The 115,343-nt window shown below is 30.8% G+C and carries 112 protein-coding genes and 7 tRNA genes (2 of these 119 cut by a window edge); 61 read left to right on the top strand and 58 right to left on the bottom strand.

Features of this window, described 5'->3' with window-relative positions:
• Positions 1–887 carry the 5' portion of a quinone-dependent dihydroorotate dehydrogenase gene (locus ACFQ1O_RS08000; RefSeq protein ID WP_377715161.1) on the bottom strand. The gene continues 148 nt to the left of window position 1, outside the view, so the window shows 887 of its 1,035 coding nt (coding positions 1–887); the start codon lies at positions 885–887; the stop codon falls past the left edge of the window.
• A 107-nt stretch (positions 888–994) separates the two neighbouring features.
• On the bottom strand, positions 995–1,861 hold the full coding sequence (locus ACFQ1O_RS07995; RefSeq protein ID WP_377715159.1) for an acyl-CoA thioesterase: 867 nt from the start codon (positions 1,859–1,861) through the stop codon (positions 995–997).
• 123 nt (positions 1,862–1,984) lie between these two features.
• Between ACFQ1O_RS07995 and pepT the strand changes: the two genes are divergently transcribed.
• A complete protein-coding gene (pepT, locus tag ACFQ1O_RS07990) occupies positions 1,985–3,226 on the top strand; it encodes a peptidase T (RefSeq protein ID WP_377715157.1) in 1,242 nt (413 codons plus the stop codon).
• A gap of 84 nt (positions 3,227–3,310) precedes the next feature.
• Here pepT and ACFQ1O_RS07985 read toward each other — a convergent pair whose 3' ends face one another.
• Entirely contained in the window at positions 3,311–4,162 is an 852-nt protein-coding gene (locus ACFQ1O_RS07985) for a formylglycine-generating enzyme family protein (RefSeq protein WP_377715155.1), read from the bottom strand.
• 147 nt (positions 4,163–4,309) lie between these two features.
• Here ACFQ1O_RS07985 and ACFQ1O_RS07980 point away from each other — a divergent pair, with 147 nt between their 5' ends.
• From ACFQ1O_RS07980 to ACFQ1O_RS07970, 3 genes are read left to right on the top strand one after another with little or no spacing between them, the layout of a single operon-like run.
• The gene (locus ACFQ1O_RS07980; RefSeq protein WP_377715153.1) at positions 4,310–5,344 is read left to right on the top strand and encodes a DHH family phosphoesterase; all 1,035 of its coding nucleotides are present in this window, start codon (positions 4,310–4,312) and stop codon (positions 5,342–5,344) included.
• A complete protein-coding gene (gene gldI / locus ACFQ1O_RS07975) occupies positions 5,344–5,895 on the top strand; it encodes a gliding motility-associated peptidyl-prolyl isomerase GldI (RefSeq protein ID WP_377715151.1) in 552 nt (183 codons plus the stop codon). Before ACFQ1O_RS07980 ends, gldI begins: the two co-directional genes overlap by 1 nt.
• Positions 5,896–5,907: 12 nt before the next feature.
• Positions 5,908–7,002: a peptidylprolyl isomerase gene (locus tag ACFQ1O_RS07970; protein ID WP_377715149.1), complete on the top strand. Its 1,095-nt coding sequence runs from the start codon at positions 5,908–5,910 to the stop codon at positions 7,000–7,002.
• Between the two features lie 72 nt (positions 7,003–7,074).
• Here ACFQ1O_RS07970 and ACFQ1O_RS07965 read toward each other — a convergent pair whose 3' ends face one another.
• Positions 7,075–8,535, bottom strand: a complete 1,461-nt coding sequence (locus ACFQ1O_RS07965) for an aminoacyl-histidine dipeptidase (protein ID WP_377715147.1) — start codon at positions 8,533–8,535, stop codon at positions 7,075–7,077.
• Positions 8,536–8,629: 94 nt separating this feature from the next.
• Between ACFQ1O_RS07965 and ACFQ1O_RS07960 the strand changes: the two genes are divergently transcribed.
• Positions 8,630–9,700, top strand: coding sequence for a DUF3810 domain-containing protein (locus ACFQ1O_RS07960; protein WP_377715145.1), 1,071 nt, complete (start codon positions 8,630–8,632; stop codon positions 9,698–9,700).
• A 2-nt stretch (positions 9,701–9,702) separates the two neighbouring features.
• Here ACFQ1O_RS07960 and ACFQ1O_RS07955 read toward each other — a convergent pair whose 3' ends face one another.
• From ACFQ1O_RS07955 to ACFQ1O_RS07935, 5 genes are all read right to left on the bottom strand, one after another.
• Positions 9,703–10,218, bottom strand: coding sequence for a hypothetical protein (locus tag ACFQ1O_RS07955; RefSeq protein WP_377715143.1), 516 nt, complete (start codon positions 10,216–10,218; stop codon positions 9,703–9,705).
• A gap of 66 nt (positions 10,219–10,284) precedes the next feature.
• Positions 10,285–10,368: transfer RNA gene (locus ACFQ1O_RS07950), tRNA-Leu, on the bottom strand.
• A 56-nt stretch (positions 10,369–10,424) separates the two neighbouring features.
• Positions 10,425–10,508: transfer RNA gene (locus ACFQ1O_RS07945), tRNA-Leu, on the bottom strand.
• 16 nt (positions 10,509–10,524) lie between these two features.
• A tRNA-Gly gene (locus tag ACFQ1O_RS07940) sits at positions 10,525–10,597 on the bottom strand.
• 187 nt (positions 10,598–10,784) lie between these two features.
• Entirely contained in the window at positions 10,785–11,717 is a 933-nt protein-coding gene (locus ACFQ1O_RS07935; protein ID WP_377715142.1) for a peptidylprolyl isomerase, read from the bottom strand.
• Between the two features lie 124 nt (positions 11,718–11,841).
• Between ACFQ1O_RS07935 and ACFQ1O_RS07930 the strand changes: the two genes are divergently transcribed.
• Complete coding sequence (locus tag ACFQ1O_RS07930) at positions 11,842–12,978, top strand: heparan-alpha-glucosaminide N-acetyltransferase domain-containing protein (protein ID WP_377715747.1); 1,137 nt, start codon at positions 11,842–11,844, stop codon at positions 12,976–12,978.
• A gap of 84 nt (positions 12,979–13,062) precedes the next feature.
• Positions 13,063–15,279 (top strand): transglycosylase domain-containing protein, encoded by a 2,217-nt coding sequence (locus ACFQ1O_RS07925; RefSeq protein WP_377715140.1) that lies wholly within the window; start codon positions 13,063–13,065, stop codon positions 15,277–15,279.
• Between the two features lie 19 nt (positions 15,280–15,298).
• Here the strand turns inward: ACFQ1O_RS07925 and ACFQ1O_RS07920 are convergent, their stop codons facing one another.
• The 8 genes from ACFQ1O_RS07920 to ACFQ1O_RS07885 form a co-directional block, all read right to left on the bottom strand.
• Entirely contained in the window at positions 15,299–15,682 is a 384-nt protein-coding gene (locus ACFQ1O_RS07920) for a pyrophosphohydrolase domain-containing protein (RefSeq protein ID WP_377715138.1), read from the bottom strand.
• A gap of 323 nt (positions 15,683–16,005) precedes the next feature.
• On the bottom strand, positions 16,006–17,697 hold the full coding sequence (ettA, locus tag ACFQ1O_RS07915) for an energy-dependent translational throttle protein EttA (protein ID WP_377715136.1): 1,692 nt from the start codon (positions 17,695–17,697) through the stop codon (positions 16,006–16,008).
• A 252-nt stretch (positions 17,698–17,949) separates the two neighbouring features.
• The gene (locus ACFQ1O_RS07910; protein ID WP_377715134.1) at positions 17,950–18,822 is read right to left on the bottom strand and encodes a pirin family protein; all 873 of its coding nucleotides are present in this window, start codon (positions 18,820–18,822) and stop codon (positions 17,950–17,952) included.
• A 61-nt stretch (positions 18,823–18,883) separates the two neighbouring features.
• Positions 18,884–19,321, bottom strand: coding sequence for a MarR family winged helix-turn-helix transcriptional regulator (locus tag ACFQ1O_RS07905; protein ID WP_377715132.1), 438 nt, complete (start codon positions 19,319–19,321; stop codon positions 18,884–18,886).
• 4 nt (positions 19,322–19,325) lie between these two features.
• A complete protein-coding gene (locus ACFQ1O_RS07900; protein WP_377715130.1) occupies positions 19,326–19,760 on the bottom strand; it encodes a (4Fe-4S)-binding protein in 435 nt (144 codons plus the stop codon).
• A gap of 11 nt (positions 19,761–19,771) precedes the next feature.
• Positions 19,772–20,305, bottom strand: coding sequence for an NADPH-dependent FMN reductase (locus ACFQ1O_RS07895; protein WP_377715128.1), 534 nt, complete (start codon positions 20,303–20,305; stop codon positions 19,772–19,774).
• Between the two features lie 18 nt (positions 20,306–20,323).
• Positions 20,324–20,686 carry a DoxX family protein gene (locus tag ACFQ1O_RS07890; RefSeq protein WP_377715126.1) on the bottom strand — a complete coding sequence of 121 codons (363 nt, stop codon included), beginning with the start codon at positions 20,684–20,686 and terminating at the stop codon, positions 20,324–20,326.
• 1 nt (position 20,687) lies between these two features.
• A complete protein-coding gene (locus ACFQ1O_RS07885; protein ID WP_377715124.1) occupies positions 20,688–21,086 on the bottom strand; it encodes an OsmC family protein in 399 nt (132 codons plus the stop codon).
• A gap of 134 nt (positions 21,087–21,220) precedes the next feature.
• Between ACFQ1O_RS07885 and ACFQ1O_RS07880 the strand changes: the two genes are divergently transcribed.
• From ACFQ1O_RS07880 to ACFQ1O_RS07870, 3 genes are all read left to right on the top strand, one after another.
• Positions 21,221–22,864, top strand: a complete 1,644-nt coding sequence (locus ACFQ1O_RS07880) for an acyl-CoA carboxylase subunit beta (protein WP_377715122.1) — start codon at positions 21,221–21,223, stop codon at positions 22,862–22,864.
• A 102-nt stretch (positions 22,865–22,966) separates the two neighbouring features.
• On the top strand, positions 22,967–23,572 hold the full coding sequence (locus ACFQ1O_RS07875) for a hypothetical protein (RefSeq protein WP_377715120.1): 606 nt from the start codon (positions 22,967–22,969) through the stop codon (positions 23,570–23,572).
• A 107-nt stretch (positions 23,573–23,679) separates the two neighbouring features.
• Positions 23,680–24,102 (top strand): DoxX family protein, encoded by a 423-nt coding sequence (locus ACFQ1O_RS07870; RefSeq protein ID WP_377715118.1) that lies wholly within the window; start codon positions 23,680–23,682, stop codon positions 24,100–24,102.
• Positions 24,103–24,233: 131 nt separating this feature from the next.
• On the opposite strand, the gene ACFQ1O_RS07865 is transcribed toward ACFQ1O_RS07870, so the two are convergent.
• Positions 24,234–25,505, bottom strand: coding sequence for an FKBP-type peptidyl-prolyl cis-trans isomerase (locus ACFQ1O_RS07865; RefSeq protein WP_377715116.1), 1,272 nt, complete (start codon positions 25,503–25,505; stop codon positions 24,234–24,236).
• A 74-nt stretch (positions 25,506–25,579) separates the two neighbouring features.
• Between ACFQ1O_RS07865 and ACFQ1O_RS07860 the strand changes: the two genes are divergently transcribed.
• Both ACFQ1O_RS07860 and ACFQ1O_RS07855 read left to right on the top strand, forming a co-directional pair.
• Positions 25,580–25,948, top strand: coding sequence for an RNA-binding S4 domain-containing protein (locus ACFQ1O_RS07860; protein WP_377715114.1), 369 nt, complete (start codon positions 25,580–25,582; stop codon positions 25,946–25,948).
• A 65-nt stretch (positions 25,949–26,013) separates the two neighbouring features.
• Positions 26,014–26,517, top strand: a complete 504-nt coding sequence (locus ACFQ1O_RS07855; RefSeq protein WP_377715112.1) for a phosphoribosyltransferase family protein — start codon at positions 26,014–26,016, stop codon at positions 26,515–26,517.
• Here ACFQ1O_RS07855 and ACFQ1O_RS07850 read toward each other — a convergent pair.
• Positions 26,509–27,027: a shikimate kinase gene (locus ACFQ1O_RS07850; protein WP_377715110.1), complete on the bottom strand. Its 519-nt coding sequence runs from the start codon at positions 27,025–27,027 to the stop codon at positions 26,509–26,511. The genes ACFQ1O_RS07855 and ACFQ1O_RS07850 overlap by 9 nt on opposite strands.
• Before the next feature lie 134 nt (positions 27,028–27,161).
• Here ACFQ1O_RS07850 and ACFQ1O_RS07845 point away from each other — a divergent pair.
• The 3 genes from ACFQ1O_RS07845 to ACFQ1O_RS07835 all read left to right on the top strand — a co-directional run bounded on the left by ACFQ1O_RS07845 (position 27,162) and on the right by ACFQ1O_RS07835 (position 27,480).
• Positions 27,162–27,234: transfer RNA gene (locus ACFQ1O_RS07845), tRNA-Lys, on the top strand.
• Positions 27,235–27,267: 33 nt separating this feature from the next.
• Positions 27,268–27,340: transfer RNA gene (locus ACFQ1O_RS07840), tRNA-Lys, on the top strand.
• Positions 27,341–27,392: 52 nt separating this feature from the next.
• A tRNA-Leu gene (locus ACFQ1O_RS07835) sits at positions 27,393–27,480 on the top strand.
• A 62-nt stretch (positions 27,481–27,542) separates the two neighbouring features.
• On the opposite strand, the gene ACFQ1O_RS07830 is transcribed toward ACFQ1O_RS07835, so the two are convergent.
• Complete coding sequence (locus ACFQ1O_RS07830; RefSeq protein ID WP_377715108.1) at positions 27,543–29,159, bottom strand: ABC-F family ATP-binding cassette domain-containing protein; 1,617 nt, start codon at positions 29,157–29,159, stop codon at positions 27,543–27,545.
• 152 nt (positions 29,160–29,311) lie between these two features.
• Here ACFQ1O_RS07830 and ACFQ1O_RS07825 point away from each other — a divergent pair, with 152 nt between their 5' ends.
• From ACFQ1O_RS07825 to ACFQ1O_RS07810, 4 genes are all read left to right on the top strand, one after another.
• On the top strand, positions 29,312–30,718 hold the full coding sequence (locus ACFQ1O_RS07825) for a TlpA family protein disulfide reductase (protein WP_377715105.1): 1,407 nt from the start codon (positions 29,312–29,314) through the stop codon (positions 30,716–30,718).
• Between the two features lie 87 nt (positions 30,719–30,805).
• Positions 30,806–32,041, top strand: coding sequence for an imidazolonepropionase (gene hutI / locus ACFQ1O_RS07820; RefSeq protein ID WP_377715102.1), 1,236 nt, complete (start codon positions 30,806–30,808; stop codon positions 32,039–32,041).
• Positions 32,042–32,495: 454 nt separating this feature from the next.
• Entirely contained in the window at positions 32,496–35,459 is a 2,964-nt protein-coding gene (locus ACFQ1O_RS07815) for an amidohydrolase family protein (protein WP_377715100.1), read from the top strand.
• Positions 35,460–35,480: 21 nt separating this feature from the next.
• A complete protein-coding gene (locus tag ACFQ1O_RS07810; protein WP_377715098.1) occupies positions 35,481–36,752 on the top strand; it encodes an amidohydrolase in 1,272 nt (423 codons plus the stop codon).
• A 39-nt stretch (positions 36,753–36,791) separates the two neighbouring features.
• Here the strand turns inward: ACFQ1O_RS07810 and ACFQ1O_RS07805 are convergent, their stop codons facing one another.
• On the bottom strand, positions 36,792–37,592 hold the full coding sequence (locus tag ACFQ1O_RS07805) for a hypothetical protein (RefSeq protein ID WP_377715095.1): 801 nt from the start codon (positions 37,590–37,592) through the stop codon (positions 36,792–36,794).
• A gap of 72 nt (positions 37,593–37,664) precedes the next feature.
• Between ACFQ1O_RS07805 and ACFQ1O_RS07800 the strand changes: the two genes are divergently transcribed.
• The 5 genes from ACFQ1O_RS07800 (at position 37,665) to ACFQ1O_RS07780 (ending at position 42,130) form a co-directional block, all read left to right on the top strand.
• Positions 37,665–38,459 carry a TrmH family RNA methyltransferase gene (locus tag ACFQ1O_RS07800; RefSeq protein WP_377715093.1) on the top strand — a complete coding sequence of 265 codons (795 nt, stop codon included), beginning with the start codon at positions 37,665–37,667 and terminating at the stop codon, positions 38,457–38,459.
• A gap of 71 nt (positions 38,460–38,530) precedes the next feature.
• Positions 38,531–39,040, top strand: a complete 510-nt coding sequence (locus tag ACFQ1O_RS07795; RefSeq protein WP_377715091.1) for an IS1096 element passenger TnpR family protein — start codon at positions 38,531–38,533, stop codon at positions 39,038–39,040.
• A gap of 6 nt (positions 39,041–39,046) precedes the next feature.
• Positions 39,047–40,105 carry a nucleoid-associated protein gene (locus ACFQ1O_RS07790; RefSeq protein WP_377715089.1) on the top strand — a complete coding sequence of 353 codons (1,059 nt, stop codon included), beginning with the start codon at positions 39,047–39,049 and terminating at the stop codon, positions 40,103–40,105.
• A gap of 282 nt (positions 40,106–40,387) precedes the next feature.
• A complete protein-coding gene (locus ACFQ1O_RS07785) occupies positions 40,388–41,290 on the top strand; it encodes an ABC transporter ATP-binding protein (protein ID WP_377715087.1) in 903 nt (300 codons plus the stop codon).
• Between the two features lie 3 nt (positions 41,291–41,293).
• Positions 41,294–42,130, top strand: coding sequence for an ABC transporter permease (locus ACFQ1O_RS07780; protein ID WP_377715085.1), 837 nt, complete (start codon positions 41,294–41,296; stop codon positions 42,128–42,130).
• Positions 42,131–42,183: 53 nt separating this feature from the next.
• On the opposite strand, the gene bcp is transcribed toward ACFQ1O_RS07780, so the two are convergent.
• A complete protein-coding gene (gene bcp, locus ACFQ1O_RS07775; protein WP_377715083.1) occupies positions 42,184–42,639 on the bottom strand; it encodes a thioredoxin-dependent thiol peroxidase in 456 nt (151 codons plus the stop codon).
• Between the two features lie 116 nt (positions 42,640–42,755).
• Between bcp and ACFQ1O_RS07770 the strand changes: the two genes are divergently transcribed.
• Together ACFQ1O_RS07770 and ACFQ1O_RS07765 are read left to right on the top strand one after the other, a co-directional pair.
• Complete coding sequence (locus ACFQ1O_RS07770; protein WP_377715081.1) at positions 42,756–43,310, top strand: hypothetical protein; 555 nt, start codon at positions 42,756–42,758, stop codon at positions 43,308–43,310.
• 26 nt (positions 43,311–43,336) lie between these two features.
• Entirely contained in the window at positions 43,337–43,993 is a 657-nt protein-coding gene (locus ACFQ1O_RS07765) for an endonuclease III domain-containing protein (protein WP_377715079.1), read from the top strand.
• A gap of 54 nt (positions 43,994–44,047) precedes the next feature.
• Here the strand turns inward: ACFQ1O_RS07765 and ACFQ1O_RS07760 are convergent, their stop codons facing one another.
• Complete coding sequence (locus tag ACFQ1O_RS07760; RefSeq protein ID WP_377715077.1) at positions 44,048–44,191, bottom strand: hypothetical protein; 144 nt, start codon at positions 44,189–44,191, stop codon at positions 44,048–44,050.
• A gap of 58 nt (positions 44,192–44,249) precedes the next feature.
• A complete protein-coding gene (locus ACFQ1O_RS07755; RefSeq protein WP_377715075.1) occupies positions 44,250–44,834 on the bottom strand; it encodes a sigma-70 family RNA polymerase sigma factor in 585 nt (194 codons plus the stop codon).
• A 324-nt stretch (positions 44,835–45,158) separates the two neighbouring features.
• Here ACFQ1O_RS07755 and uvrA point away from each other — a divergent pair, with 324 nt between their 5' ends.
• From uvrA to ACFQ1O_RS07740, 3 genes are all read left to right on the top strand, one after another.
• A complete protein-coding gene (gene uvrA, locus ACFQ1O_RS07750; RefSeq protein ID WP_377715073.1) occupies positions 45,159–47,951 on the top strand; it encodes an excinuclease ABC subunit UvrA in 2,793 nt (930 codons plus the stop codon).
• Entirely contained in the window at positions 47,944–48,129 is a 186-nt protein-coding gene (locus tag ACFQ1O_RS07745) for a hypothetical protein (protein ID WP_377715071.1), read from the top strand. The genes uvrA and ACFQ1O_RS07745 overlap by 8 nt, the downstream gene beginning before the upstream one ends.
• Before the next feature lie 567 nt (positions 48,130–48,696).
• Positions 48,697–49,347: a hypothetical protein gene (locus tag ACFQ1O_RS07740; protein WP_377715069.1), complete on the top strand. Its 651-nt coding sequence runs from the start codon at positions 48,697–48,699 to the stop codon at positions 49,345–49,347.
• 56 nt (positions 49,348–49,403) lie between these two features.
• Here ACFQ1O_RS07740 and ACFQ1O_RS07735 read toward each other — a convergent pair whose 3' ends face one another.
• The 4 genes from ACFQ1O_RS07735 to ACFQ1O_RS07720 are packed head-to-tail and all read right to left on the bottom strand — an operon-like array spanning position 49,404 to position 54,434.
• Positions 49,404–50,420, bottom strand: coding sequence for a hypothetical protein (locus ACFQ1O_RS07735; protein WP_377715067.1), 1,017 nt, complete (start codon positions 50,418–50,420; stop codon positions 49,404–49,406).
• A gap of 54 nt (positions 50,421–50,474) precedes the next feature.
• A complete protein-coding gene (locus tag ACFQ1O_RS07730) occupies positions 50,475–51,758 on the bottom strand; it encodes a glycosyltransferase (RefSeq protein WP_377715065.1) in 1,284 nt (427 codons plus the stop codon).
• Positions 51,759–51,764: 6 nt separating this feature from the next.
• A complete protein-coding gene (locus ACFQ1O_RS07725; protein ID WP_377715063.1) occupies positions 51,765–54,173 on the bottom strand; it encodes a YfhO family protein in 2,409 nt (802 codons plus the stop codon).
• A 9-nt stretch (positions 54,174–54,182) separates the two neighbouring features.
• Positions 54,183–54,434 (bottom strand): DUF4834 domain-containing protein, encoded by a 252-nt coding sequence (locus ACFQ1O_RS07720; RefSeq protein WP_377715061.1) that lies wholly within the window; start codon positions 54,432–54,434, stop codon positions 54,183–54,185.
• A gap of 186 nt (positions 54,435–54,620) precedes the next feature.
• Here ACFQ1O_RS07720 and ACFQ1O_RS07715 point away from each other — a divergent pair, with 186 nt between their 5' ends.
• Positions 54,621–55,649 carry a transporter gene (locus ACFQ1O_RS07715; RefSeq protein WP_377715059.1) on the top strand — a complete coding sequence of 343 codons (1,029 nt, stop codon included), beginning with the start codon at positions 54,621–54,623 and terminating at the stop codon, positions 55,647–55,649.
• 162 nt (positions 55,650–55,811) lie between these two features.
• Complete coding sequence (locus tag ACFQ1O_RS07710) at positions 55,812–56,345, top strand: hypothetical protein (RefSeq protein WP_377715057.1); 534 nt, start codon at positions 55,812–55,814, stop codon at positions 56,343–56,345.
• A gap of 71 nt (positions 56,346–56,416) precedes the next feature.
• On the opposite strand, the gene ACFQ1O_RS07705 is transcribed toward ACFQ1O_RS07710, so the two are convergent.
• From ACFQ1O_RS07705 to ACFQ1O_RS07695, 3 genes are all read right to left on the bottom strand, one after another.
• On the bottom strand, positions 56,417–57,676 hold the full coding sequence (locus ACFQ1O_RS07705) for an aminotransferase class I/II-fold pyridoxal phosphate-dependent enzyme (protein ID WP_377715055.1): 1,260 nt from the start codon (positions 57,674–57,676) through the stop codon (positions 56,417–56,419).
• 123 nt (positions 57,677–57,799) lie between these two features.
• On the bottom strand, positions 57,800–58,840 hold the full coding sequence (locus ACFQ1O_RS07700) for a PLP-dependent cysteine synthase family protein (RefSeq protein WP_377715053.1): 1,041 nt from the start codon (positions 58,838–58,840) through the stop codon (positions 57,800–57,802).
• An 81-nt stretch (positions 58,841–58,921) separates the two neighbouring features.
• The gene (locus tag ACFQ1O_RS07695; RefSeq protein WP_377715051.1) at positions 58,922–61,057 is read right to left on the bottom strand and encodes a S9 family peptidase; all 2,136 of its coding nucleotides are present in this window, start codon (positions 61,055–61,057) and stop codon (positions 58,922–58,924) included.
• Between the two features lie 67 nt (positions 61,058–61,124).
• Between ACFQ1O_RS07695 and ACFQ1O_RS07690 the strand changes: the two genes are divergently transcribed.
• Positions 61,125–61,448, top strand: coding sequence for a YbaB/EbfC family nucleoid-associated protein (locus ACFQ1O_RS07690; protein ID WP_377715049.1), 324 nt, complete (start codon positions 61,125–61,127; stop codon positions 61,446–61,448).
• 1 nt (position 61,449) lies between these two features.
• Here the strand turns inward: ACFQ1O_RS07690 and ACFQ1O_RS07685 are convergent, their stop codons facing one another.
• From ACFQ1O_RS07685 to ACFQ1O_RS07675, 3 genes are read right to left on the bottom strand one after another with little or no spacing between them, the layout of a single operon-like run.
• Entirely contained in the window at positions 61,450–62,355 is a 906-nt protein-coding gene (locus ACFQ1O_RS07685; protein WP_377715048.1) for a TIGR01777 family oxidoreductase, read from the bottom strand.
• A 29-nt stretch (positions 62,356–62,384) separates the two neighbouring features.
• The gene (gene mnmD / locus ACFQ1O_RS07680; protein WP_377715046.1) at positions 62,385–63,050 is read right to left on the bottom strand and encodes a tRNA (5-methylaminomethyl-2-thiouridine)(34)-methyltransferase MnmD; all 666 of its coding nucleotides are present in this window, start codon (positions 63,048–63,050) and stop codon (positions 62,385–62,387) included.
• Positions 63,051–63,566: a DUF4920 domain-containing protein gene (locus ACFQ1O_RS07675; protein ID WP_377715044.1), complete on the bottom strand. Its 516-nt coding sequence runs from the start codon at positions 63,564–63,566 to the stop codon at positions 63,051–63,053.
• A 109-nt stretch (positions 63,567–63,675) separates the two neighbouring features.
• On the opposite strand from ACFQ1O_RS07675, the gene ACFQ1O_RS07670 reads away from it, so the two are divergent.
• The gene (locus ACFQ1O_RS07670; protein WP_377715042.1) at positions 63,676–64,734 is read left to right on the top strand and encodes a branched-chain amino acid aminotransferase; all 1,059 of its coding nucleotides are present in this window, start codon (positions 63,676–63,678) and stop codon (positions 64,732–64,734) included.
• A 59-nt stretch (positions 64,735–64,793) separates the two neighbouring features.
• On the opposite strand, the gene lpdA is transcribed toward ACFQ1O_RS07670, so the two are convergent.
• Together lpdA and ACFQ1O_RS07660 are read right to left on the bottom strand one after the other, a co-directional pair.
• Positions 64,794–66,194: a dihydrolipoyl dehydrogenase gene (gene lpdA / locus ACFQ1O_RS07665; protein ID WP_377715040.1), complete on the bottom strand. Its 1,401-nt coding sequence runs from the start codon at positions 66,192–66,194 to the stop codon at positions 64,794–64,796.
• A gap of 159 nt (positions 66,195–66,353) precedes the next feature.
• Positions 66,354–66,812 (bottom strand): Lrp/AsnC family transcriptional regulator, encoded by a 459-nt coding sequence (locus ACFQ1O_RS07660; RefSeq protein WP_377715038.1) that lies wholly within the window; start codon positions 66,810–66,812, stop codon positions 66,354–66,356.
• Positions 66,813–66,966: 154 nt separating this feature from the next.
• On the opposite strand from ACFQ1O_RS07660, the gene ACFQ1O_RS07655 reads away from it, so the two are divergent.
• The 6 genes from ACFQ1O_RS07655 to tpx all read left to right on the top strand — a co-directional run bounded on the left by ACFQ1O_RS07655 (position 66,967) and on the right by tpx (position 72,817).
• On the top strand, positions 66,967–68,028 hold the full coding sequence (locus tag ACFQ1O_RS07655) for a flavin-containing monooxygenase (protein ID WP_377715036.1): 1,062 nt from the start codon (positions 66,967–66,969) through the stop codon (positions 68,026–68,028).
• A 14-nt stretch (positions 68,029–68,042) separates the two neighbouring features.
• Positions 68,043–69,359 (top strand): trans-sulfuration enzyme family protein, encoded by a 1,317-nt coding sequence (locus ACFQ1O_RS07650; protein WP_377715034.1) that lies wholly within the window; start codon positions 68,043–68,045, stop codon positions 69,357–69,359.
• On the top strand, positions 69,349–69,885 hold the full coding sequence (locus tag ACFQ1O_RS07645) for an OsmC family protein (protein ID WP_377715032.1): 537 nt from the start codon (positions 69,349–69,351) through the stop codon (positions 69,883–69,885). The genes ACFQ1O_RS07650 and ACFQ1O_RS07645 overlap by 11 nt, the downstream gene beginning before the upstream one ends.
• A 109-nt stretch (positions 69,886–69,994) precedes the next feature.
• Complete coding sequence (nhaC, locus tag ACFQ1O_RS07640; protein WP_377715030.1) at positions 69,995–71,467, top strand: Na+/H+ antiporter NhaC; 1,473 nt, start codon at positions 69,995–69,997, stop codon at positions 71,465–71,467.
• 104 nt (positions 71,468–71,571) lie between these two features.
• Entirely contained in the window at positions 71,572–72,204 is a 633-nt protein-coding gene (locus ACFQ1O_RS07635) for a peroxiredoxin (protein ID WP_377715028.1), read from the top strand.
• 115 nt (positions 72,205–72,319) lie between these two features.
• Entirely contained in the window at positions 72,320–72,817 is a 498-nt protein-coding gene (gene tpx / locus ACFQ1O_RS07630; RefSeq protein ID WP_377715026.1) for a thiol peroxidase, read from the top strand.
• Positions 72,818–72,848: 31 nt separating this feature from the next.
• Here tpx and ACFQ1O_RS07625 read toward each other — a convergent pair whose 3' ends face one another.
• Together ACFQ1O_RS07625 and ACFQ1O_RS07620 are read right to left on the bottom strand one after the other, a co-directional pair.
• Entirely contained in the window at positions 72,849–73,424 is a 576-nt protein-coding gene (locus tag ACFQ1O_RS07625) for a dual specificity protein phosphatase family protein (RefSeq protein WP_377715024.1), read from the bottom strand.
• Between the two features lie 5 nt (positions 73,425–73,429).
• The gene (locus ACFQ1O_RS07620; RefSeq protein ID WP_377715022.1) at positions 73,430–75,361 is read right to left on the bottom strand and encodes an LTA synthase family protein; all 1,932 of its coding nucleotides are present in this window, start codon (positions 75,359–75,361) and stop codon (positions 73,430–73,432) included.
• Positions 75,362–75,431: 70 nt separating this feature from the next.
• Here ACFQ1O_RS07620 and ACFQ1O_RS07615 point away from each other — a divergent pair, with 70 nt between their 5' ends.
• From ACFQ1O_RS07615 to ribB, 5 genes are read left to right on the top strand one after another with little or no spacing between them, the layout of a single operon-like run.
• Positions 75,432–75,803 carry a diacylglycerol kinase gene (locus ACFQ1O_RS07615; RefSeq protein WP_377715020.1) on the top strand — a complete coding sequence of 124 codons (372 nt, stop codon included), beginning with the start codon at positions 75,432–75,434 and terminating at the stop codon, positions 75,801–75,803.
• Between the two features lie 27 nt (positions 75,804–75,830).
• Positions 75,831–78,239, top strand: coding sequence for an FtsK/SpoIIIE family DNA translocase (locus tag ACFQ1O_RS07610; protein ID WP_377715018.1), 2,409 nt, complete (start codon positions 75,831–75,833; stop codon positions 78,237–78,239).
• A 4-nt stretch (positions 78,240–78,243) separates the two neighbouring features.
• Positions 78,244–78,885 carry a LolA family protein gene (locus ACFQ1O_RS07605; protein ID WP_377715016.1) on the top strand — a complete coding sequence of 214 codons (642 nt, stop codon included), beginning with the start codon at positions 78,244–78,246 and terminating at the stop codon, positions 78,883–78,885.
• 6 nt (positions 78,886–78,891) lie between these two features.
• A complete protein-coding gene (locus ACFQ1O_RS07600) occupies positions 78,892–80,967 on the top strand; it encodes an LptF/LptG family permease (protein ID WP_377715014.1) in 2,076 nt (691 codons plus the stop codon).
• A 4-nt stretch (positions 80,968–80,971) separates the two neighbouring features.
• A complete protein-coding gene (gene ribB, locus ACFQ1O_RS07595) occupies positions 80,972–82,108 on the top strand; it encodes a 3,4-dihydroxy-2-butanone-4-phosphate synthase (RefSeq protein WP_377715012.1) in 1,137 nt (378 codons plus the stop codon).
• A gap of 53 nt (positions 82,109–82,161) precedes the next feature.
• Here ribB and ACFQ1O_RS07590 read toward each other — a convergent pair whose 3' ends face one another.
• Positions 82,162–82,626 (bottom strand): thioredoxin family protein, encoded by a 465-nt coding sequence (locus tag ACFQ1O_RS07590; RefSeq protein ID WP_377715010.1) that lies wholly within the window; start codon positions 82,624–82,626, stop codon positions 82,162–82,164.
• A gap of 48 nt (positions 82,627–82,674) precedes the next feature.
• Positions 82,675–83,304, bottom strand: coding sequence for an NAD(P)H-dependent oxidoreductase (locus ACFQ1O_RS07585; RefSeq protein WP_377715008.1), 630 nt, complete (start codon positions 83,302–83,304; stop codon positions 82,675–82,677).
• Positions 83,305–83,400: 96 nt separating this feature from the next.
• Between ACFQ1O_RS07585 and ACFQ1O_RS07580 the strand changes: the two genes are divergently transcribed.
• Entirely contained in the window at positions 83,401–83,784 is a 384-nt protein-coding gene (locus tag ACFQ1O_RS07580; RefSeq protein ID WP_377715006.1) for an acyl-CoA thioesterase, read from the top strand.
• Entirely contained in the window at positions 83,784–84,059 is a 276-nt protein-coding gene (locus ACFQ1O_RS07575) for an acylphosphatase (RefSeq protein ID WP_377715005.1), read from the top strand. The genes ACFQ1O_RS07580 and ACFQ1O_RS07575 overlap by 1 nt, the downstream gene beginning before the upstream one ends.
• On the opposite strand, the gene ACFQ1O_RS07570 is transcribed toward ACFQ1O_RS07575, so the two are convergent.
• Complete coding sequence (locus ACFQ1O_RS07570; protein ID WP_377715003.1) at positions 84,049–84,801, bottom strand: sulfite exporter TauE/SafE family protein; 753 nt, start codon at positions 84,799–84,801, stop codon at positions 84,049–84,051. The genes ACFQ1O_RS07575 and ACFQ1O_RS07570 overlap by 11 nt on opposite strands.
• Positions 84,802–84,928: 127 nt before the next feature.
• On the opposite strand from ACFQ1O_RS07570, the gene ACFQ1O_RS07565 reads away from it, so the two are divergent.
• The 7 genes from ACFQ1O_RS07565 (at position 84,929) to ACFQ1O_RS07535 (ending at position 91,408) form a co-directional block, all read left to right on the top strand.
• Positions 84,929–85,013: transfer RNA gene (locus ACFQ1O_RS07565), tRNA-Ser, on the top strand.
• 200 nt (positions 85,014–85,213) lie between these two features.
• Positions 85,214–85,618 carry a prepilin-type N-terminal cleavage/methylation domain-containing protein gene (locus ACFQ1O_RS07560; protein WP_377715001.1) on the top strand — a complete coding sequence of 135 codons (405 nt, stop codon included), beginning with the start codon at positions 85,214–85,216 and terminating at the stop codon, positions 85,616–85,618.
• Positions 85,619–85,848: 230 nt separating this feature from the next.
• Positions 85,849–86,103 carry a hypothetical protein gene (locus ACFQ1O_RS07555; RefSeq protein ID WP_377714999.1) on the top strand — a complete coding sequence of 85 codons (255 nt, stop codon included), beginning with the start codon at positions 85,849–85,851 and terminating at the stop codon, positions 86,101–86,103.
• Between the two features lie 4 nt (positions 86,104–86,107).
• Positions 86,108–87,508: a GspE/PulE family protein gene (locus ACFQ1O_RS07550; RefSeq protein WP_377714997.1), complete on the top strand. Its 1,401-nt coding sequence runs from the start codon at positions 86,108–86,110 to the stop codon at positions 87,506–87,508.
• A 15-nt stretch (positions 87,509–87,523) separates the two neighbouring features.
• On the top strand, positions 87,524–89,689 hold the full coding sequence (locus ACFQ1O_RS07545) for a type II secretion system protein GspD (protein ID WP_377714995.1): 2,166 nt from the start codon (positions 87,524–87,526) through the stop codon (positions 89,687–89,689).
• The gene (locus tag ACFQ1O_RS07540; protein WP_377714993.1) at positions 89,689–90,906 is read left to right on the top strand and encodes a hypothetical protein; all 1,218 of its coding nucleotides are present in this window, start codon (positions 89,689–89,691) and stop codon (positions 90,904–90,906) included. The genes ACFQ1O_RS07545 and ACFQ1O_RS07540 overlap by 1 nt, the downstream gene beginning before the upstream one ends.
• Positions 90,896–91,408 carry a hypothetical protein gene (locus ACFQ1O_RS07535; protein WP_377714991.1) on the top strand — a complete coding sequence of 171 codons (513 nt, stop codon included), beginning with the start codon at positions 90,896–90,898 and terminating at the stop codon, positions 91,406–91,408. The genes ACFQ1O_RS07540 and ACFQ1O_RS07535 overlap by 11 nt, the downstream gene beginning before the upstream one ends.
• Here ACFQ1O_RS07535 and ACFQ1O_RS07530 read toward each other — a convergent pair.
• From ACFQ1O_RS07530 to ACFQ1O_RS07500, 7 genes are read right to left on the bottom strand one after another with little or no spacing between them, the layout of a single operon-like run.
• Positions 91,405–92,541 (bottom strand): type II secretion system F family protein, encoded by a 1,137-nt coding sequence (locus tag ACFQ1O_RS07530; RefSeq protein ID WP_377714989.1) that lies wholly within the window; start codon positions 92,539–92,541, stop codon positions 91,405–91,407. The genes ACFQ1O_RS07535 and ACFQ1O_RS07530 overlap by 4 nt on opposite strands.
• Positions 92,541–92,999 (bottom strand): prepilin-type N-terminal cleavage/methylation domain-containing protein, encoded by a 459-nt coding sequence (locus tag ACFQ1O_RS07525; RefSeq protein ID WP_377714987.1) that lies wholly within the window; start codon positions 92,997–92,999, stop codon positions 92,541–92,543. The genes ACFQ1O_RS07530 and ACFQ1O_RS07525 overlap by 1 nt, the downstream gene beginning before the upstream one ends.
• Positions 92,992–93,321 carry a hypothetical protein gene (locus tag ACFQ1O_RS07520; protein WP_377714985.1) on the bottom strand — a complete coding sequence of 110 codons (330 nt, stop codon included), beginning with the start codon at positions 93,319–93,321 and terminating at the stop codon, positions 92,992–92,994. Before ACFQ1O_RS07520 ends, ACFQ1O_RS07525 begins: the two co-directional genes overlap by 8 nt.
• Entirely contained in the window at positions 93,309–94,547 is a 1,239-nt protein-coding gene (locus ACFQ1O_RS07515; RefSeq protein ID WP_377714983.1) for a hypothetical protein, read from the bottom strand. The genes ACFQ1O_RS07520 and ACFQ1O_RS07515 overlap by 13 nt, the downstream gene beginning before the upstream one ends.
• 5 nt (positions 94,548–94,552) lie before the next feature.
• Entirely contained in the window at positions 94,553–95,023 is a 471-nt protein-coding gene (locus tag ACFQ1O_RS07510) for a hypothetical protein (RefSeq protein ID WP_377714981.1), read from the bottom strand.
• Between the two features lie 7 nt (positions 95,024–95,030).
• Positions 95,031–95,387: a hypothetical protein gene (locus ACFQ1O_RS07505; protein ID WP_377714978.1), complete on the bottom strand. Its 357-nt coding sequence runs from the start codon at positions 95,385–95,387 to the stop codon at positions 95,031–95,033.
• 2 nt (positions 95,388–95,389) lie between these two features.
• Positions 95,390–96,121 carry a hypothetical protein gene (locus ACFQ1O_RS07500; protein WP_377714976.1) on the bottom strand — a complete coding sequence of 244 codons (732 nt, stop codon included), beginning with the start codon at positions 96,119–96,121 and terminating at the stop codon, positions 95,390–95,392.
• Between the two features lie 145 nt (positions 96,122–96,266).
• On the opposite strand from ACFQ1O_RS07500, the gene ACFQ1O_RS07495 reads away from it, so the two are divergent.
• Positions 96,267–96,935, top strand: coding sequence for an IS6 family transposase (locus ACFQ1O_RS07495; RefSeq protein ID WP_377714974.1), 669 nt, complete (start codon positions 96,267–96,269; stop codon positions 96,933–96,935).
• A gap of 36 nt (positions 96,936–96,971) precedes the next feature.
• Here the strand turns inward: ACFQ1O_RS07495 and ACFQ1O_RS07490 are convergent, their stop codons facing one another.
• A complete protein-coding gene (locus tag ACFQ1O_RS07490; RefSeq protein WP_377714971.1) occupies positions 96,972–97,316 on the bottom strand; it encodes a hypothetical protein in 345 nt (114 codons plus the stop codon).
• A gap of 86 nt (positions 97,317–97,402) precedes the next feature.
• Between ACFQ1O_RS07490 and ACFQ1O_RS07485 the strand changes: the two genes are divergently transcribed.
• Together ACFQ1O_RS07485 and ACFQ1O_RS07480 are read left to right on the top strand one after the other, a co-directional pair.
• Entirely contained in the window at positions 97,403–97,726 is a 324-nt protein-coding gene (locus ACFQ1O_RS07485; protein WP_377714968.1) for a helix-turn-helix domain-containing protein, read from the top strand.
• Between the two features lie 128 nt (positions 97,727–97,854).
• Positions 97,855–98,442, top strand: a complete 588-nt coding sequence (locus ACFQ1O_RS07480) for a recombinase family protein (protein WP_377714966.1) — start codon at positions 97,855–97,857, stop codon at positions 98,440–98,442.
• Between the two features lie 151 nt (positions 98,443–98,593).
• Here ACFQ1O_RS07480 and ACFQ1O_RS07475 read toward each other — a convergent pair whose 3' ends face one another.
• From ACFQ1O_RS07475 to ACFQ1O_RS07465, 3 genes are all read right to left on the bottom strand, one after another.
• A complete protein-coding gene (locus ACFQ1O_RS07475) occupies positions 98,594–99,826 on the bottom strand; it encodes a hypothetical protein (protein ID WP_377714964.1) in 1,233 nt (410 codons plus the stop codon).
• 207 nt (positions 99,827–100,033) lie between these two features.
• Positions 100,034–100,942, bottom strand: a complete 909-nt coding sequence (locus ACFQ1O_RS07470; protein ID WP_377714962.1) for a hypothetical protein — start codon at positions 100,940–100,942, stop codon at positions 100,034–100,036.
• Positions 100,943–101,284: 342 nt separating this feature from the next.
• Positions 101,285–101,509 carry a helix-turn-helix domain-containing protein gene (locus ACFQ1O_RS07465; protein ID WP_377714960.1) on the bottom strand — a complete coding sequence of 75 codons (225 nt, stop codon included), beginning with the start codon at positions 101,507–101,509 and terminating at the stop codon, positions 101,285–101,287.
• 90 nt (positions 101,510–101,599) lie between these two features.
• On the opposite strand from ACFQ1O_RS07465, the gene ACFQ1O_RS07460 reads away from it, so the two are divergent.
• The 5 genes from ACFQ1O_RS07460 to ACFQ1O_RS07440 all read left to right on the top strand — a co-directional run bounded on the left by ACFQ1O_RS07460 (position 101,600) and on the right by ACFQ1O_RS07440 (position 103,567).
• The gene (locus ACFQ1O_RS07460; protein WP_377714958.1) at positions 101,600–101,974 is read left to right on the top strand and encodes a hypothetical protein; all 375 of its coding nucleotides are present in this window, start codon (positions 101,600–101,602) and stop codon (positions 101,972–101,974) included.
• A gap of 10 nt (positions 101,975–101,984) precedes the next feature.
• Positions 101,985–102,302, top strand: a complete 318-nt coding sequence (locus ACFQ1O_RS07455) for a hypothetical protein (RefSeq protein WP_377714956.1) — start codon at positions 101,985–101,987, stop codon at positions 102,300–102,302.
• A 3-nt stretch (positions 102,303–102,305) separates the two neighbouring features.
• Positions 102,306–102,737, top strand: coding sequence for a hypothetical protein (locus ACFQ1O_RS07450; protein WP_377714954.1), 432 nt, complete (start codon positions 102,306–102,308; stop codon positions 102,735–102,737).
• 75 nt (positions 102,738–102,812) lie between these two features.
• Entirely contained in the window at positions 102,813–102,968 is a 156-nt protein-coding gene (locus ACFQ1O_RS07445) for a hypothetical protein (protein ID WP_377714952.1), read from the top strand.
• Between the two features lie 101 nt (positions 102,969–103,069).
• Positions 103,070–103,567 carry a hypothetical protein gene (locus ACFQ1O_RS07440; RefSeq protein WP_377714950.1) on the top strand — a complete coding sequence of 166 codons (498 nt, stop codon included), beginning with the start codon at positions 103,070–103,072 and terminating at the stop codon, positions 103,565–103,567.
• Positions 103,568–104,168: 601 nt separating this feature from the next.
• On the opposite strand, the gene ACFQ1O_RS07435 is transcribed toward ACFQ1O_RS07440, so the two are convergent.
• The 6 genes from ACFQ1O_RS07435 to ACFQ1O_RS07410 all read right to left on the bottom strand — a co-directional run.
• Positions 104,169–109,685 carry a DUF6443 domain-containing protein gene (locus ACFQ1O_RS07435; protein WP_377714948.1) on the bottom strand — a complete coding sequence of 1,839 codons (5,517 nt, stop codon included), beginning with the start codon at positions 109,683–109,685 and terminating at the stop codon, positions 104,169–104,171.
• A gap of 8 nt (positions 109,686–109,693) precedes the next feature.
• Positions 109,694–113,056, bottom strand: coding sequence for a hypothetical protein (locus ACFQ1O_RS07430; protein WP_377714946.1), 3,363 nt, complete (start codon positions 113,054–113,056; stop codon positions 109,694–109,696).
• A gap of 151 nt (positions 113,057–113,207) precedes the next feature.
• Entirely contained in the window at positions 113,208–113,705 is a 498-nt protein-coding gene (locus ACFQ1O_RS07425) for a hypothetical protein (RefSeq protein WP_377714944.1), read from the bottom strand.
• A gap of 70 nt (positions 113,706–113,775) precedes the next feature.
• Entirely contained in the window at positions 113,776–114,228 is a 453-nt protein-coding gene (locus tag ACFQ1O_RS07420; RefSeq protein WP_377714942.1) for a hypothetical protein, read from the bottom strand.
• 42 nt (positions 114,229–114,270) lie between these two features.
• Entirely contained in the window at positions 114,271–114,546 is a 276-nt protein-coding gene (locus ACFQ1O_RS07415; protein ID WP_377714940.1) for a helix-turn-helix domain-containing protein, read from the bottom strand.
• An 81-nt stretch (positions 114,547–114,627) separates the two neighbouring features.
• Positions 114,628–115,343, bottom strand: the 3' portion of a protein-coding gene (locus tag ACFQ1O_RS07410; RefSeq protein ID WP_377714938.1) for a hypothetical protein. 328 nt of this gene lie beyond the right edge of the window; only the last 716 of its 1,044 coding nucleotides appear in the window; its start codon lies beyond the right edge, outside the window; the stop codon is at positions 114,628–114,630.

Raw genomic sequence — 115,343 nt, 5'->3', positions numbered from 1 at the left:
ATAGGAAAACTTCTGTTAGACTTATCTGCTAAATATTTAATTACCCTGGTACTTCTTTCTGTAATTGGCTTACCACTTAAACCACCATTCCCAATTGCTTCTAATTGCTCTTTTGTGGCTTTTAAACCTTCTCTATTTACTGAAGTATTAGAAGCTATAACACCATCTATATTGGTTTCTTCTACTACCTCTACAATTTCGTCTAATTGCTGATTATTTAAATCTGGTGCAATTTTTAATACAATAGGTTTCTGAATCGTTTCTTTATTATTCAACTCTTTTAAACCACCTAACAATTCTAACAAATACCCTTTATCTTGCAATTTAGCATGACTCCCCACGTTAGGACAACTTACATTTACAACAAAATAATCTACATAAGGATGCAGTGCTTTAAAGCACGCTTCATAATCTGCTGTATAATCTTCTGGTTTTGTAAGAGTATTTTTTCCTATATTTCCACCAATAATTAAATCTGTGTTTCTCTTCTTTAAATTCTCTATAGCCGACTCCAACCCTTTATTATTAAACCCCATTCGGTTAATAATTCCTTGATCTTCTTTTAACCTAAATAATCGCTTCTTAGGATTACCTATTTGTCCTTTAGGTGTAATAGTACCTATTTCTATAAACCCAAAACCAAAGTTACCTAACTCGTTGTATAACTTTGCTTCTTTATCAAAACCAGCAGCTAAACCTACAGGATTTTTAAATTTCAATCCAAAAACCTCGCGTTCTAAACGAGGATCATTTATCTGGTACATTCCTTTAATAACAGAAGATGCAAAAGGTAGTTTCGATAAAATTTTAATGAATGAAAAAGTAAAATGATGAATCTTTTCTGGATCGAAAGCAAAAAAGATTGGACGAATTATAGATTTGTACATCTTGTTGTGTGTTTTCTAAATTAGAAATTAGAATTTCTGTTACGAATTCTAACGCATTATTTAGAATGCAAAAGTACAACAAGTTTTCTAACTTAAAAAAACCTTTATCACTTCTTCTTTGGCCTCATAAGTCCTTCTTGAGTAGCTGAAGCTATTAATTTACCATCCTTTGTATGAATATGTGCTCTGGTAAACCCTCTAGCGTTAGAAGTACTCGGCACATCTACAGAAAATAATAACCAATCATCTAAATCAAAATCTCTAAAAAACCACATAGCATGATCTAAGCTAGCCATTTGTGTGTTACCAAAATGTGCTTTACTTGCATGAGGATACAAAGCTGCAGCCAATATATTATAATCAGATAAATACGTTAATACCTGTTGTTTCTCTGCTAAGCTTAAATTATTAGTATCTCCCTTTACCTTAAACCATACATCAGAATAAGGCTTTAAATCTTTTTTACTCAAAGGATTTAAAATAATTGTTGGTTTAAATATCACTGGGCGTTCTATTTTTAAAAAACTAGCTACTTTTTTTGGTAAAAAAAAGCCATATCTCTTGTATAAATCATTCCAACTTAATAAATCTTCGGGTAATTTTATATTAGTTTTTCTTTCTACTTGATGTTCATAGCCCTTCTCTTCTTTATGAAATGAAGCGGCCAGAATAAATATAATATTATCGCCTTGTTGAGCAGTAACACGTCTAGTAGAAAAACTCCCACCATCTCTAATAATTTCTACTTGATAAGTAATTGGTAAGTTTAAATCTCCTGCTTCTAAAAAATAAGAATGTAATGAATGTAAAGACCTACCATTATTTATGGTTCTATAAGCTGCATTTACTGCCTGAGCTAATACTTGCCCGCCAAAAACATTTGGACTACCAACTGTTTCACTAACCCCATTAAAAGAGTTAGAGCTTTTTTCTTCAAGGTTTAGGACTGCTAATAATTCAGAAACGTTTTTCAATTTAAATTGAGTTAATTATTATACTTGTTTAAATATAAAAATTGTTTTTATGACAAGCATTATGTATTCTCTAGAAATAGGTTTATTTTCGTGCTTTTATAACAAACTTTAAGAAGATTAACCATGAACAAGCAAGATATAATCAATCGTTTTGTAAGTTATGTAACTATAGATACAGAAGCTGACCCTAATTCTGATACTTGTCCGAGTAGCGAGAAACAATGGGATCTAGCAAATAAATTAGTAGAAGAATTAAAAGAAATGGGGATGCAAGATGTAAGCATAGACGAAAATGCTTACGTAATGGCTACTTTACCTAGTAATGTAAATCATGTAGTTCCTACTATAGGTTTTGTTTCTCATTTTGACACGACCCCAGATTATACAGGAGCCAATGTTAGACCTCAGATTATCGAGAATTATGATGGTAAGGATATTGTTCTAAACAAAGAAGAAAACATTGTACTTTCTCCAGACTATTTTGAAGATTTATTATTGTATAAAGGACAAACCTTAATTACTACAGATGGTACAACACTATTAGGAGCCGATGATAAAGCTGGTATTACAGAAATTATGGAAGCTATGAAATACCTAATTGCTCACCCTGAAATTAAACACGGAACTATTCGTGTTGGTTTTACTCCAGATGAAGAAATTGGTAGAGGTGCACATAAGTTTGATGTAAACAAATTTAATGCTGATTGGGCTTACACTATGGATGGAAGTCAAGTTGGTGAATTAGAATACGAAAATTTTAATGCTGCTGGAGCAAAAGTAAAAGTAAACGGTAAAATTGTTCACCCAGGTTACGCTAAAGGAAAAATGATTAACTCCATGTTAATTGCAAATGAATTCATCGCCGCCTTACCTGAAAACGATGTTCCAGAAAGAACTTCTGGTTACGAAGGTTTTTACCACTTGTATAGTATTGAAGGGAAAGTTGAAGAGACCAACTTACAACTAATCATAAGAGATCATGACCGTCAGAAATATGAAGATAGAAAAAAATTCTTAGAAAAAGTAGCCGCCGACTTAAATACAAAACATGGTGAAGGAACTGTAGAAATTGAAATTGCAGATCAATATTTTAACATGAAAGAAAAAGTAGAACCTGTAATGCATATCGTAGATATTGCTGAAGAAGCAATGAAACAATTAAATATTACTCCTTTAATCAAACCAATTAGGGGTGGTACAGACGGTTCTCAATTATCTTATATGGGCTTACCTTGTCCGAACATATTTGCAGGTGGACATAATTTTCATGGACGTTATGAATATGTTCCGGTAGAAAGTATTATAAAAGCTACTGAAGTAATTATTAAAATTGCTGAGTTAACGGCTAAAAAATACCAATCTTAAAAATCATTTAATGTTTATAAACAAAAAAACCTGTGATAGTCACAGGTTTTTTTATTTATAAAATGTTCTTATAGAACTTATCTCTTAGAATCTTTTAGTTTGTACTAAACGCATTCCGTAAAACTCAAAGGTATTTCCAGGTAAAGTAGCAACTTTATTAGAAATTCTACAGAAAGAAGGCTTACTATCCCAAGATCCTCCTTTAACAATTCTCTTTTCTCCTCTAGCTGGTCCCGTAGCATTAGGATCTGCTACCATTCCGTCTTTCACAGCTCTAAAGTGGTTTGCATCATATATATCCCAGCACCATTCCCAAACATTACCGTTTAAATCGTAAATACCTAATTCATTAGCATATTTTGTACCATAAGTATGAGGCCTTCCTTCACTGTTATCTACATTCCAAGAAATTAAATCTAACTTATCAGCTCCAGCATATTTTTTTCCTTTTCCTTTTTTACCTCCATGTGCAGCAAATTCCCACTCTGCTTCTGTTGGTAATCTAAATCCGTTAGAGTTAAAATCACATACATAACGTGGTCCTCTTTTAGAATATGCAGGTGTGTATCCTTGTTTTTTACTTAACCAGTTACAAAACTCTACTGCATCTTCCCAAGTAATATTTGTAATAGGTAACTCGTCATTCCATCCCCAAGATTGCTTTGGAGGCATTTTTTTTCCAGTAGCTTTTACATACTCTTTCCACTCCCAAACCGTAACTTCATACTTACTCATATAGAAAGTTTTTACACTTACTTTACGCTCTGGTTTTTCATCTTTTTCAGCTTGCTGATCTTTTTTGTTTGCCCCTAACATAAAAGAAGCTCCTTCTACTTTAACCATTTCTGGCCAAGCTTGGTCAGACATTTGAGCATTTACCGAAACAGTAAAAGCTAGCACTACAACTAAAATGCTTAAAAAGTAATTTTTTCTCATTGTTTGAATTATTTTAAAGGTTTTATTTAATTCGGTGCGAAATTAATAATTTTACAACAATCGCAAAAGCTTTTGTTGTGAATTTGACAAATTTAACTCACACACATGAATTAAGTTCCATAAATCGTGCCATAAGTTTAGTTACATATGTTTATATTCGCAGCTATTATGGAGCGACAATATATAAAAAAAACAAAAGAACTATTACAAACAACTGATAATGTTGTTATTACTTGCCATAAAAACCCAGATGGAGATGCTATTGGATCTAGTTTAGCTATTTATGGCTATCTTAAAAAATTAAATATAAAGGCTCATGTAATTGTTCCAAACAATTATCCTGATTTCTTAAAGTGGCTCCCAAATAATGATAGAATTTTAATATTTGATGAAGCTCAAGAGGAATGTATGGAATTGATTAATAATGCTGATGTAATTTTTTCGTTAGACTATAATGCATTGCATAGAACCGGAGATATGCAATCCGTTTTAGAAAACAGCAAAGCTTCTTTTATTATGATAGATCATCATCAACAACCAGAAGAATTTGCTAAGGTTATGTATTCAGACACGAGTATTTGTTCTACTTGTCAAATGGTGTACCATTTCATAGATTATCTAGAAGATACCTCTTTAATAGATACTGATATTGCTCAATGTATATACACAGGAATTATGACTGATACAGGCTCTTTTAGATTTAGATCTACAACCAGCACAACACACAGAGTAATTGCGAACCTCGTTGATTTAGGGATTGACAATGCCAAGATTCATCAAAATGTTTATGACAACAATTCATATAACAGATTACAGTTACTAGGTAAATCTCTTAATAACTTAAAAACAATTCCTGAATTAAACACCGCATATATTAGTTTATCTACCGAAGAATTGAAAAGATTTAATGCGCAAAAAGGAGATACTGAAGGTATAGTGAATTATGCATTATCTCTACAAGGTGTAAAAATAGCTGCTATATTTAAAGAAGATGCAGAGCAAGGTATCATAAAAATGTCTTTTAGATCTAAAGGTGATTTTTCTGTAAATGAATTAGCTAGAACACATTTTAATGGAGGTGGACACATAAATGCTGCTGGAGGTATTAGTAATGATACTCTTAAGGCTACAATTGATAAATTTATTAGTATCTTACCCAACTATAAAAAAGAATTAGCCTAATGCGTTATTTATATTTAATAATAGCTTTTGTTTTATTTAGCTGTAATGCTTGCCAGGAACCCGAAGCTAGAAAACCTGTTTCTGTAAAATCAGGAAGTACTTATAGTAAATCTGCAGAGCGAACTAAGAAGTTACTTGAAAAAGAAAACCAATTAATAGACAACTATATAAAAATAGATTCTTTAAACAGTTACAAGCAGTCTCAACATGGTTTTAGTTATGCATACATCAAACAAGATACAACTACTAATGTAACACCTTTTTTTGGAAACAAAGTTGTTTTTAAATATCATATAACAGATTTAAACAACAACCCAATATACACTGAAGAAGAGTTAGGAATACAGAGTTATAGAGTGGATCAGCAAAATATTATGAATGGTTTGCGCAAAGGATTAAAATTAATGCGTGTAAACGAAACTATAAAATGTGTATTCCCTTCACAAATAGCTTATGGCTACAAGGGTGATAGAAATAAAATTAAACCTAACACACCTATTGTGTGCACCATTACATTAAATGAAATATTAACACTAAACGAGAAAAAGTAAAAAATGAACACCATGAAATTATTAATTTTATCATTATTCTTTGCCTTATCATCTTGTCAAAAAGATCAACACCCAAATCTTGAGGATGGAATGTATGCAGAAATAGTAACCGACAAAGGAACTATTATGTGTCAACTAGAGTTTGAAAAAACTCCAATAACGGTAGCTAATTTTGTTTCTTTAGCAGAAGGAACCAACCAAAGTGTTAAAGAAGAATACAAAGGAAAAAAATACTATAACGGATTAAAATTCCATAGAGTTATAAAAGACTTCATGATTCAAGGAGGAGACCCTTTAGGTACTGGATCTGGAGACCCTGGGTATAAATTTAAAGATGAATTCAATGACTCCCTAGTTCACTCGGGGCCTGGAATTCTATCTATGGCTAATTCTGGACCTAAAACAAATGGTAGTCAATTCTTTATTACTCATAAAGCAACTCCTTGGTTAAACAACAAACATACTGTTTTTGGTCATGTGGTTAGCGGACAAAATGTTGTAGATAGCATTGCACAAAATGACATAATGAAAGCTGTTAATATTATTAGAAAAGGAAAAGCTGCAAAGAAATTTGATGCTGCCAAAATATTTGATAGTCATTTTGCTGAAGAGAAAAAAGCTCAAGCTGAAAAAGAAGCTAGAGTAGCAAAAGTAAAAGAAGAAACTTTAGCTCTTTTTGCTAAGCACAAAGCTAATGCAGAAACTCTAGAATCTGGAGTTCAAATAGCTTTTTTAACTAAAGGAAATAACCCTAAACCAGAAACCGGAGCAAAAGTTCCAGTAAATTATGCTGGTTACTTAGCTAAAGATGGTACTTTATTCGACTCTAACAGTAAAGCTTTAGAAGAAAAATATGAAATGCTTAACCCAATGAAGGTTCAACGTAATATGTACGACAAACCTGTACCAATGGATTATAGTCCAGCCGCTCGTTTAATTCAAGGATTTAGAGACGGTTTATTAGCTATGGCTCCTGGCGACAAAGCATTAGTATTTATTCCTTCTCACCTAGGATATGGGGAAAGAGGTGGCGGACCAATTCCTCCAAACTCTGATTTAGTTTTCGAATTGGAAATAGAAAACGAATCTCCTACTGAAGAAAAATAATTTATCTTCTAAAAATATAAAAGGCTACTCAGTTGAGTAGCCTTTCTTTTTTTATGACAAAACGTTTTTATTTTATTTTTTTGGTATTTCCTTCAAAATCTCTAAAACAAAATTCCAATATTTTTGAGCAGAAGATATCTGAGCTCTTTCATCTGGAGAATGAGCTCCTTTAATATTAGGACCAAAAGAGATCATTTCCATATCTGGATAATGCGTTCCTAAAATACCACACTCTAATCCGGCATGACATGCAGCAACATGTGGTTGTTCTCCATTTAACTTCACATATAAATCTGTCATTACTTTTAATATCTCAGCATCCATCTTTGGTGTCCAACCAGGATAAGACCCAGAAAGCTCTACATCTAATCCTGCTAACTCAAAAGTAGCTGTTAATTTATTTGCTAAATCATATTTACCACTTTCAACAGAGCTTCTGGTTAAACACAATACTTTTGCTTGTCCTTCTTTCACAACTACTCTAGCTATATTATTAGAAGTTTCTACCAAACCTTCTATATCTGGACTCATTCTATAAACTCCATTATGAGCACTATATAATGCTTTTAGTAGGTTTTCTTGAACTCCTAAGTCTATTATTTTTTCTGGCAAAGATGTTTCTTTAATCTCTACATCTAAATCAGCTTCTAAAGTTTTATACTCTGCAGTAATTTCCGCTATTGCCAGATCCATTTCACTTAAAAAAGCCTCTTTATGAGTATTTTCAATAATTACAGTAGCAAAAGACTCTCTAGGTATAGCATTACGTAAACTACCACCATCAATTTCAGATACACGCAATCCATATTTTTCATATCCCTTATACAGTAAACGAGTCATAAAAATATTAGCATTTCCTAATCCTTTTATAATATCCATTCCTGAATGACCACCATTCAACCCCTTTACAGATATAGTATAAGCTGAAACATTTCCTGATACAATATTTTCATTGTAATTAGTAGTAGCTGTAATGTCTATTCCTCCTGCACAACCTACTCCAATTTCATCATCTTCTTCTGTATCTAAGTTTAAAAGGATCTCTCCAGATAAAAGTCCTCCTTTTAACCCCATAGCACCTGTCATTCCAGTCTCTTCATCTATTGTAAACAACGCTTCAATTGCAGGATGTTGAATTTCGTTAGACTCTAGAATAGCCATGATTGTTGCTACGCCTAACCCATTATCTGCTCCTAAAGTAGTTCCTTTTGCTCTTACCCAATCACCATCTACATACATTTGTATACCTTGGGTATCAAAATCAAAAACCGTATCTGCATTTTTTTGATGAACCATATCTAAATGCGATTGCATTACAATAGTTTTTCTATCTTCCATCCCTATTGATGCAGGCTTTTTTATGATAACATTTCCTACTTCATCTTCAATTGTTTCTAACCCTAAATCCTCTCCAAACTTTTTCATAAAGGCTATAACACGTTCTTCTTTTTTAGATGGACGTGGAACTTCATTTAAATCAGCAAATTTATTCCATAAAGCCTTAGGGGCTAAGTTTCTTACTTCTTGACTCATACTTTTAATTTTATAGACGTCAAATATAGCCACTTTTAATAGATTTTTTCTAACTAAGTTTTTGTAATTTGTCAATTAAATCAACACTAATATAATGACACTTTCTAAAAAAGGACTACTAGCTATTTTATTACCCATACAAATCATCTTACTTAAGTTATTAGCTATGTTTCCTAGTTTTATTGAACGATATTACAGTAACGGAATATATTCAATCATATCAAAAACTTCGCGTTATATTTTAGGTTGGATTCCCTTTTCTGTAGGAGACATTTGCTATTTATTACTATTCTTTATGATAACAAGATGGTTATACAAAAACATCAAAAAAATTTATAAAAAAGAGCAATTATTAACCATCACTTCTTTTCTTTCAGTTATATATTTCTTATTTCATTTTTTATGGGGACTTAACTACTACAGACTACCTTTACATAATTCATTAGGTTTAGAAAAAGAATATACTACCAAAGAACTCATAATAACAACAAAATCATTCATTGAAAAAGCTAATCATATTCATCTAAAAACAGTTCGCAACGACTCTTTAAAAGTTTCTATTCCATACAATAGAAATAAAATTTTCCTAAAAACTACAAATGCCTATAAAAACTTAGAAAATATATTTCCTGAATTAAAATATCAACCTAGAAGTATTAAGAAATCTATTCTTTCGTTACCGCTAACATACATGGGTTTTAGTGGTTATTTAAACCCTTTTACCAATGAAGCTCAAGTAAATTACCTGATACCAAAATATTATTTTCCTTTTGTTAGCTGTCATGAAGAAGCACATCAATTAGGTTTTGCAGCAGAAAATGAAACTAATTTTATTGGTTGTTTAGCTACTATGAGTAGTACAGATTTATACTTTCAATATTCTGGTACAGTGTCAGCCCTACGATATTGTTTGCGTGAAGTTTACAAACGCGATAAAACATTATATGATGATCTGCTAAAAACAATCAATAAAGGTATCTTAGCCAACTACAAAGAAAGTCGTGATTTTTGGGATAGCTACCAAAATCCTATAGAACCACTCTTTAAATCTAGCTATGACACCTTTTTAAAAGCTAACAATCAAAGCAATGGAATAAAAAGTTATAGCTATGTTGTCGCTTTATTGGTTAACTATGAATTATATTATTCTAAAGAAACTAACTAAGGCTATTTTTCGAAATGCAATTCATTTACCTCAAAAATAGATTTACCAAAAATAACATTTGGAGCTTTTAATACCTCTAATACCATATTATTTTCAGATATATTTTTTATTTTAAAAGCATAACCTTCTGCCATTAAAACTAGTTTTGAATAATCTAAAATCTGCTCTACAACATCATCACCCTCATATTTAGTTTCTAAAACTCCGTATTTCCAAGAATAAAAATTAATATTTTCTTTCTTTGTTGTAATTAATTTAGTCCCTTCTAACTTTGGCATAGAAGTTACTTCCTTTGTTACTTTTAATTGTTTTCCCTCTTTCTGAAAAAGTAATGTAATAGCTATTGAAGTATCAAACTCTGGAACAGTTTTTATTAACTTCCAAGAAGTATTGTATAATAATTCATTTTCACCTGATTCTACAACTTCTACATTTGAATTTACTGCTTCTTGAGCAAATAAAATAACTGTTGAAAAAAAGAATAATAAGATCGATAAAAATAGTTGTTTTGTTTTCATAAATATCATTTTTTATAAGCTAAACACAAGATACAAAAAAAGCCTTACTAATTTAGTAAGGCTTTGTACTGAAGGCGGGACTTGAACCCGCACGACCCAAGGGTCATTGGATTTTAAGTCCAACGTGTCTACCAATTCCACCACTTCAGCATGGTATATTGAATATATTTTTTAAATAACCTCAACCCGGAGGTTGAGGCATTTAGTACTCAAGGCGGGACTTGAACCCGCACGAACCAAGGTTCATTGGATTTTAAGTCCAACGTGTCTACCAATTCCACCACTTGAGCATGCTATATTATACAGAGCGAAAAACGAGGCTCGAACTCGCGACCTCCACCTTGGCAAGGTGGCGCTCTACCAGCTGAGCTATTTTCGCATTATTTATCTTAATGAACGAGCAACACTTATCGTATTGCGGATGCAAATATAACACCTTTTTTAATATTGCAAAGCCTTTTATTTAAAAAAAAACTCACTTTTTCTTAAGCCACTGAAAACCAATAAATATAAAAAAGCACTGCTTTTAAAAAACAGTGCCTTTTCTATAATGTTGAGAGTTTTTTTTATTTAACTTTCATTAATTCTACGTCAAATATTAGAGTTGCTCCAGGAGGAATTACTCCACCAGCTCCTCTTTCTCCGTATGCTAAATCTGAAGGAATTACAAATCTTGCCTTATCACCTTCTTGTAACAAACCAATTCCTTCATCCCATCCAGCTATAACTTGGCCAACTCCTAAAGTAAAATCGATTGGTGAATTTCTTTTATATGAAGAATCGAATACCATTCCATCAGACAATTGCCCTTTATAGTGCACTGATACCGTTTTTCCTTTTTCTGCTTTAGCTCCTGCTCCCTTTTGAATAATTTGATATCTTAATCCGCTTTCAGTTTTGTCAAACCCTGCAGATAACTTATCTAATGCCTCTGCTGCCGCTGCTTTAGCTTCAGCTAAACGCTTTTCTCTAGACCCTTCAAATGTTCTAAAAGCTTCTATTGCGTTAAACGCCTCGGCTTCTGCTCCTACTCTAACAATTTCTAATTTTTCTATTATATCTCCTTGAGCAACACTATCTACAACATCTTGACCCTCTACAACATTTCCAAAAACAGTATGTTTCCCATCTAACCAAGCTGTTTCTACATGGGTAATATAAAACTGGCTACCGTTAGTTCCTGGTCCTGCATTTGCCATTGCTAAGACTCCAGGGCCAGAATGCTTTAAATCTGGATGAAATTCATCATCAAACTTATAACCAGCATCACCTGTACCTGTTCCTTGAGGGCAACCTCCTTGAATCATAAAATCTGGTATAACTCTATGAAACTTTAGTCCATCGTAATAAGGATTTCCTTGTTCTTTTACTTTATTTTCTAAATTCCCTTCCGCTAAACCTACAAAGTTACCAACCGTACCCGGTGTTTTTTGAAATTCTAAATTCACTAAAATTTCTCCCTTAGAAGTATGAAACTTTGCGTATAAACCGTCTTGCATAATTGTTATTTTAATTTTTGAAAATGCAAAATTACATATTTTTATTCTTTCAGCTAGTTTCTATTTTCTTTTTAAGTAGTATTTAACTCATTTTTAGTAGCTTTGCTCAAAATTTACAGAAAACATCACCCAAAAAAAATCAAATAACAGACTCGTTTTTATAGACGCTTTGCGATCTTTTGCCATTATAATGATGCTACAAGGACACTTTGTAAGTAGCTTATTAAGTTGCACTTATAAAGATTCTAACAATATATATTATTCTGTTTGGGAATATTTTAGAGGTATAACTGCTCCTACATTTTTTACCATTACTGGGTTTATTTTTATGTTCTTGGTATTAAATCAAACAGATAAAAAAAAGCAGTTATTAAGAATTAAAAAAGGAATTAAAAGAGGTCTCGTACTTATAGCTTGGGGGTACATACTCCGAATAGGTATTGCAGGTGTTTTATCTGGGTATATTCATGAAGCCTATTTTTACACAGATGTCTTACATATAATTGGTCTTTCTTTACTACTCCTATGTTTTATATACCTAACTTTATACAAAAGAAGTTCCAACTTATTTCAGGTTACTTTAGTTATGATTACCGTATTATCTTTTTTATTCGAAAGATATTATAATGCCATTGAAATGCCTTATTTACCAACTGTTATTAGCCATTACTTTACCAAAGCTAACGGAGCAGTTTTTAGTTTATTTCCTTGGTTTGGATATGTTAGCATTGGAGCTTTTTTAGCTACACTTTTTATTAAATATAAAGACCAAAAAAACTTTTATTTTTTATTACCAAAATATACTGGCTTATTAGGGTTATTACTTTTATTCTTTTCAACAGGAATATTGTTAAATTTAGGTGAACTTACACAAATAAGCATATTTACTGTAAGTGGTGAATACAATTACCTTTTTACCAGGCTTGGTGATTCTTTAGTATTGATGACTGCTTTTATTTATTTAAGAAATATATTAAACCACTCTATATTTATTCAAATTGGTAAGGTTACTTTATCTATTTATATCGTTCATCATATACTACTATACGGAAGTTGGTTTCATACCGGACTAACAAGATGGTTATACAACTCTTTAACTCTTAATCAAGCGTTAATAGGTGCACTACTTTTTGTAATCACTACTTGTTTTTTAGTGTTAAAATTTAGAACACCTTTAAATCAATTAGCTTATAAGTGTTTAGATTTTTTCTATAGACAAATTAGATTAATGAAAATTGCATATTTAAAAGCTCAGAGGTAGTAACTTACATATTTTTAGCATATTTTAACACTCCCTAGTATACGATACACTTTCTGCAATCGTTTAATAGACAAAACCAACAAAATGATAAAAAAGATTTTACGCTTTTTATTAAAACTTTCTTTATTTATTGCTTTTATAGTAGCTGCTTTTATAACTGCTGTAAACTACGATGTGTTTGGGCATATATACACTAAAGATGAATTAAAAGATTTTAATAATGAAGAAGCTTCAATTGTATTATCTGAAAGTAATAGCGTTATAGGAAAGTATTTTCAAGAAAATAGAACTAATACCAGTTTTAATCAGTTACCTAAGCATTTAATTAATGCTTTAGTAGCAACAGAAGATGCCCGTTATTTTGAACATAGTGGCGTAGATACCCGTAGTTTATTCCGAGTTCTTTTTAAGAGTATTTTACAAAATAACAAACGTTCTGGTGGAGGTAGTACTATTACTCAACAATTGGCTAAAAACATGTATGGCAGAAAAGATTACGGACCTTTAACCATGCTTATCAATAAAACCAAAGAAGGCATACAAGCTTATAGAATAGAACAAACATTTACCAAAAAAGATATTTTAACCTTATACTTAAACACAGTATCTTTTGGAGAAAATGTATACGGAATAGAAGCTGCTGCTTTACGTTATTTCAATAAAAGCGTATCAAACTTAAAATTAGAAGAAGCTGCTGTTTTAGTTGGAATTCTTAAAGCCAATACATATTACAACCCTAGACTATACCCTCAAAATGCAATAAAAAGACGAAAAGTAGTTTTAGTACAAATGGAAAAATATGGATATCTTACTCAACAAGAACTTGACTCCATTCAAAAAATCCCTTTAAAACTGGAGTACAATAATTTAAATTCGGAAAATAATACTGGTTATTTTTTAACTGAAGTAAAAAAAGAAGCACAGAATATTATTAAAAAAATAAACGAAGAAAAAAACACTAACTATCAAATAGAAACAGACGGCTTACAAATACATACTACTTTAGACATAAACCTACAAAATGCTGCTTTACAGAGTTTTCAATCGCATTTAAAAACCATGCAGAATCTTATTAGAAAACAATATAAAAACAGCAATACATTAAGAAAACACATAGATAATATCTTAAAAAAAGAAAGTCTTTATGATAAAAAGTTTGAAAAAAAAAAGCAATTAGTTTTTGATTGGAAAGAGACATATTTAGATTCTATTTCTATTTACGATAGTATTCAAAAATCTGAAACTTTATTACATGCCGGACTTTTAGCTATGAACCCAAAAAATGGGCAAATTAAAGCTTGGGTGGGTGGTATTGATCACTCTATGTATCCATATGATCAAATCTATGCTCAAAGACAAGTAGCTTCAACCTTTAAACCCATTTTATATGCTGCTGCATTAGAAGAAAACATCTCTCCTTGTGATTATCTAGAAAACGAAGAATTAATTATTTCTGATTATGATAATTGGAGTCCAGAAAACGCTAATAAAAAGCTAGGTGGTAAATACTCTATGGCTGGTGCATTAAAAAACTCTTTAAACATTCCTACTGTTAATTTATTTATGAAAACTGGTTTCAAACCCGTAGATACTTTATGGAAAAAAATGGAATTTAGTAGTAACATAAAAAACACTCCCTCTTTAGCACTTGGAACTGCTACGGCAAGTATTTTTGAATTAACCAAAGCTTATGGAGCATTTGCGAATAACGGTGAATTAGTTCAACCATATTTTATAACCCAAATAACAACTGGGGATGGTAAAATTATTTACAAACACCAAGCTAAAAACAAAAACAACATTATAAAAGAGAACACAGCAGAAATAATTAACTATATTTTACAAAAAGCTATTAACGAAGGTACTGGAACTGCATTACGAAGTAAATACGGTGTAAAATTACCCTTAGCAGGAAAAACAGGTAGTTCTCAAAATTATGCTGATGCCTGGTTCGCTTCCTACAATCCAGACTTAATAATGGTTAGTAGGGTTGGTTGTTCTTCTCCTAAAATTCATTTTAATAACGGTAACGGTTCTGGAGGAAGGCTAGCTTTGCCATTAGTAGCAAAGACACTTAAAAAAGTTCAGCATCAAAAAAAATATCATACATCTTTCAAACCCTTGTCTGATGAACAACTAGAAAGTTTAAACTGTGATGACTACAAAGAAAAAACTGGTTTAGAAAAGTTTTTTGATATTTTTAAAAAGAAAGACAAAAACTTTGAAAAAGAACAACAAAAAGCTGATAAAAAAAATAATGAATCTATTTTTAAAAAGATTTTTAAAAAGAAAAAAGACTAGTTTAAACTAGTCTTTCTTTTTAAGATACGATCTCTTTAATATTGGGTTTAAAATAATTTGGTCCTTTTAATACTTTACCATCTTCTCTATAAATAGGTTCTCCATTTTCACCTAACTTACTCATATTACTTCTTTGAATTTCATCAAATACCTCAACAATTTTATCTTGCAAACCATGTTCTATAATTGTACCACATAGTATGTATAACATATCTCCCAGAGCATCTGCTACTTCTACTAAGTCACCATTTTGAGCTGCCTCTAAATATTCTTCGTTTTCCTCTTTCATTAAGTTAAACCTTAATGCATTTTTAGCAGCTCCTAAATCTGCTTTAGGCGTTTCTCTATGTCCAATTTTAAAAGCAGTATGAAATTCTTTTACGGCATCTGTATATTTTTTCATAAAATGTATTTATTAGTCGTGAGATTATTTAATTTCGCATAAAAATAACAAAATATTTATGTTTACCACTGGCCAACTTATTTTCGCAGTTTTATTTTTTATAGCTTTTGTAATTGTAATGATTTGGTCATACAGGAAAGACATTAATCTTCATAAAAGGTATTACAAAGGTGCTATTTGGATTTTAGTAGGGTTACTGTTCTTTTTAAGTATATTATTTGCTATTAAGTTGATGATTTATAATTAATTCATATAACTCAAATAAAAAATAAAAGGGCAGTTTGGTAAACCAAGCTGCCCTTTTTTATCCTATTAAAATAACTCTATCTAATTAACTTTTTATATTTAATACGTTTAGGCATTATATCTCCACCTAATCGCTTCTTCTTATTTTCTTCATATTCAGAGAATGTACCTTCAAAGAAATAGACTTGAGAATCTCCCTCAAAAGCTAATATATGTGTACAAATTCTATCTAAAAACCATCTATCGTGGGATATTACCACAGCACATCCAGCAAAATTTTCAAGACCTTCTTCTAAAGCTCTTAAGGTATTTACATCTAAATCATTAGTAGGCTCATCAAGTAACAATACATTACCTTCTTCTTTTAAGGTCATAGCCAAATGCAAACGATTTCTTTCTCCACCGGATAAAGTCGACACTTTTTTATTTTGTTCGCTTCCAGCAAAATTAAACCTACTTAAATAAGCACGAGAATTAACTTGTTTTCCTCCCATCATAATTAAGTCCTGACCCTCTGAGAAGTTTTCCCAAATAGATTTTTCTGGATCAATATCTTTATGACTCTGATCTACATAAGCAATTTTAGCAGTTTCTCCTACTTTAAAAGTACCTCCGTCTGGTTCTTGCTCTCCCATTATCATTCTAAAAATAGTTGTTTTACCAGCACCATTCGGACCAATAATTCCTACTATACCTGCTTGTGGAAGGTTAAATTCTAGATTTTCATATAATAACTTATCTCCAAATGCTTTTGACACACCAGTGGCTTCAATAACATTAGTTCCTAGTCGAGGACCATTAGGAATAAAAATCTCTAATTTTTCATCCATCTGTTTTTGGTCTTGACTCATTAACTTATCGTAATTAGCCAAACGTGCTTTAGATTTTGCATGACGCCCCTTTGGAGCCATACGAACCCATTCTAGCTCTCGTTCTAATGTTTTTTGACGCTTTGAAGCAGTTTTCTGCTCTTGAGCTAAACGCTTTGATTTTTGATCTAACCAAGAAGAATAATTACCTTTCCAAGGTATTCCTTCTCCTCTATCTAATTCTAAAATCCAACCTGCAACATTATCTAAGAAATATCTATCGTGTGTTACGGCTATAACTGTTCCTTTATACTGTGCTAAATGGTGCTCTAACCAGTGCACAGATTCTGCGTCTAAATGGTTAGTAGGCTCATCTAATAACAATACATCTGGTTGTTGTAGTAACAATCTACATAAAGCTACACGACGACGCTCTCCTCCTGACAAAACAGAAATTGGCGTATCTCCAGGTGGAGTACGCAAAGCATCCATTGCAATTTCTAATTTGGTATCTAATTCCCAAGCTCCTGAAGCATCAATTTTATCTTGTAAATCTGCTTGTTGAGCCATTAACTTTTCCATTTTGTTTGGATCAGAATACACCTCTTCTAAACCAAACATATCGTTTATTTTGTTATACTCATCTAAAACAGCTACTATTTCTGCTACTCCTTCTTTTACAACGTCCATTACAGTTTTAGACTCATCTAATTGAGGTTCTTGTTCTAAATATCCTACCGAATGATCTTTAGAGAACATAACATCTCCTTGATAGTTCTTTTCTATTCCTGCAATAATTTTTAGCAAGGTAGATTTACCCGATCCGTTTAAACCTAAAACTCCAATCTTAGCTCCATAAAAGAAACTTAAGTATATATCTTTTAAAACTTGTTTTCCAGTACTTTGATAGGTTTTAGAAACCTTGTTCATGGAAAATATAATCTTCTTATCGTCTGACATGTTTATTTTATTTTTAAGAAATGCTAATATCGGGAATAATCTTCTTAAAAAGCTAATTGATAAGGTATAAAAAAAAGCCTCTGAAATATAAAGTGCTTTTAATGGGGTAAAAACAAATTAAATAGCTTTTCCAGAGGCCGTCTTTAAAAATAAAGACTTGCTAATATAATTATTTTTATTAATTCTAATTAATCATTTATTTTTTATAACATTTTTATTTATAAATAATAAAAAAATAACACAACTATATGATTACGAAACCGGTAAGAACCCCATCTTTCCTTGTTGGTAATCACGTAAAGCTTCCATTATTTCTGTTTGAGTGTTCATAACATATGGCCCCCAACTTGTTACTTTTTCGTTTAATGGAGCTCCTGATAAAAATAATAGCTTACTATTTTTACGCGCATTTAAAACAGTACCATCTCCATCCTGATTAAACTCTATTAATTGGTTTACTCCTTTTTCTAAAACAACTTCATTATTTACCAAAACTTCTCCATTTAGAAGATATAATAATGATTGATGTGAATTATCTAGTGGTAATTCAAACAAACCGTCCATTTCCATATCTATCATAAAAGCATTAACAGGTGTTTGAGTAGTAATTTTACCTTCTACTCCATTTAATATTCCTGCAATTACTTGAATTGATACTAATTTGTCATCAGAGACTACAAGATCTATTCTTTCTGATGTCAGATGCTGATATTTAGGTTGCATCATCTTTTTTTCTGAAGGTAAATTTAACCATAACTGTATACCTTCTAGCTTTCCTCCTTTTTCTACAAACTCCTTAGAAGGACCTTCAGCATGAATAATTCCTCTACCTGCTGTAGTCCACTGCACATCTCCAGCTTTTACCAAACTTTCATTTCCTAATGAATCTCTATGCTTTTGTTCTCCTTGAATTAAAAAAGTAATAGGCTCAAAACCTCTGTGTGGGTGTGGCCCCAAATCGAACGGATTATTTTTTTCATCTATATCATACGGACCATAGTGATGCAATAATATAAATGGATCTATCTTATCTATTTGTTGAGTTGGTATTGGCTGCCTTAATTGTATTGGCCCCATGTTAACCATTTCACTCTTTCCTACTTTCTTTATTGAATTTAGTTTCATGTTTTCTTTATCGTTCTTTAGTTATTACTTGAAACTGAATTACTTTTTTCTTGTTAGTTTATTATCTAAGCTTGTCAAGTAAATCACTTAACAAAGCAGCTTCTTTTTCTGTTATTTTATCTAAAAATTCTAGACGTGTGCTTTTAGAAATCTCATCAATTAAATCCAATCCTTTCTTGGTTACTTCTATAAAAACAACCCTTCTATCATGTTCACATCTATATCTACTTATTAACTTCTTATCTAACAACTTATCCATCATTCTTGTTGTATTGGGCGATCTATCTATCATTCGCTCCTTAACCAACTGTGCTTTCATTGGTTTTCCCGCCCCTCTTAAAATACGTAATACATTATATTGCTGAGGAGACAATCCAAATGGCTTAAAAAACAACACCTCTTTATTGTTTAACCAATTAGCAGTATACTTTATATTAATTAAAGCCTTAACCTTGTTAGATGGAAAAGTAGATTGAATATCTTTAGCTATGTCTCCCATATATTTAGGCTTTAAAATTTGCTTTAATGTGTGCCCCATCACAATAAGGCTTGTTTTGTGATATTCCACACCTACAAAAAGCAGTTGTTTTACTCTTTACTTCTGTAGCACCGTCAGAATTTGTTATATGAATGGTTCCGTAAATAAGTAAAGGGCCATTTTTTAAAGCTTCAACTTTGGTTTCTGTTTGTATTACCTCTTTATCATCTTCTATGTTAGATTTATAAGATAATGCTCCTGATGGACAAGCCGTCACCTGCTTTTTTATTCTATCATTGGTAGCCCCAACTAAATTTATCCAAGGTCTATTTTTCGGATTAAAAACCTGTATTAAATCTTTCCAACATTTCTTAGAGTGAATACAGCTGTCTGGTTTCCATACAACTGTTATTTCTTCATTACTATACTCCTTTACTATTTTTTTCTTATCCTCATTCATATCAACAATCTTTATCCCATAACTTCTTCTAACTTTTTTACACCTGACTGTAATTGCAATTCTAACTCTTTATTTACAACATTACCTTCTTTAAAATTATCAAAAAATGAAGGAAAAGCTATTGCATCAACCACATTACCCCCCATGTAAGGAAAACGATTATTAGCCATTTCTAATACTGTTGCTCCTCCTCTTGCTCCAGGTGAAGTAGATAACAATAACATAGGAATATTATTCCATAGTTTCCCATCAATTCTAGACATCCAATCAAATGCATTTTTAAAAGCCGTAGAATAAGCTCCATTATGCTCTGCTAATGATAATACAATCCCATCTGCATTTTGAATGTTTTCCAATAATTTCTTAGCATCATCTGGTACTCCTGATTCATTTTCTAAGTCGATACCATACAATGGTAAACTATAATCATTTAAATCTAAAGTACTTACATCTGCATCTTTTACCTTATTAGCTATGTAAGTAGCTAACACCTTATTAATAGATTGTTTACTATTGCTAGCCCCTAATGCAATTATTTTTTTCATTTTAAAATATATTAATTATTATAATAATTCTTGAACTTTTCTTCTTGATAGATATGATATAGTTAATAACACCAAAGCAACTATAGCTCCTGATTGCTCATCATCTCCAATCATATAATGAGCAAAAAATGCCAACACAAAATCAAAAAAGAATCCAGCATAAGCCCATTCTTGTAAGGTTTTCCATTTAGGAATCCATAAAGTAATTACACCTAAAAGTTTAGCAATCGCTAATGGATAAACTATATATGTTGGATATCCAAAATTTTGAAACATTCCGTTTACAGCTTCGTTATTAAAAATATACATTCCAGCAGATAACATCATTAACAATGACAATAACATTGTACTTATATAAAAAATTAGTTTGAACTTTTTCATGCTATATAATTTTAGTTTCTATTCTTGTTTCTGTTTTTACCATTTGAGCAACAGGACATTTCCCAGCTATTAGTAATAATTGCTCTTTTTGTTTTTCAGTCACGTCTTTTTCAAAAGATATTTCTTCTATTAAATAAGTCTCTAACCCTTTTGATTTTAGCCTATTTTTTTGAAATACATTCACTGTAATATCGCCAACATCCCAACCTCTTTTTTCTACAAAAGCCCTAATTGTCATACTTACACAGCCTCCAATAGCTGCTAATAAATATTCCACAGGAGTTGGTGCTGTATTTCCCCCTCCTTCTTTTACTGGCCTATCTTGATTTATTTCAAACTCTCTTGAGATTGATACAGCTTTATAACAATCTGTATTTAAAATAGTTTTTACATTCTTCATAATTACACTACAAATTTACAACTAATAAATTTATTTTCCAAGGAAAATATTTACACGTAAATATTATTAATTTATTCTCTATTGACTTACTATGATATTGTTTGTACTTTAGCACACCTAATTACAACAACACAATGGACATTAACTTCAACAAAAACGAAGATCACAATAAGTTATTACTATCTGAGTTAAGACAAAAGCTAGCTAAAGTTTCTCTTGGAGGGGGACAAAAAAGAATTGATAAGCATCACGAAAAAGGAAAAATGACTGCTCGTGAGAGAATTGATTTTTTATTAGATAAAAAGAAACCTTCAATAGAAATAGGTGCCTTTGCAGGTGAAGGTATGTATGAAGAACATGGTGGCTGCCCTTCTGGAGGTGTAGTTGTTAAAATTGGATATGTTGAAGGAAAACAATGTATCGTAGTAGCGAATGATGCTACGGTTAAAGCTGGTGCGTGGTTTCCTATTACAGGCAAGAAAAACTTACGTGCACAAGAAATTGCTATAGAAAATAGACTACCTATTATTTACTTAGTAGATAGTGCTGGAGTTTACCTACCTATGCAAGATGAAATTTTTCCAGACAAAGAACATTTTGGAAGAATTTTTAGAAACAATGCCGTAATGAGTAGCATGGGTATAACTCAAATAGCTGCAGTTATGGGAAGTTGTGTTGCTGGTGGTGCCTACTTACCAATAATGTCTGACGAAGCTTTAATTGTAGATAAAACAGGGAGCATCTTTTTAGCTGGAAGCTACTTAGTTAAAGCTGCAATAGGTGAAAGTATAGACAATGAAACCCTTGGTGGCGCTACAACACATTGTGAAATATCTGGAGTTACTGATTATAAAGCTTCTGATGACCAAGATGCTTTAAATAGAATCAAAAGTGTAATGGGTAAAATTGGTGATTTTGAAAAAGCTGGCTACAACAGATCTACTCCAGAATACCCAAAAGAAAAACCTGAAGATATTTACGGTATTTTACCTAAGTCTAGAGCAGATCAATACGACATGATGGAAATCATCAAAAGACTAGTTGATAAATCAGAATTTGACGAATACAAAGCTGGTTACGGACAAACATTAATTACTGGATACGCACGAATAGATGGTTGGGCTGTAGGTATTATAGCTAATCAACGAAAAATTGTTAAAACTAAAGGAGCTAAAACCAAGCCTAGTGAGATGCAATTTGGAGGGGTTATATATTCTGATTCTGCAGACAAAGCTACTCGATTTATTGCAAATTGTAACCAAAAGAAAATCCCATTGGTATTCTTGCAAGATGTAACTGGTTTTATGGTAGGCAGTAAATCTGAACACGGAGGAATTATTAAAGACGGTGCCAAAATGGTTAACGCTGTTAGTAACTCTGTAGTGCCTAAGTTTACTATTGTTGTGGGTAATTCATACGGAGCAGGTAATTATGCCATGTGTGGTAAAGCCTACGACCCAAGACTTATTGCTGCTTGGCCAAGTGCAGAATTAGCAGTAATGAGTGGTAACTCTGCTGCTAAAGTTTTATTACAAATTGAAACGGCATCATTAAAGAAACAAGGAGAAGAAATAACTCCAGAAAAGGAAGCTGAGTTATTTAACAAAATAAAAACAAGATACGATAATCAGATTTCTCCTTATTATGCTGCCTCTAGAATATGGACAGACGCAGTTATTGATCCTTTAGATACAAGAAAATGGATTTCTATGGGAATTGAAGCAGCTAACCATGCCCCTATTGAAAAACCTTTTAATTTGGGTGTGTTACAAGTTTAATTACATCAACAAATAATATTATAAATTAAAGAGAGCCAATAAGCTCTCTTTTTTATTTACAAATTCGTACATTCGAGATTAATAAACTCAAACCATATTAAAATGATAATTTACGGACACAATTCTTCTGATCTAGGAAGTTCTAAACCCAACTCATTAAAATGTCCTAGCTGTGAAAATACCGGCACTACAACACTCTACTTATTTGGAAAATACGCCACTCTATTTTGGGTACCAATGTTTCCGATGGGAAAAAAAATGATTTCTGAATGCTCACATTGTAAAGTAGTAATGGAGAAAAAACAAATGCCTCCTGAGTTTAATTTACCTTTACAAAATTTAAAGGACCAATCTAAAACACCTATATGGAATTGGACAGGACTAGTTATAGTTACTGGAATTATTATTTTTGGATTGTTTCAAAGCAAGCAACACGATACAGATGTTATAACTTATATTCAACAACCTGTAGCTAAGGATTTATATGATGTTAAATTAGAAGATGGCAACTATACAACTTTTAAAGTTACTAATGTAGAAAATGATTCTATATACTTTAGAATGAATGACTATGTAATTTCGAGAAGTTCTAAATTATATAAAATAGATAAAGACGAAAATTACAGTGATGAAATATTTAGCATGCACAAATCTAAACTCAAAGAATTATTTGATTCTGGAGATATAATCGACATTTCTAGAAACTAACACATAACACATTGATTTTTAGATATCAACATTTGCTTGATGTCTTTTTTTTTTGTAATTTAATAGTCTTCCAAAAAAGTTCTATAATTCTATAAAACCACAAAATTATGGATACAATAAAAAAAATAAATAAGTGGGCTAATTTGCACTCTTATTATCCTATAGATATTTTGAGAATTAGTTTGGGAGTATTTTTATTTACTAAGGGCTTGTACTTTATGAATAATAGTTTACAGTTGGTTGAATTAATTCAGCCTTTTAAAAACTATGTTGGAGAAATGATTCTGATACATTATTTAGTACCTGCACATATTATAGGGGGTATTCTTATTGTTTTTGGGTTATTAACTCGATGGGCACTAATTGCTCAAATACCTATTTTAATCGGTGCTGTATTAATAAATGTAATAGGAGAATTTCAAGTAAGTAATTTTATAATTGCTGGTATTACACTATTAATAGCAATCTTTTTTACCTATTTTGGTTCTGGAAAGCATTCTGCCGATTATCACTTAAAAATGCAACAATAAAAAAGACCTAGCTGTTGACAGAGAATTTGTTTCATATTATATAAAACTTTGAATTTTCCATTAAGCTTTTATTTTCTCGGCCAACAGCTTTTTTAAAATATAAAAACCGCTTAAAAGCGGTTTTTATATTTTTAATTATCAGTATCTAAATAATCCGGAATACCATCTCCGTCTGTATCATCATCAGTAACTTGACCATCTCCATCTGCATCTTCATTTTTAGTTAATGTTCCGTCGTTATCATCATCAGTATCTAAATAATCAGGAATACCATCTGCATCTGTATCTATAATTCTTACATAAGTATATACCACATTCGCTCCTGCTGGTGCAGTTTCATCAATTCTCCTTCTTATTATATACTCATTAGCAGCTAAAGTTGGCTCAGGATCACTTTCTGCTAAATAAGGAGGATCTAATTCTATAATTTCAACTTCTTCCTTTGTTAACACCGTATCTCCATCATCATCGTTATCTGCATAGTTGGGAAATGTATCTTCGTCTAAATTGTCATCTCTCAAATCTCTATTTAAATTTACATCTTCTAAATAAGTAGGAACTCCATCTAAATCATGATCTAACTGTGTTTCAGCAAATACTTTTACTTTGAATATTAAAGGTGAATATGAAGGTACTTGGGTTCCTACTGGATTAGCATAGTACCCCAATCCTGAAGGCATAAAAATAGCTCCTACACCAAAATCTTCGAAAGGATACTCACCATCTGCTTCAGCAGATATTCCATCTAAATTACCAGCTACATTAAATTCTGAAATTCCTTCTGAAAAACCTCTAACTGAACTAGATAAATCAAGTTGAATTGGAGTTACAGCTTCATCGAATGTATACAAACTTAACGTTTGTCCTTCATATTCAATAAAAGCTCTATCACAAAATCTTGGTTTTACAGGTCCTCCTCCTTGATTTAAATTCAATACATAAAGCTTGTGCTCAACTTCTTCATCAGTAGTAGGGTCTTTTAATGTAATCGTTTTTGTATATAACTTATCTGCAGGTAAGTTTATCAATAATGTTCTGGTAAAAGTAGTAGTGTGATCGTCATCATTAGCATCTATTACCCCATCGCCATTTGAATCGTAACCAACTACGGTATCATTCGTATCATCTTTATCTCCATCCTCATTAGCATCGATATCTGCTAGAACTTCATTAGTATAAAACTTAATATTGTTATGAAAGCTTGGATCTCCTGATAAATTATCGAACTCTTCTTGATTGTAATAATGAGTACTTAAAAATTCTACTATAGCGGCGTTATCTATAGGCTCTTGCTCTACATATAGGTTAATGTTAGCTGTTGTACTAGACTCATCTTTTTTACAAGAAACAACAATAAAAATTGCTGTTAAAATCAAAAACGCTTTAAATATATACTTCATCATTGCTTATTTTGCCCGCAAGATACAATTTTATCTTATTTTTGTTTTTTTTTTAACATCGATTTTAGAATCATTTTATGAGGATTGATAAATACTTATGGTGCACGCGTTATTTTAAAACAAGGAGTTTAGCAACAGATGCTTGTAAAAAAGGGCACGTAAAAATTAATGATGCTCAAGTAAAGCCTTCAAGAGAAGTATATACAACTGATAAAATATTAGTTCGAAAAAATCAAATTAACTATCAGTTACTAGTTTTAGATATCCCTAAAAATAGAGTTGGAGCTAAACTAGTAGATATCTATAGAAAAGACATTACTCCTCAAGAAGCCTTTGAACACCTTGAAACTTTAAAATTTGCAAAAGATTATTATCGTAAAAAAGGAACAGGAAGACCTACTAAAAAAGATCGAAGAGATATTGAACATTACACTGAAGAAGAATAAATAAATCTTCTATCGTAATTAATCAAAGACAAAATCTAAGTTTTATATTTGTAAAAAATAAAATTATGCAAACTCAACCTACTGTTATTTTATCTCACACAGAAATAAACCATAAAATAAGACGTATTGCTCTACAAATACTAGAGACCAATATTCATGAAGATGAAATAATTTTGGCCGGTATTGCAAATAACGGGTATATTATAGCAGAACAACTACAAGATGTTATTGCTAGTTATTCTGATATATCAACTACTCTTTGTAAAGTTTCAATTGACAAAAAAAATCTCTTAAGCCCAGTTGAAGTGTCTATTTCAAGCTCTGAATACTCAAACAAGTCTGTGATTTTAGTTGATGACGTTTTAAATTCTGGCGCTACACTAATTTATGCTATAAAACATTTTTTAGACACACCACTAATTAGATTAAAAACTGCTGTTTTAGTTAATAGGAATCATAAAAAATTTCCTGTAAAGGCAGATTTTAAAGGTTTGTCTCTATCTACCTCTATAAATGAACATGTAGAAGTAATTTTTAACCAAGAAGAAACCAAGGCTGTTTTAATATAAACTTCCTATAATATTTTCTACAATATTTTTTATAGTTAACCCATCTGTTTTTATAACTGTTCTGGCTTGAGAATAAAATGAGCTTCTTTCAAATAAATGAATCCCTATAAAACTCTGAAGTTCCTCTTCAGTTTCAATGTTTGCTATTAAAGGTCTTTCTTCTTTTTCATTAAACAATCTTTTACTTAATTCTTTAACTGAAACAGATAGATAAATACTATTAATACCTTCTCTATCTAGTACTCTCATATTATTAGCATAACAAGGTGTTCCTCCTCCTAAAGATAATATTAGCTTATCGCTATTACTAGTTAATTCCTTTAAGTATTCATGTTCTTTCTTTCTAAAATAAATCTCGCCTTTACTTTTAAATATATTTGTTACACTCATTGCTTCTTTTTTTTCTATATAATTATCTAAATCAACAAAAGAAAAACTTAAAGTCTTAGCTAGTTCCTTACCAATAGTTGATTTTCCACAACCCATATACCCTAATAATACAATAATCATAACTCTTTATTATCTCTAAATTAACTGGTTACAAATATCTTGAATTTAATTCGAAAAAATATCTAAAAAAAGACTTGAAATATTAATTAATCCTCTTATATTTGCACCCGCATTCAGGAAGAATAATACTGAATGACCTGGTAGCTCAGTTGGTAGAGCATCTCCCTTTTAAGGAGAGGGTCCTGGGTTCGAGCCCCAGCCAGGTCACAAAAGCAAATTATTGCACATTACAAGGTCTAAGACCTGGTAGCTCAGTTGGTAGAGCATCTCCCTTTTAAGGAGAGGGTCCTGGGTTCGAGCCCCAGCCAGGTCACAAAAAGTTAAGCTTAAACGCTTAACTTTTTTATTTTATTGAAGTTTTTTACGCACACATGGCGGAACTGGTAGACGCGCCAGCTTGAGGGGCTGGTATTCGCTTAGAATGTGGAGGTTCGAATCCTCTTGTGTGCACCAACAAAAAAGCGGTTTTTGATATTCAAAAACCGCTTTTTTTGTACAATTAAAATGTCAATACACTAAGCGTACATTTTTTCTCGTTGTTCCTTTATTTTTGGATCATTCATATAATCATCAAAAGTACTATACTTATCTATTACTCCGTTTGGCGTAATTTCAACTATTCTATTAGCTACAGTCTGGCAAAACTCATGATCATGAGTAGTAAACAAAACTGTTCCTTTAAAATTCTTTAATGAGTTGTTAAACGCAGTAATACTTTCTAAATCTAAGTGATTTGTTGGCTCATCTATCATTAATACATTAGCACGAGTCATCATCATTTTACTTAACATACAACGCACTTTTTCTCCTCCTGAAAGAACCCTAGCAGTTTTTAAAGCTTCTTCTCCACTAAAAATCATTCTACCTAAAAAACCTCTTAGATACACATCTTCTTTTTCTTCTTCTGTAGTTGCCCACTGACGTAACCATTCAACCAAGGTGTCATCATTATCAAAATACTGAGAGTTATCAGACGGTAAATAAGATTGTGTTGTTGTAATTCCCCATTGATATTCTCCAGAATCTGCTTTTAAATTACCTGCTAATACTTCATAAAAAGCAGAAGTTGCTTTAGAGTTTTTAGATATAATCGCTACTTTGTCTCCCTTATTTAAATTTAAGTCTATCCCTTTAAACAACAAACCTTCATCATTAGATGCAGATAAACCTTCTATATTTAATATCTGATCTCCTGCTTCTCTATCTCTATCAAAAATAATTGCTGGGTATCTTCTACTAGATGGCTTGATATCTTCTACATTTAATTTCTCTAGCATCTTTTTTCTAGATGTTGTTTGCTTTGCTTTAGAAGCATTCGCACTGAATCGAGCAATAAACTCTTTTAACTCTTTAGCCTTTTCTTCAGCTTTTTTGTTTTGCTGAGAACGTTGTCTTGCGGCTAATTGACTCGATTCATACCAAAAAGTATAGTTACCTGAATAATGATTGATTTTCCCAAAATCAATATCAGATATATGAGTACATACTGCATCTAAAAAGTGACGGTCGTGAGAAACAACTATTACTGTATTTTCAAAATTAGCTAAGAAATTTTCTAACCAAGAAATAGTTTCAAAATCTAAATCATTGGTTGGCTCATCCATAATTAACACATCTGGATTACCAAATAACGCTTTAGCCAATAAAACTCGTACCTTTTGCTTACCATCTAAATCAGACATCATTGTATAATGCATGTCTTCTTTTATACCTAGATTAGATAACATTGCTGCCGCATTTGCATCAGCATTCCAACCGTCCATCTCTTCAAACTGAACCTGTAACTCTCCTATTCTATCTGCATTTTCATCAGAATAATCTTCGTACAGTTTATCTAACTCTTTTTTAATTCCATAAAGAACATTGTTCCCCATTAAAACAGTTTCTAAAACTGGATATTCATCATACGCATAATGATCTTGTGTAAGAACAGACATACGCTTACCAGGCTCTAAATAAACATGACCTGAAGAAGGCTCTTGTATACCCGATAATATTTTTAAAAAGGTTGATTTTCCTGCTCCATTTGCGCCTATAATTCCGTAACAATTACCTTGAGTAAAAGAAGTGTTTACTTCATCAAATAAAACTCTCTTACCAAATTGTACCGATAAATTTGAAACTGATAACATCTATCTTAATTTAATTTTTGGCAAAAGTAGAAAAACCAAATTAGAATTACTACTGTTTAGAATCTTAATAAATATGTTATTTAACAGCTAATTAACAGCATAATGTCAAAGTAAAATTTATTTTTGTGAAGAAACCCGTTCCAAAATAATATATGACGAGACTTTTACCCATATTAATATTAGCTATTACTTCTTTTTTTAGCAGTTGTAACGACAACGTTACTCAATATGCTGATGCTTATTTTGGAGGAGAAATTATTAACCCAAAAGAAAAGAATGTAATCTTATATAAAGATGAGGTTGTTATTGATACGATTCCTTTAGATAACACAAATCGCTTTTATTATTCTTTTGAAAAACTAGAACCTGGGTTATACAGTTTTAAACACGACGAATTTCAATATGTATATATAGAACCTAAAGACAGTATCTTTTTAAGAGTAAACACTATTGAATTTGATGAAACTTTAACCTTTACTGGAAAAGGAGCTTTAAAAAACAACTATTTAATTAAGAATTTTTTAAAGAATGAAGAAAGTAAAGAAAATTTACACGATGCTTTCTACAATAAAAATCCATTAGTGTTCAATAAGCAAGTTAGACAAGAACAAATCAGAAGACTTGATTATTTAGACCGTTATGGAGATAAATATAATTTTTCTTCCTCTTTTTTAGACGTAGCCAAAGCTAATATCGATTACCATTATTATGCTATTAAAGAGCAATACCCTATATACAACAAGAAATATAAGGATTCTATCGATAAAGAAAATTATTATTTATTTAGACAGCATACAGATTTAAATAAAAACGAATTAATTTCATTTTATCCATATTATAACTATTTATACGCAGTAACTGATAACGTTAGTAAACAATACAAAAACACCCCTACAAAGTCTACTAATAATTACCTTTTAAATTATAGCCTAAACAATATTCATGTTATAGACTCTTTAATAAAGAATCCACAGCTTAAAAATATGGTTTTAAAAAGAGCCGCGTTAAATTACCTTACTAAAGCAGACAATAAAATAGAGGCCAATGTTTTTCTATCTACTTATAAAAAAATTAGCTCTTGTAAAAAATCTTGTGAAGATCTTGAAAAAATGGTACAGACCATTGAACGTTTAGAAAAAGGAAATACCATTCCTAGTTTCAATGTTATCAACACTAAAAATGAAACCATTAACATTCAAAAAACAATTACACAACCAACAGTTATTTATTTTTGGACTACTCGTTATCCTAGTCATTTAAAAGGAGTACGTAAAAAAGTAGCCCAATTTGCACCAAAAAGCAACTATAACTTTATTGGTTTATCTATTGATCAAGATAAAGAAGTTTGGCAAAAAGTAGCTGTAAAAATGGATTCAAAAAATGAATTTATTTTTGAAAATTACAAGGATGCTACTGATAACTTACTAATACATCAAATTCACAAAATATTTGTGTTAGATGCAAATGGTAAAATTCTCAATTCTGAACTCAATATTTTCGACCCAAAATTTGACGAAAAACTTTCACAATTACAAAAAGCAGAACTTGTTCAGCAATAATAGCCTGAAAGAATTATTTATGCGATAAGATCTGTTCTTTTTATTGCAAGAATATGTATCTTCACAGCCTATTTAAACACAAGTGTAATGACTCGTAAGCTATTCGTTAATATTAAACAATTATTGCAAATTGATAGAGATGAAAAAGTAGTTTCTGGCGCAGAAATGAAGATTCTTCCGCAAATAGCAAATGCCTATTTACTAATTGATGATAATATTATTTCTGATTATGGAAAAATGGAACAACTCCCTTCCTTAAGCGATGTTGAAATTGTTGATTGTAGCGATAAAGTTGTTTTACCTACTTGGTACGATAGCCATACACATATTGTTTATGCTGGAAATAGAGAGCAAGAGTTTGTAGATAGAATTAACGGATTAAGCTATGAAGAAATAGCTGCTAATGGAGGAGGAATTTTAAATTCTGCTAAAAAATTACAAGCCATTTCTGAAGAAGAATTATATATTCAATCGGCTAACCGATTAGAGGAAGTTATAAAACTAGGTACGGGAGGTATCGAAATTAAATCAGGTTATGGTTTAACTGTAGAAGCAGAAATGAAGATGCTTCGCGTTATCAAAAAACTAAAAGAAGCTTACTCATTACCTATTAAAGCTACTTTTTTAGGAGCTCATGCTATACCCAAAGAATACAAAGACAACAAACAAGGCTACTTAGACTTAATTATTAATGAAATGCTACCAAAAGTAGCTCAAGAAAACTTAGCTGAGTTTATTGATATTTTCTGCGAAACAGGATATTTTAGTGTAGAAGATACTGAACAAATACTAGCTGCTGGTAAAAAATACGGACTTACTCCTAAAATTCATGTTAACCAATTTACCACAATTGGAGGTATACAAAAAGGAATTGAACACCAAGCTTTAACTGTAGACCATTTAGAAGTTGTAAATAAGGAGGATATTAAGGCTCTTAAAAGTTCTTCTTCCTTACCTGTTGCCCTACCATCTTGCTCATACTTTTTATCTATACCTTATACTCCTGCTAGAGAGTTAATTGATAATGGGTTACCATTAGCTTTGGCTAGCGATTACAATCCGGGTTCTACTCCTTCAGGAAATATGAATTTTGTTGTTAGTACTGCTTGTATAAAAATGAAAATGACGCCAGAAGAAGCCATTAACGCTGCTACTATAAACGGTGCTTATGCTATGGGTATTTCGGATTCTCACGGAAGTATTACTAAAGGCAAAAAAGCTAACTTTATTATTAGCAAACCAATTAACTCTTATAACGTTTTACCATACTCATTTGGTTCTAATAACATCGAATCTGTATATATTGATGGTGAGTTAGTTTAATCAAACATTTTGGTTTAAACCTCAACAGATAAAAACTTGCTCAACAAGGAGGTACTAACTAGGCTTTAAGCTTACAACCAAATAAGAAATTAAGCATTTATCGAAATCTTTCTTTTCCTGATTTAAAAGAAGAGTTATTAAGTTCTTTTCAGGAAGGATTATATTTTGTTGGACTCAGCAATCACGTGGGTTATCTTCTTATTAAAAATAAAGAACTATACTTTATACATTCCAGTTATTATGAAAACAGAGTTATGATTGAGTTAGCAGAATTATCATATTGTTTTCAAAGCGACATATATGTCTTTGCAGAACTAAGCACAAATAGAGCATTAATGAAAAAATGGTTGTTTAACGAAGTAATACACATAAAACAATAGTGTTAAATCAGCACCCTTTTTTAGGCTGATTCATTTAGCTTACTTATCTTTAAACCTTAAGATTTTAAACTCAAATGAATTACAAATTAACCTTATTGGTATTTTTACTGACATATAGTGTCTTTGCCCAAGAATACCACCCGAAAAACGATGGTGTAAAAACACCTAAATCTTCAAGTGTTGCCTTTACAAATGCAACTATTTATGTTAACCCTTCAACAATATTAAAACAAGCTTCTTTACTCATAAAAGATGATAAAGTAGTAGCTGTAGGTAAAAACATATCTATTCCAAAAAATACTCAAACAATAAACTTAGAAGGAAAGTTTATATACCCTTCTTTTATTGATGTTTATAGCAATTTTGGAATGAAAGCTATAGAAAAGAAACACAACCAAAACAGGCCACAATACGATTCAAATAGAAAAGGTTATTATTGGAATGATCATATTAGACCTGAAACCAATGCACTAGACTATTTTAATTACGATAACAAAAAAGCCACAGAATTGTTAAAAGCAGGGTTTGGTATTGTAAACACTCATCAATTAGATGGAATCGCTAGTGGTACAGGTTTATTAGTGGCATTAAACAAAAATGGTAATATTTCTAATCAAGTTTTAGATAACCAATCTGCTCAATACTTTTCTTTTAAAAAAAGTAAACTATCAAATCAAAAATACCCAACTTCTTTAATGGGAAGTATTGCATTATTAAGGCAAGTTGCTTATGATGCCGATTATTACCAACAAGGCCATATAAAAACAACTGACTTAAGTTTAGAAGCATATAATAATCATAAAAACTTACCTGCAATTTTTAATGCCGGAAGTTGGCTTAATGATTTACGAGTAAACAACTTAAGTAAAGACACAAAAATAAAATATACTATTCTTGGTGGAGGTGATGAGTACCAGCATATTGATAAAATAAAAGCTACTAATACTACTTATATTTTACCTGTCAATTTCCCAAAAGCTTATGATGTTTCAGATCCATTTCAAGCATCAAAAGTAAGCCTTGAAGATATGAAACATTGGAACCTAGCTCCTAGTAACCCTAAATTATTTGCTAAAAACAATATTCCTTTTGCTTTAACTACTCATAAACTAAAATCGGCTACAGATTTTAATAAAATGCTTCAGAAAGCTATTACTAACGGTTTGACTGAAACTGAGGCTTTAACTGCTTTAACTACAACTCCAGCGGCTATTCTTAAAAACAATAAGATCGGTAATTTACAAAAAGGATCATATGCTAACTTCATGATTAGCTCTGGTAATATTTTTGACAGTGAAAATATCCTTTACGAACACTGGGTTATGGGAAAACCAAATGTATTTGAAAACAAATCTAAAATAGATATTAGAGGTAATTATAAATTAACACTAAAAGGAAAAGAATACAACATCTCTATAAAAGGCAAAATAGCAAGACCTACCCTCGAAGTAACACAAGACACAATTAAATTAACAAGTAAACTTAGCTATAAAAATAATTGGTTAAATATTCACTTTAAAGATCATGAAAAGACCACCTATAATAGATTGGTTGCAAAAATAACTAACCCTAAATCTACTATTAATGGTAAAATAACTCTTTCTAATGGTACTGACGAACAATTTATTGCTAATTATTTTCCGTTAGAAAAAAACAAAAAAGATAATAGCGAAAAACAAAAATCAACTCCAGAATTGGTTGCCATAAGTTATCCTAATATGCCATATGGTTTTAAACAAAAACCTAAAAAAGAAGATATTCTATTTAAAAATGTTACCGTTTGGACGAATGAATCTGAAGGTGTTCTAAAAAATACAGATGTTCTTATTAAAGATGGAAAAATTGTAAAGATAGGAACCAACTTAAAAAACAACGGAGCCAAAATTATAGACGGAACAGGCAAACACTTAACAGCTGGTATTGTAGATGAACATTCTCATATAGCAACCTCAGCGGTAAATGAAAGTGGTCATAACTCAACTGCAGAAGTATCTATAGGAGACGTTGTTAATTCTAATGACATCAATATCTATAGAAATTTGGCTGGTGGTGTTACTACAATTCAAATTTTACATGGTTCTGCCAACCCAATAGGAGGACAATCTGCATTAATAAAGTTAAAATGGGGAGCAACTCCAGATGAAATGTTAATTCCTAATGCTCCCAAATTTATCAAGTTTGCTTTAGGAGAAAATGTAAAGCAAAGTAACTGGGGAGATTATGAACGAGTACGTTTTCCTCAAACAAGAATGGGAGTTGAACAAGTTTATATAGATTATTTTACAAGAGCTAAAGAATATGAAGCCAAGAAAAAGAGCGGACAACCTTACAGAAAAGATGTAGAATTAGAAACATTACTTGAAATTATTAACAAAGAACGTTTTATTTCATGCCACTCTTACCAACAAGCAGAAATTACAATGTTAATGAGAGTTGCAGAACAGTTTAACTTTAATATCAACACCTTTACACATATACTTGAAGGATATAAAGTTGCCGATAAAATGAAAAAACATGGAGTTGGTGGATCTACATTCTCAGATTGGTGGGCATATAAATACGAGGTAAACGACGCTATTCCTCATAATGGTGCCATTATGCATAATGCTGGAATTACAGTTGCTTTTAATTCTGATGATGCAGAGATGAGTAGACGCTTAAACCAAGAAGCAGCCAAAGCAGTTAAATATGGTAATGTACCAGAAGAAGAAGCTTGGAAATTTGTTACGTTAAATCCAGCAAAACTATTACACTTAGATAAAAATATCGGTAGTATAAAGGTAGGAAAAGATGCAGATATCGTTTTATGGAATAATCACCCAATGTCTGTTTATGCAAAAGCAGAAAAAACCATGATTGAAGGAGTTGTTTATTTCGACTTACAAAAAGACTTAGAGCTTCGTAAAACTATTAAAGAAGAGCGAAATAAATTAATTAACATGATGATTAATGATAAAAATAATGGAGGTAAGACTCAATCTCCAAAAAAGAAAGAGAAAAAACATATTCATTGTGATTTTGAAGGAGACCTTCATTAATTATTTAATCGTTTAGAAAAAATGAAAAACTTATTATACATATTCGTACTTGTTTGCTGTATTAGTTTTGCCCAGCAAACACCAGGCCTGAAACAAAGTGAAGCTATCACTATTATTGGAGCAACAGCACACATAGGAAATGGAAAAGTAATTGATAACTCTTTGCTTATTTTAGAAAACGGAAAGTTATCACTTGTAGCAGATGCTACACTTACTAAAGTTCCTTATAAAGGAAAAGTTATTGACGCAACAGGAAAGCATATCTATCCTGGTTTTATTGCTCCAAACGCCACCTTAGGTTTAGTAGAAGTAGATGCCGTTAGAGCTTCTAATGATCATAGAGAAATAGGTGTTTACAATCCACACATAAGAAGTATTATTGCTTATAATACAGAATCAAGAGTTACAGAAACATTAAGACCGAATGGTGTTTTACAAGCTCAAATTGTTCCTAGAGGAGGTAGAATATCTGGAACTTCTTCAATTGTTCAGCTAGATGCATGGAATTATGAAGATGCACTTATTAAAGAAAATGATGGTATCCATATTAATTGGCCAAGAACGTTTAATCGCTCAGGTTGGTGGGCAGAACCAGGTCCTACAACTCCAAATAAAAAGTACCAAGAACAAATTAATAATTTAGAGAACTTCTTTACAAAAGCTGCTCACTATGATTCTAAAAACGGAGTTGACTTAAAACTAGAGAGCATGCTAGGAACTCTAGACGGATCTAAGAAGATCTTTATCCATTTAGAAGATGAAAAACAAATTATAGATGCTATTCATTTTGGACTTAAACATAAATTGAATATCGTTTTAGTTGGTGCTTATGATGCTCATAAAACAACTAACTTACTTAAAAAACATAACATTCCTGTATTATTGCAAAGAGTTCATAGTACCCCAAGTAATGATGATGATGATTACGATTTACCATATAAATTAGCCAGTAAGCTTGTAGATGCTGGAATTTTAGTTGGCTTGGAAACTAGTGGAGATATGGAGCGTATGAATTCTAGAAACCTCCCATTTTATGCAGGAACCTGTGTTGGTTATGGTTTAGATAAAGAAATTGCTATATCATTAATTAGCTTAAATACCGCAAAGATATTAGGAATTGATTCTTTTACAGGTAGCTTAGAAACCGGTAAAGACGCTACGCTTTTTATATCAGAAGGAGATGCTTTAGACATGAGAACTAACAAATTAACTCATGCCTTTATACAAGGAAGAAAGATTAGTTTAGAATCGCATCAAACAGAATTATACCAAAGGTATCGCAATAAAAAATAAGTAATAAAAAGGGAACCTAAGTTTAGGTTCCCTTTTTTATTACTTTTTCCCTACTAATGCGTCTATAGGTTTTTCAAACAACTTATTATCTGGCTTTTCTTTAGATATCGAAACTAAATTAAACTTTTGTTTACTAGTTGGCTCTTTGGGTAAATTATTTTCTGAACTATACCACTGTAAAGTTGCCGGTAATAATAAGTTATTAACCTTATTCCAGTCACTATAATTTATATAATGAATTTCGTTACTAGGGCCTTCGCCTCCATATGTAACAGTATAACCTAACCACTTCATTAAATAGGTTTCAGAATCATAATACACAAAATAATTATCATCAGGAGAATCACCAATATTAGAATCATACGAAATTTTATATCCTGGATATTTTACACCTTCAAATTCTAAATCTGCTGTCTTCTCATATTTAATCCCTTTATCTCCCAAAATAAAAGGCATTGCATAAAAATAAAAATATAAGTTATGATAAAACCTTGCTTTATTTATAGGAAATTGACCTTCTTTATTCATCCATACTTCATTACCATCAAAACCTATTGTGTAGTTAGAAGCATTAATAACAGATTTTCTAGATTTTAAGTCTATTATATGAGTCTCATTATTGTTTTTTTTAGGTAATGTATAAGATAATTGCCTCATGCTATTCCACTTTTTAAAACCACCATGGGCTTCAAACATTCTTGACACTTCCATTGGAAACCGAGTTTCTTCTACTTTTCTTTCTTCCTGTTCTACAGGAGTTTGAATTCCCTTTACTTCCTCTCCATTTTTGCAAGAGAATAAAGTTAATACGGTCAATAAACTTAAAAAGCTATGTTTCATTTTTTAGTATATTTTTTGTAGTTGTCTAATATTAATTTATAAACTTACAATCTAGTAAGTTATATTTGCAGTATGCAAGAAATTAGCAGTACTCAAAATTCTCTAGTTAAAAAAATTGTTCAATTACAAGACAAATCAAGAATTCGAAAAAAAGAAGGTTTGTTTGTAGTGGAAGGGCAACGCGAAATTAACTTGGCCTTGCAAAGCAACTTTGTTATCGATACTATTCTTTTTGATAATAGTTTAATTTCTGAAGAAACCATAAATAACTTAACAAATAAACAAGCTACTTTAATTCGTGTTTCAAAAGAGGTTTACCAAAAAATCGCTTATCGAAGTTCTACAGAAGGTGTTATTGCTTTGGTAAAAACTAAAAATAGTTCGTTAGACCAACTTAGATTTGCCACCAACTCTCCTCTAATTTTGGTTGCAGAAGCACCAGAAAAGCCTGGCAATATAGGAGCTTTATTACGTACTGCAGATGCTGCTAACGCTGACGCTTTTTTAATTGCCAACCCAAAAACCGACTTGTACAACCCTAACATAATACGCTCTAGTGTGGGTTGTGTCTTTACCAATCAAGTTGCTGTAGGGTCTACAAAAGATATTATTAGTTTTTTACAACAATACAATATTAATATTTACGCAGCTACTCTTCAGAACTCAAATCATTATCATTTAGAAGATTATACCGATGCTACTGCCATCGTTGTAGGAACAGAGGCTACTGGTTTGTCTGAAGAATGGCGTAATGCTGCTAAACAAAATATTATCATACCAATGCAGGGGGCTATAGATTCTATGAATGTTTCTGTAGCTGCTGGAATTTTAATTTTCGAAGCCAAACGCCAACGCAATTTTAAATAGCATATTGTTAATAACTATACGGCAAAGATTCAAAGGCAAATCGCTATCTTTGCATTCTTAATTTTTTAGAGATGATATACCGTTTTAGAGTCATTTTAGATGCAGATGAAGATGTTTTTAGAGACATTGAAATAGAAGCTAGTGCAACCGCAGAAGATTTTCACAATACAATAACGCAAGCTTTTGGCTTTGAAGGTGGTGAAATGGCTTCGTTTTATATTAGCGATGAAGAATGGAACCAAGGAGAAGAAATTGCTTTGTTTGACATGAGCGAAGGAATGAATCCGGTTCGAGTAATGTGTGAAACCTCTTTAGATGACATTACCAATGAAGATAGCACTAAACTAATTTATGTATATGACTTCTTTAACATGTGGACTTTCTTAGTTGAATTAGCTGAAATAGCTGAACCAATAGAAGGTGCCACTTACCCTAATCTTATGTTTGCTCATGGTATTTTACCTGAAAGTCCCCCAGAAAAAGAATTTAAAAGCGACGAAGAAGATAGTTTAAATTTTGAAGATGATTTTGAAGATTTAGATATAGACTCTTTTGATGATTTTAATAACAGCTGGAACTAATACATTATGATTAATTTATATCAAACACACATAGAAAGCCTATCTATACACCGTGTAGGTAATAAAAGTAAAACTGAAGGTGCTTTTATATCTAAAGAACCTTACCAGTTAAACGATGAGTTAATGCCTTTACTAAAGGAATTTTTCTTTAAACCATTTAGAGAGAAAGAAGAAAATTATTTTCAATTTGCCAACGAAGTAGATGTGGAATATAATGAGTTATATAAAATAGTTACAGAAGTTTTTAATGATCCTAGTACAATTCATGAAGCTTCTAAAAAGATTACTACTCATTTATACAATCAATCTCAACACCCACATATTAAAAACGGAGAGGTATACATTACTTACTTAAACGGTTTAGTAATAGATAACCAAAAAGTAGATGGTATTGGTATTTTTAAAAGTGAATTAAAGCATGACTTTTTACAGTTCGAAGAAAAATCTGAAAATTTAGAAGCTATACTACAACAAGGTGTGAACTTAAATAAATTAGATAAAGGATGTTTAATATTTAATATAGAAAAGGAAACTGGTTATAAAATATTATCATCAGATTCTAATAAATATGACACCAAATATTGGTTAGAGCATTTTTTAAGTGTAGACGCTTTAGCTGATGACAACTTCTTTACTAAAAAGTATTTACAACTTTGTCAGAACTTTGCCAAAGATGTTGTTTTTCCTGCCGAAGACAAAAAAGAAGAAGTTATGTTTATGAATCGTTCTATGAACTATTTTGCTAAGAATGATGAATTTGAAGAAACTAACTTTTTAAATGATGTAATTGAGAATCCTGACCTAATTCCAGAATTTAAACATTATAAGCAAGAAAAAGCTCCTAAATTTCATATAGAAGATGTTACTGAGTTCCCTATATCAAATACTGCAGTAACCGCATCTCGAAAGAAAATTAAAAACACTATTGATTTAGATACTAACATTCAAATTAAAATGGATTTCATTAACCCAGAATCTGCAGAGAAGTTTGTTGAAAAAGGTTGGGATGAAGAAAAACAAATGTATTATTACTTAGTCTATTTCAATAAAGAGCAAAAGAGCTAACTGTTCTTGACTATAGTTTACAAAAACAAAAAACATCCTAAAATAACTTAGGATGTTTTTTTATATACAACAATTAACTACTCTCTTTAGTAAGCTTGGGGCTTAAGCTAATGTCCTCACAGCTGATTGTGTAATTATTTATTCAAATATATGCGAAAAAATATAGTTTGCAAATATTTTTTTAACTTTTTCATAACATTTACATAAAACACTTACAAAAATCTAAAATTAGTTGTAACATTTATTAAGAAGAATCGTCTAGTAAGCAAATCAATCAAATAAATGAATTCAACAATTCTTACTATTAATAACCTCAACAAGAATTACGGAAGTGTTCATGCGGTTAACAATCTATCCTTTTCAATAGAAAAAGGAAATATTTATGGTATTTTAGGACCTAATGGTAGTGGAAAATCTACTACACTCGGTATAGTACTAAACGTTGTCAACAAAACATCGGGAGATTTCCAATGGTTTAACGGTAGTTTATCTACCCATGAGGCCTTAAAAAAAGTAGGGGCTATTATAGAGCGACCTAACTTTTATCCTTATATGTCCGCTTATAACAATTTAAAGTTAGTATGTAAAATTAAAGGCATTGGCTATGATAAAATTACAGAAAAACTGGAGCTTGTTGGTTTACTAGAACGAAAAGACAGTAAATTTAGAACCTTTTCTTTAGGTATGAAACAGCGACTTGCCATTGCCTCTGCCCTATTAAATGACCCTGAAATATTAATTCTAGACGAACCAACCAACGGTTTAGACCCACAAGGGATCCATCAAATAAGAGAATTAATTATACAAATAGCCTCTCAAGGAACCACTATTTTACTAGCCTCTCACCTTTTAGATGAAGTAGAAAAAGTTTGTACCCATGCGGTTATTTTGCGTCATGGAAGAAAACTATATGAAGGAAGAGTAGACCAATTAATAGCATCTCATGGTTATTTTGAGTTAAATGCTTCTAATAAAAATGAATTACTCGCTTCTTTAAAATCTCATACTGCTTTTTCTACTATAGAAGAAAAAGACGGCATTATAACTGCTTTTTTAAACGAAGATTTATCTGCAGAAGAACTTAATAAATCATTTTTAAATAAGGGTATAGTTCTTTCTCATCTTGTAAAAAGAAAAGAAAGTCTTGAAAAACAATTTTTACAATTAACCAATAATATTAAATAAGTTATGCTTCGTTTATTACAGATAGAATTTCAAAAACTTTGGCAGAATAGATTAAGCAAAATACTAATCATTGGTTATTTTGTCTTGTTAACTTCTATAGCCTTAATTGCAGCTATAAAATTTGACATTGGTCCCATAAAATTTCACTTAGCAGAGCAAGGAATATTTAATTTTCCTTATATATGGCATTTCAACACATTTATTGCTTCATTCTTTAAACTATTTTTAGCCATTATTATAGTATCTATGGTAGCTAATGAATACAGTAATAAAACTATTAAACAAAACTTAATAGATGGTTTAAGTAAAAAAGAATTTATATCATCTAAGTTTATTACAGTACTATTATTCTCTGCTGTCTCGACTATATTTGTATTTGTTACCTCTTTAATTCTTGGGTTAATTTATTCTAACTATACAGAAGTAAGCATTATATTTTCTGAATTAGAATATGTTCTAGCTTATTTAACTAAGCATATTGGTTTTTTCTCATTTTGTTTATTTATAGGAATATTAATTAAACGTTCTGCCTTCGCATTGGGATTCTTAATTATTTGGAATGTAATAGAGTGGATTAGCTATGGTATTTTATTTTGGGTATTTGGCAGAAAGTCAAGTACTCCAGATGCTATAGCTCAGTTCTTTCCTTTTAGGTCTATGAGTAATTTAATTGATGAACCGTTTTCAAGACTATCTGCCGTTAAGGCTGTAGCCAATCAAGTAGGTGAACAATTTAACTTTGACTATACTGTACATTGGTACGAATTAAGTATCGTAGTTATATGGACAGTACTTTTTATCTGGTGGTCTTATGTCTTACTTAAAAAACGAGATTTATAAACACAAAAAAAGCCTTGAATGTTCTTCAAGGCTTTTTTTGTGTACAACTATTTTTATTCTCCTAATATTTGAGCCGTATGCTCTTTTGTTTTTACCTTTTTTATAATATCAGAAATCACTCCGTTTTCATCAATTATAAAAGTCATTCTATGAATACCATCAAACTCTCTACCCATAAACTTTTTAGGTCCCCAAACTCCATAAGCATTAATAACTTCTTTTTCTTCATCTGCTAACAAGTCATAAGTAAACTCATACTTATTTCTAAAATTAGTCTGTCTTTTTTCAGAATCTGCACTTACTCCTAACACCTCATAGCCTTGAGCTTGAAAACGAGCATAATTATCGTTTAAATTACATGCTTCTACTGTACAACCAGGTGTACTTGCCTTTGGATAAAAGAACAATACTAATTTCTTTCCTTTAAAATCTGATAAAGAAATGATTTTACCATCTTGATTTTTAACCGAAAAATTGGGTGCTTTATTTCCTATTTCTAATGTTGTCATCTGTTCTATTTTTTTAAAGCGGAAAGTTAACGAGTTATCCGCATTAAAAAAACTATTTGAGTAGCTGTTTTTAAGTTTGTATTTTTGATATTAATTTATACATACAAGTAAATAGTTTGAAAAAAGATACCGTTTTAAAAAAATTAAAAAAACATTTTGAAAATAAAACTTATGCCAGATTAACAAGGAAAAAAGGGACTTTTGAAGGTATCTCTACAGGTTTTATTCTAAATATGTCTCAAGATTTTATATTGTTACAAGAATCAGATGAATTTAGAATTTTAGGTTACATCATAATACCAATAAAAACGATTAAACATGTTAGGTATAACAAAAATGATAAGACTTATGAGAGAATATTAAAACTCGAAGGGTTATTATCTAATGTAAAAAATAAATATAATATAGAACTTACCAATTGGAATACAATTAGTAGAGATATTATGAAAACTGGGCTTACAATCATTTCAGAATGTGAACACCCTAGTCTAAACTATTTCTGTATTGGTCATTTAAAACAAATAAATAATAAATCAATAGAGATTAATTATTTTAATGCTCAAGGTATTTTTGATAAAGAATATACTAAGCATAAATTTAAGAATATTACTAAATTAAGTTTTGATGATCATTACGCAAATGTTTTTTCAAAGTATACCATTAAAAACTAATACGTCTTCTAGATAAAACCATTAAAATGACCAAACAAGAAAAAGTAACTTTTGTAATTAATACACTGCAAGAATTATATCCAGAAATTCCTATTCCGTTAGATCATAAAGATCCATATACTTTATTAATTGCCGTTTTAATGTCTGCCCAAAGTACAGATGTTAGAGTAAATCAAATTACTCCTCTTTTATTTGAAAAGGCCGATAACCCGTATGACATGATTAAACTCTCTGTAGAAGAAATTAGAGAAATTATAAAACCTGTTGGTTTATCACCTATGAAATCAAAAGGGATTCATGGTTTATCACATATTTTAATAGATAAACATAACGGAGAAGTTCCTAAAACTTATGAAGAATTAGAAGCATTACCGGCAGTAGGACATAAAACAGCCGCTGTAGTACTATCTCAAGCATTTGGTATTCCTGCTTTCCCTGTAGATACGCACATACACAGATTGATGTATCGTTGGAATTTAACAAATGGAAAAAATGTAGTACAAACAGAAAAAGATGCAAAAAGGTTATTTCCTAAAGAACTATGGAATGACCTACATCTTCAGATTATTTGGTATGGTAGAGAATATTCTCCTGCAAGAGGTTGGGATTTAGATAAAGATTTAATTACTAAAACTATTGGTAGAAAAACTATTTTAGACGAATATTATAAAAACAAAAAATAATAACTAATGTATAAAAAAAGCGTCTTTATTTCTAAAGACGCTCGCTAACAAAGTTTAATTTTGCAGCAATTCTATTTTCATCTTTTTAAGCTTAATCACTTTTAAAGCTTTAGAATAATTTAAAATAAAATCTACTGTTTCTTTTTTGGGTTGTAATTTGTTCATTTGTGTTGAACCTTCAGCGTAAAGTTTTGGCATATAATACTTTAGTTTAGTTAATATACTCATTAAACGCCATTAAATTCAACTTATTGTATTATTGAGTCAAAATTATATTTCTTTCGTTTACTAATCTTCTTAAATTTAATATTGCATAACGCATTCTTCCTAATGCTGTATTGATACTCACATTGGTATTCTCTGCTATTTCTTTAAAACTCATATCTTTATACAAACGCATTTCTATAACTTCTTTCTGATCTGAAGGTAGTTCTGTAACCAATAACTTTACATCATTGTAAATCTGATTTATTACTAATTGCTTTTCAGCATTATTGCCACTGTCTTTAATTAATGAAAATATATCGAACTCTGTATCTTTTGACTGAAATTTGGGCATTCTGTTGCTTTTTCTATAATGGTCGATAATTAAATTATGAGCTATACGCATTAACCAAGGCAAGAACTTTCCCTCTTCATTATACTTGCCCTTTTTTAGAGTATTAATTACTTTAATGAATGCATCTTGAAAAATATCTTCTGTTAAATCTCTATCTAATACCTTAGAAAAAATAAAGTTATAGACTCTGTCTTTATGGCGGGCAACTAATATTTCTAAAGCCTTTTCGTTTCCTGAAATATAATCTTTAACCAATACAGCATCTGGGGCGGTTCTACTCATAACATTACTTATTTAAGATTAAACAATTTGTAAGACTTTTAGTCTTTTTGACAAAAAAATTATTTATTAAAGTAATGGTATTCTATAAGCAGTTGTTTTAATGAATATGCTCAAATATATAAAAAAAAATGAATGTTCTACAAACTTTATAGACTTTTATTGCGTTTTAACAGATTTATTTACTCTTTAACGATACTTTTTAAGCTTTTTAAATTAGCCTACAAAAAAGAAAAATCTATATACAAATAATCTCTCCTATTTAAAAGATTCATGTAATATTCCGTAATTTTACCCGATTAAAAATTTGCCTCAAGAAATTAGCAGATGAATAAAATAGATATTACAAAAGTAGATCCTAAAGAAAATATCATTATTAAAGGTGCCAAATTACATAACCTTAAAAATATTGATGTTGTTATACCTCGTAATAACCTAGTAGTTATAACTGGTTTATCTGGTTCTGGTAAGTCTAGTTTAGCTTTCGATACTTTATATGCTGAAGGTCAAAGACGTTATGTAGAAAGTTTATCATCGTATGCTAGGCAGTTTTTAGGTAAATTACACAAACCTAAAGTAGATTACATTAAAGGTATTGCTCCTGCAATAGCTATAGAACAAAAAGTTAATTCTACCAACCCAAGAAGTACGGTTGGTTCTACTACAGAAATTTATGATTACCTTAAATTACTATATGCTAGAATAGGGAAAACCTACTCGCCTATTTCAGGTAAAGAAGTAAAAAAGCAAACCGTATCTGATGTTATAAATTTTATTAAAACTTTAGAAGAACGAAGCAAACTATTATTATTAGCTCCCATTATAGTAGAAGAAGGAAGAACTCTAAAACAAAAAGTAGACATTCTACAAAAACAGGGGTTTGCTAGAATAAAAGTTGACGAAGCTGTTATTAGAATTGAAGAATTTGATGAAAAGGAAGTCAACAATATTCAACTAGTTATTGATCGAATTATTGTTAAAAAAGATGATGAAGATTTTTATAATAGATTAGCTGATGCCATACAAGTAGCATTTTACGAAGGAAAAGGTCAATGCAGTATAGAAAATCTTAGTGATAGTTCTACTACTCATTTTAGCAACTCTTTTGAGTTAGATGGAATGACTTTTTTAGAGCCCAATACTCATTTATTTAGCTTTAACAATCCATATGGTGCTTGCCCTACCTGCGAAGGGTATGGAGATACTATTGGAATAGACCAATCATTAGTTATACCAGATACTTCTTTATCTGTCTATGAAAACGCTATTTTTCCTTGGAGAGGCGAATCTATGAGTTGGTATAGAGACCAGTTGGTAAATAGTGCTTATAAATTCGACTTCCCTATACATAAACCATTTTTTGAGTTATCTGAAAAAGATAAAGATTTAATTTGGTCTGGAAATAAACATTTTACTGGTTTAAATGAATTCTTTGCTGAATTAGAAGAAAAGAGTTATAAAATACAAAACCGTGTAATGCTTTCTCGTTATAGAGGTAAAACAACTTGTACTACTTGTAATGGTAAACGATTACGTAAAGAAGCTAACTATGTAAAAGTTCAAAATACTTCAATTTCAGATTTAGTAGAAAAACCTATTAAAGAACTAAAAGAGTTCTTTACTAATCTATCTCTTAATGAATTTGATAAACAAATTGCAAAGAGATTACTAAAAGAAATCACTACACGATTAGAGTTTTTATCTAATGTAGGATTAGACTACTTAACTATTAACCGTAAATCGAATACCTTATCTGGAGGCGAAAGTCAACGAATAAACTTAGCCACTTCTTTAGGGAGCAGTTTAGTTGGATCTATGTATATTTTAGACGAACCAAGCATTGGTCTACACCCTAAAGACTCTGAAAGACTCATTAAAGTATTACTTTCATTAAGAGATTTAGGTAACACTGTTATAGTAGTAGAACATGATGAAGATATTATGAAATCGTCTGACGCTATTATTGACATTGGTCCAGAAGCTGGTACCTTTGGAGGTGAAGTTGTAGCTACTGGTAGTTATAAAGAAATATTAAACTCGGATTCTTTAACAGCGAAATACTTAAATGAGCAACTAAAAATAGAAGTTCCCAAAAAACGCAGAACTTCTAAAAACAAAATAACTATTGAAGGGGCTCGAGCCAATAATTTACAAAATATAACAGTAGATTTTCCGCTTGATATGTTAACAGTAATCACTGGAGTTTCTGGAAGTGGAAAGAGTACTTTAGTTCGTAAAATAGTATATCCTGCTATACACAAAGCTTTAGGTGGTTATGGAGAAAAAGCTGGGGAATACTCTAAATTATCTGGCTCTTACAAGCATATTGAAAATATTGAGTTTGTAGATCAAAACCCCATTGGAAGGTCATCTAGATCTAACCCAGTTACTTACATAAAAGCATATGACGACATTAGAAGTTTATTTGCTAACCAAAAAGTATCTAGAATAAGAAATTACCAACCCAAACACTTTTCTTTTAATGTAGATGGAGGAAGATGTGAAGTTTGTAAAGGAGAAGGTGAAGTAACTATAGAAATGCAATTCATGGCAGACGTTCATTTACATTGTGAAGCTTGTAATGGAAAGCGCTTTAAAAAAGAAGTTCTTGAAGCTACTTTTCAAGGAAAGTCCATTCATAATGTGTTAACAATGACGATTGACGAAGCGCTAGCATTCTTTAGTTTACACGAACAGAAAAAAATTGCTACAAAACTACAACCGCTACAAGATGTAGGTTTAGGTTATGTACAACTAGGTCAATCATCTTCTACATTATCTGGTGGAGAAGCCCAACGCATAAAACTCGCTTCTTTTCTAGTTAAAGGAAAAAGAACAGCAAAAACCTTATTCATTTTTGACGAGCCAACTACTGGCTTACATTTTCATGATATACAAAAACTGCTTAAATCTTTTAATGCATTAATTAATTCTGGTCATTCCATTTTTGTTATTGAACACAATTTAGAATTAATTAAATGTGCCGACTATATTATTGATTTAGGACCAGAAGGAGGTAACTTAGGAGGTCAATTAATAGCTACTGGAATACCTGAAGAGATTGTAAAGAACCAGAATTCTATAACTGGCAAGTATTTAAAAGAGAAGATTAATGCATAAGCTTGCTTACAATTATATTTTTCAGAATGCCTTTGATACTTTTAAAGTTTTTGAAACCATAACATACAAATCATTTGGTGTTGTTATAGAAGGGCACTCAAAATCTATATGGCAAATATTGAATCATATAATTATTTGGCAAAGTTTTCAAATTAATCAAATAACAAATAACATCTAAATATATTTTTAGCGAAGAAGACTCTTGGATAAAAGACATTTCTCCAAAAAATAAGGAAGAGTGTCAATCCAAGATAAATGAATTCAATTTTCAAATTACTTCTATAGAAAATATCATTTCTAATTTAAATGACTCAAATCCAACTTTGAGTAAAGACCTTAATATATTACAAGAAATTAGCACACATTTATCTTTTCATTTAGCAGAAATCATACTAATTGGGAGACTTTTAAACGTATACCCAAAGCCATCTGAAATGCATGCTTTTTTAAATAATTAGATTTCTTAATTCCATTTTCAGAAAGTCATTCATTCTTCCTTTTACAAAAGCAATGCATGAATAATTCTTAAAACCACATTTTATCTTGTTTTTCAAACACTTCATCGAAGTATTAGGAGCTTCTATAAATCTATTCTCATTTCCTTGACAATCTCCCGAAATTGCACTAGTTAGTCAATGATAAAGAATATCGATTCTAAATCTTGGCACGCTCTTTGAAAATCATTAAGTGTATAGCGTAAGCCGAAAAGCTAAAAACGAGTAGGCAGGACTTAAAACTTAATGATATGAAAAAATTAGTAGTATTAACAGCCGTTTTATTATCAACCTTTTTAACTGCTTTTGCAAACGAGTCCAATAATAGAAATACAACTGTAGATTCTCGTTATGGATTTAACAGACCTTTCATGTTTAATGAAAGAGGTGTTGAGTTTTTTGTATTCCCAAACGGAGAATTCGATTTTAACACGCATCCTACTCATTTTAGAGGAAGAAGAACTAGTATTAACACCACCTATGGAGCACCAGGGAGAAGAAGGGGGCATTATTACCATAACAGCGGAATACGTATTGAGCATGATCACTTAGGAAGGGTTAGAAGAGTTGGTAATGTATTTATTAACTACGATCGTTCTGGAAGAGTAAAAAGAGTTGGTAGTGTATATATGAGATATAACCATAGACTATTAAATCAAATTGGCGGTATGCATATTGCTTACGATTGCTATGGAAGAATTATAAGAACAACTGGGTATATTAAGTATAATAGCGGTTGTAATGTCTGTGGAGTTACAAGCTGTGGTATTAATCATAACGACTATTATTCTGGACCTGATTATGATTTTGATGATGATGGGTACTATGGAAATGATGACGACATGTATTACTACAGAAATAACGGAAAGAAAAAAGACAAAAAATCGTCTAATAGACGATAATTAAAAATATGAATTTTTTGGTTGGTTAGTTTGAAAAGCCCTCGATGTACTTTGTACTAGAGGGCTTTTCTATTTTCTTCTAATTGAAAAAAGAAATTTTCAGGGTTATCTACATAAAAAGCTATACTTGTATAGTTCTTCCTTAATCCATACAATCTATTAACAATATTTGTATTTTTTAATTGAATTATAATATTATGCGACTCTAATTTTCCTAAAGGCGATAAAAATACAACATCACTTCCCTCCTCTAACTCTTTTGATGAAAGAACTACTTTTTTAATATCATGTAATGAAACAATAGTTTCGCTTAAAATTCCATACCTAAGAATTAAACTCTCTCCCTTAAGTATTATGGGCCTTTTCATAATAGATTTTAAAAAACCTATGATCTGAATAGCCGAATAGATACTAAGGGCGGTTAATACCCAGGCAAAAGTTTCACTCCATTTAGCTAATAACACATGTAATACAGATAATTCAATCGTTATGATTAATAACAACCCCAAAAACAGTCCTACAGAACCACTATTTTTATGATAACTATATTCATTAATACTTAAACTTTCTTTTTTCCAATGAATAAAACTATAAAATAAGACACTTATTTCTGTAGCAAATAATTGACTTATTTTATTTGGTAAAATTGTACTTGCTGACTGCTTTAAATTATCATAAAAATCTTGATATCTAAGTTTATTCCTTCTAAATTCCTTTATAAGTTTATATAAATTTATTGTTAAAAATATAAATACACCTAGCTCTACTAGAGGGAATACATATGTTATAATAATCTGTAAATATTGTTGATTTTCAACTGGAATAAATTTAGAAGCTAACAAAATACCTAAAACAAAAACAGGTACAATGGTTAGCTTAGGTATGGCTGTTTTTCTAATTAATAAATAATAAACTAGCGGTATTGTTAGTAATAAATCTGCAATAATAGCATTAGAGAAAATAAATGGTTGGCTTTCAAAAGGTAATCTGGTTGTTAAAAACAAACACGTTAATAATAAAACTAAAGGAATACCAAATATTAAATAAAAAGGAAGTTGTTTTTTTACTAGCATAACTTACTTTGTTTCTATATAATTAGTATCTAAAACAAAGTAAACGTTACAACTTTATTTTTTTAATAAACTTGCTAACCTACGTGTTAATTCTTTTCTATGATATTGCTGAATTCCTAAACCATGAACAGTTAGCTTACTTTCTTGGTAAGCCTTAAAATAATTCACTATCTGTTCTTTAAGTACAGTTATATCGTCTGTATAATTAAATGACTTGCCTGTATTTGTTTGAGTTATTATTTGTTTAAAATCTGCTTGCTCAGGACCAAATGCTAAAATAGGTCTTCCTGATTGTATATACTCATATACCTTACCTGGAATTATACACTTGGTTTCAGGTGAATCTATTTCTATTAATAATAATATTTGAGACTGCCTCTGAGCTATTTGAGCTTCTTGATGCGAAACATAACCTACTAAATTAATATGTCTCTCTAAACCAAATGATTGAATCGAATCTAACACATCTCTACTAACAGCTCCAATTAATTGTAATTGAAAAGCTTTTGAAAAGGCAACATCGTCTTTTATCAGCTCTGATAATGCTTTCCATAACACTTCTGGATTCCTACCAGTTAATAATGAACCGATATGAGATATTGTAAACTTTTGATCTAATGAGGTATTTCTAGAAAAATTAACATCATCATAACCATTAGTAATCACTTCAATAGGTCGACTGGTTATTTCTTCAAATTCTTTTTTAGTTGTAGGGCTGGTAACTAGAATCTGATTAGCTTTTTGCAGCACTTGTTTTTCTAAAGTTTTATGCTTTGCTTGAGATTTTTTAGTAAGCTTCAATTTGTTATGATAACCAATTGTTGTCCATGGGTCTCTAAAATCTGCTAGCCAATGTACCTTTAATTTTTCTTGCAATTGTAAACCAATTAAATGCAAACTATGTGGTGGGCCAGTAGTTATAATAGTATCTATATGATTCTCGCTAATATATGTAGACAAATAATTAACCGATGGCTTAACCCAATATTTGCGAGCATCTGGAATAAAAAAATTACCGCGAACATAGAGCAATAACTTCTCTACAAATGATTGTTGTTGAACATTGATTAAACCAGACGAAATGGTTTTAGTTTTCTTTTTAGAGAATATACTAGCTAATTTATAAGGCTCAAATATTGGCTGTTTTAAAATCGTTAATTCATCAGAAATTTCATCTAATAAATTCTCATCTACTAAAGGGTAACTAGGATTTTCTGGAACATAAACAATAGGTTCAATTCCAAAATCAGGCAGATATTTTACAAACTTAAGCCAACGCTGTACCCCAGGACCTCCTGCTGGTGGCCAATAATAAGATATGATTAGAATTTTTTTCAATTAAGCTTATCTTTTCAACTCAAAATACACCCCTCCTAAAACCAATAACATTAATAATATTGAGCTAGCTAAAGTTATAGTACTTCCTGTTTTAATTACTTGCGGTTCAAACTTAAATTCTATTGTATGTTTCCCTTTTGGTATTTCTAAACCTCTTAGTAAATAATTAATTTTAAAATGTGATACATCTTTACCATCTATAGAAGCGTTCCAACCATTTTTATAATACATTTCAGAAAACACTCCTACTCCATTATTACTATTGTTAGACTCATACACCAAATGATTTGGCTTATACGATGTTAACTTTATAGTAGCCAAAGAATCTAACTCATAAGTTGGTTGTAAGCTAGCTTGATTTTTTTGTACAACAGCTTGCTCATTTAGCTTCAATCTATCTAAAGCAAGAATCTCTTGATCGGCATTATCTACAGTCTCAACTTTATTTACAAACCATGCATTTCCATAAGCATAAGGATTATTTAAAGCTACTGTTTTCCCTTCACGTTCTTGAATTACATACTTAATATTTAGCATGTTAATAACGTCTATCTTATTTTTAGCCACATAGAACTCATAAATATCTTGTGCTCGTTTAGGTTTTGCACCATGATAACCACCAAAGGCTTTGTGAAAATAAGATGCTCTGGCACCTTCAAACCTATCTAAAACTCTGTAATGACTTTTATCTTTTAAAATTTGTTTATCTGCTTCTGTAGCTTTAAATGGTTTATTTACCTGAATGGCTGACACAAATGCATCATCGTTTACATAACGCCTATCTACTCCAACTAAATCAAAAAGCATCAAACACCCTATAATTAATAATGCAATATTTTCTTTTAACTTATCAACCATACTTAACCATAGAACAGCAGCGGTTAACAATACAAAAGTCAATGTTCTTAAAATATCGCTCGTAAATAAATTAGCTCTTTCCTCTTTTACTGCATTTAAAAAATCAACTCCAAACTGCTCTAATAGCATCCCGTCTCTGGTCCCTACAAAATCAAATACAGATCCACTTAACGCTAAAAACAATAACAGTAAGCCAGAAGTAATTGCAGTTGTATATAACAAGGCTTTCTTCTTTTTATCTTTTTGCTCATAATCGTTCATAAAACGGTACAATCCAAAAATAGCTAGAATAGGAATAACCATTTCTACTATTACTTGCATAGAAGAAACAGCTCTAAACTTATTGTATAATGGCACATAATCGATAAAGAAATTGGTTAGAAAACTAAAATTCTTACCCCACGAAAGCATTAGAATTAACCCTCCACCTATTAACACCCATCTTTTTAATCTTCCTTTTACTAAAAACAGCCCTAAAACAAACAAAAAGATACATACGGCGCCAATATAAGCTGGAGCAGATACACCTGGTTGGTCTGCCCAATACATCATACTTCCTGCATATTCTTCTGCTGTTTTTCGAGGAACTTGATACCCCTTTTCTCTAAAAGAATTTTGCATGGCCTTAATTACTTTGGCGTCTTTAGGTAATGGCTCATTAGTTGATCCACCAAATAAACGAGGAACAAACAAATTGAAACTCTCACCTATTCCATAACTCCAATGCGTTATATACTCTTTATCTAAACCACTAGACACCACTTTTTTTGCCCCTAAAGCGTCTATAGTTAATTCACTTTTACTTCTAGTACTCTCATTGGCATATTCTTTAGTAGCCATTAAGTTTGTGGCATTTAACCCTAAAGATAAAATAACCCCAGCCGTTAAAATCCCTACTGAAGTAAAATAGTGTTTCAATTTTTTCTTTTTAAATGCATCTGCTAAATAAACTAAACCAATTACGCCGATAAGGATTAATAGATAATAGGTCATTTGTGGGTGGTTTGCATTTAACTCAAGTCCCATTGCTAAGGCTGTAAGTAGAAACCCAAAAATATATTTCTTCCTAAAAACAAGAAAAATACCTGCTAACACTAAAGGCATATAAGCTATAGCATGAGCTTTAGCATTATGTCCGACTCCTAAAATAATAATGTAGTAAGTAGAAAAACCAAAAGCAAAACTACCAAGCAACGCATATCGCCAGTCAACCTTTAAAACTAATAACAGAATATAAAAACAAAGAAAATATAGAAAAACATAGTCTGCTGGCCTCGGAAGAAAACGCAAAACTTTATCTAATTTTTTAATATAATTATGAGGATATTGGGCTCCTAGCTGGTATGTAGGCATTCCTCCATATGCTGCATCCGTCCAATAAGGTTCAGACTTTTCAGTTTCTCTAAAATCATTTTGCTGTTTAGACATCCCTATATATTGGGTTATGTCTGATTGTTTAATTTTTTTTCCTTGTAAAACAGGAGAAAAATACAATACACTAGCAACAATAAACAATAAAACTGCTATTAAATGGGGTAATATTTTTTTAAAATCCATGAGGCTAGGTTAATCTATTTCTTCGAAATCAATATATTCTCCAACTTTTTTAGTTGACTTTCTCTGTATAGGCTGCTCTTTAGGCTGAGCTGTATTTTGATGTTGCTTAAAGTGTTCGTTCACTTTTTCTTCCATTTTTTTTGCCGCATACTTCATTAAAAATGGAGCAAACATTTTTGCTAAAAATTTAATAGCATAATATACTGCTATTAAAATTAAAATAGTTTTTAATAAACCTGTAAAAGAGGCTTGGTAAACCATATATAAACTGTTAATTCTATTAATTTATTAAACTGCTCGCAGTTCTTACAAATCTACATAAAAAAATGTAGGCTCAATACTATTTAACTTTCTTTATAAACTCCTTAATATTTTAAAAGAAAGTGTATTTTTATATCATAAATGCATTTTACTACGTTAGTAATATATAATTTAAGTTTACCACTTATGAATCTACTCAAAAAAATAAGCCTTTTAACTATACTTCTTTTTAGCTACTGTTCATATGCTCAATATACAGAAACAATAAATTCTAACAGGCCTGGTGCCTCGTCTGGAGCATATTCTGTTGGCATAAATGTTATACAAGGTGAAGCAGGGCTATTTTACACAAAAAATAAGCATGAACTTAGAAATCAAGACTTTGGAGGTGCTGGAATAGACTATGAATTTAGATACGGTGTATGGAAAGAAGAGTTTGAAGTAAACTTATCTGGTAGTTTTCAGTATGGAATACTCAATGACAATGTTTCTGGCGTAAGAACCAAACTAGGAAACTTTAGAAGCAATACTATTGGTGCTAAGTATTTATTTTACGATCCTTATAAAAACTACGAAGACAAACCTAACTTGTTTAGTTGGGAGGCTAATCATAAGTTCAAATGGCGTACATTAATTCCTTCTATAGCTGCTTATGCTGGAATGAATTTTAATTTAACAAATACGCCTTTTGTTTACGGTAGTAATTTTAATTTTAAAGGAATAGAAGAACCTACTATTTCACCTAAAATAATGATTATTACTCAAAATAATTGGTCTGGAGGATGGGTTTTTACCATGAATTTTATTGGAGACCGTGTGTTTATGACAGATCATCCTATCTATTCTTATATTCTTACTCTAACCCATGCTATTAATCAAGATATGGCTGTTTTTGCTGAGCACCAAGGAATTAGAAATAATATTTACGCCGATTCTTTATTTCGATTTGGTGGAGCATATCTGTTTAACCAAGATATGCAATTAGATTTAGGAATTACTTTAAATACCAAAAACACACCTTCTGTTTTTGGTTTAAATGTTGGTTTTTCTTACAGACTGGATTTTCATGTAGATCCAGATAATGAAAACAGTGCAGAAGACGAACAAGAGAAAAAAGATAATAAGGCTGGAAAAAACAGAAAGAAAAAGAAAAAAGATGGTAGCGGCCAAAAAGAACAGAAAAACAAAAAAGACGAAATAGACTTTGACGAATAAAATATAATCAGCTAAAAATCAGAGCCTTAATTTCTTAAATCACAATATTTTCATTAAATTTGGGTAATAGTAATTTTATAAATTATTATTACCCATTTCTATTAGTCCCCAAAGAACATATTGCATTAAAGCAAACAGTTATGAACTTTAACACACGGGATTATGAGGCATTTTTACTTTTTATTCAGCATATTCATTACAATTGGTATTTATGCTCAAGAAAATGAGCAAGAAAAATTATCTAAAGATTTATACCAAGACACTAAAGCTTTAAAAAAGGCCTATTATGAGCAGCTTAAAAATGAACATGATACAAAAAGCCTAGAAGTTTACACTCAACGCAAAAATGAAAGTGTTAGAAAGTTTTTAAACCACAAAACTCAAACCCTTAAACAACTTGAGGCTGAAAAAAATGAACGAATAGAAATTCAAGAAAACATTGCTGATAATAGAAATGCTAAAAGAATAGCTTTGTCTGATGAAGTAGAATTAAAAAAAATCACTCGAAAAAATTATCATCAAAAAATGAAAGCGTTGAAAAAATCTAAAAAAGTAGATTTAAAAAAGAGTAATAGTAAGAAAATAGAAGAACGCCTTGAAAAGAAAGAGGCCGATTACAAATCTAACAAACAAGCCTATAAATCTAAAATTGACAAACGCAGGCAACAAATGCTTATACGTTACACTATAAACTAGCTAGTAACTAACTAATAAAAAAATAGCGCGAACTTTCATTCGCGCTACTTTTTGTGTTTTATATCAAGAACTTATTCTCCCATTGCTTCAGCTACTGCTGCAGACAACCTTTTGTAAGTTCCGTTTTCTAAACGTTCTCTAATACCAGAAAATGCGTTTAATGTATCTTCTATATCTTGTGCGGTATGTGACGCGGTAGGAATTAATCTAAGTAAAATCAATCCTTTAGGAATAACTGGATATACAACAATAGAACAGAAAACTCCAAAGTTTTCTCTTAAATCTTTAACTAAAGCCATTGCTTCTGGTATACTTCCTTTTAAGTAAACTGGAGTAATACAAGTTTGCGTTGTTCCTAAATCAAAACCTCTTTCTCTTAAACCTCCTTGAAGTGATCGTACATTCTCCCATAACTTATTCTTAAGCTCAGGCATTGTGCGTAACATATCTAAACGTTTTAATGCACCTACTACCAATTGCATTTGCAATGATTTGGCAAACATTTGTGATCGCATATTGTACTTCATATAATCTATGATTTGCTGATCTGCAGCAAAAAATGCTCCGGTACTAGCCATAGACTTTGCAAAGGTTGCAAAATATACATCTATTCCGTCTTGTACACCTTGTTCTTCTCCAGTACCAGCTCCAGTTTTACCTAGAGTACCAAAACCATGGGCATCATCTACTAGTAAACGGAAATTGTATTTTTCTTTTAGCGCTACTATTTCTTTTAACCTACCTTGCTCTCCACGCATTCCAAAAACTCCTTCAGAAATTAATAAAATTCCTCCTCCTGTTTTCTCAACTAACTTCGTAGCTCTTTGCAAGTTTTTCTCTATACTTTCAATATCATTATGCTTGTAAACAAAACGTTTACCCATGTGCAAACGAACACCATCTATAATGCAAGCGTGAGTATCTACATCATAAACAATAGCATCTTCTTTCGTTACTAAAGAATCGATTGCAGATACCATACCTTGGTAACCAAAGTTTACTAAATATGCAGCTTCTTTACTAACAAACTCTGCTAATTCATTCTGTAATTGTTCATGTAGTTCTGTATGACCAGACATCATTCTAGCCCCCATAGGATAAGCAGAACCGTACTTTGCTGCAGCTTCGGCATCTACTTTTCTAATTTCAGGATGATTAGCAAGACCTAAATAATCATTAACACTCCAAGTAACTACTTCCTTTCCTTGAAACTTCATTCTATTAGAAATCTCTCCTTCAAGCTTAGGGAATACAAAATATCCTTCAGCTTGTTCAGCCCATTTTCCTAGAGGTCCTTTGTCTTTGTAGATTTTATCAAATAAATCTCTCATTCATATTCGTTTTAGGTTCAGCAAGCAAAAGTAACGAATAAAATATTGACATCATAATATTTTTATAAACAAAAAAAGCGTCTTTATTTACACAAAGACGCTTTTTATATATGGTGTTAAATACTATTTTACGTATTCTATTTTCTTTGGATCTTCTTCATGAACACTATCATAAAATCCTTGATTGTTCATCCATTCATCGTTATAAATTTTACTCATATAACGAGATCCATGATCTGGCAACATAACTACAACATTACTTGTTTCATCAAAAAATCCTTCTTCTGCATACTGTTTAGCAGCTTGCATTGCCGCTCCGCTAGTGTAGCCTACAAACATCCCTTCTGTTTTTGCAAGTTCTCTTGCAGAATGAGCTGCCGCTTCGTCTGTTACCTTCATGAATTGATCAATGGCATCAAAATCTGTAGCCGCAGGAATTAAGTTTTTACCTAAACCTTCAATTCTATATGGATAAATTTCATTTTTATCAAATTCTCTATTCTCGTGGTAATGCTTTAAAACAGAACCAAAAGCGTCTACACCTAAAATTTTAATATTTGGATTTTGCTCTTTTAAAAAACGAGCCGTTCCAGATATAGTTCCCCCTGTTCCACTACAAGCTACTAAATGAGTAATCTGACCATTGGTCTGATTCCATATTTCTGGACCTGTAGAATGATAATGTGCATCAATATTTAACTCGTTAAAATATTGATTGATATAAACAGAACCTTTTATTTCTTCATGTAACCTCTTTGCTACTTCGTAGTAAGACCTAGGGTCATCTGCACTAACATTTGCAGGACAAACGTAAACTTTTGCCCCCATAGCACGTAGCATATCTATTTTATCTGGTGATGATTTAGAACTTACAGCTAAAATACAATCATAGCCTTTTATGATACTAACCATAGCGATACTAAAACCTGTATTACCAGATGTAGTTTCTATAATTGTATCTCCAGGTTTAATGATGCCTTTCTTTTCTGCTTGTTCTAATATATATAACGCAATTCTATCTTTTGAAGAATGCCCTGGATTAAAAGCTTCTACTTTTGCGTAAAAGTTTCCTTGTAACGAATTAGTTGCTTTTTGTAACTTAATTAATGGTGTATTTCCAATTAATTCCAAAACATTATTGTAAGCTTCTATTTCTTGCTTCATAAAGGATTAAAGTTTTAGGTTATTGTTCGAACATAAAAAATGATGTTAAAACAACCGTGCAAAGGTAATTATTTTTTTTAATTACTTAGAAATACCTTCTAAGTCTAGTATAAATGCATACTCTTCAGCTACTTCTTTTAAAGCTTCAAATCTCCCAGAAGCTCCGCCATGACCTGAATCCATATCACATCTAAATAATAATAAATTATCATCTGTTTTCAACTCTCTTAACTTAGCTGTCCATTTAGCCGGCTCAAAATACTGTACTTGAGAATCATGAAAACCAGTTGTAATTAATGTATTTGGATAAGATTGCGCTACTACATTATCATAAGGTGAGTATGATTTCATATAATCGTAATATTCTTTTATGTTCGGGTTCCCCCATTCATCATACTCTCCAGTTGTTAAAGGAATAGAGTCATCTAACATTGTTGTTACTACATCTACAAAAGGCACTGCAGCTACAACTCCGTTATAAGTCTCAGGACTCATGTTCATTATTGCTCCCATTAACAAACCTCCTGCACTTCCACCCATTGCATACAAATGATCTGCAGAAGTATAATTTTTCTCTATTAGAAATTTAGAACAATCAATAAAATCTGTAAATGTATTCTTCTTCTGTAATAATTTACCATCTTCATACCAAGGCCTTCCTAAATATTGACTTCCCCTAATATGAGCAATTGCATACACAAAACCTCTATCTAACAAACTCAAGCGAACGGTTGAAAAATAAGGATCTATTGTTGAACCATACGAACCATATGCATACTGTAACAAGGGCGTATTTTTATTTAATTGGGTATCTTTTCTATATACCAACGAAATAGGTACTTTTTTTCCATCTCTAGCTGTTGCCCATACACGTTCTGATGTATAATTGTCTTTATTAAATTTTCCCCCAAGAACCTCTTGTTCCTTTTTAATTGTTTTCTCTTTGGTCTCCATATTAAAATCTATAGTAGACGCTGGAGTTGTTAAAGAATTATAACCATAACGCAATATATTGGTATCAAAATCTAAATTTGTTGAAGTATACGCTGTATATGTTTCGTTATCAAATGGTAAATAATAAGACTCTTTTTGGTCCCATCTAGATATTTTTATTTTAGATAGTCCGTTTTCTCTTTCGCTTATTACTAAATAATCTTTAAAGATTTCTATATCTTCTAATAAAACGCTTTCCCTATGGGGGATTAAATCTGTCCAATTATCTTGAGAGGTTTTTGACTCTGGAGTAGTCATTAACTTAAAGTTTGTTGCTCCATCCTTATTAGTAATGATATAAAATTTATCGCCATAATGAGCTATATCATACTCTAAACCTCTTTCTCTTTTTTGAAAAACTTTAAAATCTTCTTCTGGTGTATTAGCATCTAAAATTCTATACTCATTTGTTAGCGTACTATTAGACCCAATAATTATATATTTTTTAGATTTAGACTTGAAAACAAAAGTATTAAATGTTTCATCTTTTTCATGAAACACCTCCTTATCGTTAACCGCATTTTCTCCTAAAAAATGTTTATAAACTCTATCAGACCTCAATGTAACAGGATCTTTTCTTGTGTAAAACAAAGTCATATTATCATTTGCCCAAGTAGAACCTCCTGTAGTATTATTTATTGATGTTGGTAAAATTTCATTAGTCTCTAAATTCTTTATCTGTAAAGTGTACTGTCTTCTACTAACAGTATCAACAGCAAATGCTGCTAATTTATTATCAGGACTCACATTTATTCCTTTCAAGCTAAAGTAAGAATGTCCTTCTGCCATTTCATTACAATTAAATAACACTTCTTCTTTAGCTGTTAAAGAATCTTTTTTTCTTATGTAGATTGGGTAATCTTTTCCTTTCTCAAACTTAGTTATATACCAATAACCATTGTATTTATAAGGAACAGAACTATCATCTTCTTTAATTCTTTCTTTCATTTCCTCAAACAGTGATTTTTGAAAATCTTCTGTATGAGCCATTTTTTTATGATAATAATCATTTTCTCTTTCAAGGTAGTCAATCACCTCTTCATTTTCTTTCTCATTTAACCAAAAGTAATTATCTACTCTAATATCACCATGCTTTTCTAGAGTTTTAGCCTTTTTATCTGCTAAAGGCGGCTGAATAGTCTTTACTGTCTCCATTGATTTTTCTTTTTTACAAGCAACCGCAAAAATAAGGGTAAGTACTAGTATTGAAAGTTTTTTTATCATTAATTTATTATTTTTGAAGCCTAAATGTAGAAAAACAAACAATAACCTACCATAAAAAACAATAAAAATGTTTGGAGATTTAATGGGAATGATGGGTAAAATAAAGGAAACCCAAGCTAAAGTTGAAGAAACTAAAAAAAGACTTGATACAGTACTAATAGATGAAGAGTCTTCAGACGGATTACTTCAAATTACTATTACTGCAAACAGAGAAATTAAAAATATCTCTGTAAATGAAGAGTTACTAGAAGACAAAGAACAACTTGAAGATTATCTAGTTTTAACTCTTAATAAAGCTATTGCTAGAGCAACCAATGTTAACGAAACGGAATTAGGTGCTGTTGCTAAAAATGGGATGCCAGATATACCTGGCATGGATATGTTTAAATAATTTAAAGCAAATCTTTTAACACCATATTAATATCTGGGTATCTAAACTGGTATCCGGATTTTTTTATTTTTTCTGAACTCACTCGTTGACTTTCTAATACTATTTCATGCATTTGCCCTAGCAACAGTTTTAGCATAAAAACAGGCACATTAGGTAACAATATTTTTTTTCCTAATTGTTGAGCCACCAACTTGGTAAGTTCCTTATTGGTAACAGGATTGGGAGCTACAGCATTATAAGTTCCTGTTAATTCTTTTTCTATTAAAAAAACATACATCTGTACAAGGTCTTCTATATGAATCCAACTCATAAATTGCTTACCACTACCCAATGCCGCGCCAATACCCATTTGAATTGGTTTTGCTATTTTTTGTAAAGCACTATTTTGTTTAGATAAAACAACACCTGTTCTTACAATTGTTGTTTTTACACCTAATTCTAAAAATTGATGAGCTGCCTTTTCCCATTTATCAACTACTCTACCTAAAAAAGATTGACTCTTTTCTTGTAACTCTTCGGAATAAACTTTTTCTAGTGAATTAGGGAAAATGCTTATTCCACTAGCAGAGATAAAAGAATCTATTGTATGCGGACTCTTTTGCAAAGAACTAAACAACAAATTACTACCTGCTACTCTACTCTTAAAAATCTCTTTTCTATACTTTTTAGTCCATCTTTTGCTTACAGTTGCACCCGCTAAATGAATTAACATATCTGCTTCTTTAAAACAGTTTACATCTATAAATCCGCTATTTATATTCCAATAAAAACCTTTGTAATTTTCTTGATTAACAATTACCTCTTTTCTAGTTGTTAGGTAATGAACAACATATCCTTTACTTAATAAAGCTTTTACTAATGCTCTACCAACTAATCCTGTTGCTCCTGTAATCAATATTGTTTTCATCTATGTACTTCTATTTTATAACTTACATATTAAACTACCTTTTTTGTGGCTCTTAACATTTCACGCTTACCAGGTGGCCCTTCTAATCTTTCAACTGTAAAACCTACCGCTTGCATGGCTCTTCTTACACTTCCTTTAGCTGCATAAGTAACCAGTACTCCTTTTTCTTTTAACGCAGTATACATTATTTCAAACACCTCTTCCGTCCATAATTCTGGCTGAACTCTAGCCCCAAAAGCATCAAAATAAATCAAATCAAAAGCATTTTTATCTTTTATATCTTTAAAGAATTGTTGCCTCTTTAAAATACAAAAATTTTCAGAAACTAAATGTTTTTCTTCCCAAGAAACCGAATGTATTTTTTTAAACACTTTATTTGCTTCTTGTGCGTTTAACTCGTTTGCATAATTTAGCTTATTAACCTCGTCTAAAGCAATAGGGTAAGCTTCTATTCCGGTGTAATTAATATCTAAGTTTCTCTTTGTAGATTCTAGGTAACTTATAAACGCATTTAATCCTGTACCAAACCCAATTTCAAGAATACAAACTTTATCACTAAACAAGTCTAGACCTTTTCTAATAAACACATGATAAGCCTCTTGTATAGCGCCATGCTTAGAATGATATTGTTCATCCCAATCTGGTAAATGTATGGTTGTAGATCCATCTGAGGTAATAATAACTTCTCTCTTCATTTAATCTAACATTGCTCCAGTTGCCATAAATGAAAATGTTTTTTCTGGTGCTGTAATTTTTTCTATTTCCTCTTTACTTTTTCCTGCATCTTCTGCATAATGTTTAAGTTCATCTACAGGAACTTCGTTCACAAAAGCATATCCATTAACCGTTACTATTTTCCCATCACAATCTAATGGCATAAAAAAACCATAATCTTTAAACTTAACCATTGCTTCTGTTTCATCAGCCAATGCTAAAGTCATCCAACACCCCTTCTTTTTACAAACTTGATTTATTTTCGCTTTAAAAGTTACTAATGTAGAATCTCCTATCTTCATTTTTTTATAACTCTCTAGCATTTCTGTATTAGTTAGCAGCTTTGTTACTTCAAACTTTTCTCCAAAATATTGAATAGAATCTACCTTTTTCTCTACTACTTCTTTTTCTTCTTTAAGCTCTTTTTCTACTGGTTTTTCTTTCTTACATCCTATTAAAACTATAGACAATACTAACAATACTAAAACTCTTTTCATTTTATTTACTTTACACTGATTTAATTGTTGATAAAATTAACGATTTATTAGTAGTTAAAAAATTATTAATTCAGTAAATTCGCGGAACTTTTAAAACCGACTTTCAGTTATGATCAACACAGCTATAAACATATCTAAAGTATCAGAATCTAAATTCACTTCTATTGATTTAGACAATGTTACCTTTGGAACCATTTACACCGATCACATGTTTTTTTGTGATTTTAAAGATGGTGAATGGCAACAACCACAAATTACCCCATACCAACCTCTACAATTAGATCCTTCAGCAAGAGTTTTTCATTATGGACAAGCTGCTTTTGAAGGCATGAAGGCATATAAAGATGAACATGGAGATGCTTGGATTTTTAGACCTGAAGAGAACTGGAAAAGAATTAACTTCTCTGCAAGACGTTTAGCTATGCCAGAAGTTCCTGAAGAAGTTTTTATGAATGGCTTAAAAACTTTATTAGAAATGGACAAACAATGGATTGTACCTGGTAAAGGAAATTCATTGTACATAAGACCTTTTCTATTTGCAACTGAAGCAGGTGTATCTGCTGCTCCTGCTGCTGAATATAAATTTATGATTATCTGCACTCCTGTTCAGGCTTACTATAAAGGAGGCGAAGTAAAAGTAAAAATATCTGATTATTTCTCTAGAGCAGCTAATGGTGGTGTTGGAGCTACAAAAGCTGCAGGTAATTACGCTGCATCTTTTTATCCTACCAATAAAGTTAAAGAAGAAGGTTACCAACAAATTATTTGGACCAACTCTACTCATGAGTACCTAGAAGAAGCAGGAACAATGAATGTTTTCTTTAGAATAGGAGACAAATTATTAACAGCTCCGACTGACGATAGGATTCTTGACGGTGTAACCAGAAAGAGTTTGATTCAATTAGCTAAAGACGAAGGGATTGAAGTTGAAGTTAGAAAAGTTAGCGTTAAAGAAGTTACAGAAGCCGCTAGAAAAGGAGAGTTAAAAGAAGTATTTGGTGCCGGTACCGCTGCTGTAGTAGTTCCTATTACTGGTGTAGGCTACCAAGATGAGCATTTTGATTTACCTAAGCTAGACAATCCTTATTCTACAATGCTAAAAGAAAAGTTGTTAAACATACAATACAATATAACTGAAGATAAATACAACTGGACTCAGAAAATATAAATAAAAAAAACACCGATTTTTCAATCGGTGTTTTTTTTATATCTTATTTGCTAAGCATATTACATATGCAAAGCTCTGTTATCTGTAGCAGCTAACGCAGCTTCTTTAATAGCTTCTGTAAACGTAGGATGTGCATGAGACATTCTTGATATATCTTCTGCAGATGCTCTGTATTCCATAGCTACAACAGCTTCGGCAATCATATCAGCAGCACGAGCACCTACCATATGAACTCCTAAAATCTCATCGGTATTCTTATCTGCTAATACTTTAACAAAACCATCTAAATCCATTGAAGCTCTACTTCTTCCTAAAGCTCTCATTGGAAAAGAACCTGCTTTATAAGCAATTCCTTCTTCTTTTAGTTGCTCTTCTGTTTTTCCAACAGCTGCAACCTCTGGCCATGTGTATACAACACCAGGAATTAAATTATAATTTATATGAGGTTTTTGTCCGGCTAAAGTTTCAGCAACAAACACTCCTTCTTCTTCTGCCTTATGTGCTAGCATTGCTCCTTTAACAACATCTCCAATAGCATAAATATTAGACACATTGGTTTGTAAATGATCATTAGTCTCTACCATTCCTCTTTCATTTACCTTAACCCCTGCATTTTCTAAACCTAATCCATCAGTATAAGGGCGGCGACCAACAGACACTAAACAATAATCCGTTTTTATTTCTTGCGGTTGTCCTTTTTTGTCCTCATAATTAATAACCACCTCATTACCAATTGTCTCAACGTTAGTTACTTTATGAGACGTTAAAAACTTCATTTTTTGTTTTTTTAATACTTTTTGAAGTTCTTTTGAAACAGCTTTATCCATACCTGGCACAATTCTGTCCATATATTCTATTACAGTAACATCAGAACCTAGTCTTTTATAAACCTGTCCTAACTCTAAACCTATTACTCCACCTCCTATAACAACTAAATGCTTAGGAATTTCTTTAAGTTTTAACGCTTCAGTAGATGTAATTACTCTTTCCTTATCTAATTTAATAAAAGGAAAACTAGATGGTTTAGATCCTGTTGCTATAATAGTATTCTTAGCTTCTATCTCTGTAGTACTTTCTCCAGTAATGGTAATATGAGTTGCATCTTTAAAAGATCCAACACCCGTGTATACATCAATCTTATTTTTATCCATTAAGAATGTAATACCATCGCAAGTTTGTTTTACAACAGCATCCTTACGGGCAATCATCTTCTCTAAATTCATTTTAATATCTCCTGAAAGCTCAATACCATGAGCCTCAAAATGCTTTACTGCATCGTCATAATGATGAGATGAATCTAGCAATGCTTTTGAAGGGATACACCCTACATTTAAGCAAGTTCCACCTAAAGTATTATATTTTTCAATGATTGCTGTTTTCATTCCTAATTGTGCGCAACGAATGGCTGCTACATAACCTCCAGGTCCAGAACCAATAACGGCTACATCATAAGTACTCATAAACTGTGTATTTTAATTTTTAAAAGATGGACAAAAGTAACGAAGTTTTGTGAGATAGGGAAACTAATACCCCCACAAATACAATTCACAACTATTTTGTTCCTGTAAAAAGTACAAATCAAATAAATCACTACAATTTGAACTTAATTTCAATTAGAACTAAACAGTTATTGCTGTAGTTTTCTTTATATCACTAATAACAAAAGTACTTTGGGTACTACCAATGTGTTTGATAGTGGTTAACTTAGTTAGCATAAAATCTCTATACTCATCCATACCCTTCACTCGAATCTTTAGAATATAATCATAATCACCAGAAACATGATGACACTCTAAAACTTCGTTTAATTGCACTACTTCTTTTTCAAAAGTAGTTACAAACTCCTTGTTATGCTTACCTAGTTTTACATGGCAAAACACCAAAAAAGATTTTGACACTTTTTTAGCATTTAATAACGCTACATATTTATTAATTACCCCTTCTCTCTCCAATCTTTTTATACGCTCATAAACAGCTGTTACAGAAAGATTTAACTCTAAAGAAAGCTGTTTATTTGTTTGCTTACTATTTTTTTGAAGCAATCCTAAGAGTTTTTTATCTATTTCATCAAAATTCATCCTTACTTATTTTCTAACAATTCCAAAACAAATCAAATATAACAAAAAATAAATCTATAATATAACACATAATTAGAAAATAAAACTAAATAATACACTTAGTATTGATAATATTTCAACTCTTATCTAACTTTGTTATATATAAAAAAACTACATGAAAGATTATATCATTATAGGAGCTGGACAAGCTGGTTTAGCAATGGCATACTACTTAAAAAAACAGCAAAAAAACTTTATTGTTGTAGATGCTAATAAGGAGGTTGGAGCTCCATGGCTAAAGCGTTGGGACTCTTTAAAACTCTTCACTCCTTCTGAGTTCAATAATCTTCCAGGAATGAAATTCCCCAGTAAAAAAGGACATTATGCTAATAAATATGAAGTTGCAGATTATTTAAAAGCATATGTAAAGGAATTCGATATACCAATCGCTTTTAATCAAAAAGTACACTCGTTAAAAAAAGAAGATGATGTCTTTATAATAAAAAGTGACACACAAAGATACACCTCTAGAAATGTAATTATTGCCACCGGTCCTTTTCACACACCATTTACCCCAGCATGTCATAAAAATATTGATTCAGATATCATTCAGATTCATAGTGAACATTACAAAAACCCTAATCAACTACAAGAAGGAGACACTTTAGTTGTAGGAGCTGGAGATTCAGGTGTTCAAATATTAGATGAAATATCTAAGACTAACCGTAAAGTATACTTTTCTGGAAATACAAATATTGGTACGCTACCTCAAGAATTCCTAGGAAAAACACTTTGGTGGTGGTTTAGTAAAATAGGCTTTTTAACTGCAAACAAGTATTCATGGTTAGGCAAAAAACTAAGTAACAATTCACAGCCAGTAATCGGAACAGATGTTAAAACTCTTTTTAATAAAGAAAATGTCACTTGTGTAGGTAGAACTTTAGATGCCGAAAAAAAAGTACTCGTATTTGAAAAAGACAGGTTAACTAATATCAAAAATATTATTTGGGCTACTGGTTTTAAACCCAATTTTAATTGGATTGAAGATATTAAACTAGACAACAAACAATACCCTAAAAACTATAGAGGAGTGAGTGAAGACTTAGAAGGTTTATTCTTTATAGGGCTACCTTGGCTATACACTAGAGGATCTGCAACTCTAGGTGGGGTAAAGAAAGATGCAGAATACTTAAGTAAATTCATTAACAAGAAAGATAAAAAATTACAAGCCGTTTAATTTAAATATACTCGATGATGAAAAAAAGTTATCAAGATATAGAGCACAAAAGAACAGATGGATCTATTTGGCTAAATGACTTACAAAGGAAACGTGAATCTGGCCCTAAGCTTCAAAATAAAAGATATTCCAATTTTGGAGATGCTACTAAATCTGTTCATGCTGGTCAGTACGACGACCCACAAACTGGTGCTTTAGGAACACCTATTTACCAGTGCTCAACTTTTTATTTAAATGAGTCTTCATATGAGGCTATTGAAGAAGGTCGAGGTCGAGATGAAATGATTTATACTCGATATGGAAATCCATCTCAATGGAGTGTACAAGAAAAAATTTCTTCGCTCGAAAATGCAGAAAGCTCTATTGTATTTTCATCTGGAATGGCAGCAATATCTTCTACTTTACTAGCTATATTAGATAAAGGTAGCCATATAGTTTCTTCAAGAGATATTTACGGGGGAACTTATAACTTTTTATATGAAGATTTAGACCGATATGGTATGAGCGTAACTTTTACCTCTCCAACCAACATAAAAGAAATAGAAGCAGCCATACAAGAAAACACCAAGGTTTTGTACTTTGAAGCTTTAACCAATCCGTTACTTAAAATAACACCTATTAAAGAGTTAGTAGCTTTAGGTAAAAAGTACAATTTAAGAGTTATTATAGACAATACTTTTTTAACTCCTTACAATGTTAAGATGCTAGATTTAGGTGTAGATTTAGTGGTTAATTCTGCTACTAAATATTTAAATGGTCATTCAGACCTTATTGGAGGAACCGTTTCTGGATCTAGAAAACTAGTAGATAGAATTTGGCCCCAAATGCTTAAAAACGGTGGATCTTTAGATCCGCACGCTTGCTTTTTATTAGAAAGAAGTTTAAAAACTTTTGCTTTACGCATGAGAACTCATAATAGTAACGCTATTGAGTTGGCTAATTATTTAGAAAATCACTCAAAAATTAAACGTGTTTACTATCCTGGTTTAGCTTCTCACGAACAACACACATTAGCGCAAGATCAAATGAAAGAAAAGTACTCTGGTATGATTAGTTTTGAAATAGAAGGTGGTGATGAAAACGCTCACAAACTATTATCTTTCTTAAAACTACCAAAAGAGGCTACCAGTTTAGGAGGTGTAGAGAGTCTTATTTCTTTACCTTACAATACTTCTCAAGCATCTTTAACCAAAGAGCAACAAAAAGCAATTGGAATTAACGACGGTTTAATTCGATTATCCGTTGGTGTTGAAGATATTAATGATTTAAAAAATGATTTTAAACAAGCTATTACTAACGTTTTTAAAAAAGAATTAAGTTATGCTGAATAATATAAACATGGCTGGATTAAGTGAATATGCCAACGAAGTAAAACAAGATGATATACAAAGTAGAGCCACATATGGTGTAACTTTAAACTGGGAAAGCGGAACTAAAACTCAAGTAAGCACCAAAAATATGGTTTTTGGCGAGCATAAACTTATTAGAGATTTTAGTTTTACTATTGATGAACCTACTCAGTTTCTAGGCGTAAACTGCGCCCCAAACCCAGCTGAATACATGTTAGGAGGTTTAGCAGGCTGTATGGCCGTAACATTTATGGCTGGAGCTACCGCAATGGATATTAAAATAGACAAATTACAATTAGAGATAGATGGTGAACTAGACTTAAAAGGTTTTTTAGGATTAAACGAAGATTCAGACGTAGGATTTCCTGAATTAAAGTTCATTTTTAATGTAGAAGGAAACGGAACTCAAGAGCAGTATAACTCTTTACTAGAACGAGTACAAAAACACTCCCCTAATTTTAATACCTTTAAAAATGAAGTTAAAATGATTGGTAAGTTAGCTAGTTAGAAATCATATACTCGTATAATTTATAGCCGTATAGCCAATAGCTATACGGTTTTTTCTTGCACAAAAGCCATTAAAATCGTAACATTACAGCTTTTAAAAAAGCAGCAAAATGCAAGACCAAAAAAACCTTTCAGAAATAGATATTGAAGAGCAAAAAATAATAAGCAACAAAGAACTCAATATATGGGAAGCCTTAATACCTGTCGTTATTTTAATGGCAATGCTTGCTTACAACATTTTTGTTAAGGATGGTGCTTGGCTTGGTGACTATTCTAATCAATTTATTTTATTAATTGCTGGTGGGGTAACTGCTATTGTTGGTTTAAAAAACAAAGTTTCTTTTCAAACGATGATAATGGAAGTTTGGGAGAACTTAAAAAGTGTTTTTATTCCTATCATGATTTTATTTTTAGTAGGTGCTTTGGCAGGTACTTGGTTAATTAGTGGAATTATACCAGCAATGGTATATTATGGCTTACAGGTGTTGAGTCCAGCTATATTTTTACCCGCTTCAGTTATAATTGCTGCAATTATATCTATTGCAACTGGTAGTTCTTGGACAACCTCTGCAACTGTTGGTATTGCTTTAATTGGAATTGGGTCTGCACTAGGTATACCTACAGGAATGATTGCTGGTGCTGTAATTTCTGGAGCTTATTTTGGAGATAAAATGTCGCCTTTAAGTGATACAACTAACTTAGCTCCCGCTATGGCTGGAACCGATTTATTTACTCATATAAAATACATGGCTTTCACCACTGTACCTACTATTATTGTTACATTAATTGCTTTTAGTATTATGAGTGCCACAATAGACACCACTGGTAATGCAGATATAAGCAATTTATTAAGTACTATCGATACTACTTTTAATATCACTCCGTGGTTGTTTGTTGTTCCTTTAGTGGTTGTTGGTATGATTTTAGCTAAAACAAAGCCATTAATAGCTCTTGGAACTGGTGTTGTTCTAGCTGCAGTATTCTCAGTTATATTCCAATCTGATGTTTTATCTCAATTATCAGATTCCAACTTTAGTGCTATTGTTAATTCTATTTTAACAGATACAGCTATTGTAACAGATAACGAAAAATTAAATGAATTATTTAGTTCTGGTGGAATGAATGGAATGCTTTGGACCATATATTTAATTATTTCAGCAATGGTTTTTGGAGGAGTTATGGATGGCATTGGAGCTTTATCTAGAATAACCAAATCCTTATTAAAGTTAGCAGATTCTGTATTCGGTTTATTTGCTACTACAGTAATTAGTTGTCTAGGACTAAACACTATTGCTTCAGACCAATATTTAGCTTTAGTAATACCTGGAAAAATGTTTAAAAAAGCTTACGAAGACAAAGGGTTAGCTCCAGAAAATTTAAGTAGAACATTAGAAGATTCTGGTACTGTTACTTCTGTATTGATTCCTTGGAATACTTGTGGAGCTTACCAATCGGGAGTTCTGGGTGTTAGTGTAACCGATTATTTCTTTTTCGCTATCTTCAACTGGTTAAGTCCGTTTACTACACTTTTATTTGCTGCTCTAGGATTGAAAATTAGACAAATTCAAGGTAAATTAGATTAATCTATTATCCTATAGAAAAATTAAATTAAACTTTACATATAAGCTGTTTTTGATGTGTATATTTGCACCAATATTTTTAATAATCATTTAAAACAATCATAAAAATGGCTGTATTAGTAGGTAAAAAAGCACCTCATTTTAGTGCACAAGCAGTAGTAAACGGTAATCAATTTGCTGAAAACTTTTCATTAGATCAATACTTAGGTAAGAAAGATGTAATTTTATTCTTCTACCCTAAAGATTTTACTTTTGTTTGTCCAACAGAATTACACGCTTTTCAAAATAAATTAGCTGAGTTCGAATCTAGAAACGTTGCTGTAGTTGGTGTTTCTACAGATACTGAACAATCTCACTTTGGATGGTTACAAGTAGACAAAGCTAACGGAGGTATTAAAGGTATTACCTACCCATTAGTTGCAGATACTAACAAAACTATTGCTGCTAACTACGATGTTTTAGCTGGAGATATGTTTTACAACGAAGAAGGGTTAATGGTAGCTGAAGGTGAGTTAATTGCTTACAGAGGTTTATTCTTAATCGACAAAGAAGGAGTTGTACGTCACCAATTAGTGAACGATTTACCATTAGGAAGAAATGTTGATGAAGCTATTCGTATGGTAGATGCTTTACAATTCTTTGAAGCTAACGGAGAGGTTTGCCCAGCAAACTGGAGCAAAGGTAAAGATGGTATGCAAGCTAACCATGCTGCAACTGCTGAGTATTTAGCTCAAAACTAAGACTCATATACCTTAAACATAATTTAAAAGCTACCTTTTTCTGGTAGCTTTTTTTACGAGTTAAAAGAAAATATTTGTAGTTTTAATCTACTAAAAACTAAAACCAATTGATATTATGGCAACAGTTACCTTAAAAGGAAACCCAATAAACACTTCTGGTTCTTTACCAGCAGTAGGAAGTACAGCTCCAGATTTTACGCTGGTTAAAACAGATTTATCTACTGCATCGTTATCTGATTACAAAGGACAAGCAGTTGTTTTAAATATTTTCCCAAGTATAGATACAGGTACTTGCGCACAATCTGTAAGACAATTTAATAAAGATCTAAATGAAATACAAGATGTAAAAGTATTGTGTATTTCAAGAGACTTACCATTTGCCCAAGCACGTTTTTGTGGTGCAGAAGGTTTAGACAATGTTATTAATTTATCTGACTTTAGAGATAATAGCTTTGGAAAAGCTTATGGTTTAGATTTTATTGACGGACCACTAGAAGGGCTTCATTCTAGAGTTATTATAGTTATAGATGAAAATGGAATCATAACACATACCGAACAGGTTCCTGAAATTGTAGATGAGCCAAATTACAAAGCTGCTTTTGAAGCTTTATAAAATAAAAAGAGGAGGTTTAAACCTCCTCTTTTTATTTATTTGATCTTTTCTTGTACTCTTCTAAATATTTACCTTTAGGTTTATCTTCTGCAAAAGAACTAAATGGTAAACTAAAGAACGGTCTAGTTTTACTTCTCGCTTCTGTCTTATCCATACCTTCATATTCTATTCTATAAATAGCAGAATAGATCATAGCCCTTCCTGTTCCATGGTAACAGTGCATTAACACAGGATATGATTCTGGTTTATCTAAAACTGTAAAAAAATCTTGTAAATTTTCTTCAGTAGGTATTTGCACAGAAGGTATATTAACATAATTTACTCCTTCTATAGCCTCTACAACTTCCTTTTCAGCTTTAATATCTGCATAAGCTTCAGGGTTTAACTTATCTCCAACACCTCCGTGTCTTAAGTCTATAACTGTTTTTATATTATACTCTTTTATATAATCAGCTATTTCATCTGGCGGTATAACCCCGGACTTATATACTTTATTCTCGGTAATTTCTTCTAAATTATGATTTAAATTTCTTTTATAAAAATACTTCCCGCCAAAAATCAGTCCTAATAATAAACCTACAGCTATAACTCTCTTTAAAATTTTCATATATTTTATTCGTCTATTGTATTCAACTTTCTGTCAATAATTCTATTCATATAATCCTGAACAAATCCTTTTGCTTTTAATTCTACTTGTTTCATCTTTTGAGTTGGTTCTCCCTTTAATTTATTAGTCAAACCGTAATCATCTGGTTGATAAAACCCAACTCTTTTTCTGTTTTCATCCATTACATAAATCAAACTATCACTCTGAAAATGAAAAGTTGTTCCATTACTAGTCATAGCATATGGTTTCTGAATCGTATCACTTACTAAGCTTCTTCCCCAACTCCTAAAAGGTTTATTATAACCAACCATATCCATTAAAGTAGGATATATGTCTATTTGCTGAGCTAAGTCTAAATTTTCTCCTTTGTACTTACCGTTTGGAGAATAAAATAAAATAGGTACTGCATACCAATTTACCATTTTTTCGTACTCTTTAAAATGAGTTTGATTACAGTGGTCTGCAGTTATAACAAAAATAGTATTATCATACCAATCTTCTTTAGAAGCAGCCTCAAAAAACTCTTTCAGAGCTTCATCTGTATAACCTACACATTTATGAATAGGCCTATTCCCTTTTGGGAATTTCCCTTTATATTCTTTAGGCACTTTATATGGAGAATGAGATGATAACGAAATTAACGTAGCCATAAAAGGTTCTTTCTTTTTAGACAGTTCCGAATTCATATACTGAAAAAAAGGCTTATCCCATATCCCCCATAATCCGTCAAAATCCTCATCATTATCATATTCATTCATTCCATAATAACGATCGAACCCAAGAATGTTGCTATAACCTAAAAATCCCATAGACCCATTAGGTGCCCCATGAAAAAAGGAAGTGTCATATCCCATTTCTTTAAATGTAGAAACCATCGATTGTGTTTCTTGATTTGAATAAGGAGACGATGTAAAAGCTACCTTAAAAGAAGGCACTCCTGCCAATATAGAAGACATAGCATGTATTGATTTTCTTCCGTTAGCAAATCCATTAGGAAAAATTAAACTGTGCTGAGCCAAAGAATCTACAAAGGGTGTATACCCTTCATAATTAGGTATGTTTTTATGTTTGTTGAAGCTACCTATATATTCCCTAGCAAAACTTTCTATTATCAATACTACTACATTAGGTTTTTCTGTTACTTCTCTAGGATAATACTTAATAGGATTAAAAGCTTCTTTGATAACGCTTTCTGGTATATCATTACTCTTTTTAAAGTAATTTTTATTGATGGTTCTAATAATAGAAAATGGTGTATTTAGCACCATATCGGCATGAGATACCTTCTTTACATGTCTACTAGCATCTACTAAAGTTATGGGTCTAGTACTATGTTTAAAATCACCTCTAATTCCTCCAACAACTAAAACTCCTATAATACCAAATATCAATATAGAAGATATTCCGTAAGTCCATAAATTAGAGTATGACATTTCATACAAAGACTTCCTTTTATACAGTTTTACCCATATATAGGCACAGATAAAAAATAATAAAAAAACATGCCAATAATCTCCTAAAAAAGTAAAAAACAACCCTACTTTATTTTGTTCATTTTCTACTGTTTCTAAACCAGCCGTAGTTAATCTTGTATACGTAAACTTATAATAAACAAAATCTACAAAATTGGTTGCATAAGCAATAAAGTTTGTAACAAAATATACCCAAAATACCACCTTCTGGTATCCTTTTTTGGTATTTATAAAAAAAGGAAAAACACTTAACACTATAAATAGTGCATTAACATATAAAATTGCAGTGGTATCAAAGGCTAGCCCTCTGTAGCAAATATTTAAAAAATCGTATACTTGATCTACCCCTAAAAAATCTGCATTGTAAATAAAGAATAATACTCTGGCTAGTGTATAAAACAAATAAACCAATAACAAGCGGTAAAAAAAGATTTTATATTCTTGAATTCTAATAGAAAAATTCATTCCAGAGTTTTATATTTGATAAATTTTTTAGCAAAAATAGTATTTTTAGCCTTGATAACTGTTAAACAAAATGCAACAACCTAAAGAAAGTTTTTTTATAAATAGATTAAAAGGAGCTGGTTATGCTTTAAAAGGAGCTCTTATTTTAATTAAAACTGAAGCCAGTATACAAGTACAATTCTCTATTGGTTTACTTTTAATTATAGCTGGTTTTTATTTTGAAATCTCAACTACTGAGTGGATTTTACAAATATTTGCCATTGGAATGGTTATGAGTATTGAAGGTTTAAACACTGCTGTTGAAGAAATTGCAGATTTCATTCACCCTGATTTTCATCATAAAATTGGACTCATAAAAGACATTGCTGCAGGGGCAGTTTTCTTTGCTGCAGCAGCAGCTAGTATTATTGGGTTACTTATTTACATCCCAAAGATATTTTAGTATTTTTGTTTTACATCAAAAAAATCAATGGCTAAAAAGAAAAGCACAAAAACTAAAAAAAAATCATTACCCAAGTTTAAAATTCCAAGTTTTACACTTAGTAAACAACAAGAAACCATTTTAGGTAGTTTTTTGTTTTTATTAGGTGTTTTACTACTCATATCTTTTATATCCTTTCTTTTTACCTGGAAAGAAGATATTAGCGAGATTAACAATTTATCCAGAAACGCAGAATATAAAAACCTTATAAGTGGTATTGGTGCTAAAATTGCCTACTTTTTTATATATAAAGGTTTGGGTATTGCTTCTATTACATTTGCAGTATTAACTTCGTTATCAGGAATTCATTTATTATTAAATGCTAACAAAGAGGCTTTAAAAAAGCGTTGGATTTGGGGAACTTTAGTTGCCATTTGGCTATCTACCTTCTTAGGTTTCTTTGGCAGTTCTGCATCATTATTAGGTGGTGTTATAGGTTTTGAATTAAATGACTTCCTTCAGGATTACCTTGGTAAAATAGGAACTGTTATATTATTGCTTTTTTTACTAATTACTTATTTAGTTTTACGTTTCAAATTTACTTTAGACACTGTTCTATCCTTTTTTAACAAAACTGCTCACGAGGTTAAAGAAGATTTCAATTCAGAAGAAATCAATTCAGAAACTGTTGAAACACCTTCTACAGAGACTAAAACTATAGATGAAGAAGAAGCTATTATAGCTAATTTTGTTGAAGAAAACACTGAACAACCTCAAACTGAGGAAATACAACTTTCTACTACTGAGACATCAATTGATACTCCCAAAACACCAGAAGAAATAACAATTCCTTCTGAATCTGAAGGCGACCTTTCTATGAAAGTTGAAGTAAGCCAAGAAGAAAAAACCGTTACCGACAATCTTTCTGATAAACTAGTAGAAGATTTCGGAGAATTTGACCCAACTCTTGAGTTAAGCAATTTCAAGTTTCCTACCATAGACTTATTAAAAGATTATACAAGCGGACAAGGAATTACCATCAATCAAGAAGAGCTAGAAGAAAATAAAAATCAAATTGTAACTACTCTTAAGAATTATAAAATAGAAATAGCTAATATTAAAGCTACTGTAGGACCAACAGTTACTTTATATGAAATTGTACCAGAAGCTGGTGTTAGAATTTCTAAAATTAAAAACTTAGAAGACGATATTGCTCTTTCTTTAGCTGCTCTAGGTATCAGAATTATTGCTCCTATGCCCGGTAAAGGAACTATAGGTATTGAGGTTCCTAATAAAAACCCTAGAATTGTTTCTATGCGTGCAGCTATTTCTTCTAAGAAGTTTCAAGAAGCAGAAATGCAACTACCCATTGCTTTTGGAAAAACCATTAGTAACGAAACTATGGTGGTAGATTTAGCCAAAATGCCTCACCTATTAATGGCCGGAGCTACTGGTCAGGGTAAATCTGTTGGGTTAAACTGTATACTAACTTCTTTGCTCTACAAAAAGCATCCAGCCGAAGTAAAGTTTGTTTTAGTGGACCCTAAAAAAGTAGAACTTACCTTATTTAACAAAATAGAACGACATTATTTAGCTAAACTACCCGATTCTGAAGAAGCAATCATAACAGATAATTCTAAGGTTATCAATACATTAAACTCTTTGTGTATTGAAATGGATAACCGATATGAGTTATTAAAAAATGCTTTCTGTAGAAATATTGTAGAGTACAACAAAAAGTTTAAAGCTCGAAAGCTGAATCCTAATGACGGACACAAGTTTTTACCTTATATTGTTTTAGTTGTAGATGAATTTGCAGATTTAATTATGACTGCAGGTAAAGAAGTAGAAACTCCAATTGCTCGTCTAGCTCAGTTAGCAAGAGCTATTGGTATTCACTTAATCATTGCAACACAAAGACCTTCTGTTAATGTTATTACGGGTATGATTAAAGCTAACTTCCCAGCTCGTGTTGCTTTTAGAGTAATGACTGGTATAGATTCTAAAACAATTTTAGATCAGAGTGGAGCAAATCAGCTCATTGGTAGAGGTGATATGCTATACACACAAGGTAACGAACTAGTTCGTATTCAATGTGCTTTTGTAGATACACCTGAAGTAGAAAAAATTACTGAATTTATTGGTGGACAAAAAGCCTACCCTGATGCTCATTTACTACCAGAATATGTAGGCGAAGAAGGTGGCACGACTCTTGATAATAACATATCAGATAGAGACAAACTCTTTAGAGAAGCAGCCGAAGTACTGGTTACAGCTCAACAAGGGTCAGCTTCTTTATTACAGCGTAAATTAAAATTAGGATACAACAGAGCAGGTAGGTTAATAGATCAGTTAGAAGCAGCTGGTATTGTAGGACCTTTTGAAGGTAGTAAAGCAAGACAAGTTTTAGTTCCTGATTTAATAGCCTTAGATCAATTATTAGAAAACGAAAAATAAAACCATGAAAAAAGTATTTACATTCTTATTTATTAGCATGATAGCTATTAGTGGGCTTTCTGCTCAGAATGCAGAAAAAGCTAAACAATATTTAGACGATGTTGCCACTAAAGTAAGTACCTATAAAAATATTAGTATTGACTTTAAATATAGCCTTAAAAATGAAGCAGAAAATGTAGAACAGTCTACCAAAGGAGATGTTTATTTAAAAGGTGATAAGTATTTACTAAACTTAATGGGTGTAACGCGTTTATACGATGGTCAAAAAATATACACTATTTCTCCTGAAGACGAAGAAATCACAATAAGCAATGCCTCAGATGAAGAAGAAGGTACTATTACTCCTTCTAAAATGCTTACTTTTTATAAAGAAGGTTACAATTATGCATGGGATAAAAAATTACCTGTTAAAGGAAGGTCTATTCAGTATATAAAATTAACTCCTATAGATAGCAATTCAGAAATGAAATATGTACTACTAGGTATAGATGCAAACACTAAAAATATTTACAACGTAATCGAAAATGGTAAGAATGGTGCTGTTACTACTTTAACTGTTAATAGTTTCAAAACAAACCAACCTTTATCAGAAAGTTTGTTTACCTTTGACCGCAGTAAATATAAAGACTACTATTTTAACGAATAGTCTCCGTTGAAGATATTAGACCGTTACATATTAACCACCTTTTTAAAGACATTTTTTAGTGTCTTTTTCATATTAATATTCATATTCATACTACAGTCTGTTTGGCTGTTTGTCAAAGAACTTGCAGGTAAAGATTTAGAATTAATAGTAGTTGGTAAGTTTTTAATGTACTTACTTCCTACTTTGGTTCCGTTAATTCTTCCGTTAACCATATTGCTTACTTCAATTATGATTTTTGGTAATTTTGCCGAGAATTATGAGTTCGCTGCCATGAAATCTTCTGGTATTTCATTGCACAGAGCAATGAGAAGTCTAACAATTTTCATTGCTCTGCTTAGTTTTGTTACATTTTTCTTTGCCAACAATGTAATTCCTTGGGGCGAGTACGAATCTAGAAATTTAAGAAAGAACATTGCTCAGCTAAAACCTTCTATGGCTATTGTTGCTGGTCAATTTACTCCTATTGGAGATGCTAACATAAAAGTTGAAAGAAAATACGGTGAAGATGGTAGATTACTAGAAAACGTTATCCTTCACCAAAAAAAGCATACAAAAAATACTACTGTAATTAAAGCTAAAAAAGGAGAGTTAATATCTAGTGAAGGTTCTAACATATTACAGTTGGTATTGTCTGACGGCAATTACTATCACGATATTACTCCAAAAGACTATACAAAAAAGAAAAAATTGCCACATGCAAAGAGTTCTTTTGACAAGTATACCATGAATATCGATTTATCTAAACTAGATAAATCACCAAATAGTACTCAAAAACTAACATCATATAGGTTCTTAAAAATCAATCAATTATTGCCAACTATAGACTCACTAAATCATAAACTAGTTAAAGATGTTGAGTCTGACAATAATAACCTATATAATGGTTTAGGCTTAACCGTTGCTAAAAATAAAGTAGATAAAATTGCTTCTATCAAGACAAATGATTCAAGTAAAACAGGTAGTAAAATCATTAAGAAACCAATAGAAGTTAAACCTAACAACAATACCTTTTATAAAAAACCTATTTTAAATTTATTTACCTTAAAAGAACAGGAAAAAATATTAGATTTTGCTATTACCAATAGTAAGGCATCATATAAAAGAATTGAAAAGCGAGAAAGTAACTTAGACGATAAATTATCTAATCTTAACAGACACAAAGTTGCGGTTCATAAAAAATTTGCTTTAGCTTTTTCTTGCTTCATTCTTTTCTTTGTAGGTGCACCTCTTGGAGCTATTATTCGTAAAGGAGGTTTAGGTTTACCTATGGTAATTGCTATTGTTTTATTTTTAACCTACTGGTTCATAGGTATTTTTGCTGAAAACAGCTCTGAAAAAGGAGGTATTCCTCCATTCTTAGGAGGTTGGTTATCTACATTAATCATGCTTCCATTAGGTATTATTTTTACTAGAAATGCAACCTCAGATAAAGGAATGTTTAATACCGATGGTATTTATAATTTCTTTAGAAAGATCGGAAATAAGTTTATAAAGAAGAAAGAAAACACAACTCTTGAAGAAGACTTTGTATTAAACACTACGGAATATTCAAATGAAGATTTAATATTTAAAGATAAAATTTCTTCTTTTTCTACCCCTCAACTAAAAGACATTCTGAAGTATTCTAAACAACATGGATATTCTGATAATCAAAAACAAATTATTTTAGACACTTTAAGCCAGTTAGGTGTCGGGTTTGAAGAATTAAAATTATCTGGAAACTTATCGAACTATCAATTTGAAAATGCAAATAGACATTATTTACAACTAAAGAAAAACTCTGCTATTGCATTTATTCTTTATATAGTTCATTTCTTATCTAATATAGCTATCAATATTGTAAAAGCTGATTTTTCAGGTATTATAGTTACAATCATTATCTTATTGTCTTTAATAATTTATATGATTTATTACTTAAAATGTTATTTAGATTACTCAAAGCTTAATAAAATAGTCACAAATAATTCTGGTTTATCATTGCCAAGCCCTATCATTTTTTTAATAATCGGAGCTCCTTTCAACCTATTCACTTATTTTTATTTTAAAAAGGAAATAAATGAAGCCATGAAACATATAAGATAACAACATGACAACAAACAACAACATACAACTAGATTCTATTCACGATGCCATTGACGACATAAGACAAGGTAAAATGGTTATTGTAGTAGATGATGAAAACAGAGAAAACGAAGGAGATTTTATTGCTGCTGCAGAAAAAGTAACTCCCGAGATGATTAATTTTATGGCTACACATGGTCGAGGATTAATTTGTGCACCGTTAATTGAAGATCGTTGTAAAGAACTAGGCCTAAACATGATGGTAAACGACAATACAGTGTTACACAATACTCAGTTTACTGTATCTGTAGATTTAATTGGTCATGGGTGTACAACTGGTATCTCTGCTTCAGATCGTTCTAAAACGATTTATGCTTTAACACAATCTGACACCAAACCTCATGATTTAGGTAGACCAGGACATATATTTCCTCTTAAAGCTAAAGAAGGTGGTGTTTTACGTAGAACAGGACATACAGAAGCTGCTGTAGATTTAGCTCGATTAGCTGGCTTACAACCTGCTGGAATTTTAGTTGAAATATTAAATCCAGATGGTACAATGGCTCGATTACCTCAACTAAAAGAAGTAGCCGACAAGTTTGATTTAAAATTAATATCGATTGAAGATTTAGTTGCATATAGAATGAAACACGATTCTTTAATTGAAAAGAAAGAAGATTTTGATATTAAAACCCGTTTTGGAGATTTTAGATTGCGTGCCTATAAACAAACTACAACCGGACAAGTACACATTGCTTTAACTAAAGGTACATGGACAAATGATGAGCCTGTAACAGTACGAGTGACTTCTACCCTTGTTAATAATGATATTCTAGACACACTAACCTTTGCTACAGATAAAAAGTTAGATGATATATTTCAACTTATTAATAAATCTGGTAAAGGTGCTTATGTTTTTATCAATCAAGAAAGTCCTTCTTTAAACTTGTTAAGTAGATTAAATAAGCTAAAACAAAATCAACAAGAAGGGATTATGAGAGCTCCTAGAGTTCCTATGGATTCTAAAGACTTTGGAATCGGCGCTCAGATTTTACATGATTTAGATATTCATAAAATTAAATTAATATCTAATACTAGTCAGAAAAAGAGAGTTGGAATGATTGGTTACGGATTAGAAATTGTAGACTATATAAACTATTAAAAGAATAAAAAAAGAGCACTAATTAGTGCTCTTTTTTTATTTAAATACTTTGATTATCCTTTCGAATATTTTTTAAGTACTTTTTCTATAAACTTAAAATGCGGAGCTGTATCTCTAGCCGAATTATAACTTTTAATTTTATCTATAATTCCTCCATTAGCATCTACAGCCATTACAACTGGTATAGATCTTACACCATACTTTTTATTTATAACCATATTTGCTTTGTACTGCTCCTCTCCTACTAAATCTCTATTTCTAGGCAAGTCTACCATTAACAAAACAAATTTATTAGCTTGATTAGCAAATTTATCTGACTGAAAAAAATCTGCTTTCAACATTTTACAAGGAGGACACCAATCAGAGCCCGTGAACATGATAAGTATAGGTTTTTTCTCTTTTTTTGATATCTCTTTTGCTTTATCAAAATTAGTCTCCCAATGTAACTCATCTTTTTTACCTTGAGCTACGCTTATTATAGCAACCAGTAAAAATACTACTACTAAAATCCTTTTCATTATATATCTCTTTAATTCAACATTTAAACCTCAAATACCTTACCAGAATTACAATTCTAAAACACTTTCAGAAATATTCTTTCTAACTTTTGCAAAATTTGCAAACATATCATCTTTTGCTCTATAACCTATTGGTAACACCAATACAGAAGTCAAACCTTTTTCTGTTAAATTTAGAACTTTATCATACTCGGCAGGAACAAAACCTTCCATTGGGCAAGCATCAATTTTCTCTACTGCACAAACAGTTAGCAAGTTACCTAAAGCTATGTATGCTTGTTTAGTTGCCCAATCTTTAATTTCTGTATCTTTTTTATTTGAAAAACTATCTAATAAATACTCTTTAAAAGGGTTTAATATAGTATCTGGAGTACCTCTTAATTTCTTCACATTCTCAAAATAAGTTTCAATATATTTATTGTCTATTACATTTTCAATGCATAAAACTAAAACATGTGAAGCTTGAGCTATTTGTTGCTGATTATAACTGTGCTCTACTAATTCTTGCTGTAAATTTTTATCTTCTATAATAACCATTCTTACAGGTTGTAGACCATAAGAAGTAGCTGTTAAACTAAAACCTTCTTTTAAAACCTGTAATTTTTCTTTTGATACTATTTTATTGGTGTCAAAACTTTTTGTAGCATAACGCCATTTTAAGCTTTCTAATATATTCATATACCTTATCTTTACGGCAAAAGTAAAACATGCTTGTGGCTTAAGCCATTTATTTAGCATAATTTTAATTGATCATACTATAAACAACATTGTCTTATGACTATAGAAGAGCGTATTAAAAGTTCTGAAACTAGAATATTCAAAGCTATTTTTCCAAACACTACCAATCACTACAACACTTTATTTGGAGGTACTGCATTACAATTAATGGATGAAGCCTCATTTATTTGTGCTACACGTTTTAGCAGAAAAAGGGTTGTAACAGTTTCTACTGATAAAATCGATTTCGAAAAGCCTATACCTGAAGGAAGTATTGTTGAATTAATTGCCAATGTGGTTCATGTAGGAACTAAAAGCTGTAAAATACAAGTAGATATTTTTACAGAACGTATGTATGAAAACGAACGCGAATTAGCAGTTACAGGTTGCTTTACCTTTGTTGCTATTAACGAATATAGAAACCCTATAAGTATTATTTAATGCTAGGGTTTCAAGTTACAGTATTCGGAAAAGTTCAAAAGGTGTGGTTTAGAAAATATACACAAGAAAAAGCTACAGAATTAAACCTAACCGGGTTTGTTATGAATTTACAAAACGGTTCTGTTTTTCTAGAAGTTTTTGGTCAATCAGCTAATATGAATAAAATGCTCGTATGGTTAGAAACTGAAGGATCTCCACTATCTAAAGTAGAAAAAATTGATCTTAAAGAGATTGTTCCTGTGTCAACTTATAAAAACTTTTCTATTAAGCGCTAAAAAACCATAACTTAATCCCTATTGCACAAATAACTGTTATAATAATATATTTAATGGTTTTTTCTGGAATCCCTACAGACCACCTACTAGATACCCATGCACCACTAGCATTGCCTATGGCTAAAATTAAACCGTATTTCCAGTTAATTAATTCGTGATATTGAAACATGATAACAGCGGCCACTGTATAACAACATACAACTGCAACTTTTACTGCATTCGATTTAACTATTGATAATCTATTTATATAAGGAAGTATCGCTAACATCATAAACCCTATTCCTGCATTGATAAAACCGCCGTATATGCCTAAAAAGAAAAATATAATAGTAGATACAACTAAATGTTTCCCGTTAATTCGCTCAATTAAGTTTTGATTTACTTTTTTAGGTTGAAATATCATTAAAACAACCACAATTAACATAATAATGGATAATATTCTATTAAATAAGGCTCCTTTCACATCTACAGCAATATAAGCTCCTATAAACGATCCTAATAAGGCAGACACCCCTAAATACCATGCAAAAGGAAAAGGATCTACACCTTTACTCTGAAATCCCTTAACACCTAAAGCTGTTTGAATTAAAATAGCAACTCTATTAGTTGCGTTAGCTATATTAGAAGGCAGCCCCATAAAAATAAGCATTGGCATGGTTAATAATGTACCTCCTCCAGCAATGGTATTGATAAAACCAGCCGCAAATCCTACTAAAATCAAGAATAAAAAATTAAAATCCACTTTTGTTAAAATCTGATAATAAACAAGTTGCAAAAATAGCTGTAAAAAAACGAAAAAAACCTTTTTCTAATAGAAAAAGGTTTCTATATTTGCACTCGCAATCAGCAAATAGCTGATGAGACACTCAGGAGAAATGGCAGAGTGGTCGAATGCGGCAGTCTTGAAAACTGTTGTCTGTAACAGGACCGGGGGTTCGAATCCCTCTTTCTCCGCTTAACAAACCAAAAAGCTCAGTGTTTACTGGGCTTTTGCTTTTTAGTTGACATTATAGTTGACAGAAGTTGCTTTTTTATTTCCCTTACTTCAAAATCTTAAAACAAATAAAATTACTAACGAGAATAGAAATAGTATTTATGATTAGTAATTTTACCCTACTGTTGAATTAATGCAATAGAACTTATATATTTGACGTATGAAATTAAATAAAAAACTTAATTCATTTAATCTTCAAGAAATACTTGTTGTACTTGCAATAATTGGTATCCTTTTATTATTAGCATTACCTAATTTGATGCCATTAATAGCCAAAGCCAAAAGTTTAGAGGCTCAATTACAGTTAAAACAAATATATAGTTCCCAAACAACTCATAGATATATGTATTCAAAATATTCTCGTGACTTAAACGAGATTGATTATATAGCACCTAAAACAGTATCAGAAAACGGGACCGCTAATTATACATATGAAATTATAAGTGCTGACAACAACACATTTAAAGCTCAAGCTACTGCAATAACAGACTTTAACGGCAATGGCGTTTTCAATGTATGGATTATTGATGAATCAGGAAAACCTAAACAAACGGTAAAGGATTAATATTCATGCTCTTTTTAAAAATAGTTCTAATTCTTATCTTTTTATTAGTTCTCTATCAAGACACAAAAGAAAGACTAGTATGGTGGTTTTTATTTCCACTGATTAGTATTGTTTGTGGAACTTTGTATGTTTTAGAAACATCTATAGAATTATTTTTATTCTCTATTTTACTTAATGGAATTTTTGTGCTTATTCTTTTATTAATCTTGTTTTTATATTCAAAATTTAAAATGAAAATTCATATTAAAGAAGCTATTGGCTTAGGAGACATTTTATTGTTTATAGCTTTAACATGTACATTTTCATTGGTTTCGTTTATTACATTGTTTGTTTCTTCGCTTTTGTTTTCTCTATTGTTACATTTAATTTCATCAAAAGGAAATAAAGAAAAAACAGTGCCACTAGCTGGATATATGAGTTTATTCTTTGCTATTTCCTATATTGCATATTGGTCAGGCTTAATAACTAATTTATACAGTTTATAACGTTTTGGAAAATAACCATACTTTAGCTACTTCTATAACACAATTGATTACAGCAGATCAAGCGTATCATTATGGTATTATTCCTGTTGCACTTGAAGACAATACCATACATTTTAAATCAGTGAATACATCTTATTCATTACAGCAAGAACTTCAAATATTATTTAATCAGAATATTAAATTAATTGAAGAGACAGAAGAACAAATACAGTTTTTATTAGCATCTACTTACAGAAAATCAAGCATTTGCGAAGAACTACACTATAGTAATGATTTTTTAGAGAAAATATTAATTAGTGCTAAAGAAATAGGTAGTAGCGACATTCATTTTGAGCCTTATGAAAATAAGTGTAGGGTTAGACTAAGGATTGATGGTAAATTAAAAGAGCACTATATTATTAGTTTAGAAGAATACCCAATAATTGTAAATAAGTTAAAAATTAAGGCTTCTCTAGATATCTCTGAAAAAAGACTACCACAGGATGGAAGAATCACTATGAATAATGGTAATGAAGAATTTGATATTAGAGTATCTTCCTTACCTACTTTATATGGTGAAAAAATAGTACTTCGTATCTTAAGTAAAGATACCAATAATATTAGTTTAGAAAAACTTGGTTTTACCGATGCTGAACTAAGCACTTATAAAGAAGGTACTAAAAAACCTAATGGTATTGTATTAATATCTGGACCTACTGGTTCTGGTAAAACAACCACTTTATATGCTACCTTAAAATTATTGAACGACGATAAAACTAATATTTTAACAATAGAAGATCCTATAGAATATACGTTAGAAGGAATAAATCAAGTTCAATTAAAAGAAAATATAGGCCTTGATTTTTCAAGTACCCTTCGTACTTTTTTAAGACAAGATCCTGATATTATTATGGTAGGTGAAATAAGAGATGCTAAAACTGCTAATATGGCAATAAGAGCAGCTTTAACTGGACATTTAGTATTATCTACCATTCATACCAATTCTGCCTGGGCTACTATTTCTAGGTTAATTGACATGGGAATTCCTCCTTTTTTAATAGCTAGTACTTTAAACATTAGTGTAGCTCAAAGGTTAGTGAGAAAATTATGTGATAATTGTAAAATAGAAGAAATTACCTTAAGTAAACATTTCCCAGAGAGTTTTAACATTCCAAAAGATTTAACCTCTCATTATATACCAAAAGGCTGTAATAAATGTCATCATACCGGCTATCAAGGTAGAAAAGCTATTTACGAAATAGTTCCGATAAAAAAAGAGTTAATACCTCATATAAAAAATAATGATTTAGAAATTGATGATTATCTTGCAACCGAAAATATTATATCACTAAAAAATAACGCTATACAATTAATTAAAAGCGGTACAACATCTATTGAAGAAGTCTATTCTTTATTAATGGATTAGTATTATTTATATAAAATGAAAAAAATCCTACTTATATTTCTATTATCAACCTGTTTTTGCTTAGCACAGCAAAATGATTCTAGAATAGAAAACATAAAAAACCAACTAACAGCACTATCTGTAGATAATCTTGGTTTAACCGAAAATGTAAAAACAGAAATTAGCGTTAATAATATAACACTTCCAATTTTTTTATTAGCTGTTTCTAATATTCATAAAATAAACATTAATGTTTCTCCTGAATTAAACAACATTACTTTAGCAAACAACTTCTCTAATGTTACGGTGAGTGATTTGCTTGTTTTTTTATGTAAAGAATATGACTTAAATATTGATTTTACGGGTAATATATTATCAATTAAAAAACACCACAAACCAGTTGAGGCGCCTTTAGAAAAAATAATACCTGTAAACTACAACCCAAATAGCAATCTATTATCTATAGACGCTAAAGGAGACAAACTATACGATGTTTTTAAACGAATAATGGATATTTCTGGAAAGAATTTAGTTTTTTCTCCAGGTTTAGAAAATAAGAATTTAACGGCTTATATTAAAGATACACCTTTTGAAGCTGCTATGGATAAATTAGCTTTTGCTAATAATTTATATGTAGAAAAAACCAAAGACAACTTTTTTCTTTTTGAGGATAACGAAACAACTAGCATAACTAGCAACAATTCATCTCAAAATAACCAAGCTACTACTAGACCAAAAAGAAGACGTAAATCTAATTTTTATTTTAAAGTATTAGATTATGAAAATAAAATTTTAGACGTAGACTTTGCTAATACTCCTATAGCAGATATCATTCATGATATAGGAAACGAATTAAAAATAGATGTTTTTACCGCTACTCCTTTAGATGATGCTGGAGTTGCTACTTTAAAAGCAAAATCGATTAATTTTGACTATTTACTAAACAAAATATTCGAACCACAAAGCAAATATTCTGCTATAGGAAAAAGCGATTCTCAATCTGGTAGTGGAAAATCCAATTCAAACAGTAAAAGCTTCACTTATAAAAAAGAGAATAACATTTACTTCTTTGGAACTGCAAATCAATTAAGTGTACGTCAAGTTGAGATTATTCATTTGATGCATCGTTCCGTTGCTTTATTAGATGACAGTGCTATCGGAAATAGTAGTTTTAATAATAATTTTCATGGAGGAAATAGTGGTTTTTCTAACTCTAATAATAACTACTCTTACAATCAGTTTAACAACATAAACAGAGGTCAACAGCAGCAAAACAATAATTCTTCTAGTAGAAATTATAATAATGGTTCTCAAAAAAACAATATAGTCGGTATTATTCCAGATGAAGTTAAAAATGGCATTGAATTTAATATTGATACAGAATTAAATAGTATATATGTTAGTGGTACTCAAGAAAACATTCAACGTTTTAAAGAATTTATTCATAAAATAGACAAACCCATTCCCCTAGTTTTAATAGAAGTAATGTTTATTGAAGTAAGTAAAAATGCTACTATAGAGACAGGTGTTACCTGGGGTATTGGTGATGCTCCAGTAACAACTAAAGGGGGTATTTATCCAACAACTGATTTAACACTAGGAGCACAGACTATTAATAATATTATAGGAGGTTTTAAGGGCTTTGGCACTTTTAACTTAGGGAAGGTTGTTCCTAATTTCTTTGCAACGATAAAAGCAATGGAAACTAATGGCGATATAAAAATTAAGTCAACACCTAAATTATCTACTTTAAACGGGCATAGTGCTACTTTTTCTAGTGGCCAGCAAACTTATTATACAGTTACACAGCGAAATATTTATGGAACAGACAATCCACAAACATCAGAATTCACAAATTACCATCAAATTAGTGCTGAGTTAGGTTTAACTATAAAACCTTATGTTTCTGGAAATGGAAATGTTACTTTAAGTATAGATGTTATACAATCTAGCTTTGGAAATAGAATAGCTGTAGATGCTCCACCTGATATCAATTCTAGAGCTTTTAACTCTTCAATTAGAGCACAAGATCAAGATATAATAATTCTAGGTGGATTAGAAGAACAAATTAAAAGAAACTCTGGGACTGGAGTTCCTTTTCTATCAAAAATACCTGTAATTAAATGGTTATTCAGCTCTAGAAAAAGAGAAGCTTCTAAAAGTAAATTAGCGGTATTAATTAAACCAACTGTAATATATTAATGCTACAAAAATTAGCTACATATTTGCTGTTTGGAAATCGGTTTTATGGGATTGAAGCGTCTTCTGATAATAATGAAGATAAATCCTACCGTATTACCTCTTTACGCAAGCATAAAAAGGAATTAGTAATAAATTTACAATTTAAGGCTAATTCAATAGATTTAATTGCTAATAAATTACCTAAAAACCAACACGCTTTTTTAATTATAAACACCAATCATGTGCTGTTTAAAAAAGTAACCACTTCTAATAAAAATGAAAACTCAATACTTAACGCTGCTTTTCCTAATATAAACGCCCAAGATTTCTATTATGAAATTGTTTCAGGAAACAACAACATCTATTTTGTAGCATTGTGTAGAAAAAAATATGTAGACTCTATAATAGATGATTTAAAAGCAAAAAATATTCTTGCAACCTCTTTTTCTTTAGGAAATAGTATAGTTACTGAAATTACTGATTTTATATCTTTAAATTTAATACAGACTTCTAATGCTCAAATTAGTCTAGACAGTAAAATTTCAGATATAAGTATTAAAAAAACGACTATAGATAATAATGAAAAGTATAACATTAACGGTTTATTAAGTGTTAGCGAGTTTGTTTTATCCTTATCTGGAGCTATAACCTCATTCTTAAGCACTAATAATAGAAGTTCTAACTCTGAAGAAAAAACCTTTACGTTATTTCAAGACTTCAAACACCAAATTGTATTTAAAAAAATATGGCAAAGTGCTCTCCTAATATTTTTAGGAACTCTATTGATTAATTTCTTTTTATTCAATCATTATTTTAACAAAGTAAACGAGCTGCAACAAACCGCTCAGGTAAATACCGTTAATAAAAATGCTGTACTCTCTTTAGATAAAAAACTACAAAAAACTCAAAAGCTAGCAACGGATATTCTTAAGAGTAACGCTTCTAAAAGTTCTTTTTATATTAATGAAATAATAAAACTCATTCCTAATAGTATTTTACTATCAGAATTAAATTATCAACCTCTAAAAAAGAGAATTAAAAAAGATCAGAGCATACAAATAGAAAATAATACTATCATTATTTCTGGAGTTTCTTCTAAAAGTGATTTATTTTTTAAATGGATTAAAGAATTAGAGAATACTACATGGATAAAAACTGTTGAAACTTTAGATTATAATGATATTAAAAAATCTAAATCTGAGTTTTCTATAAAATTATACTTGAAGCATGAAGAATAAACAGCAACTTATTATATTACTTATAAGTATTTTTATAGCTGCTGTAGTTTGCTACCAGTTTGCTATTTCTAAGACCTTAGTATTAAAAGAGCAATATATTCATTTAAAACAACAAGAAATCCTATTTAAGAATACCCCTAAACAGCTTACATTAGTAAAAAAGAAGCAACAGTATTACGATTCTATTTTAACCAAGTATCAGCTTAGTGGAAACTCTATACAGAATAGTTTACTAAAAAACATTACTGCTTATGCCAAAAGCAATCAGTTAAAAGTATTAGACTTTGTTGAACCACACGTCAGTAGCAATAACCAGGTTACTATAAAAACCTATCAATTTACTTTAGAAGGAGATTATAATCAAATTTTAGCCTTAATTCATAAGCTTGAACAAGAAACCAAGTTTGGAGAAATAATAAATTTTCACTTTAAAAAAGAAAAAAACTACAGAACAGGTAAGCATTACCTTCAGGCTAAAGTTCTTTTAAAGAGTTTTAATTAACCTAAAACACTACTTAGCTTAAACATTGGCAAATACATTGCAACCAATATTACTCCAACAAAAAAACCTACAAAGACTATTATTAAAGGCTCTATGATTGTAGATAAATTTTTAGATTGCTGAGATACTTGAGTGTTATATTGAGTATTTAAGCGCTCGAATATAAATTCAGTCTGGTTGGTTTCTTCTGCCACCTTTACCATCGCTATCATTTTATCGTCAAACAATTTATGTTTTGCTAGGCTATCACTCAAACTATCTCCTTTTAATAATTGATTTTCTACTGCAGATAAAGCTATTTGAATAGGATAAAATGAGATCATTTGTTTAACTAACTGAATACTATTTACTACAGGTACTTTAGAAGAGGTTAACAAAGTTACAGCCTGGGTAAATTGCGATAAATATACAGCTTTTACAAACTTACCTATATATGGTAGTTTCAACAACACATTATCTTTAATCTTTTTGTATTTTATGTTTTTTTTCAAAAACATATTAGCTAAAAACATACCAACAACAAGCAGTAATAACAATCCGTTGTAGTTTTTAATAAACTCAGAAAAATCAATAATAATTTTAGTAATTATTGGCAATTCTACTTTTTGTTGTTTAAATATATCTTGAAACATTGGTACTACAAACTGTAACATAAACACAACCACTAATACAGCTGTACTCAGAATAATTATTGGGTATGTTAAGGCACCTACAAGGTTTCTTTGTTGCTCATTTTTTCGACCAAAAAAACCACCGAGTTGCTCACACACCCTTGCTAGTGTACCTGTTTCTTCTCCTATTTTTAAAGAATAGTATTCGTATTCTGTAAATGATTTATGTTTTTTTAGCGCTTCAGAAAAACTATTACCTGCAACAATATCAATTACTATAGCTGTAAGCATTTCTTCGTTATGCTTTTTCTTTTGGGCTTTTTTTAATAATTCTAATGCTTCTCGTAATGCTATACCTGCCTTTAACAAAATACTTAACTCTGTATAAAAGTCTTCTTTTAATTTACTCGAAAAAGAACTGCCTAAAAAAGTAATTTCTTTTTTTAATATAGCATCTATATCAAAACCTTCATTTGATTTGCTATTAGCTTTTTTTGCTGTATTTTCTATTTTAAAGCCCATTAATCTAAATAGGTATTAGCATCATTTTGTTTAAAAATAAACAACTGTAAGTTAGGGTTCGCTTCAATACTATCTATTTTTATTGCATCAATTAGCCCTTCATTTACTTTTTTGCCCGAAAAAAACATTTTTTTGTAAACTCCAGAAATATAAAATGTATCTAAGTCTTTTTGAACATATTTAGGGTTAAAGTTATAAACTACAGAATCTATTTCTGAATAACATATTAGCTTATTTTCTAAATCATTGAACTTAACATTCTGATATTTATTAAAATCTATTAGTAAAGATTGTTCTAACTGCCGAAAACTTGCTTTTATATCCATGTTTTTCTGTACAGAAAATAATTGTTTTTGAACCATTCCTAATACAGAAAATGCTATACCAGCAATGATACTGGTTAGTAATAACACTACCAATACTTCACTTAACGTATATGCGTTAACTTTTTTAATCAAAGGCTTTTATTTTACGTTCAATAATTTTATTTGTTTCACTATGCTTCGCTTCTAAATACAACAACTTATCCTCTTCATTTTTCTCTATAGACACTTTCCAGCCTTTAAAAGAACTATAATAAGGCACCTCTATTTGTTTATGTATATAATTATAGTGTAACTCATTTATATGAACATTTATTTTACCTGTTTCTTTCCTAGTGCTATTATATAAAATATTATTCAAGGTTAAACTTGCTAACATAAAAACAATAACTATTAAAACAGTAGCCACTAAGGTTTCCATTAAAGACGATGCTTTTATTTTCTTTAATACAACCATTTTACTAAAGATTTATTAGTATTCTTAGCAAAAGATAAACCTACATATTCATTAGGTAGTTTATCTATTAAAATAGTTCCATTATAAATATGATTCTGATAAATTGAACCTGATTGCCTAGTTATAAAATTAGCTGTATAAACTCTGCCATATACACTACCGAGCAACTCTAGATTTTTATTACAATATACCTCTCCAATAATTTTGCTATCTGTATCTAAATAAATTTGCGAGTCATAATTACTAGCTTTTCCTTTACCTAAATAAACTACCGCACCATTTATTTCTACCCCATTACTTATTTGTATAGAAGACTTATTTTCTTCTTTATTATTTTCTGATACTACTAAAGCAGATGGGTACCCCAATTTAACATCCTTATCAACTATAATCTCTTTAGAAGCAATGGCCTGAAAAGTTCCTACTACATTTTCTTTTATTTCTATTGTTGGAGCAACAACCAGTATGTCTTTCAAATTAGCTGACTCTTTAATGGTAATTTTGGTTGCCGACTGAATTTTTATATTTCCTAATAAATCAACTGCTTCTAATTGAATAGCTGAATTACTGTAAATAACTTTTGTTTCGTTATTAAACGAATTTTTCCATTTTCTGTTTGTATCTAAGTCAATAAAATCACTTTCTGCTTGAGGAACTGAAAAAATACTATTAAAGTATTTCTTTCTTTCCAAAGAAAATTCAGGTAACTGATTTCCAACACTTATTCTTCCATCTATTAAATTAGCTCCATAAAATGGCACTCCTGCAATATTCCCTGGTTTAACACCTTGCTTTGGTAAGAGAGCATTACCCTGAATATTTGTTTTCCCCACTAACACTAATGGTTTATTATAATCAGCTAACTGTAGTACTATATTCTTTTCCGAATCTTTTTGAGTTCCAATAAAAGCTACTTTTTTAAAACTAAAATTTTTAATAGTAGCTTTAGATGTTATTTTAGTTAACATTCCCCAGTAAGAACTTTTAACTTTAATAGATTCATCATCATTATCTAATACAAAAATAGAGTCATTAATTGTTAGTTTATTAATCAAACCATACTCAATTCCTTTTTGAGCATTATTAATAGTTTCTTGCACAAAATAATGCTGTTTTTGTATTCTATCTTGTAGCTTAATATATAGTATAAAGGCGCCTAATAATAAGGCTATCACTACCGAAATAAATAGGGTAAGTTGTAAAGCTCCTGCTTTTATTTTAAGCACAACCATTATTGAGCACTAATAATTTTGGTTTCTTTGTTAAACCGTAGATATACCTCTTTAGAAGTTCCTTTTATAAGTTTTACCCTTTCTACTTCTTGATTTTTTTTCAACAAATATTGTTGCTGATTAATCGTTATAATAAATATTTTAGAAGAGCCCCCCTGTTTTTTAACAATTCCTTGATATTGGATTTGTGGCCAAGGAGTTACACTCTCATTATTTTTAGAGTTTTTATTTCCAAACTGATTTGTTTTATTGATAGACTGAGAAAGTTTACCTAAAAAAGGATCTCTCTTTACTTGAGTTATCGAAAATGTATCAATTTTTGTTTTCTCTGGAGAAAAATCTACCGATATATTTTCTACTAATACTTCAGATTCTTCAGGGTTCAAAGCAGATATTATCTTATAGCCAATGGTACCCCAAAGCCCTAAAACAACTACTAATAACAAATATGTTTTTTTCTTTTTATCCAACAATGTTTTATGGCGTAGTTAAACTTCTAGTACTAAAACCTGTTTCGTAATTTGGGTTCTTTGCTTTTACTCTCCATTCATAACTACTAGCTGCCAAAAGTGTAGTTGAAAAACTGGTAGTATTTATTGTAGAATCTGTTACTATTTGTAACGAATTAGTAAAATCTGGTATAGCGATTTGAATAACATATTCATTAGCATCAGCTACAGTACTCCATGTGAAATTTACATCTGTACTGGTTAATACTGCTGTATCTGTAGGAGCTAACAACTCTACTGAACGGTTTGATATATCTACCTCATCTATAATATCATCACAAGAGATAAATACCATTATAACCAATAAAACATATATTTTTTTCATACTTACAACTTAAAGTAATTTATTTTCTTTTTGGCTCTATTAGCACTCTTAAATGTTTTTACAGGACAGCCATTTCCACCTACCAAATCTACAATTTCTAATTGATGCTTATTATTTTCCTTCCAACAAATACCAGAACTATTATAGGCAAAAACAACTGTATCAGTAAATAAAACACGATGTATTATTTCTCCTTTTGAATACAAATTTAACGCATAAGATTTAAGACCGTAAGGAGCTAAAAAAACTTCTTCTGCCTGTTGCATTTTTTCTATATCTACTGTCTTTACAACTAGAGATATTTTAGTAATAAGCTTAGCGTTATCTTGCAAAGACAAATATTCTTTTAAAGATTGGTTTTGCTTTTCTTTTAAGGCATCTAACACACTCACTTTATCGGCTATTGATATAGATAGATAAATAGGCTTCTTTTCTAGAGAATCCGAATATTCAACGTTTATATTTTTACTCTGAATACTATTCGCGTTAGTATAAGCTTTATGAGTTTTCTTAGTAAAGTGATTAGTAGTAACAATTACTTTTACAGGCTTATTAACCGCTACAATAGCATTGTTTGCATAGTTACTTTCTAATAACAAATCTTCTTCGTCTCCTATACAAAGTAAAGAAACAGGCCTTTGGGTTATTGTGCTGTTTTTGGCATCTACCACTACTGTTTTACAACTTTTAAAAAACAGCGATAATATGCATATAAAAAATAACTTTTTATACATGATAAAAATTTTGGTAAATATAAATATTCCTAACCAATTTAATCATTATAGATTACTCTAAAAATATACCCAAAAACTATTGATACTGTCGCATTAATTCCATTATTCTAATTATACTTAATTTTGAAATGATAAATCATCCTAAATGTACAAACATCATCGCTACCCTCCTATCATCATAAAACAAGTTATTTACCTAAAATTTAGATTTACCCTCAGTTACAGAGATATTGAAGAACTATTAGCCATACGTGGCATCAAAATAGACCATTCTACTATCCAACGTTGGGTGTTTAAATTTTCTAAGCAAATAGAGACTAATATGAACAAACATAAAAAACCTACTAACTCTAGTTGGAGATTAGATGAAACCTATATTAAGGTAGCTGGTAAAGAAAGATTCTTATACAGAGCTGTAGATAAACTAGGCAATACTATTGACTTTCTTCTAACTAAACGTAGAATGAAAGGTTCCGCTCAAAAGTTCTTGAATAAAGCTATTGGCAACAATGGTAAACCTAGAATAATAAATATCGATAAATCTGGAGCTAATACTGCTGGAATTAGAACTTGGAACAAGAGAAGTTTTGCTAAAAATAAAGTAAAGATTAGGAGGGTCAAATACTTGAACAATATAATAGAACAAGACCATCGGAGTATCAAGAGAAGATTGAAGATTAGTACAGGATTTAAAGAATTTGAATCAGCGCAAAGAACATTAGCAGGAATAGAAATTGTAAACATAATTAAAAAGGGGCAAATAATTGCCCCAAAATCTACTGTATTTAAAACCTTCTGCTCTTTAGCTAGTTAAACAATGGTTGACTAACAATCTTAAATTCTGATAAGATTAATGCGACAGAACCTTTATTATTGGCTTAGGAGTTTCTGATTGCTTCTCGATTAATTCCAGTCTATACGGTTCTAGTAATGCAATAAGATTCTGTAACTCTGTACGGATTCCGATTGTTCCTATTTCCAATCGTTCAGCTATTCTACGAACAAGTTTTTCTACTTGAATATCGTTGTACAGGTCTACATTGTGTCTGATGGCTAGTACTTCATTCTCTAGCTTATTAACCTTTAAAGTAACTCGAAGCCTATCCAGAGCTGTTAGGTTTATACCTCCTAGTACGGAAATATGTAACTCTTCTGTTTTGTATTCGATTTGGTTTGGATTGGATGTTATTAGCATAACTGTATAATTTGACTCAAATATATACAAATTGTATCTATTTTTACTAATTAGAGCTGTTTAAAAATTTAGTTACATTTGCTCTTATGTCTTTTGGAGCACATTTAAAGAAAATTAGGAAGGGTAATAAAGTAACTCAAGAAGAGCTGGCTAATGCTATTGGAAAGCACGTTACACAAATCAAGAGGTACGAAAGTGGAAGCTCAGAACCTAATGTTACTACCTTCTATGAAATATCGAAAGCTTTGAATGTATCAATAGAAGAGTTATTATCTTACAGCACAAATCAAGATTCTGAAATAGATAGTAAACTCAAAGAAAGCTTTAAGAAACTGCTCGAATTACCAGAAAACAAGAAATTTTCGATACTTGACTTACTGGAAGCTTTTATAAACCAAAATAAAAAATAGATACAAATCGTGTCTTTTTATTATCTTCGTGTTAGAATTTGGGTACACTTTATTTTGACACACCCATTTTAGTAGTATATACTAGCCTTGACTGTGTGTTAATTTAAGTAGCCTAAAAATGACACACTATGAAAGCACAATACATTAGAGTCTCTACATTAGAACAGAATACAGAACGTCAAACTATTATTTCTGGAGCTAAGCAGTACTTAGATAAAATCTCTGGAACTATACCTTTGTTTGAAAGACCTCAAGGAAAGAAGCTCTATGAAGACATAGAAGCTGGCTTAGTAGAAGAGCTTTATGTGCATAGTATCGACAGACTAGGTAGAAACACTCTAGACATTTTAAGTACTATCAACTACTTAAACCAAAAAGGAGTTTGTTTAGTATCAGATAAGGAAGGTATAAGAACTCTTATAGATGGTAAAGAGAACCTAACATCTAAGCTAATAGTTAACATTCTAGCTACTCTATCAGAGTTTGAAAATAACATCCGAAAAGAAAGACAAGCTGAAGGTATAGCTATCGCTAAATTAAAGGGTGTTTATGCTGGACGTAAGAGAGGAACTCTGCTAAGTAGTGATAAGTTTCTAGAGAAGCATAAGAACGTCTTAAAAGAGCTAGAAAAAGGAGAAAGTATTAGAAGGGTTGCTAAGCTTTGTGGAGTAAGTACTGGTACTGTTCAGAAGGTTAAGCGAATTGTAGCAGGCTAATAAAAAACTTGAATTTATAATCCAAAACTCAAACTTAGGTTTTATTTGAAAAAACTTTTTTTAATTTAATGGGGGCGATATATCAAAAATACCGCCTATAAATTCAACAACAGGGTATGGAGGGGTCTAATACCTACCGTAATATATTTTTCTACCTAGAATTTTTGTACTCGTCATTCATTTTGGAAATAAGTTCTAAAAACTGTTCTATTCTATTGCTTATTGTATTTCTATGTAATCCTGTTGCTTTCGAAATACTTTTTCTAGTTATTTTTCCTTGTTTTTCAAAATCCCAATTATCTATTGCTTCTTTAATTTTATTTATTGAATTTTTAATGCGAACCTGACCTATAACTTGACCAACTATTTTTTGTTTCTGCTTTTTATTTAAAACACTATATGGATCAAATACTATTCTTCTAGGTTTATTATAAATTAACTCGACTCTATCTTGTTGTAATTTTCTATTAATTATACCTTCCAATTCGTCATCCCCTAAAGGTTCTTCACACCTTCCATTGATAAAATTCATAAATATTCTAAAATCTTTTTCATTAGCATGATAATTAATCGCTAAAAATTGCTCAGCTATAGCAGATATTTTAGTGTTTCTTTGTCCTACATTGATTATCCAGGGAATATATAAAACTGGAAAATATTCTTTATCATCGTTAAATACAATATAGTCTTTTCCTTCGAAGTCTAACTCATCGTAAATATCATATTTGATTTTAATATTGCACAATACATTAACATCTTTTATTCTTTTTTTATATGCTAATCTATTGTGCATTTTCTTATTTCTAATATCATTAATTTTAATACTAGATTCCTTAGCTTTTATTATTTTGGAGTTATCATTTATATATATGTTTTTATCATAGCTATATATAGTAAATTGAGTAGCTTTAGCTGCATTTTTATCTGCTTTAATATTTAATAGTTCTGTTACATAGAGATAGTTAGCTTGAAAGTTTTCTTGGGTTAATCCATCTATCGCAACTAATACTCCTCTACCTGTATTTGAGAATGATTTCCATGTAGCAAAGAGGTAGGGGTTACTTAAATCAATCTCAATTGAGTTATCAATGTCTATGAACATAAAACCTGTGGCTCCAATAATGTTATTATTGTTTTTATAACCACTAAAAGTAAAGTTTAATGTACAACATGGTTGTTGCATTTTTAATTGGTCATACTCTCTTTTTTTACCATTAATACACAGTTCTCTAGCATGTGTGATAGTAGTTATAAATTCTTGATCGGGGTTCTTTATATATTCTAAAAAGGTATAGATGTCCGAATTTTCAATAACCTGAGGTTTTGTTACTTTTTCATAATGGTTAATTAAGTAAGTACTTGTTTTTTGTTTTTTCTGTCTCATTTTATAACTGTTTTTTCTTGGAATTAGTCCAAGAGTTATTAATTTGACAGTAAGGTATAGTGCATTTAAGCCACTATGAATTAAGGGACTAGAGCTATAATACTAGATTTTTGTTCCTGATTGGAATATCAAGAGGTAAGTTTGTTATAAGGAGGTGCAAAAGGGACTCCTATTTTGAAAAGGGACTAAAATTTAGAAGGTTTAGTACTACTGAACACTATTTAATATGTCAAGGAGTTTTTTTTCGGGTTTTAATTGTTCTATTTGATTTGGTTTAATTAGTTTTTTACCTAATTCAACATTATACCTGTCCTCGAAAAACCTCAAGATTTTCAGATGTGGTTTGTTTCTGCTTTTACGAAAAACACCTTTACTAGAAAGGTACTTGTATAATCTTACAACATTAGCTTTAGATGATACCCATTGATTTGTTTCACTTAAATAACCTTTTTCTTCCAAAATACTTTCTATTTTATAGAAGTATTCTTGATTATCTTGAAAAACAACTGAATTTAAACTCTTATTATCTACCAGATTACTAACAATTATTTTTTCTAATTCATCAATTGTACCTCTTAGAGGCTTAATTAACTCTAATGAACTATATTCGTTAAAAAGTTTTTTAAAGAGCTTTAAATATCCCTCAGAATACTCTTTAGCTATAACTTTTTGTATTTTATTTAGATCTAGATTAACCAGAGAGATAATAGATTGTTCCAATTCTTTCAGTTTACTTAATACGGATTTAGAAATCTTAAAATCTGAATTAAAACAGTCTACCAAAGACTCTATATCTTTTTCATAATTTCCAACATGGTTTCTAACTAATATTCTTAATTCCACTATGAAATTGTTATAACCTACAAATTCCTCAATTTTTGTATCGTTGAACCTATAAGACATCCTTGAACCAGTCCTATATTCATTAATGTTAATTGGGAAACGCTCATAATCCTCTCCAAAATATTGGTAATAATAGCAATCAATACATTTACGTAAACCTTCTTTAATATTCTTTAATTCTGGGGTTAAATGGGGTAAAAAATCATCTGTAAAATCTAAATCTTCTTGATATACGTTTTTTATATCCTCAATAGTTCGTTTTAATTGCCTCATTAAGTAGTTAGTTTTTCTTTAGAGAAGTTACTAGTAAAAATATTATTTCTAAATCAGAATAACACTATTTTAACATTTTAGCAATTACAAATTAACTACATATACATAAGGGAAAAATTTTTGACTCGTAATTTTAGGGGGCTTTTATAAACAAGAGTAAAAATCCTTAAACATACAGTTTTTAGCCGTTGTACAATTAAATACTAAAGTATTACCAAATACAATTATAGCACATACATTAGGTATAAGCTTAGTTATATAAAAATTACTGTTATAAAAAATTAACTAATAGCGTGGATGTTTGGGTAGCCGTGTTTGTTTTATCTAAAAAAACAACCAGATCTAATCAAATCTAAAGAACTCGATAACTTCTGTATCTAAACTATCAGCTATTTTTTTAAGTGTAATACAGGTCATGTTGCGTCTACCATTTTCAATACCTGAAAAGTTATTACGTTCCATATCTATGTCATCACAGACTTGAACTTGGGTCAAACCTTTTTCTTTTCTAATTCTAGAAATGTTTTTACCTATCAATTTCAGATATTTTATATCAGCTGATTTCATTGTAAAGCCAATATCTAATATAAATCGACAGATACAGGTATAATATATTATGCCTTTTGTTTATATTTGGACTAATAAAATAACATAAGCATGAAAAAAACAGTATTACTATTAATGTTGACTCTTTTGGCTAGTACTCTTAAAGCTCAAGAGACAGAACAAAACAAATATCCAGATTGTCAAGTTTCTGAAGGTTTTAAAGAACCTCTTAGAGAGAAGAAAATTGTAAAATGGGCTAAGAAAATGAATAAGTTTAATGAAGGTATGTTTCCTTCTCTTGAAGATATTAAATCTCATGTAGCAATAGAGAACGATTGTGATATTAATGAGGTTACATTGTTAAGGTTATCAGAACAAACAGGAAATGGTATATATATTCTTTGTGTAAAAGGTAAAAAAATGAAGTATAAGAGGATGGGAACTATTATACAAAGACAAGGTCAAAGCCCATTTGCTGAAAAATAAAAGGTATAGAATGAAACAACTACCAATAATAATATTCTTTATAACAGTATTTGGAGGATATAGCCAAACACTCAGACTTGATAAAGACACTGTTTTTGAAGACTATAAAGAAGAAATAACACTTGATACGTTATTACTAAACAACAATAAAGCTTGGATAAAATCTTCTAAAGGAGAAAGTAACCAAACAGTTTTTAAAGTTAATGTGATAATAGGTCCCGGTGTAGTCATTATAGATAAAACTACTAAAGTAATTATATCTGAAAAACCCTCTAAAGAAGTACGCATTTGGTATGTTGAACCTAATGAGTCAAATAATAACAAATAAAATATGAAAGAAGAATTATATAAGTTTCTAAATAATGGTAGCTCAGTTAAAGGTGAGTTTTACTTTGATAATGTTAAGGCTTGTTGGATGGGTACTACAGGATTAAAAGTTCCTATTAGAATTAGTCCTTATAAAAGTAAAGTAGTTTTTCAAAAAAGCTTTTTAACTGATGATGTTTTAACCATACATATATTTTTTGGAGAACATCAAGATGTAAGATTAGCATTAAGAAAGTCCACGGTGAAAAGCATAATAATGAACTCTAAAATTGGCGAGGCTATAATGTTAAATGATTTGCATATTAATGTTTTAGAAGATAATGTTACTAATCCAAGTTTAATGATTGAACACAACTCAATAGAATTTCTCTGCTTAATTAAAGGTAGCAATTATTTGATAAGCTTAAAAAGGCTAGATAGAGTTGACTTATCATAAGTGTTAGACTTATAACAACTGTATTCACATCTTTTGCTCTGCCCCTTTATTGAAGTATCTTTAGGAAAAACTCCTATGGAATTAATACAAGCTTTAATAAACGACATCCTTATTGACTTTCTATTACCTATAGCTATATTTTCTATAGCTTTTGGATTATTTGTTAACCTTTTCCAATTTATTAGTATTTATAAAGATAGAAAACAATCAGAGAAAGGCACTAATAAGTAATCTATGCAGTGTTCTTAGTGAATATGTTAAAGGCTCTTTGTTGTATTTTCCGCTAAGAGTATCTATACCTTTCAATTTATTTACCTCTTTAAAGATTAGATATGACACAACAAGAAGTATTCTTCAACGAGAATATACTAAAAGGAAGAATAGCAGAGACAATCACAGAACAATTATTTACAAGTTTAGGCTACGAAGTATATAGGTATGGTATGGAGACTCAGATCCCCTCTATAATGCCTAAATTAAAAGAAATTGAACCCAACGAAATAATCTACGAAATAAGAAAAACTCCTGACTTTATAGTTTTACATTCTAAATCAAGGAAGATTCATTACCTAGAAGTAAAATTTAGAAAGAGTGGTGAGTTCGACTATAATAGTATTGGAGGGGAAGATTATCCATATAAAAACACAATGTTTATAATCTTTAGCAAGAACGATATTAAATGTATTAGCTATTCCGAATTAAAAGATGGCTATAAAGTATCTCCAGAAACAGAAGACTATTTGCTAGAGAATAATTCCGAAATATTCACAGATAGCCATATACTAGGGGTTTTTAGAAAATTAGCCCTAAAATACTTTAAGTGTGTATAATATTCTGGGGGAAAGCTTAAATAAGTTTCTTTGGTTAAAAAATCGGCTATTATCTTATATACCAATAAATAAAAGGTATAGTTAATTCCAAAGCACATTATATATACTAAAATGTAAGAATATACCCGTTACTTAAGCAGCAGATGGAGAGGGGGTTTTGGTTGTGAGGGGTGGGTAGAGAAACAGCCCACTGAATTAGAGTGAGCTGCTTTTATTTGTTTAAAAATAATTTGATTCTTTAATATTGACAATTGTCATAAAAAACAAAATATAAGTTATACAAGTATAGGTTATAGCTATAATCTTATTCATCTTATTAGATTGTACTTTCTTATCTATATGTTTTTTTAATTTATCTTTCCTGATAAAAAAAAATGTCAACACTAAAGAGATAAGCATAGAAAAAATAATAACAAAAGGAAAAATACCTTTAGGGCTAATTTTAATTAATCCATTAATTATCATAAAATAAAATAAAGTGATAAAGTTCAATGCTATTTCAGCAGAAAAAATCAATCGCGTTGAAAAAATTGAATTATCTGTACTTACAGAAAACTTATTATTTAATAAATATTTTTCATATAAAATTTTATACAACATACTATTCTTTGTTAAACTTATTGTGAACTAATACTCCATTTGCAAAGAAATTATTATTCTTTTCTACATCTGAAAGGTTAAATGTTTTTTGTTGCAATTTATTAATTGTAAAGTTAACCACTTTTATCTCTATTAATTCATTCTTATTAATTAATTTAAAACAAATATCACCAATGTCTAATTTATTTACTTTAAAGCCATAGTTTTTATAGGTTAATTCAGGGTTAACTGAAGCCCAACCTTTGTTTTTCACATAATAAGGATGGTCTTGAGTATTATTATTAATAGTATTATCACTAAACCCTACCTTTACTAAATTAGAATGTATTGGTGTGTCTATTCTTAAAACCTTGCTTATTTCAATTTTATTAGTTTCTATATTGAAAGTTTTAACATAGTCACCTACTTTAACATCCTCAATAGCTTTAAAGCCATTATTACTCATAGATATTTTTGTTCCAGCAGTAAAACAGTACCCTCCATCTCTACCTAAAGTCATTGATTCTCTCCAAGCCTTTCTATCTCCACCAAATTTTTCATCTATATATCTTTGAGTACCAGCTGCCATTGGTTTCATTATATAAAAATAGAAAAGGGAACCACCTATGGCATATGGGTTAGGCATCATACCAACTCTAGTCATGGTTAAATCTAGTGCTAATTCAGTTTCTTTAGCATATTTATTATTAGGGCCAAATGCGTAACCATAATTGCCATCATATGCATATTGCATAAGACTAATTCCCATCGAAGCGTAACCAAACGCATTACCTCCTTTTGTTAATCCTCCTACATTCCCCATAAACCTACTTCTAGCCATATCATAAACTACATTAGGGTTATGCAAGTAAAAAGATTTACCTGTTAGTGAATAAGCATCATATATTTTTCGATAATGAAACGGGTCTCCTATACCGCCTGGTTTAAAAATAGTTGTTGATAATACTCCACTCCAAGCTCCCATCCAAGACAGATAATTTGCAGTTCCATTAGCAAATTCAGAAAAACCATCCTCTATTATTTCAACGCCATCGACCCCAATAACCATCTTTTTACCATTTGACAACTTAATCTCTCCACCTCCTGTATCGTCACTTTCCGTTGTTTTATTAGCAAAAAACTCTTCCCAAGGATTAGTCCCTCCACCACCATTTCCGCTTCCAGTTGAAAAAGAACCATTGCCAGAGTTATACCAAGTAGTACCACTCCCTGAAGCATTAAACATATTTTGTAATAATGTACCAGTATTTATTTCTGAATCAGCACCACTAGGGTCAGCCCAGAATATTGGATTATTATCAAATGCTTGATAAGGAGAATAATTAAAATGAGTTACTGGGTCAATAACAGTCCACCTAGCAATTGCTGGGTCATACTGTCTCATTGCCATTTCATTAATATGAAAATCAAAATCTCCAGTCTCTTCCATACCATTATACCCATACGGATGTGGGCTACCAGAAATACTAGACAATGGACTAGATGTACCATAGTTATGTTTTAAGCCAAATGGGTAGTAGGCTTTGTTTTCCATTATTTCTAGCTCACCGCTAGTAATGTTAATGTTGTCTACATAGAAATGGTTAGAAGTTCCAGTAGTAGGATTGGTTTTTCTTATAAATACTCTAACAATAGCAGTGTTTTCATCTGTTGTTTGATATTGTATACTATTTCTTCCTGAAGCAATATTATAAGTGTAATTAGTTTCTAACCCTACATAATTAGCATCATATTCTACAATTATGATATGTAAAGGGTTGGTGTCTGCACCTGTATCTACATCTAGCTCAATCTTTATATTATTACCTTGACCATTTAGTCCTACATAATCTTTCCATACTTCACCATAAGAATTCGTAAAATCTACCTTTAATTTATTATTCTCTACGCTTATTGTATTTCCAGCTCCCACAAACATACTCCATCCTTCTAGTACATTATCATTAAATTTACTATCATCTAGTACTCGATAGTTACCTGTTTGGTCTCTGTAGCTCAACCTAATATTTCCTAAATGATCTTTGTACTGATAAATATACTGGAAAGGTCTTTCAGTGTTTTGTGTAGGTTCTACATAACCTTCTGGATGATTAAAGAATTCTAAGCCTGCATTAGACTGTCCTGGACCTTGCTTGTAAATATAGTTACCTGCATAAAAAGTACTAGTTCCACTAGATAAAGTAGCTTCTTTAGCGAACTTCTTTAGTTTAACTCCTGTAGCATCGTATACATATTCTATTTCACCAGCTCCAGCAACATTAGCATCGTTATTACTAAAAGTTACTTTTGTAGGTAGATTTAAGTGGTTGTATTCTATAGAAGTAATCTTTTTATTAGCATCAGATGTCATGTTACCGTTCTCATCATAATGATATTCTTCTATTTCATCAGCACCATCCTTAAAGCCTTCTGTATTACCATTATCGGTTACTTTTGTTAACTGATTAAACTCATAAGTATAATCTAATTCATCCATAGAAACACCTGCTACATCTTTTCTGTTTAAGTCTAAGATGTTTCCGTTTTTGTCATACATCACACCATGTAAATCAAAATTCATATTGGTGTCTAATGCAGCTCCCATTCTAGTGTACCCAGAAGTAATTCTGTTTAAAGCATCGTAGTTATAAGCATAACTTCTTTTTTCATTATCAGCAGATGACTTCCAAATGGTTTGTGCAATATTACCGTTATATAATTTTGGTGTAGACGATGCTAAATCTCCTTCTACTGTATTGTAGTTTAATTTAAAAGAAAATAAATCGTTAGTAGATTGCTCTACATTATTAATAGCTGTTAACCAACCTCTAATGTTATATTTGTAATCTACATTTTGTAGCGGCATAGAAGCATTGTTACCAACTCCTTTTTTAACCAATTGTCCTAAATCATCGTAGGTATTATTTACAATTGTTTCTTTTGCACCGCCATTAATAGTTTGCTTCTGAGTTAGTAATCTATTCTGATGGTCATACTTAAATTCATCTACTGTTACAATAGCTGCGTTACTACCAAAAGTATGTGAGCTTTCTGTTTTTAATACATTACCTATAAAATCGTAATCGGTTTTAACAATATCTATAGTGTTTAAATACTCATTTTTAGAAACTATATAAATAGCTCTTGCTTTTTTATCGTACTGAGTAAAAGTAGTAATCCAGTCATTAGTACCTAATACACGTACTTTAGATCCTGTAGCTAACCCTTTAGTTTGAGTAGTAATATTCTCGTCAAAAATAATTGTGGTAGCTAAAGGTAATACAGTATCGAACGTATAATTATCGTAATAATTAATAGTTAATAAATCTATATTAGTATTTGGAAAAATGTTATTAGTATAAAAACAAGGAGAATTGTTTATTGGGCTGTTTGTTACTGTTTTTTCTTCATGGTTGTTCGGTCTAGTATTTAAGGTGTTTTGTAACGTTGCTCTACTTTCAGAAGAATTATAATATCCTGTGTAAACTACTCTTCCAAAAGCATCGTATTTAGTGAACAACCATTTGTTTTGAGCTTTTAGATTTTGGTCTTGAGTTAACGTAGGTCTATCTAAATTATCATAAACAATATACTCCCAACCTTTTTGAGGAATTTTCTTTTCTATTAAACGATTTCTTTCATCATACTTGTATTGGTAACATAAACCGTCTAGTTGATCTTGGTGAATACTATATTCTGGCACTTCAACAGTAAACGTTCCATTTAGTGAGCTAAGTTGAGCTGGTGCGCCACTATTTAAATAGGTGGCAGTTAAATATCCATTCTCAATTGAAAAACCATAGCCATTTAAACTTCCGCTAGTATTAAAATCTACATTAGGAATGGCTTGACTCAATTGATGAATAGAACCAGTTGTAACAAGTGCATTATAAGAAAACTGAATATTAAGATTTAAGGTTAGAGTTGTTCCTGTTAAACTTACTGTAGCAGAACCTGTATGAGGACCAGCCGATTTAGAGCCTAAAGCAAAATGAGTTGCTGAAATAGTATCACTAAAATCAGTGTATTGATTCATGGTAAGCACTGTATCAGATCCTTTTGGAGATAACACATAAGTTAAATTACCAAAATCATCATATACATATTGAGTATCTAAAAGAATATCTTGTGCTCCATCAGTATTTTTTACATAGGTACGCTTTAAAATAACTCTACCTAATTTATCTTTAAACTCTTCGGTGGTTCTACTTAATGAATCTGCAGGAACCCAGTTTTCATCTTTGGTGATTGTTTTGTACAACTCATTAGGTGCATAATTACCATTATAGATAAGTTTTGGTTGTTTATAATCGTTACCTATGAAAGATACTTCATAGTTTCTAACTTTATTAGCTAAATTAGTTTGATAATCAAACTTTATCGTATGACCAGATGTTAAACTCCAATCCTTACCAGGAGCGGCTTGTTGCAACACCCTGTTAAGTGGTGAAGTTTCATGTTCTATTTCAGAAAAAGGGTTTGGTAAACTATTATCTATATCTGTAGAATAATTAGCTATATAATAAGAATTTGTGGCACCTTCAGCATTTGTTCTATACTCTAAAGGAGTACTAGCCTGGGTATCTGCATAAGGTAGATGTGTTTTAGCTTGTCTACCTATAGCATCGTATTCTATATGAGTAACAACATCTTTAGCATTTACATCGTTAGCTATTTCTTGTAAAGTCCACTGGTTACCATTAAGTTTTTGTAATAAAGGCTTGTAAAAATATTGACGTACAGATGTATTTGTAGAGTAATACAAATAGTTTCTAAAATAACTAAAATTTGTACCTGATTTCCATTTAAATTCAGTTCCGTCTAGCACTTTATTTCCATCAACATCATAAACACCACTTTCGCCTGTATCTGGCCCATTATAATCATACGGATGCACCACTCCAACTAATAAATACCAAGTATCTAATTGTGGTAAATCACCTAACCAAAAATAGGGGTTCCCGTTAGCAGTACCATCTAAATTGTTTACATGTTGAACGCCATGGTATGTGTTCCCATTTACTAAATCACTGGTCTTTTTAACCCAAGTAGTATATCTATAAGACTTGGTGTTGTCTACAGGAAATTCGCGGGTATTCCAACCTCCATCTGCATTACTATCTACATCGTTACCACACTTCCATAATAAATCGGTATCTCCAAAAGGAGTTTCTCCGTTTACAATTTCATTTTCTGAAGCTTGACCTATTTGACGGAAAAAAGTACTGGTAATATCTCCTATACTCCAATCGTAATCTAGTTCATTAACTGCATTTATAGCTCCGCCAGCTTTGTGAGCTACAGATTGCATAGGTCTTCCTAATCCATCATAATATGTAACTTGTTCAATTTTATCCTTTTCGTTAGCTTGGTTAATACTCTTTATGACTGTTGTACTTCCGTCTGGATTAGTTACGGTAGTAGCTTGTTCTCTTATTTCTTTATTAAAGGTTGTACTCTTTACGTAGTTCTGATTCGTACTTTGCCCTAATACTAATGCAGGAATAATAAGCACTAGTGTATATAATAACTTTTTCATTTCCTTAATTAGTTTTGGTTTTTATACTTGTATACATTCTGAGATAAAATGTTTCCCTCTGCATCTTTTACATACTCTAAACGATTGAAATCATCGTAATTATACATGGTTAAATAACCTCTAGGGTCTATCATACTTGTAATACCTACCAAAGCTTTATAGGTATAAGTAGATACCATTGCGTTAGGCAAAAGGCTACGTAAAGCATTAAAAGGTGTTGTACTTAAATTATGGTTTTGCAATTCAGTTTCTGTCATATTCAAAGCAGCTGCTATTTCTGCATATGTAGCATTTTCTACTTTAGCAATAGGCTGCGTCTTATTGTGATTCCAGATATATGATATAACTGTTCCATCTTTTAACGATACTTCTAAAGGATTACCCTTAGAATCATAGCTTAAATATTCTAGTCTATCTTCTAATACATCGGTACTTTTAGAAGATTGTGCTATACTAGGTAAGATTAATCCGCTTGTTAAATCTTCTTTAAATAAATTACGTTGTACAGCCAACAACCTCTCTGTACCGTTTGTTTCAACTTTATATGATTCTGTTTGTATAACGGTAGCAGGTCTGTGAAGACGATCAGTATTATTAGGATCAGGCTTTTTTAACTTATTAATAATAAGATCTTGACCAGCTGGTAGATTTCCGCCAACTAAACTAGTAGAAGAAACCACATCTTCAGCATAAATAGTTTTTGTAACCATTTTATCTCCAGTACTAGTTGCTACTTCCGTCTTTGTAGGTAAATAATGATTGTCTCCTTCGTAATAGTATTTAGTCTCTGTCTTTAAAAATGTATTATCATCAAAGTAATTAGTCTCTGTAGTAGAAGATAAGTTTTGAACTTCTCCGCTTAAATAATAATTCTTATACACTTCTGGGTTATGAGGATCAGTATTATTACCCGTTTCTGGCGCTTTATGAACCATTAAAGGTAGTAGATAAAGACTTTTGGTATTTATATGTGTTATTTCACTTAATTCTGGAGTTAAAGAATATTGTGTTCCAGAAAGTGCTGTAACACTATAAACATTTTCTGTAGACTTAATTAATGAGTATTCATTGTTTTCCCTTTTGTATTGCTTTATAGTCAATGGTTTTCCTCTCAGCCATTCGTTATCTATTGGTAATGTATAAGGGAATTTATAAAATTCTCCTCCGTCTGGAATTATCGTAAAATTATATTCTGTCTTACCGTAGTTATTATTATTTACATCTGTTACATACTCTGTAACATAAGCATAACCTTCATGATTTCCTTGGTGATAGGTTAAAGGACTACCAGGTCTAGCTCCAGTTTCAAATGGGTGATCAATGGTATAAAAAGAAGTGTTGAACTCTGCTTCATAATATGCTGGTAAAGAAAAAATCTTACCACTAGTTATATTTGTTCCAGGTTGATTATAATCATATTTTTTAATAATGGTATTACCCTGTTCATCATCTAAGGTAATTTGCTTAATTCTGTTCCCAGATGTATATAAAATACTATGTTCTACCTCTTCTTGAGTAGGTTCATTCCATTTTAAAGTAACAGAGAAGAATTTGTTTTCAAAATCGTCTGGATCTTCAGCACCGGTTGGTGTTACTCTAATTTTATAAAAACCAGGAGTTATAGTTGTTGTACTATTTCCATTAAAAAACTGCCCTACTATATTTCCTAATGAATTAACTAAAGTAATATTATAAGGGCAATTAGTCGTTGCTGTTGTTGAGCTACAATTGTCAGATGGAAAAATATGAACAAAGCTATTTACTAAAGTAGTAGGACTATTAAATGCTTGAGGCTTTATTTCAAAAGGTTGATCTGATTCATAATAAGATCCATTCCACACATTAGGATCAGAGGTTTTAATTAATCCTTTATTTTTTTCTATTAATGGGTTTGGATTATTAAACAGTAACCCACTAAAGTAAGATGGAGCAATTGCTTTGTTAGTTTCATACTCATAAATAGCTGAACCTCCAGTAGGGTACTCGACCTTCGTTAATATTCCTGCTTTATTTTTTAAAGTATCTACTTTTCTATCAATTACCTGATTCTGATAATTTAAAAAAGTTAGAAATTGTCCATTATCTTTCCCATTATAATAACCCCAAACATCTTGAGAGTTAGAAAACCTATTAGGTAATTTTGTTTGATTGTAATAGAATTTATAAGGCGCTAAAAAGACATTTTCGTCAGAACCAAAAGTATCTACTGAATCTAAAAACAATCTTTTAGCTGCAGAAGAGTCATTTGCTACTAAATAAGCTAATGAATTACCATCATTAGAATTAACTGCTTCGGTATAACTATGGTTAAATTTAAATCCTTTAACTAAAGAGCTACCTCCGTATACTTTAATTTTATCCAAAGCGTAGGCTCCTGGTAAATCTTCTCTTGGAGCAGTTTTTCTTTCAAATACTATCTTACCTTCATCAAAACTAATCTCTTTAACTTGGTTTTGAGTTGGTTGTACTCTAGAAAAAAATGAAGTCGGAATCCTAGTATTTAAAACATCTCCAACCGTATTTTTAACTAGCATATCGTAACTTCTTCTTAAATATATAGGTGTTTCTTCCTCATAAGTATAAGAAACCACATTACCTTGTGGACTTACAATATCCAATAAATACCAAGCAGAAATAGGTTCAGAAGGAGTAAATTCTAAAGGTGGGTGAATAACCGTATCAAACTTATAGCTATTTAGTATCTTATCATGATCTTTAGCTGTATCACTACTATTAAATGATTTTCCAAAATATGCCTTATAGCCATCAGGAGTAGTAATTACCCAACTATCAAAAGCATCACCAATTCTTTCTATTTTTAAATCTGAAAAATCCTGAAGAATGGGTTTTTTCGTTTTTTGGTCTATAATAAACTTACCTGAGTACCCCATAAAGTTAAACATAAACTGATCTGGCATGTAATCAAAATCTTTATTTGTACCAGCATTCATCATATACGCTCTAGCATCAGCTCCTTCTTGCGTATCTTGATAGTAATGAACAAAATGATCTCCTTCAAGATAACTTGAAGGATCTGCGATAGTTCCACTTTTTTCATCTGCTCGCCACTTTACTTGTCTAGTTATTACTCCACCAGAATTTAATGTCCAACCCATACCAACTCTAGAGGCAATTTCGTCTACCTTTATACCTTTAGCATGATATGAAATATTAACAGGTATTGTTTTACCGTCTAAGTTAATATTATGTATTGGTATGCTAATATTAGGCATTCCTGTATAATGTGATACGGGAACATCTACATATTTTCCTAAAGAGGTTGCTTCTGGTGTTGGTGGGATAATTTTGGGCAATTCTTGACCAAACAGACTACTACTACCAAGTAGTAGTAACAAAAATAGTTTCTTCATAGTTTAGATTTGTGGATAATTACTTAAATATAATTCTGGCAAATTTAATAAAACTACGTCAACTATTTTTTACAAAAAATAAGTATATTTTAAAACTCACCATTTTTGGTGATGAGTGTTTTTTTCCATAACATTTTTTAATCTACTATTATTATTCTGTTTCAATATCAATATTATTTTCAAGCAAAGCGAATAAATGTGGTGGTGTATTATATCCACTTAAACACTCACCAGTCATAACATTTACCCAATCGGATGTTTTAAGATTATATTCCCATTCTTTATAGTCAAATAGTAATTTAGGGTTACTTTTTTCTAAATTAGTTTCTTTGGATAAGTTAAACCCAAACCTATCAAATATTCGTTTTCCTTTCATAGCTGTTAGAATAGTGTCTAAAGCTTTTATGTATATACAAGCTGTTGAGGTTTCTTTATCTCTTTTCTTCAAATCGGGTTCTGTAAAAATTTTACTCCCATATTTAATTATTTCAATTAATCCGCTTTCTAAATTTGTTACTTTTTGGATGTTTTGTCCTTTTCTGTTAGTAAACTTTGTAGTCCATAATTTAAGCCATTCCTGAAGCAAAACCTCTGCAGTATATCTGTCTTTTGTGATAATATGGAAATGTGGGTTATATGTTTTTTTCACGGGATTGAAATTACACTCTAATGACCGAACCCCTATAAGTAACTTCCCCTTACCTCTTTGGTATCTTTTTCTATGTTTTTCTGTAATTCTTTTTAAAGCCCTGTATAAACTTTTTTATGTATAATTTTAATTTATCTGCTTTACAAGCCTTAACTGTGAGTGTAACAAAATAAGGTTCTTCCCAGTTTTTAATTACAGGATAATATTTGTTTATCAACTCAGCCTTACGAATACTACAACAAAGAGTACAGAAACGATTTTTACAATACTTTCCATATAAGCGACCATCTGCTGTAAATATGTTCTGTTGACAGTAATATGTATTCCAATAGGATTTTTCTAATTCTGTCTCTCCATTTTCTTGAGCTATTTCTATTAATTTAAGCATCATAATTTGTGTAATCGTCTTTCGTTTTGCTCTACCTTTTAATGCTTCTACTTTGCTTAAGTCTGAGCCTTCCCCATTGACAATCACGTGATTTTGTCCTACTATGTTTGTCCCACTTTCTGCTAATGTATACATACTACCATTTTTTTGAGGTTTTTAGATCCCAACAAAAAGAGGTTAAGCCCTTTTATATTTAAGTGACTTAACCTCAGCTAAAGCATTCTCTAAATCTTGTCTTTTTATAAGAAGTATTCTACCAACTTTTTGAGCTGATAAAAAGCCTCTTTTAATGTAGTTGTGTACAGATTGCTCAGAGACCTTTAAAATTTCTGCTGTTTCTTTTACGGTAAGATTTTCTGATTTTTCTTCTTCTACTGGTTTATTTTTAATTTCTAACAGTAGGTTTTCTATGTTTGACAACCTTTCATTAATTGTCTCAAATGGATTGCTCATAACAAATCTCTTTTATTATTTGTTACAAACCTATTTTAGGAAAGGCAAGGTAACCATAAAGTAACGGTTACCTATTTATAGTTACCTATTCTTTGTTTTAGCTTCTTTTAATTCTTGAATGGCTATTTTTTTAGCTTCATCAAAATCTTTAAGCATTACATTTATAACAAAATCTATATTAGAAATTTGATTTCTTGCAACTCTATTTGTTTTGTAATGAGCTATTTTATTATATACTTTTTGGAAATATTTAGGTGTTGTTTTCAACTCTTCTTTTTCAATTAACTCTTTAATAGCATTTACTTTACCTTCTGGATGATTTTCAAAAAAACCAAAATCACCACTTTGCTGAAGGTAATAATAATATAAAGCATATTGAGGAATTGACACTCTTCTTTCTTTTTTACTATTACCGCTACTGATTTCACTCTTATCTTCTTTTTCTTCAATAAAAAGCTTGTTTTTATAATAACAAAGTTTACTATCAAAAAACTCTTTTTGAAGCTCTAAATAATTATCATCTTCCTTTTGTAAAACTTTATTCTCAATTATACCACTATCTATTTCATTCAAAGTATTATTTATAACTCTTATATTATTAAGGTCAGAAGATTTAGCAAACATTTCAGATAATGATAAAAAACCTGCATGAAGACAATAGCGACACATTTTATCTAAATCAAAATACATTTTTCCTTGACCTTCAATAAAATGTAAACAATCAAAAAAGTTTATAGTTAACTTCTGTAAAACAACTTTATTTGTTAATAAAAACTTATTTCTAAATACTATTCTTA

The organism is Pseudofulvibacter geojedonensis, assembly GCF_042675745.1.
In the GTDB taxonomy this organism is placed as follows: Bacteria; Bacteroidota; Bacteroidia; order Flavobacteriales; family Flavobacteriaceae; genus Pseudofulvibacter; species Pseudofulvibacter geojedonensis.
The sequence above is the reverse complement of the archived record's forward strand: the minus strand, read 5'-3'. Positions and strand labels throughout refer to the sequence as shown.

Bases quoted from the DNA above. Each gene is read 5' to 3' on its own strand.
- ACFQ1O_RS07825 (WP_377715105.1), top strand. From the start codon at position 29,312: ATGACGAGACTTTTACCCATATTAATATTAGCTATTACTTCTTTTTTT.
- ACFQ1O_RS07455 (WP_377714956.1), top strand. From the start codon at position 101,985: ATGAAACAACTACCAATAATAATATTCTTTATAACAGTATTTGGAGGA.
- ACFQ1O_RS07890 (WP_377715126.1), bottom strand. From the start codon at position 20,686: ATGAAAAAGTTCAAACTAATTTTTTATATAAGTACAATGTTATTGTCA.
- ACFQ1O_RS07755 (WP_377715075.1), bottom strand. From the start codon at position 44,834: ATGAGTAGAACCGCCCCAGATGCTGTATTGGTTAAAGATTATATTTCA.
- ACFQ1O_RS07560 (WP_377715001.1), top strand. From the start codon at position 85,214: ATGAAATTAAATAAAAAACTTAATTCATTTAATCTTCAAGAAATACTT.
- ACFQ1O_RS07465 (WP_377714960.1), bottom strand. From the start codon at position 101,509: ATGAAATCAGCTGATATAAAATATCTGAAATTGATAGGTAAAAACATT.
- ACFQ1O_RS07795 (WP_377715091.1), top strand. From the start codon at position 38,531: ATGATATACCGTTTTAGAGTCATTTTAGATGCAGATGAAGATGTTTTT.
- ACFQ1O_RS07650 (WP_377715034.1), top strand. From the start codon at position 68,043: ATGATGAAAAAAAGTTATCAAGATATAGAGCACAAAAGAACAGATGGA.
- ACFQ1O_RS07605 (WP_377715016.1), top strand. From the start codon at position 78,244: ATGAAAAAAGTATTTACATTCTTATTTATTAGCATGATAGCTATTAGT.
- ACFQ1O_RS07540 (WP_377714993.1), top strand. From the start codon at position 89,689: ATGCTACAAAAATTAGCTACATATTTGCTGTTTGGAAATCGGTTTTAT.
- ACFQ1O_RS07855 (WP_377715112.1), top strand. From the start codon at position 26,014: ATGCAAACTCAACCTACTGTTATTTTATCTCACACAGAAATAAACCAT.
- ACFQ1O_RS07805 (WP_377715095.1), bottom strand. From the start codon at position 37,592: ATGAAACATAGCTTTTTAAGTTTATTGACCGTATTAACTTTATTCTCT.
- ACFQ1O_RS07645 (WP_377715032.1), top strand. From the start codon at position 69,349: ATGCTGAATAATATAAACATGGCTGGATTAAGTGAATATGCCAACGAA.
- ACFQ1O_RS07635 (WP_377715028.1), top strand. From the start codon at position 71,572: ATGGCTGTATTAGTAGGTAAAAAAGCACCTCATTTTAGTGCACAAGCA.
- ACFQ1O_RS07740 (WP_377715069.1), top strand. From the start codon at position 48,697: ATGAAAAAATTAGTAGTATTAACAGCCGTTTTATTATCAACCTTTTTA.
- ACFQ1O_RS07475 (WP_377714964.1), bottom strand. From the start codon at position 99,826: ATGAGACAGAAAAAACAAAAAACAAGTACTTACTTAATTAACCATTAT.
- gldI (WP_377715151.1), top strand. From the start codon at position 5,344: ATGCGTTATTTATATTTAATAATAGCTTTTGTTTTATTTAGCTGTAAT.
- ACFQ1O_RS07785 (WP_377715087.1), top strand. From the start codon at position 40,388: ATGAATTCAACAATTCTTACTATTAATAACCTCAACAAGAATTACGGA.
- ACFQ1O_RS07615 (WP_377715020.1), top strand. From the start codon at position 75,432: ATGCAACAACCTAAAGAAAGTTTTTTTATAAATAGATTAAAAGGAGCT.
- ACFQ1O_RS07585 (WP_377715008.1), bottom strand. From the start codon at position 83,304: ATGAATATATTAGAAAGCTTAAAATGGCGTTATGCTACAAAAAGTTTT.
- ACFQ1O_RS07935 (WP_377715142.1), bottom strand. From the start codon at position 11,717: ATGCAAGACGGTTTATACGCAAAGTTTCATACTTCTAAGGGAGAAATT.
- ACFQ1O_RS07625 (WP_377715024.1), bottom strand. From the start codon at position 73,424: ATGAAAATTTTAAAGAGAGTTATAGCTGTAGGTTTATTATTAGGACTG.
- ACFQ1O_RS07830 (WP_377715108.1), bottom strand. From the start codon at position 29,159: ATGTTATCAGTTTCAAATTTATCGGTACAATTTGGTAAGAGAGTTTTA.
- ACFQ1O_RS07970 (WP_377715149.1), top strand. From the start codon at position 5,908: ATGAAATTATTAATTTTATCATTATTCTTTGCCTTATCATCTTGTCAA.
- ACFQ1O_RS07900 (WP_377715130.1), bottom strand. From the start codon at position 19,760: ATGAATGAGGATAAGAAAAAAATAGTAAAGGAGTATAGTAATGAAGAA.
- ACFQ1O_RS07520 (WP_377714985.1), bottom strand. From the start codon at position 93,321: ATGGTTGTATTAAAGAAAATAAAAGCATCGTCTTTAATGGAAACCTTA.
- ACFQ1O_RS07715 (WP_377715059.1), top strand. From the start codon at position 54,621: ATGAATCTACTCAAAAAAATAAGCCTTTTAACTATACTTCTTTTTAGC.
- ACFQ1O_RS07985 (WP_377715155.1), bottom strand. From the start codon at position 4,162: ATGAGAAAAAATTACTTTTTAAGCATTTTAGTTGTAGTGCTAGCTTTT.
- ACFQ1O_RS07695 (WP_377715051.1), bottom strand. From the start codon at position 61,057: ATGATAAAAAAACTTTCAATACTAGTACTTACCCTTATTTTTGCGGTT.
- ACFQ1O_RS07655 (WP_377715036.1), top strand. From the start codon at position 66,967: ATGAAAGATTATATCATTATAGGAGCTGGACAAGCTGGTTTAGCAATG.
- ACFQ1O_RS07440 (WP_377714950.1), top strand. From the start codon at position 103,070: ATGACACAACAAGAAGTATTCTTCAACGAGAATATACTAAAAGGAAGA.
- ACFQ1O_RS07500 (WP_377714976.1), bottom strand. From the start codon at position 96,121: ATGTATAAAAAGTTATTTTTTATATGCATATTATCGCTGTTTTTTAAA.
- nhaC (WP_377715030.1), top strand. From the start codon at position 69,995: ATGCAAGACCAAAAAAACCTTTCAGAAATAGATATTGAAGAGCAAAAA.
- lpdA (WP_377715040.1), bottom strand. From the start codon at position 66,194: ATGAGTACTTATGATGTAGCCGTTATTGGTTCTGGACCTGGAGGTTAT.
- ACFQ1O_RS07435 (WP_377714948.1), bottom strand. From the start codon at position 109,685: ATGAAAAAGTTATTATATACACTAGTGCTTATTATTCCTGCATTAGTA.
- ACFQ1O_RS07675 (WP_377715044.1), bottom strand. From the start codon at position 63,566: ATGAAAAGAGTTTTAGTATTGTTAGTATTGTCTATAGTTTTAATAGGA.
- ACFQ1O_RS07895 (WP_377715128.1), bottom strand. From the start codon at position 20,305: ATGAAAAAAATAATTGCATTAGGGGCTAGCAATAGTAAACAATCTATT.
- ACFQ1O_RS07910 (WP_377715134.1), bottom strand. From the start codon at position 18,822: ATGAAACTAAATTCAATAAAGAAAGTAGGAAAGAGTGAAATGGTTAAC.
- ACFQ1O_RS07790 (WP_377715089.1), top strand. From the start codon at position 39,047: ATGATTAATTTATATCAAACACACATAGAAAGCCTATCTATACACCGT.
- ACFQ1O_RS07580 (WP_377715006.1), top strand. From the start codon at position 83,401: ATGACTATAGAAGAGCGTATTAAAAGTTCTGAAACTAGAATATTCAAA.
- hutI (WP_377715102.1), top strand. From the start codon at position 30,806: ATGACTCGTAAGCTATTCGTTAATATTAAACAATTATTGCAAATTGAT.
- ACFQ1O_RS07765 (WP_377715079.1), top strand. From the start codon at position 43,337: ATGACCAAACAAGAAAAAGTAACTTTTGTAATTAATACACTGCAAGAA.
- ribB (WP_377715012.1), top strand. From the start codon at position 80,972: ATGACAACAAACAACAACATACAACTAGATTCTATTCACGATGCCATT.
- ACFQ1O_RS07670 (WP_377715042.1), top strand. From the start codon at position 63,676: ATGATCAACACAGCTATAAACATATCTAAAGTATCAGAATCTAAATTC.
- ACFQ1O_RS07545 (WP_377714995.1), top strand. From the start codon at position 87,524: ATGAAAAAAATCCTACTTATATTTCTATTATCAACCTGTTTTTGCTTA.
- ACFQ1O_RS07905 (WP_377715132.1), bottom strand. From the start codon at position 19,321: ATGGGAGACATAGCTAAAGATATTCAATCTACTTTTCCATCTAACAAG.
- ACFQ1O_RS07495 (WP_377714974.1), top strand. From the start codon at position 96,267: ATGTACAAACATCATCGCTACCCTCCTATCATCATAAAACAAGTTATT.
- ACFQ1O_RS07870 (WP_377715118.1), top strand. From the start codon at position 23,680: ATGGATACAATAAAAAAAATAAATAAGTGGGCTAATTTGCACTCTTAT.
- ACFQ1O_RS07535 (WP_377714991.1), top strand. From the start codon at position 90,896: ATGAAGAATAAACAGCAACTTATTATATTACTTATAAGTATTTTTATA.
- ACFQ1O_RS07925 (WP_377715140.1), top strand. From the start codon at position 13,063: ATGATAAAAAAGATTTTACGCTTTTTATTAAAACTTTCTTTATTTATT.
- ACFQ1O_RS07875 (WP_377715120.1), top strand. From the start codon at position 22,967: ATGATAATTTACGGACACAATTCTTCTGATCTAGGAAGTTCTAAACCC.
- ACFQ1O_RS07700 (WP_377715053.1), bottom strand. From the start codon at position 58,840: ATGAAGCAAGAAATAGAAGCTTACAATAATGTTTTGGAATTAATTGGA.
- ACFQ1O_RS07590 (WP_377715010.1), bottom strand. From the start codon at position 82,626: ATGAAAAGGATTTTAGTAGTAGTATTTTTACTGGTTGCTATAATAAGC.
- ACFQ1O_RS07920 (WP_377715138.1), bottom strand. From the start codon at position 15,682: ATGAAAAAATATACAGATGCCGTAAAAGAATTTCATACTGCTTTTAAA.
- tpx (WP_377715026.1), top strand. From the start codon at position 72,320: ATGGCAACAGTTACCTTAAAAGGAAACCCAATAAACACTTCTGGTTCT.
- ACFQ1O_RS07815 (WP_377715100.1), top strand. From the start codon at position 32,496: ATGAATTACAAATTAACCTTATTGGTATTTTTACTGACATATAGTGTC.
- ACFQ1O_RS07720 (WP_377715061.1), bottom strand. From the start codon at position 54,434: ATGGTTTACCAAGCCTCTTTTACAGGTTTATTAAAAACTATTTTAATT.
- ACFQ1O_RS07745 (WP_377715071.1), top strand. From the start codon at position 47,944: ATGCATAAGCTTGCTTACAATTATATTTTTCAGAATGCCTTTGATACT.
- ACFQ1O_RS07980 (WP_377715153.1), top strand. From the start codon at position 4,310: ATGTTTATATTCGCAGCTATTATGGAGCGACAATATATAAAAAAAACA.
- ACFQ1O_RS07660 (WP_377715038.1), bottom strand. From the start codon at position 66,812: ATGAATTTTGATGAAATAGATAAAAAACTCTTAGGATTGCTTCAAAAA.
- ACFQ1O_RS07575 (WP_377715005.1), top strand. From the start codon at position 83,784: ATGCTAGGGTTTCAAGTTACAGTATTCGGAAAAGTTCAAAAGGTGTGG.
- ACFQ1O_RS07850 (WP_377715110.1), bottom strand. From the start codon at position 27,027: ATGATTATTGTATTATTAGGGTATATGGGTTGTGGAAAATCAACTATT.
- ACFQ1O_RS07480 (WP_377714966.1), top strand. From the start codon at position 97,855: ATGAAAGCACAATACATTAGAGTCTCTACATTAGAACAGAATACAGAA.
- ACFQ1O_RS07705 (WP_377715055.1), bottom strand. From the start codon at position 57,676: ATGAGAGATTTATTTGATAAAATCTACAAAGACAAAGGACCTCTAGGA.
- pepT (WP_377715157.1), top strand. From the start codon at position 1,985: ATGAACAAGCAAGATATAATCAATCGTTTTGTAAGTTATGTAACTATA.
- ettA (WP_377715136.1), bottom strand. From the start codon at position 17,697: ATGTCAGACGATAAGAAGATTATATTTTCCATGAACAAGGTTTCTAAA.
- ACFQ1O_RS07690 (WP_377715049.1), top strand. From the start codon at position 61,125: ATGTTTGGAGATTTAATGGGAATGATGGGTAAAATAAAGGAAACCCAA.
- ACFQ1O_RS07620 (WP_377715022.1), bottom strand. From the start codon at position 75,361: ATGAATTTTTCTATTAGAATTCAAGAATATAAAATCTTTTTTTACCGC.
- ACFQ1O_RS07445 (WP_377714952.1), top strand. From the start codon at position 102,813: ATGGAATTAATACAAGCTTTAATAAACGACATCCTTATTGACTTTCTA.
- mnmD (WP_377715046.1), bottom strand. From the start codon at position 63,050: ATGAAGAGAGAAGTTATTATTACCTCAGATGGATCTACAACCATACAT.
- ACFQ1O_RS07810 (WP_377715098.1), top strand. From the start codon at position 35,481: ATGAAAAACTTATTATACATATTCGTACTTGTTTGCTGTATTAGTTTT.
- ACFQ1O_RS07865 (WP_377715116.1), bottom strand. From the start codon at position 25,505: ATGATGAAGTATATATTTAAAGCGTTTTTGATTTTAACAGCAATTTTT.
- ACFQ1O_RS07460 (WP_377714958.1), top strand. From the start codon at position 101,600: ATGAAAAAAACAGTATTACTATTAATGTTGACTCTTTTGGCTAGTACT.
- ACFQ1O_RS07800 (WP_377715093.1), top strand. From the start codon at position 37,665: ATGCAAGAAATTAGCAGTACTCAAAATTCTCTAGTTAAAAAAATTGTT.
- ACFQ1O_RS07610 (WP_377715018.1), top strand. From the start codon at position 75,831: ATGGCTAAAAAGAAAAGCACAAAAACTAAAAAAAAATCATTACCCAAG.
- ACFQ1O_RS07760 (WP_377715077.1), bottom strand. From the start codon at position 44,191: ATGCCAAAACTTTACGCTGAAGGTTCAACACAAATGAACAAATTACAA.
- ACFQ1O_RS07885 (WP_377715124.1), bottom strand. From the start codon at position 21,086: ATGAAGAATGTAAAAACTATTTTAAATACAGATTGTTATAAAGCTGTA.
- ACFQ1O_RS07710 (WP_377715057.1), top strand. From the start codon at position 55,812: ATGAGGCATTTTTACTTTTTATTCAGCATATTCATTACAATTGGTATT.
- bcp (WP_377715083.1), bottom strand. From the start codon at position 42,639: ATGACAACATTAGAAATAGGAAATAAAGCACCCAATTTTTCGGTTAAA.
- ACFQ1O_RS07530 (WP_377714989.1), bottom strand. From the start codon at position 92,541: ATGGGCTTTAAAATAGAAAATACAGCAAAAAAAGCTAATAGCAAATCA.
- ACFQ1O_RS07470 (WP_377714962.1), bottom strand. From the start codon at position 100,942: ATGAGGCAATTAAAACGAACTATTGAGGATATAAAAAACGTATATCAA.
- ACFQ1O_RS07965 (WP_377715147.1), bottom strand. From the start codon at position 8,535: ATGAGTCAAGAAGTAAGAAACTTAGCCCCTAAGGCTTTATGGAATAAA.
- ACFQ1O_RS07735 (WP_377715067.1), bottom strand. From the start codon at position 50,420: ATGCTAGTAAAAAAACAACTTCCTTTTTATTTAATATTTGGTATTCCT.
- uvrA (WP_377715073.1), top strand. From the start codon at position 45,159: ATGAATAAAATAGATATTACAAAAGTAGATCCTAAAGAAAATATCATT.
- ACFQ1O_RS07555 (WP_377714999.1), top strand. From the start codon at position 85,849: ATGAAAATTCATATTAAAGAAGCTATTGGCTTAGGAGACATTTTATTG.
- ACFQ1O_RS07860 (WP_377715114.1), top strand. From the start codon at position 25,580: ATGAGGATTGATAAATACTTATGGTGCACGCGTTATTTTAAAACAAGG.
- ACFQ1O_RS07450 (WP_377714954.1), top strand. From the start codon at position 102,306: ATGAAAGAAGAATTATATAAGTTTCTAAATAATGGTAGCTCAGTTAAA.
- ACFQ1O_RS07415 (WP_377714940.1), bottom strand. From the start codon at position 114,546: ATGAGCAATCCATTTGAGACAATTAATGAAAGGTTGTCAAACATAGAA.
- ACFQ1O_RS07490 (WP_377714971.1), bottom strand. From the start codon at position 97,316: ATGCTAATAACATCCAATCCAAACCAAATCGAATACAAAACAGAAGAG.
- ACFQ1O_RS07505 (WP_377714978.1), bottom strand. From the start codon at position 95,387: ATGAAAAAAATATATGTTTTATTGGTTATAATGGTATTTATCTCTTGT.
- ACFQ1O_RS07420 (WP_377714942.1), bottom strand. From the start codon at position 114,228: ATGTATACATTAGCAGAAAGTGGGACAAACATAGTAGGACAAAATCAC.
- ACFQ1O_RS07725 (WP_377715063.1), bottom strand. From the start codon at position 54,173: ATGGATTTTAAAAAAATATTACCCCATTTAATAGCAGTTTTATTGTTT.
- ACFQ1O_RS07960 (WP_377715145.1), top strand. From the start codon at position 8,630: ATGACACTTTCTAAAAAAGGACTACTAGCTATTTTATTACCCATACAA.
- ACFQ1O_RS07430 (WP_377714946.1), bottom strand. From the start codon at position 113,056: ATGAAGAAACTATTTTTGTTACTACTACTTGGTAGTAGTAGTCTGTTT.
- ACFQ1O_RS07485 (WP_377714968.1), top strand. From the start codon at position 97,403: ATGTCTTTTGGAGCACATTTAAAGAAAATTAGGAAGGGTAATAAAGTA.
- ACFQ1O_RS07955 (WP_377715143.1), bottom strand. From the start codon at position 10,218: ATGAAAACAAAACAACTATTTTTATCGATCTTATTATTCTTTTTTTCA.
- ACFQ1O_RS07685 (WP_377715048.1), bottom strand. From the start codon at position 62,355: ATGAAAACAATATTGATTACAGGAGCAACAGGATTAGTTGGTAGAGCA.
- ACFQ1O_RS07780 (WP_377715085.1), top strand. From the start codon at position 41,294: ATGCTTCGTTTATTACAGATAGAATTTCAAAAACTTTGGCAGAATAGA.
- ACFQ1O_RS07880 (WP_377715122.1), top strand. From the start codon at position 21,221: ATGGACATTAACTTCAACAAAAACGAAGATCACAATAAGTTATTACTA.